This window comes from Wolbachia endosymbiont (group B) of Episyrphus balteatus, assembly GCF_947250575.1.
Lineage (GTDB): Bacteria > Pseudomonadota > Alphaproteobacteria > Rickettsiales > Anaplasmataceae > Wolbachia.
Genome location: NZ_OX366325.1, coordinates 288,358 through 403,700, shown reverse-complemented (window position 1 = coordinate 403,700; position 115,343 = coordinate 288,358). Strand labels below are relative to the sequence as shown.

General features: G+C 34.0%; 103 protein-coding genes, 1 tRNA gene and 3 pseudogenes (2 of these 107 only partly in view). 48 read left to right on the top strand and 59 right to left on the bottom strand.

Features of this window, described 5'->3' with window-relative positions:
- Positions 1-181, bottom strand: partial view of a TerC family protein gene (locus OOL05_RS01965; protein ID WP_029237607.1) — the beginning only. It extends 512 nt beyond the left edge of the window; only the first 181 of its 693 coding nucleotides appear in the window; the start codon lies at positions 179-181; the stop codon falls past the left edge of the window.
- A 282-nt stretch (positions 182-463) separates the two neighbouring features.
- On the opposite strand from OOL05_RS01965, the gene OOL05_RS01960 reads away from it, so the two are divergent.
- The 3 genes from OOL05_RS01960 to lepA all read left to right on the top strand — a co-directional run bounded on the left by OOL05_RS01960 (position 464) and on the right by lepA (position 4,781).
- A complete protein-coding gene (locus tag OOL05_RS01960) occupies positions 464-1,840 on the top strand; it encodes a malonyl-CoA decarboxylase (RefSeq protein ID WP_264375880.1) in 1,377 nt (458 codons plus the stop codon).
- Between the two features lie 85 nt (positions 1,841-1,925).
- Positions 1,926-2,903, top strand: coding sequence for a hypothetical protein (locus OOL05_RS01955; protein WP_264375881.1), 978 nt, complete (start codon positions 1,926-1,928; stop codon positions 2,901-2,903).
- Positions 2,904-2,984: 81 nt separating this feature from the next.
- Entirely contained in the window at positions 2,985-4,781 is a 1,797-nt protein-coding gene (lepA, locus tag OOL05_RS01950) for a translation elongation factor 4 (RefSeq protein WP_264375882.1), read from the top strand.
- A 239-nt stretch (positions 4,782-5,020) separates the two neighbouring features.
- Here the strand turns inward: lepA and OOL05_RS01945 are convergent, their stop codons facing one another.
- Positions 5,021-5,893 carry a hypothetical protein gene (locus OOL05_RS01945; protein WP_007301937.1) on the bottom strand — a complete coding sequence of 291 codons (873 nt, stop codon included), beginning with the start codon at positions 5,891-5,893 and terminating at the stop codon, positions 5,021-5,023.
- Positions 5,894-5,988: 95 nt separating this feature from the next.
- A complete protein-coding gene (locus OOL05_RS01940; protein ID WP_006015443.1) occupies positions 5,989-6,360 on the bottom strand; it encodes a glutaredoxin in 372 nt (123 codons plus the stop codon).
- Between the two features lie 68 nt (positions 6,361-6,428).
- Here OOL05_RS01940 and ribF point away from each other — a divergent pair, with 68 nt between their 5' ends.
- The 4 genes from ribF to OOL05_RS01920 are packed head-to-tail and all read left to right on the top strand — an operon-like array spanning position 6,429 to position 10,476.
- Positions 6,429-7,361, top strand: coding sequence for a riboflavin biosynthesis protein RibF (gene ribF / locus OOL05_RS01935; protein ID WP_264375688.1), 933 nt, complete (start codon positions 6,429-6,431; stop codon positions 7,359-7,361).
- Positions 7,358-7,834, top strand: a complete 477-nt coding sequence (gene lspA, locus OOL05_RS01930) for a signal peptidase II (RefSeq protein WP_007301940.1) — start codon at positions 7,358-7,360, stop codon at positions 7,832-7,834. Before ribF ends, lspA begins: the two co-directional genes overlap by 4 nt.
- A gap of 4 nt (positions 7,835-7,838) precedes the next feature.
- Positions 7,839-9,167, top strand: a complete 1,329-nt coding sequence (locus OOL05_RS01925) for a M16 family metallopeptidase (RefSeq protein WP_064085260.1) — start codon at positions 7,839-7,841, stop codon at positions 9,165-9,167.
- Positions 9,154-10,476: a M16 family metallopeptidase gene (locus OOL05_RS01920; protein ID WP_264730609.1), complete on the top strand. Its 1,323-nt coding sequence runs from the start codon at positions 9,154-9,156 to the stop codon at positions 10,474-10,476. The genes OOL05_RS01925 and OOL05_RS01920 overlap by 14 nt, the downstream gene beginning before the upstream one ends.
- Here the strand turns inward: OOL05_RS01920 and purN are convergent.
- Positions 10,470-11,036 (bottom strand): phosphoribosylglycinamide formyltransferase, encoded by a 567-nt coding sequence (purN, locus tag OOL05_RS01915; RefSeq protein WP_010402201.1) that lies wholly within the window; start codon positions 11,034-11,036, stop codon positions 10,470-10,472. The genes OOL05_RS01920 and purN overlap by 7 nt on opposite strands.
- A gap of 266 nt (positions 11,037-11,302) precedes the next feature.
- Here purN and OOL05_RS01910 point away from each other — a divergent pair, with 266 nt between their 5' ends.
- Positions 11,303-11,719: a hypothetical protein gene (locus OOL05_RS01910; RefSeq protein ID WP_007301944.1), complete on the top strand. Its 417-nt coding sequence runs from the start codon at positions 11,303-11,305 to the stop codon at positions 11,717-11,719.
- Here the strand turns inward: OOL05_RS01910 and OOL05_RS01905 are convergent.
- The gene (locus tag OOL05_RS01905; protein ID WP_006015458.1) at positions 11,712-12,233 is read right to left on the bottom strand and encodes a Na+/H+ antiporter subunit E; all 522 of its coding nucleotides are present in this window, start codon (positions 12,231-12,233) and stop codon (positions 11,712-11,714) included. The two genes, OOL05_RS01910 and OOL05_RS01905, sit on opposite strands and share 8 nt — an antisense overlap.
- Before the next feature lie 103 nt (positions 12,234-12,336).
- Here OOL05_RS01905 and OOL05_RS01900 point away from each other — a divergent pair, with 103 nt between their 5' ends.
- The 3 genes from OOL05_RS01900 to lgt all read left to right on the top strand — a co-directional run bounded on the left by OOL05_RS01900 (position 12,337) and on the right by lgt (position 14,584).
- Positions 12,337-13,248 carry an ankyrin repeat domain-containing protein gene (locus OOL05_RS01900; protein WP_007301945.1) on the top strand — a complete coding sequence of 304 codons (912 nt, stop codon included), beginning with the start codon at positions 12,337-12,339 and terminating at the stop codon, positions 13,246-13,248.
- Positions 13,249-13,336: 88 nt separating this feature from the next.
- Entirely contained in the window at positions 13,337-13,786 is a 450-nt protein-coding gene (gene smpB, locus OOL05_RS01895) for an SsrA-binding protein SmpB (RefSeq protein ID WP_015587785.1), read from the top strand.
- A gap of 6 nt (positions 13,787-13,792) precedes the next feature.
- Positions 13,793-14,584 (top strand): prolipoprotein diacylglyceryl transferase, encoded by a 792-nt coding sequence (lgt, locus tag OOL05_RS01890; protein WP_010402205.1) that lies wholly within the window; start codon positions 13,793-13,795, stop codon positions 14,582-14,584.
- A gap of 214 nt (positions 14,585-14,798) precedes the next feature.
- On the opposite strand, the gene OOL05_RS01885 is transcribed toward lgt, so the two are convergent.
- From OOL05_RS01885 to OOL05_RS01870, 4 genes are all read right to left on the bottom strand, one after another.
- Positions 14,799-15,341 carry a hypothetical protein gene (locus OOL05_RS01885; RefSeq protein ID WP_064085547.1) on the bottom strand — a complete coding sequence of 181 codons (543 nt, stop codon included), beginning with the start codon at positions 15,339-15,341 and terminating at the stop codon, positions 14,799-14,801.
- 84 nt (positions 15,342-15,425) lie between these two features.
- A complete protein-coding gene (locus OOL05_RS01880; RefSeq protein WP_007301949.1) occupies positions 15,426-15,953 on the bottom strand; it encodes a phospholipase D family nuclease in 528 nt (175 codons plus the stop codon).
- Between the two features lie 40 nt (positions 15,954-15,993).
- On the bottom strand, positions 15,994-17,484 hold the full coding sequence (locus OOL05_RS01875; RefSeq protein ID WP_264375690.1) for a UbiD family decarboxylase: 1,491 nt from the start codon (positions 17,482-17,484) through the stop codon (positions 15,994-15,996).
- A 47-nt stretch (positions 17,485-17,531) separates the two neighbouring features.
- Positions 17,532-19,415 (bottom strand): DUF3857 domain-containing protein, encoded by a 1,884-nt coding sequence (locus OOL05_RS01870; protein ID WP_264730607.1) that lies wholly within the window; start codon positions 19,413-19,415, stop codon positions 17,532-17,534.
- Between the two features lie 339 nt (positions 19,416-19,754).
- Here OOL05_RS01870 and OOL05_RS01865 point away from each other — a divergent pair, with 339 nt between their 5' ends.
- From OOL05_RS01865 to OOL05_RS01855, 3 genes are all read left to right on the top strand, one after another.
- Positions 19,755-20,495: a DsbA family protein gene (locus OOL05_RS01865; protein ID WP_264375692.1), complete on the top strand. Its 741-nt coding sequence runs from the start codon at positions 19,755-19,757 to the stop codon at positions 20,493-20,495.
- A 191-nt stretch (positions 20,496-20,686) separates the two neighbouring features.
- Complete coding sequence (locus OOL05_RS01860; protein WP_264375693.1) at positions 20,687-22,207, top strand: OTU family ubiquitin thioesterase; 1,521 nt, start codon at positions 20,687-20,689, stop codon at positions 22,205-22,207.
- A gap of 53 nt (positions 22,208-22,260) precedes the next feature.
- On the top strand, positions 22,261-22,854 hold the full coding sequence (locus OOL05_RS01855; RefSeq protein ID WP_010405410.1) for a TIGR02217 family protein: 594 nt from the start codon (positions 22,261-22,263) through the stop codon (positions 22,852-22,854).
- Positions 22,855-23,067: 213 nt separating this feature from the next.
- Here OOL05_RS01855 and OOL05_RS01850 read toward each other — a convergent pair whose 3' ends face one another.
- Positions 23,068-23,361 (bottom strand): hypothetical protein, encoded by a 294-nt coding sequence (locus OOL05_RS01850; RefSeq protein WP_264375694.1) that lies wholly within the window; start codon positions 23,359-23,361, stop codon positions 23,068-23,070.
- Between the two features lie 152 nt (positions 23,362-23,513).
- The gene (locus OOL05_RS01845) at positions 23,514-26,189 is read right to left on the bottom strand and encodes a 2-oxoglutarate dehydrogenase E1 component (protein WP_264375695.1); all 2,676 of its coding nucleotides are present in this window, start codon (positions 26,187-26,189) and stop codon (positions 23,514-23,516) included.
- Positions 26,190-26,582: 393 nt separating this feature from the next.
- Here OOL05_RS01845 and OOL05_RS01840 point away from each other — a divergent pair, with 393 nt between their 5' ends.
- Positions 26,583-27,950, top strand: coding sequence for a hypothetical protein (locus tag OOL05_RS01840; RefSeq protein ID WP_264730605.1), 1,368 nt, complete (start codon positions 26,583-26,585; stop codon positions 27,948-27,950).
- Positions 27,951-27,957: 7 nt separating this feature from the next.
- Here the strand turns inward: OOL05_RS01840 and trpS are convergent, their stop codons facing one another.
- The 5 genes from trpS to OOL05_RS01815 all read right to left on the bottom strand — a co-directional run bounded on the left by trpS (position 27,958) and on the right by OOL05_RS01815 (position 32,840).
- Positions 27,958-28,956 (bottom strand): tryptophan--tRNA ligase, encoded by a 999-nt coding sequence (trpS, locus tag OOL05_RS01835; protein WP_264686565.1) that lies wholly within the window; start codon positions 28,954-28,956, stop codon positions 27,958-27,960.
- Positions 28,957-28,971: 15 nt separating this feature from the next.
- Positions 28,972-29,532, bottom strand: a complete 561-nt coding sequence (locus OOL05_RS01830) for a nucleotide exchange factor GrpE (protein ID WP_010402249.1) — start codon at positions 29,530-29,532, stop codon at positions 28,972-28,974.
- A 62-nt stretch (positions 29,533-29,594) separates the two neighbouring features.
- Positions 29,595-30,581: a polyprenyl synthetase family protein gene (locus OOL05_RS01825; RefSeq protein WP_010402250.1), complete on the bottom strand. Its 987-nt coding sequence runs from the start codon at positions 30,579-30,581 to the stop codon at positions 29,595-29,597.
- Positions 30,582-30,591: 10 nt separating this feature from the next.
- A complete protein-coding gene (gene rpsP / locus OOL05_RS01820; protein ID WP_006015540.1) occupies positions 30,592-30,906 on the bottom strand; it encodes a 30S ribosomal protein S16 in 315 nt (104 codons plus the stop codon).
- A gap of 134 nt (positions 30,907-31,040) precedes the next feature.
- Positions 31,041-32,840 (bottom strand): peptidylprolyl isomerase, encoded by a 1,800-nt coding sequence (locus tag OOL05_RS01815; RefSeq protein WP_264686566.1) that lies wholly within the window; start codon positions 32,838-32,840, stop codon positions 31,041-31,043.
- A 193-nt stretch (positions 32,841-33,033) separates the two neighbouring features.
- Between OOL05_RS01815 and OOL05_RS01810 the strand changes: the two are divergent.
- The 3 genes and pseudogenes from OOL05_RS01810 to nth form a co-directional block, all read left to right on the top strand.
- Positions 33,034-33,776: pseudogene (locus tag OOL05_RS01810) on the top strand (IS5 family transposase); the annotation flags it as partial.
- A gap of 42 nt (positions 33,777-33,818) precedes the next feature.
- Positions 33,819-34,190: pseudogene (locus OOL05_RS01805) on the top strand (molecular chaperone DnaJ); the annotation flags it as partial.
- A 21-nt stretch (positions 34,191-34,211) separates the two neighbouring features.
- Positions 34,212-34,850, top strand: coding sequence for an endonuclease III (nth, locus tag OOL05_RS01800; RefSeq protein ID WP_108784611.1), 639 nt, complete (start codon positions 34,212-34,214; stop codon positions 34,848-34,850).
- Between the two features lie 289 nt (positions 34,851-35,139).
- Here the strand turns inward: nth and alaS are convergent, their stop codons facing one another.
- Positions 35,140-37,713 (bottom strand): alanine--tRNA ligase, encoded by a 2,574-nt coding sequence (gene alaS, locus OOL05_RS01795; RefSeq protein ID WP_264375723.1) that lies wholly within the window; start codon positions 37,711-37,713, stop codon positions 35,140-35,142.
- Positions 37,714-37,931: 218 nt separating this feature from the next.
- On the opposite strand from alaS, the gene OOL05_RS01790 reads away from it, so the two are divergent.
- The 6 genes from OOL05_RS01790 (at position 37,932) to fmt (ending at position 42,189) form a co-directional block, all read left to right on the top strand.
- A complete protein-coding gene (locus OOL05_RS01790; protein WP_064085574.1) occupies positions 37,932-38,888 on the top strand; it encodes a hypothetical protein in 957 nt (318 codons plus the stop codon).
- A gap of 289 nt (positions 38,889-39,177) precedes the next feature.
- Complete coding sequence (locus OOL05_RS01785; protein WP_264374978.1) at positions 39,178-39,939, top strand: hypothetical protein; 762 nt, start codon at positions 39,178-39,180, stop codon at positions 39,937-39,939.
- 211 nt (positions 39,940-40,150) lie between these two features.
- Positions 40,151-40,594 carry a PAS domain-containing protein gene (locus OOL05_RS01780; protein ID WP_264375720.1) on the top strand — a complete coding sequence of 148 codons (444 nt, stop codon included), beginning with the start codon at positions 40,151-40,153 and terminating at the stop codon, positions 40,592-40,594.
- Between the two features lie 98 nt (positions 40,595-40,692).
- Positions 40,693-40,899, top strand: coding sequence for a 50S ribosomal protein L35 (rpmI, locus tag OOL05_RS01775; RefSeq protein WP_010402777.1), 207 nt, complete (start codon positions 40,693-40,695; stop codon positions 40,897-40,899).
- A gap of 21 nt (positions 40,900-40,920) precedes the next feature.
- Positions 40,921-41,277 (top strand): 50S ribosomal protein L20, encoded by a 357-nt coding sequence (gene rplT / locus OOL05_RS01770; protein WP_063630562.1) that lies wholly within the window; start codon positions 40,921-40,923, stop codon positions 41,275-41,277.
- Positions 41,278-41,289: 12 nt separating this feature from the next.
- Positions 41,290-42,189, top strand: a complete 900-nt coding sequence (fmt, locus tag OOL05_RS01765) for a methionyl-tRNA formyltransferase (protein ID WP_064085375.1) — start codon at positions 41,290-41,292, stop codon at positions 42,187-42,189.
- Between the two features lie 87 nt (positions 42,190-42,276).
- Here the strand turns inward: fmt and OOL05_RS06820 are convergent.
- Positions 42,277-42,406: pseudogene (locus tag OOL05_RS06820) on the bottom strand (WPE palindromic element domain-containing protein); the annotation flags it as partial.
- 161 nt (positions 42,407-42,567) lie between these two features.
- Here OOL05_RS06820 and purH point away from each other — a divergent pair.
- Complete coding sequence (gene purH / locus OOL05_RS01760; RefSeq protein ID WP_264730589.1) at positions 42,568-44,088, top strand: bifunctional phosphoribosylaminoimidazolecarboxamide formyltransferase/IMP cyclohydrolase; 1,521 nt, start codon at positions 42,568-42,570, stop codon at positions 44,086-44,088.
- A gap of 476 nt (positions 44,089-44,564) precedes the next feature.
- Positions 44,565-44,636, top strand: a tRNA-Asn gene (locus OOL05_RS01755).
- An 87-nt stretch (positions 44,637-44,723) separates the two neighbouring features.
- Here OOL05_RS01755 and OOL05_RS01750 read toward each other — a convergent pair.
- Positions 44,724-45,458, bottom strand: coding sequence for a leucine-rich repeat domain-containing protein (locus tag OOL05_RS01750; protein WP_264730572.1), 735 nt, complete (start codon positions 45,456-45,458; stop codon positions 44,724-44,726).
- A 195-nt stretch (positions 45,459-45,653) separates the two neighbouring features.
- Here OOL05_RS01750 and gpmI point away from each other — a divergent pair, with 195 nt between their 5' ends.
- Positions 45,654-47,150, top strand: a complete 1,497-nt coding sequence (gene gpmI, locus OOL05_RS01745) for a 2,3-bisphosphoglycerate-independent phosphoglycerate mutase (protein ID WP_264730570.1) — start codon at positions 45,654-45,656, stop codon at positions 47,148-47,150.
- A 59-nt stretch (positions 47,151-47,209) separates the two neighbouring features.
- Here gpmI and OOL05_RS01740 read toward each other — a convergent pair whose 3' ends face one another.
- Positions 47,210-47,344, bottom strand: a complete 135-nt coding sequence (locus OOL05_RS01740) for a hypothetical protein (RefSeq protein WP_264730568.1) — start codon at positions 47,342-47,344, stop codon at positions 47,210-47,212.
- A gap of 223 nt (positions 47,345-47,567) precedes the next feature.
- Positions 47,568-48,533 carry an ACP S-malonyltransferase gene (fabD, locus tag OOL05_RS01735; RefSeq protein WP_264730796.1) on the bottom strand — a complete coding sequence of 322 codons (966 nt, stop codon included), beginning with the start codon at positions 48,531-48,533 and terminating at the stop codon, positions 47,568-47,570.
- Positions 48,534-48,658: 125 nt separating this feature from the next.
- On the opposite strand from fabD, the gene rpmE reads away from it, so the two are divergent.
- The 9 genes from rpmE to OOL05_RS01690 all read left to right on the top strand — a co-directional run bounded on the left by rpmE (position 48,659) and on the right by OOL05_RS01690 (position 59,745).
- Positions 48,659-48,871 carry a 50S ribosomal protein L31 gene (rpmE, locus tag OOL05_RS01730; RefSeq protein ID WP_006013575.1) on the top strand — a complete coding sequence of 71 codons (213 nt, stop codon included), beginning with the start codon at positions 48,659-48,661 and terminating at the stop codon, positions 48,869-48,871.
- Positions 48,872-48,892: 21 nt separating this feature from the next.
- Positions 48,893-49,678 carry an NAD kinase gene (locus OOL05_RS01725; RefSeq protein ID WP_010402806.1) on the top strand — a complete coding sequence of 262 codons (786 nt, stop codon included), beginning with the start codon at positions 48,893-48,895 and terminating at the stop codon, positions 49,676-49,678.
- Positions 49,679-49,761: 83 nt separating this feature from the next.
- Positions 49,762-51,027, top strand: a complete 1,266-nt coding sequence (locus OOL05_RS01720) for a hypothetical protein (RefSeq protein ID WP_264730566.1) — start codon at positions 49,762-49,764, stop codon at positions 51,025-51,027.
- 123 nt (positions 51,028-51,150) lie between these two features.
- Entirely contained in the window at positions 51,151-52,167 is a 1,017-nt protein-coding gene (locus OOL05_RS01715; protein ID WP_007302093.1) for a Fe(3+) ABC transporter substrate-binding protein, read from the top strand.
- An 80-nt stretch (positions 52,168-52,247) separates the two neighbouring features.
- Positions 52,248-53,135 (top strand): aspartate carbamoyltransferase catalytic subunit, encoded by an 888-nt coding sequence (locus OOL05_RS01710; protein WP_264686576.1) that lies wholly within the window; start codon positions 52,248-52,250, stop codon positions 53,133-53,135.
- A gap of 661 nt (positions 53,136-53,796) precedes the next feature.
- The gene (locus tag OOL05_RS01705) at positions 53,797-54,771 is read left to right on the top strand and encodes an ankyrin repeat domain-containing protein (protein WP_264730564.1); all 975 of its coding nucleotides are present in this window, start codon (positions 53,797-53,799) and stop codon (positions 54,769-54,771) included.
- Positions 54,755-56,521, top strand: coding sequence for a pentapeptide repeat-containing protein (locus OOL05_RS01700; RefSeq protein WP_264730562.1), 1,767 nt, complete (start codon positions 54,755-54,757; stop codon positions 56,519-56,521). Before OOL05_RS01705 ends, OOL05_RS01700 begins: the two co-directional genes overlap by 17 nt.
- A 35-nt stretch (positions 56,522-56,556) precedes the next feature.
- The gene (gene gmk / locus OOL05_RS01695; protein WP_010406904.1) at positions 56,557-57,165 is read left to right on the top strand and encodes a guanylate kinase; all 609 of its coding nucleotides are present in this window, start codon (positions 56,557-56,559) and stop codon (positions 57,163-57,165) included.
- Positions 57,166-57,408: 243 nt separating this feature from the next.
- Complete coding sequence (locus OOL05_RS01690; protein WP_264730560.1) at positions 57,409-59,745, top strand: ankyrin repeat domain-containing protein; 2,337 nt, start codon at positions 57,409-57,411, stop codon at positions 59,743-59,745.
- On the opposite strand, the gene sdhA is transcribed toward OOL05_RS01690, so the two are convergent.
- Entirely contained in the window at positions 59,717-61,516 is a 1,800-nt protein-coding gene (gene sdhA / locus OOL05_RS01685) for a succinate dehydrogenase flavoprotein subunit (protein ID WP_264730793.1), read from the bottom strand. The two genes, OOL05_RS01690 and sdhA, sit on opposite strands and share 29 nt — an antisense overlap.
- A 208-nt stretch (positions 61,517-61,724) precedes the next feature.
- Positions 61,725-62,135 (bottom strand): zinc-ribbon domain-containing protein, encoded by a 411-nt coding sequence (locus OOL05_RS01680; RefSeq protein WP_264374967.1) that lies wholly within the window; start codon positions 62,133-62,135, stop codon positions 61,725-61,727.
- Positions 62,136-62,173: 38 nt separating this feature from the next.
- On the opposite strand from OOL05_RS01680, the gene dapD reads away from it, so the two are divergent.
- On the top strand, positions 62,174-63,016 hold the full coding sequence (gene dapD, locus OOL05_RS01675) for a 2,3,4,5-tetrahydropyridine-2,6-dicarboxylate N-succinyltransferase (protein ID WP_064085332.1): 843 nt from the start codon (positions 62,174-62,176) through the stop codon (positions 63,014-63,016).
- On the opposite strand, the gene OOL05_RS01670 is transcribed toward dapD, so the two are convergent.
- The gene (locus OOL05_RS01670) at positions 63,017-63,298 is read right to left on the bottom strand and encodes a DUF2610 domain-containing protein (RefSeq protein ID WP_007302102.1); all 282 of its coding nucleotides are present in this window, start codon (positions 63,296-63,298) and stop codon (positions 63,017-63,019) included.
- Complete coding sequence (locus OOL05_RS01665; RefSeq protein WP_264730558.1) at positions 63,299-63,670, bottom strand: hypothetical protein; 372 nt, start codon at positions 63,668-63,670, stop codon at positions 63,299-63,301.
- A 95-nt stretch (positions 63,671-63,765) separates the two neighbouring features.
- Between OOL05_RS01665 and OOL05_RS01660 the strand changes: the two genes are divergently transcribed.
- Positions 63,766-64,794, top strand: coding sequence for a class I SAM-dependent methyltransferase (locus OOL05_RS01660; RefSeq protein WP_264730555.1), 1,029 nt, complete (start codon positions 63,766-63,768; stop codon positions 64,792-64,794).
- 922 nt (positions 64,795-65,716) lie between these two features.
- Here OOL05_RS01660 and OOL05_RS01655 read toward each other — a convergent pair.
- From OOL05_RS01655 to OOL05_RS01630, 6 genes are all read right to left on the bottom strand, one after another.
- On the bottom strand, positions 65,717-67,057 hold the full coding sequence (locus OOL05_RS01655) for an ankyrin repeat domain-containing protein (protein WP_264730553.1): 1,341 nt from the start codon (positions 67,055-67,057) through the stop codon (positions 65,717-65,719).
- 110 nt (positions 67,058-67,167) lie between these two features.
- A complete protein-coding gene (locus OOL05_RS01650) occupies positions 67,168-67,587 on the bottom strand; it encodes a helix-turn-helix domain-containing protein (RefSeq protein ID WP_264685347.1) in 420 nt (139 codons plus the stop codon).
- A gap of 369 nt (positions 67,588-67,956) precedes the next feature.
- Positions 67,957-68,547, bottom strand: coding sequence for a COQ9 family protein (locus OOL05_RS01645; RefSeq protein ID WP_007301970.1), 591 nt, complete (start codon positions 68,545-68,547; stop codon positions 67,957-67,959).
- A gap of 18 nt (positions 68,548-68,565) precedes the next feature.
- Positions 68,566-70,098 carry a Mur ligase family protein gene (locus OOL05_RS01640; protein ID WP_264730551.1) on the bottom strand — a complete coding sequence of 511 codons (1,533 nt, stop codon included), beginning with the start codon at positions 70,096-70,098 and terminating at the stop codon, positions 68,566-68,568.
- A gap of 682 nt (positions 70,099-70,780) precedes the next feature.
- Entirely contained in the window at positions 70,781-72,871 is a 2,091-nt protein-coding gene (locus OOL05_RS01635; RefSeq protein ID WP_264730549.1) for a PD-(D/E)XK nuclease domain-containing protein, read from the bottom strand.
- 8 nt (positions 72,872-72,879) lie between these two features.
- Positions 72,880-74,352, bottom strand: coding sequence for a hypothetical protein (locus OOL05_RS01630; protein WP_264730547.1), 1,473 nt, complete (start codon positions 74,350-74,352; stop codon positions 72,880-72,882).
- Between the two features lie 409 nt (positions 74,353-74,761).
- Between OOL05_RS01630 and OOL05_RS01625 the strand changes: the two genes are divergently transcribed.
- Positions 74,762-75,661: a DMT family transporter gene (locus tag OOL05_RS01625; RefSeq protein WP_149168726.1), complete on the top strand. Its 900-nt coding sequence runs from the start codon at positions 74,762-74,764 to the stop codon at positions 75,659-75,661.
- A 47-nt stretch (positions 75,662-75,708) separates the two neighbouring features.
- Positions 75,709-77,016, top strand: a complete 1,308-nt coding sequence (locus tag OOL05_RS01620; RefSeq protein ID WP_264730545.1) for a UDP-glucose dehydrogenase family protein — start codon at positions 75,709-75,711, stop codon at positions 77,014-77,016.
- A 17-nt stretch (positions 77,017-77,033) separates the two neighbouring features.
- Here the strand turns inward: OOL05_RS01620 and OOL05_RS01615 are convergent, their stop codons facing one another.
- The 10 genes from OOL05_RS01615 to OOL05_RS01570 form a co-directional block, all read right to left on the bottom strand.
- Positions 77,034-78,179: an MFS transporter gene (locus tag OOL05_RS01615; protein WP_264730543.1), complete on the bottom strand. Its 1,146-nt coding sequence runs from the start codon at positions 78,177-78,179 to the stop codon at positions 77,034-77,036.
- Between the two features lie 140 nt (positions 78,180-78,319).
- Positions 78,320-79,363 carry a threonine aldolase family protein gene (locus OOL05_RS01610; RefSeq protein WP_149168729.1) on the bottom strand — a complete coding sequence of 348 codons (1,044 nt, stop codon included), beginning with the start codon at positions 79,361-79,363 and terminating at the stop codon, positions 78,320-78,322.
- A complete protein-coding gene (locus OOL05_RS01605) occupies positions 79,360-80,409 on the bottom strand; it encodes a threonine aldolase family protein (protein WP_149168730.1) in 1,050 nt (349 codons plus the stop codon). Before OOL05_RS01605 ends, OOL05_RS01610 begins: the two co-directional genes overlap by 4 nt.
- Before the next feature lies 1 nt (position 80,410).
- On the bottom strand, positions 80,411-82,186 hold the full coding sequence (locus OOL05_RS01600; protein ID WP_264730541.1) for an ABC transporter ATP-binding protein: 1,776 nt from the start codon (positions 82,184-82,186) through the stop codon (positions 80,411-80,413).
- Positions 82,187-83,176: a phytanoyl-CoA dioxygenase family protein gene (locus OOL05_RS01595; protein ID WP_264730539.1), complete on the bottom strand. Its 990-nt coding sequence runs from the start codon at positions 83,174-83,176 to the stop codon at positions 82,187-82,189. It abuts the gene before it with no gap.
- A gap of 4 nt (positions 83,177-83,180) precedes the next feature.
- Positions 83,181-84,857, bottom strand: a complete 1,677-nt coding sequence (locus tag OOL05_RS01590; protein ID WP_264730537.1) for a WG repeat-containing protein — start codon at positions 84,855-84,857, stop codon at positions 83,181-83,183.
- Entirely contained in the window at positions 84,818-87,145 is a 2,328-nt protein-coding gene (locus OOL05_RS01585; RefSeq protein WP_264730535.1) for a glycosyltransferase, read from the bottom strand. Before OOL05_RS01585 ends, OOL05_RS01590 begins: the two co-directional genes overlap by 40 nt.
- Positions 87,102-88,055, bottom strand: a complete 954-nt coding sequence (locus OOL05_RS01580) for an NAD-dependent epimerase/dehydratase family protein (protein ID WP_149168735.1) — start codon at positions 88,053-88,055, stop codon at positions 87,102-87,104. The genes OOL05_RS01585 and OOL05_RS01580 overlap by 44 nt, the downstream gene beginning before the upstream one ends.
- A gap of 124 nt (positions 88,056-88,179) precedes the next feature.
- Positions 88,180-88,920: an NTP transferase domain-containing protein gene (locus OOL05_RS01575; protein WP_039950631.1), complete on the bottom strand. Its 741-nt coding sequence runs from the start codon at positions 88,918-88,920 to the stop codon at positions 88,180-88,182.
- Between the two features lie 120 nt (positions 88,921-89,040).
- Positions 89,041-91,641 carry an ankyrin repeat domain-containing protein gene (locus tag OOL05_RS01570; RefSeq protein WP_264730532.1) on the bottom strand — a complete coding sequence of 867 codons (2,601 nt, stop codon included), beginning with the start codon at positions 91,639-91,641 and terminating at the stop codon, positions 89,041-89,043.
- 428 nt (positions 91,642-92,069) lie between these two features.
- On the opposite strand from OOL05_RS01570, the gene mutL reads away from it, so the two are divergent.
- From mutL to wmk (OOL05_RS01530), 8 genes are all read left to right on the top strand, one after another.
- Positions 92,070-93,860, top strand: coding sequence for a DNA mismatch repair endonuclease MutL (gene mutL / locus OOL05_RS01565; protein ID WP_015587819.1), 1,791 nt, complete (start codon positions 92,070-92,072; stop codon positions 93,858-93,860).
- A gap of 68 nt (positions 93,861-93,928) precedes the next feature.
- Positions 93,929-94,867: a WO male-killing family protein Wmk gene (gene wmk / locus OOL05_RS01560; RefSeq protein ID WP_015587820.1), complete on the top strand. Its 939-nt coding sequence runs from the start codon at positions 93,929-93,931 to the stop codon at positions 94,865-94,867.
- 171 nt (positions 94,868-95,038) lie between these two features.
- On the top strand, positions 95,039-95,704 hold the full coding sequence (locus tag OOL05_RS01555) for a JAB domain-containing protein (RefSeq protein ID WP_015587821.1): 666 nt from the start codon (positions 95,039-95,041) through the stop codon (positions 95,702-95,704).
- 170 nt (positions 95,705-95,874) lie between these two features.
- A complete protein-coding gene (locus OOL05_RS01550) occupies positions 95,875-97,068 on the top strand; it encodes a hypothetical protein (protein WP_264730528.1) in 1,194 nt (397 codons plus the stop codon).
- Positions 97,069-97,474: 406 nt separating this feature from the next.
- Positions 97,475-97,597, top strand: coding sequence for a hypothetical protein (locus tag OOL05_RS01545; protein ID WP_255446080.1), 123 nt, complete (start codon positions 97,475-97,477; stop codon positions 97,595-97,597).
- A 43-nt stretch (positions 97,598-97,640) separates the two neighbouring features.
- Positions 97,641-98,912, top strand: coding sequence for a group II intron reverse transcriptase/maturase (gene ltrA, locus OOL05_RS01540; protein ID WP_264377358.1), 1,272 nt, complete (start codon positions 97,641-97,643; stop codon positions 98,910-98,912).
- A 96-nt stretch (positions 98,913-99,008) separates the two neighbouring features.
- Entirely contained in the window at positions 99,009-99,929 is a 921-nt protein-coding gene (gene wmk / locus OOL05_RS01535) for a WO male-killing family protein Wmk (protein WP_264730526.1), read from the top strand.
- Between the two features lie 46 nt (positions 99,930-99,975).
- On the top strand, positions 99,976-100,962 hold the full coding sequence (gene wmk / locus OOL05_RS01530; RefSeq protein WP_264730790.1) for a WO male-killing family protein Wmk: 987 nt from the start codon (positions 99,976-99,978) through the stop codon (positions 100,960-100,962).
- A gap of 95 nt (positions 100,963-101,057) precedes the next feature.
- Here wmk (OOL05_RS01530) and OOL05_RS01525 read toward each other — a convergent pair whose 3' ends face one another.
- From OOL05_RS01525 to OOL05_RS01440, 18 genes are all read right to left on the bottom strand, one after another.
- Complete coding sequence (locus OOL05_RS01525; protein WP_264337051.1) at positions 101,058-101,972, bottom strand: patatin-like phospholipase family protein; 915 nt, start codon at positions 101,970-101,972, stop codon at positions 101,058-101,060.
- Positions 101,973-101,992: 20 nt separating this feature from the next.
- Positions 101,993-102,220, bottom strand: a complete 228-nt coding sequence (locus tag OOL05_RS01520; protein WP_007302999.1) for a hypothetical protein — start codon at positions 102,218-102,220, stop codon at positions 101,993-101,995.
- A gap of 54 nt (positions 102,221-102,274) precedes the next feature.
- Positions 102,275-102,796 carry an ankyrin repeat domain-containing protein gene (locus OOL05_RS01515; protein WP_264730524.1) on the bottom strand — a complete coding sequence of 174 codons (522 nt, stop codon included), beginning with the start codon at positions 102,794-102,796 and terminating at the stop codon, positions 102,275-102,277.
- Positions 102,797-102,852: 56 nt separating this feature from the next.
- On the bottom strand, positions 102,853-103,788 hold the full coding sequence (locus OOL05_RS01510; protein ID WP_264374858.1) for a contractile injection system protein, VgrG/Pvc8 family: 936 nt from the start codon (positions 103,786-103,788) through the stop codon (positions 102,853-102,855).
- Positions 103,789-103,998, bottom strand: coding sequence for a tail protein X (locus tag OOL05_RS01505; RefSeq protein WP_236514914.1), 210 nt, complete (start codon positions 103,996-103,998; stop codon positions 103,789-103,791). It abuts the gene before it with no gap.
- On the bottom strand, positions 103,995-104,351 hold the full coding sequence (locus tag OOL05_RS01500; RefSeq protein ID WP_236514916.1) for a phage tail protein: 357 nt from the start codon (positions 104,349-104,351) through the stop codon (positions 103,995-103,997). Before OOL05_RS01500 ends, OOL05_RS01505 begins: the two co-directional genes overlap by 4 nt.
- The gene (locus OOL05_RS01495; protein ID WP_236514918.1) at positions 104,351-106,621 is read right to left on the bottom strand and encodes a phage tail tape measure protein; all 2,271 of its coding nucleotides are present in this window, start codon (positions 106,619-106,621) and stop codon (positions 104,351-104,353) included. Before OOL05_RS01495 ends, OOL05_RS01500 begins: the two co-directional genes overlap by 1 nt.
- A 115-nt stretch (positions 106,622-106,736) precedes the next feature.
- Positions 106,737-106,991: a phage tail assembly protein gene (locus OOL05_RS01490; protein ID WP_236514921.1), complete on the bottom strand. Its 255-nt coding sequence runs from the start codon at positions 106,989-106,991 to the stop codon at positions 106,737-106,739.
- Positions 106,992-107,027: 36 nt separating this feature from the next.
- Positions 107,028-107,534, bottom strand: coding sequence for a phage major tail tube protein (locus OOL05_RS01485; protein WP_236514923.1), 507 nt, complete (start codon positions 107,532-107,534; stop codon positions 107,028-107,030).
- A gap of 11 nt (positions 107,535-107,545) precedes the next feature.
- On the bottom strand, positions 107,546-108,721 hold the full coding sequence (locus OOL05_RS01480; RefSeq protein ID WP_264730520.1) for a phage tail sheath subtilisin-like domain-containing protein: 1,176 nt from the start codon (positions 108,719-108,721) through the stop codon (positions 107,546-107,548).
- On the bottom strand, positions 108,714-109,274 hold the full coding sequence (locus OOL05_RS01475) for a hypothetical protein (RefSeq protein ID WP_264337384.1): 561 nt from the start codon (positions 109,272-109,274) through the stop codon (positions 108,714-108,716). The genes OOL05_RS01480 and OOL05_RS01475 overlap by 8 nt, the downstream gene beginning before the upstream one ends.
- Positions 109,275-109,284: 10 nt before the next feature.
- Positions 109,285-110,718: a hypothetical protein gene (locus OOL05_RS01470; RefSeq protein ID WP_236514927.1), complete on the bottom strand. Its 1,434-nt coding sequence runs from the start codon at positions 110,716-110,718 to the stop codon at positions 109,285-109,287.
- Positions 110,715-110,909 carry a hypothetical protein gene (locus OOL05_RS01465; protein ID WP_096097256.1) on the bottom strand — a complete coding sequence of 65 codons (195 nt, stop codon included), beginning with the start codon at positions 110,907-110,909 and terminating at the stop codon, positions 110,715-110,717. The genes OOL05_RS01470 and OOL05_RS01465 overlap by 4 nt, the downstream gene beginning before the upstream one ends.
- Positions 110,910-110,913: 4 nt before the next feature.
- The gene (locus tag OOL05_RS01460; protein ID WP_264730517.1) at positions 110,914-112,098 is read right to left on the bottom strand and encodes a hypothetical protein; all 1,185 of its coding nucleotides are present in this window, start codon (positions 112,096-112,098) and stop codon (positions 110,914-110,916) included.
- A 12-nt stretch (positions 112,099-112,110) separates the two neighbouring features.
- Positions 112,111-112,236 carry a hypothetical protein gene (locus tag OOL05_RS01455; RefSeq protein WP_264730515.1) on the bottom strand — a complete coding sequence of 42 codons (126 nt, stop codon included), beginning with the start codon at positions 112,234-112,236 and terminating at the stop codon, positions 112,111-112,113.
- 12 nt (positions 112,237-112,248) lie between these two features.
- Positions 112,249-114,177, bottom strand: a complete 1,929-nt coding sequence (locus OOL05_RS01450; protein WP_264730514.1) for a DUF4815 domain-containing protein — start codon at positions 114,175-114,177, stop codon at positions 112,249-112,251.
- Between the two features lie 16 nt (positions 114,178-114,193).
- A complete protein-coding gene (locus tag OOL05_RS01445) occupies positions 114,194-114,877 on the bottom strand; it encodes a hypothetical protein (protein ID WP_143688743.1) in 684 nt (227 codons plus the stop codon).
- A gap of 90 nt (positions 114,878-114,967) precedes the next feature.
- Positions 114,968-115,343, bottom strand: partial view of an AAA family ATPase gene (locus OOL05_RS01440; RefSeq protein WP_264730512.1) — the 3' end only. Its footprint extends 1,673 nt past the window's final position; the window shows 376 of its 2,049 coding nt (coding positions 1,674-2,049); the start codon falls outside the window, past its right edge; the stop codon is at positions 114,968-114,970.

Sequence of the window (115,343 nt, the reverse complement as noted above, 5' to 3'; positions counted from 1 at the left end):
ATGTAAAAAATAGTATTACAAAACGCATCAATAGCGCCAAGCCAAAACCTATAAGGCGGGCTCTTTCTCTCAGCAGATTTGGCACCTTATCTATTGCTAGAGAAATAAAGATTAAATTGTCTATACCAAGTATAGTTTCAAGTAGCGTAAGTATCAATAAAGTCCAAGCATCAGCTAGCATTTTCATTCCAAAGTCAGATTTTGTACTTTACAATAGATGTGTAAAAATTAAGTAACTTCGCCTAGGTAATTAAAAAATCAGCCTTACCCGAAAAAGGAAGAGAAAAAAGGTCATTTTTATAATAAAAGTACTTTTGTAAGAAGAATAATAAAATTAAAAATCTAACTCTCTTTACGAAAATTTTAAATAGATTATAAAATAGTTGTACCATGAAAGTATATGCCTTCTTTGTAGACTAAGATTTTTCTTTAAATTAAGATAGATACATAGTAAAAGGAATTTATGACAAAAGAATCATTAGCAAAAACTGATATAGTGAAAGTTGAAGATCAGAAAGCACCAAAGAGCTTTTTTAAGATACTAGGTGAAGTAGCAAACGCTGTAAGATCATGGGTTGGCAATATTAACCCTGATTTAAGTAGTAGTCGCGATGTCGATAGTTTAGTCTTGAAGATGAACGAATGCTTAAACCCAAAGGGGGGTGAAGTCTCAGCACGTAAGAACACCGTATCTCTTGGTAATTTGTACTTGAGTTTATCAGAGGCAGGTCAAATAAAATTTTTACAAACCCTGGCAGAAAAATTCAATCCGGATAAAACGAAAATAGATGAAGAAATAAAAGTATATAAGAAAAATCAAGATTCTGAGTCGAGCTATAAGTTTGAACAAGACTTAATAAAAGTCCTTGAATCACCACGCTCTAAAATATTGAAGCAGTTTATCTCCTTACCAGAAGGTCTTAAGTTTATTGTTGATATGCGTTCTGATGTGCTTAAGCTAAAGAACCAATATGAAAATCTAAACCCACTAGAAAATGAATTAAAAAATATACTCTGTACTTTGGTTGATGTTGATCTACTTGATCTTCATCAAATCACCTGGGATTCACCTGCATCATTGTTGGAAAAACTTATAAAATATGAAGCTGTACATAAAATTTCTTCTTGGGGTGATCTAAAAAATAGGCTAGATTCTGATCGTCTCTGTTTTGCTTTCTTTCATTACAAAATACCAAACGAACCTCTAATTTTTGTAGAGGTTGCATTGATGAATGAGATTTCAGATAGTATTCAACACCTTTTGGATGAGTCAGTGCCCTCAAGTGACCCAAGCAGTGCAAGTACTGCTATATTCTATTCAATATCAAACACTCAAACTGGTTTATCTGGAATTAGCCTCGGTAACTTTTTAATAAAGAGAGTCGTAGAAAAACTATCGCAAGAATTTAAAAGCGTAAAAGTGTATGCAACTCTTTCTCCAGTTCCTGGATTTACAAAATGGCTAAAAAATCAAGACGTAGCTTTATTAGGTAAGCTTAATATAAAACAATCAGGTACAGAAATTTTAGAAAGCATAAAAACTAACATTGAATGCGAAAAACAGTCCCTACTGAAACTTTGTGCACATTATTTGCTAAAGGTTAAAAGCAGTGGTGGGGGTGCTTATGATCCAGTAGCACACTTTCATTTAAGCAATGGTGCATCAATCAAACAAATCAACTGGATGGCTGATACTTCTGAAAAAGGCATTAGTCAGTCAGCCGGAATAATGGTGAATTATCTGTATGAGCTGCCTAAAATAGATAACAATCATGAGAATTATATGATTAATAAAGCGATTTCTCATTCAAAAAAAGTGTCAGCTATGTTAAAGGAATAATAGGAAGTGCGCAAGCATATAGAAAGTGCTAACATTCCCTAATGTTTATGTATATAATATTGAATAGTTTTATGAGGTAAAATGTATGGTTTTGGAAAAGCTTCAAGATATCATAAAAGAACTAGATGAGTCAATACAGAGCAAGTCGATAGTAAAGTCGCCTGTATCTGATAATTTAGTTAATGATATTAAAGAAAGCCTGGAGCTAATTAAAAAACATCCTGATCAAGAGAAAAACATAAAAGAAAAGCTTATAGGAGCAGGTTTTATTGTTCAACACGAGTGTTGGGATAGCTTTAAACACTCTTTAGCTAATAATGAGCCTTTAAGTGACAAGTATGATGTTGTAGTAGCTTATGAAAATTTAAGTATAATAGTAGAAGCTTTAAAGTTGCTTAATAGTGTTAACCGGAGTGAAGAAGAACTTAATCAAATTACATCACTTCAGAAAAAAATGAAAGAAGAGTTAGAAAAAATGCAACAACAAAGTGCAGAAAGGCAAAAAGAATTAGAAAAGAAAATTGAAGAAAAGTTTAGCGAGTACATAGAAAGCGGCACTATTGATGCGGTATCAATTACAAAGCATGGGGATAAAAATCTTCTTTATGCAACAATTAAGCTAAAAGAAGACAATAAAAGCACAGATATTAAAATAAGCGAATTTTTAAATAGTGAATTTTGTAAAGAAAACAATATTGCCGGTTTTCTTCTTTCAAGTGGAGATCAAAAAGAACCTATCAGTGGCTACATACATGAGGGGGTTAGATATTATAATTTAGGTACTGCAGCTCAATATGGAATAAAGTTTAACTGGTATGTAGACGGAAAAGAATTTAGCATTACATTAGGTGCTAACAGTGATGGTAGTATTAGAATAATAAGTGATAGACCAACTGATGCGGATTTAGAAAAAAATAAAGATGTAAGAATTAAAGTTGGTAATGATTACCTAAGCCTTGCTGATGCAGTAAAAACATGCAAGCAGGAAAAGAATGAGGCAAGTAGCAAACTGAGTCAACCATCAACTACTGAATACTTCCGACCAGTACAGACGCCAGCTTAATGTTTTCAGCAAAAAGGAAGATAAGTAATTGCTCTTGTAATACTTAAAATGTAAAATAGATCTACTTAAATAAGTAGATCTATGAACAATATAAGAAATTTTGCAATAATAGCACATATAGATCATGGGAAGTCAACTCTTGCTGATCGTTTGATAGAAGAATGTAACGGTCTTGAGACAAGGGAAATGACCAATCAGGTACTTGACTCAATGGATATAGAGCGTGAACGCGGAATCACAATCAAAGCACAAACGGTAAGACTCAATTACACTGCAAATAATGGTAATAAATATTGCCTCAACCTCATGGACACACCAGGTCATGTTGACTTTTCATATGAAGTCAGCCGAAGCTTAGCCGCATGTGAAGGCTCACTTTTGGTAGTAGATAGCAGCCAAGGAGTTGAAGCTCAGACCCTGGCAAATGTCTACAAGGCAATTGACAATAATCATGAGATAATAGTTGTGCTTAATAAAGTCGATCTTCCTGCTGCAGATCCAGAAAGGATAAAGCTTCAGATTGAAGAGGTAATCGGAATTGATGCAACTGAGTCAATTTTGATATCGGCAAAAACTGGTCTTGGGATAAAGGATGTACTTGAAGCTATAGTGACAAAACTTCCCGCTCCTCAAGGTGATACAAATGCTCCACTGCAAGCAATTTTAGTTGATAGTTGGTATGATCCTTACCTAGGAGTAGTAATTTTAGTGCGAGTTAAAAATGGAGTACTAAAAAAAGGCATGAGAATCGTTATGATGTCTAATAATGCTACATATCAGGTCGATAATATCGGTATTTTCACTCCTAAAAAAGTTATGACTGGTGAACTTTCAGCAGGTGAAGTTGGTTTTATAACTGCTTCAATGAAAGAAGTAGCTGACTGCAAAGTAGGAGACACTATTACTGAAGAGAAAAGGCCGTGCAACAAGGCATTACCTGGCTTTAAAGAAGTACATCCTGTAGTATTTTGCAGTATTTTTCCCAATAACACAGATGATTTTAAATATTTAAGGGAAGCACTAGAAAAATTACATTTAAATGATGCTAGTTTTACATTTGATGCTGAAACGTCAAATGCCCTAGGTTATGGATTTCGTTGCGGTTTCTTAGGAATGCTACATCTTGAAGTCATTCAAGAAAGACTCGAAAGAGAATTTGATTTAGATCTAACAGCAACTGCACCGAGTGTTATATATAAAGTTGCAACACAAAATGGTAAAGTTTTAAATATCCATAACCCAAGCGATATGCCAGACCCTACAAAAATTGAAATAGTGGAAGAACCGTGGATCACTGCAACTATAATGGTACCTGATCAATATTTAGGAGAGATTCTATCTCTGTGTGAAGAAAGGAGAGGAGAACAGCAGGATTTATCTTATGTTGGTAATACGACAACAGCACTACTGAAGTATAAATTACCGCTGTCTGAGGTTGTTTTTGATTTTTACGATAGACTAAAATCAATTTCCAAGGGATATGCAAGTTTAGATTGGGAAATATCCGATTATCAGGAAAGTCAGATAGATAAATTAAGTTTTTTAGTTAATGGAGAACCTGTGGATGCGTTAGCCTGCATTGTTCATAAAAGCAGGGCAGAAAAAAGAGGCCGTGAAATATGTGCACGTTTGAAAGACTTGATACCACGCCAGCAATATAAAATCGCGATTCAAGCGGCAGTAGGCGGAAAAATTATTGCTAGAGAAACGATTAACCCGTATAGAAAAGATGTAACAGCCAAGCTCTATGGTGGAGACGTCACACGAAGGATGAAGCTGCTTGAAAAGCAGAAGAAAGGTAAGAAAAGATTGCATTCTGTAGGAAACATAAACATCCCACAAAATGCTTTTATTGAGGCTTTGAAAATAAATGATTAATATATATCCAAAAACATAAATTTAAAGAACTAAGTGATATTTTCTCAATAAATTTACTGACATTGATATGGGTAAATTTGAAATAGCTATGTGAATTTGTAAAACACTATATAAGATACCATACAACGAAATCATCCCAGTGTTAAACGCTGGGATGACAGAGAGCAGCTCAATTGCTCCACTCAATCAGTAAAAATCAGATATATGTAGACATTGGCTAAAACCATTCCAACAACATTTTAGTGAAACTTAACAAGCTTATCTATAGTTTTAGTGATGATTCTTGGAGTATTTGGAGAGACTTCTGAGCCCAGTCTATTTAACCGCTCTATAGCAAACCCGCTGTTCTCATTTATTATGAAATCACATAAAATATTTTCTATATCTTTAATAACACTTTCATGCTTTCTCAGAGGATGGTTATTCGGATATCTATGAATGGTTTTGATGCTAGAATACTCAACGAAAGCTTGATCTTTAAAAGCAAGTTGTCTCAATTTCTCTTTGAATTTTTCTTCTTCATCTCTTGCTAAAAGGCAAGACTTTATCAGTGATTTTATAATCGAGTTTATAGCCTGATGTATTTCAGAATGCACTATAACTTTGATGATATTTTCTTCCACTATGCAATCATAAGTGCTTTTTTCGCTCTTTAATGACTCTATAAGCATTTTGCTATTTTGCGAATTCAATTCCAGATTCTCTTCACTTATAGGAGTCATTATAAAGGTATTCTTATTTACCCTGATGTAAAATTGTGGCAACCCTTTAGAACAGGCAAATGCTACATCCTTAGACTCAAGTGCGTGATTGTATGAAGAAGAAAGGGTGCTTGCTATAACGCTACTTGGTACTTTCATTCCATGATTACTTAGGTGATTTAACACATTCTCAACATCATGATATGTAAAACCTGTATCTTTTATCAATTCAACAACTTCTATGCAATTGTGTTGTTTATACTCTATTGTCACTTCTTCTGTAAAAAGAGTTTTAGCTGCTATATGCTTATCAAGCACTGTGAAAATCTTGATGAAACTCTCTAAATCTTGTTTGTTAATTAATTCAATACTAATTAAGTTTTTGCTAACAATTATAATATTTTTTATCATTTTTTCCCACTAAAAAAACTCACTAGATGAATTGTATTTTTAATTCATTAAAAATTGTTTAAAGTGGGTATGCCAGCAACAGTAAGACAAAAAAATCACATAAAATCTTCATTATGTATTATATTACATCCCTCGTGTTCATCACTGCCGCTTGTGTAAGCTGTTGCATTAATGCTATCTTCATTGTTATTTAACATATTATCCAACTTTCCTTCTTTTTCAAGATCCATCAATTTGTCACATCCAGCAATATGATGTACATAATCACCATTTTCATCAGTAATAAAAATTTGTGGAACTGTCCTGACGTTATATTTTGATTTTATACCGTCAAACAAATCCGAGTTTCTAAGTACATCAATTTCTTCGTATTTCACACCTTTTTCATCCAATAACTCTTTTGCTTTCTTGCAGAATGGGCAGTACTTCTTCACATATATTACAACTTTTCCTTTAGTGTTTTTCACGATTTATCTCCATAGTTTATAAAATACAACTATTATATATAAAAAATATATATAAAATATCAAATTGTATGAAAATTATTTACAACTGTGAGCAAGGGATAAAAGATAATGTGGCACTAACTTTCGGAAATTTCGATGGCGTTCATTTAGGACATAAGTTTGCAATTTCCAATCTAAAGAAGGTAGCACAAGAAAGAGGATTACCCTCTGCAGTTTTAACTTTTGAGCCTCACCCATCAACTGTTTTATTTAGTAGGAACAATTTTAGGTTAATAGATCAAGAACAAAAAAAGGAACTAATCAGCAGCTATGGTATAGATTACTTGTATATTATTAATTTTAGTAGAGGTTTTTCTGAGGTTAGCTGCGATGACTTTATTGGTAAGATTTTGGTAAAGAAGTATGGTGCTAAACATATAACTGTTGGAGAAAGTTGTACTTTTGGTCACAAACGATTGGGTAACATATTAACTCTAGAAAAATATTCTCAGATGTATGAATATTCTTTAACTAAATTAGAGCCATTGATAATCGATAGAAAAATTTGCTCTTCTTCCTCAATCAGGGAGTGTTTACAAAAAGGAGAAATAGAAATTGCTAATAAATTGCTTGGTAGGTCTTATCAAGTTTCTGGTATTGTAACAAAAGGTGCATGTAGAGGTAGAGAAATAGGGTTTCCAACCATAAACATTCCGATAGAAGATTACATGATAAAACCTAAGTTTGGTACATATTACGCCAAAGTTGCATTTTCTGAAAATAGTTCAAGTTGGCTATATGGAGTAGTCAACATTGGTATGAGACCTACATTTAAGGACTTAAAAAAACCTATAGTAGAAATGCATATATTTGACTTCAACGAAAATGTATACAATTTTAAGGTTGATATACAACTTTTAAAATTTATTAGGGCAGAAAAAAAATTCCATAGTATTAACGAGTTAACAAAACAGATAGATCGTGATATAATGAAGGCTTACCAGTTAAAGATAAATTTATGAAAAGGATATGTTTAGTTATTATATTGATTATAGTATCATTCGATCAAACAAGTAAATTGTATATAAACTCTTTGATTGATGAGGGGGAGTCAATCGAGATTACTAGTTTTATGAAATTAGTTGAAGTTTGGAATTCAGGAATTAGCTTTGGAATGTGTAGTACTCTGCCGCATGGCAGCTTCTTTTTTTCAGCATGTTCAATATTAATAATTGGTATACTTGCATACTTGATATATAAATCTAATGATAAGTCAATTTACCTTAGTTTTTCTCTGATGATTGGTGGAGCGATCGGAAATGTAATTGATAGAATCTATTGGGGAGCTGTATATGACTTCATATATTTTCATATCAATGATTGGTATTGGCCAGCCTTTAATTTAGCAGATCTATCTATAGTTTGTGGAATGTGTACATTGTTATATAAGTGGTATATATATGATAGGTCTATCTCTAAGCAAAATGAGGAATGAAATAATGCTTCGCAAATTCTTTAGTTTTTTTATACTATCTGTGTTTTTTTTCATTTGTCCGATTTCTTTGGAAGCTGAAATCATAAAGCATGCTAAGCTCAGTAACGGATTGGATGTTTATGTAGTACCTAATCACCGAATTCCAGCTGTTTTTCATGCAATAATATATAAAGTTGGGGGAATGGATGACCCAATTGGCAAAGCAGGCTTGGCTCACTACTTTGAACACTTAATGTTTGAAACTACAGGAAAATTTAAAGACATAGAATCCACTTTGGGCAGCATTGGGGCCCAATTTAATGCTTTTACCACTAAAGAATACACCTGCTACTACGAATTAGTTCTCAAAAAAGATTTACCACTAGCAATGGAAATTGAAGCAGATAGAATGGGCAATTTTGATGTTACTCAAGACAAAATAGATAGAGAAAAAAATATCGTATTAGAAGAAAGAAAGATGAGATTTGATAATAATCCTGAAGCTTTACTATGGGAGGAAATGAACAGTGCATTTTATCGTAATGGCTATGGTAGGTCTGTTATTGGTTGGGAGAGCGATATTAAAACTTACAATCAAGATGACATAACAAGGTTTCATGATAACTATTATCATCCAGGTAATGCTATACTGCTCGTTGTTGGTGATGTAGAATTTGAAGAAGTAGCGGGATTAGCAAAGGAAAAATATGGTGCAATTAAAGCTGAGCCTGTAGTTAAGCATTATCCGAACCAAGATTCAATACATAATGCAGATATATCGGTAATTTTAGAAAGCACTGAAGTAAAAGAGCCAGTTTTATACTTTCGCTATAGTGTTCCTTTATTTGAGCAAATAAGTGAAACTTTTCCTGTTGATTTGGCAGTTGATGTTTTGGGGAATGGCAAGTCTAGTAAGCTATATAAAGATTTAGTTCTAGATAAGAATGTAGCAGTAGAAGTGTTTGCTTATTATAATAGCTTAGCTTTTAGTAATGGTTACATTGAGATTCGGGTAACTCCAAAAAGCGGGGTGAATTTGGATGCTGTTGCAAGAGAGTTAGAAAATTCTATTAATCACTTTAACTCTGAAGGAATAACAAGTGAAGAGTTGCAAAGTACAAAGTCTAAATACAAAGCAGCACAGCTTGATAATCTATCTGATTTAACTAATATAGCAATGTTTTATATACCACGTCTAGCACTAGGTATTCCACTTGATGAAATAGACATTTCATATAGCAAAATTAATGATGTCAATCTAGAGGATGTAAATAATAAAGTTCACGCTATCTTTTCTACTAATAAATTAGTTGGTCGTTTGCTACCAAAAGGAGGTAATAATGAAGATAAGTAAATATGTATTTCTATTTTTTTTCTGTCTAGGCTTTAATTTGCAAGCAAGCAGTCACTTAAATATAGAGGAGGTTACTACTAATAAAGGATTTAAGTTTTTATTTGTTGAAAACCATGATCTACCAAAAGTTTCACTTAATATATCATTCAAAGATGCAGGTTGTGTGTATGAAAGTGCAGAAAAGCAGGGGCTTGCTTGGTTTACTTCTCTTGTAATTCAAGAAGGAGCAGGAAAAAATGATGCCAAAGATTTTGCGAAAAAGCTTGAGGATAAAGGAATTAGTTTAAATTTTACTGCTGGTTTAGAAGCATTTAGGGTTTCATTAAACACTTTATCTGAGAATCTAGAGGATGCAATTTCACTACTGAGTGATGCTATAATGCGCCCTAAAGTTGATCCTGAGGGGTTAAATAGAGTATTCGAAAAAGTCAAAGTAAACTTTAATAATTTTGAAAAAGACCCTTATTTTATTGCTGCAAAAGAGTTAGATACATTGTTGTTCAAAAAACATCCTTACTCAAGAGATCCATATGGAACTCTAGACACTATAATGAACATTACTAGAGACGATGTTTTAACATACATAAAGCGTAGTTTTACTAAGGATAATATCGTTATTAGTATTGTTGGTTGTGCAACAAAAGAAGAAGTTAGTACGCTGCTCGATAAATATTTATCTAAGTTACCATCAAAAAGATCGAAAGTTAGGAAGGTATCTGTAAAAAATGAATTTGGGCCTGCAGAAAGTAAGAGCGTTTTTATGGATATACCACAGAGTGTAATACTTTTTGCTCAAAAAGGCATAGCATATGAAGACCCTAATTACTATAATGCTAGTGTTTTGATTAATGCGCTTGGTGGTATGAGTCTAAACTCAATACTGATGAAAGAGTTGAGACAAAATCTAGGTATTACTTATGGTGTTAGTGCAAGTAATGTTACCAATAAACATGGAAATGTTATACTTGGGTTTATGAGCACAGATAGCTCTACTGCTAGCAGAGCTATCTCAGCAGTAAAAGATACATTTAGCAGAATAAAAAAGGAAGGAATTGACGAACAATTATTCAAGGATGCAAAAACCAGTTTAGTAAATAACCTTATCTTCTCTTTTCTATCCAATAATGCGAATACAGCAACGTTACTGGATAGTATGCAGATAGATGATCGTGATATTAACCATATAAATAATTATGCAAATATCATTAATGATGTTCAATTGGAAAAAGTAAACAAGCTGGCAAGTTCTTTACTGAATCCTGAAAATTTATTTTTTGTTGAAGTTGGAAGAAACGCTCAAGGTCAATAGTTAATACCTTCTGCTATTGATCTTACTGCTTTTACATAACACTTATGCTCTTCAGCTAGAATGCGCTCTGAGAGACTGTGAACATCATCATTTGGTAACACTGGAACAGTAGCTTGAGCGATTATGGCTCCAGCATCAATTTCAGGAGTAACATAATGCACAGTACATCCTGTAATTTTTACACCCGCTTTCAGAGCTTGCTCCTGAGCATTTAGGCCCTTAAATGACGGAAGTAAAGAGGGATGAATATTTATAACTTTGTTATGCCATTTATTCAGGAAATTGGCCTTTATAATTCTCATAAACCCTGCAAGGCAAATTAAATCAACCTTATGTTGAACAAGTATTTCATGAATTTTATCAGTATCAAGTGGCTTATCTTCAACAACAAACGCTGAAACTCCTGCTTGCTTTGCTATTTTAAGGCCTCCAGCTTCACTATTATTTGTGATAACACACACAGTTTCAGCAGGGAAATTCTGATCTTGACATGCTTCTATTAAAGCCTGCATGTTTGATCCTCTACCTGAAATTAGTATTCCGAGTTTTATCTTTTTCATTTTAGTGCAGCCGTAAGAATGGATATTAATAAAATAGCTCAAAAGGAAAGTTTATTTTAGAATAAATACTATTGTGTAGCAATATTTTACACTGCTGGATAACATGGAATTAAAGAAATCATTCAGTTTGAAGTAACTTTAACATTTAATTTTAGGAATATTATACAATTTATGGTAAATAAATGCATATTTTTATGGCTGCGTTATTATTTATTTAACAAAGTATTAGTATAATTTACTACACTGAATTAAATGGAGAAAATTCAATGAATAAATTACCAAGCAATGCAAAAACAAGCAAGTCTCAGGTTACTCAGTGGGAGGTAATAAAAAATTGTGAATATTCTGATAATTGTTTATCAAAAGTAGTAACTTTATACGTCATTAAAATGGCAGAATTATCAGATATTTATACGAGTAATGAACCTGAAATTAATACTATACTTACAAGAATAAGCATAACAAGTGAAAATGCATTTTTAAATAAGGTTGTTGATATTGAAATTATGGAGGGCATTTTTCCGTACAAATTCAACAGCAAGAAGAAAAATAACATATCAAGGCTAGAAGATTTGTACAATTATTTATGTTCTACTGTTATTGATAGCCTTCCAAAAGAAATGCTTGAAAGCCTAAGAAGAGAATACAGAGACGCTGTTAACTTATTTAAAGCAATTACTTAACTAGGTGTAGCATTTTTAAGACTTTACCTTCTATTTCAGAAATGCCACTTTCAAGATCTTTATCTATCAAACATATGGTAGATAAATATGTTTTCTGCTTCTTTTCAACATTGATAGTTAAAGTTCCAGGAGTAATCGTAACCGAGTTAGCAAATAATGCAATGGTCTTATCATTATGTCCTATGCATTCTCTTACAATAACAATTGGCTCAACTGTAGATTTGAATCGTAGCACCTTTTTTGTTACATAAATACTTGAAAAAATAATTTGGTAAATTAGCCAAGGTATATAACTTATAAGCTGATAAAGTGACAGCCTACCACTATCATTTAGAATTTGACTAAGGGCACTTTCAGCATCAATTAACCTTTTAAAGATAATCAATGTGAACACAGAAGAAAATACTCCACAGAGAATAAAAAAAGGCTCAAAATAACCAGACAATGTAATCCATAGAGAAGACAAAATCACAAATGATAGAGAAAAAAACTTAATATTTTGCCTGACTTTCATGATTTGGAGTATAACTTAAATGATTTTTTAGGAAAATAAAAAGTTCTTGATTTTTGTGTCAAAGAACATAATAACCAAGTTATTTTAATAAGTAGTGGAGATTATGACGCTTGATGATTTTCTAAAAATGCTTGAAGAAATAAATGATACTTCAGGTTTAAGCAAGAACAACATAGTTGAACGAATAAAAATAAAATTAGAAAGAATTGATTTACGGAGGTGGGAAGATAGTGGATTTAATATCAATCATATATTCACTACACATAGTGATCTAGATCCTGTAGAAACTACATTGTTGCATTTTGCTGCTAAGAGTGGCTATGAGAACATAGTAATAGCTCTAATTGAATATGGAGCATATGTTGATGCATGGGACAGCGATGGATGCACTCCTTTACATTTTGCTGCTGAATGGAACCACAAAGGCATATTAGATATTTTAATTGAAAGTGGAGCAAATGTTAATGCGTGGGACAATGATGTATGTACACCTTTACATCTTGCTGCCGAAGGTGGGAATGAAAGTGTAGTAAGAGCTCTAATTGCATGTGGAGCAGATGTTAACGCGCAGAACAATGATGGACACACTCCTCTACATTTTGCTACTAAGAGTGGCTATGAGAACATAGTAATAGCTCTAATTGAACACGGAGCATATGTCGATGCGTGGGATAATTATAGAAGCACTCCCTTGCATTTTGCTGCTGAAAGTGATAATGAAAACATAGTAAGAACTCTGATTGAACATGGAGCATGTGTTAATGTGTGGGATAGTTGTGGACGCACTCCTTTGCATTTTGCTAGCGATCATGAAAGTATAAGAGATATTTTAATTGAAAGTGGGGCATATGTTAGTAAACAGAACAATAATAGATATGCTCCTTTACACTTTGCTATTGAATGGGGCTGCAAAGATGTGATAAGTTCTTTGTCAGGTAATGCTAGTCCTAGGGCTGAAATGGCAGTAGGAAGAGTGGAACAAATTACACTTGCAGGAAGATTGGAGCTTTTTTAACCAAACTTGCATTTACTGAGATAATTGTTTTGTTATGAATTAAACCAAAAGTTCTGTAATATATTGAAGCTTAAAGATATCTTTAGATATGGAAGTTATTGCAGAAAATAGAAAAGCAAGGTTTGAATACTTTATCTTAGAAGAATTTGAAGCAGGTATGATCCTCTTAAGTAGTGAAGTGAAATCACTAAGGGAAAGAAAAGCAAACATTTCTGATGCTTACGTTACTGAAAAAAAAGGTGAAATATGGCTAAACAATATGCATATCGCAGAGTATAAAGCTGCAAACCAAAAGAATCACAAGCCAAAAAGAGAACGAAAATTGCTTTTGCATAAAAAAGAGATAAATAAGCTAATTGGTCAAATCAAAACCTCTGGAATAACTGTTGTGCCACTTTCTATCTATTTTAATGATAAAGGGTTGGCAAAAACTAAAATTGCTATTGTTAAAGGAAAAAAACTCTACGATAAGAGAGCAACTATAAAACAGAGAGAGTGGGACCGTGAGAAAAGTAGATTGTCTAAGAATAATTTGTAGTAAAATATGTCTTTAAGTCCAGTTATTTTTAGCATCGGTCCTGTTTCTATATATTGGTACTCTTTAGCATATGTTTTGGGTATAGTTTTTGCATATTGGTATTTACATAAGCTAGACAATCAAAAAATATTTACTAAGAATTTTTACGATTCGTTATTAACAGCCGTTATTATAGGCATTATCCTTGGAGGTAGGCTTGGGTACGTATTGATATATGATCCAGTTCTCTATATAAGCAATCCTATCGAAATACTAAAGACCTGGGAAGGAGGTATGTCATTTCATGGCGGTGCTATAGGAGTTTTGCTTGCAGTAATAATCTCCTGTAGAAGACATAACATTCCTATATTTTACACACTGGATCTAATTTCTTGTGGAGTTCCGATAGGTTTACTTCTAGGCCGCATAGGTAATTTTATAAATGGAGAGTTATTTGGCAGGGTTACAAATATGCCGTGGGGTATGGTATTTCCAGAAAATGGTGATAATTTATTGCGCCATCCAAGCCAACTTTATGAGGCATTTTTTGAAGGAGCGCTACTTTTTGTAGTTGCAAATTCACTGTTTTTCTTGACTAGAGTGAAACTGTATTACGGTGCAACAACTGGTATTGCAGTTATGTGGTATGGAATAGCACGTTTTGTGGTTGAATTTTTCCGCGAGCCAGACTATCAAATTGGCTATTTATGGTTCAATTTAACTATGGGACAATTTCTTTCTATACCTATGATTTTGCTGGGAATGCTTATATATTTAGGTGCGTTGAGCTTAAGATTTAATACGAAATCTGTTCAATAGAGAAAAGGTAAGTTTAATCGAAAAATATAGTGGAAGTTTATTTATTCCATACTATGTACAATTATGTGAATTTTTTGTCTTGCAGAGAATAAATGTAAGACCAGCAAACCTTCGTTGTATAGCTATAAGAAAAACTTAGTAGCTACTGACCAAATTCATTACTAAGTAGATATTCATTTTCCACCAGAATATTCCTGATTGAGAAGCTGCTTTATTAAAACATATTTTTAAATTTTTGCCAAAAACCTGGTTGATTATCATTAACCTTTGTGAAGGCTATGTTTAAACTGTATCTCAGATCATTTGGCATATCATATCTAATATTCAGTATTGAAACTTCGTTTTTATTATGAACAGAAACATCGTCATATGATAACTTTGTCGTGTAGCACTTTATATGCTTTTGCTTATCATATACTATATCACCTGATTCCCCTTCTAGTTCTACAAATTTAGTTTTTTTCTGACATTCTTTTATTTTTATTAGATCCTTGTCTAGTGATATTGAAACCGGTAGTGTATTACCAGCATACTCTTTAGCTAAAAGCTCACTTTGAGGATACATTTTTATTTCCCTTCCAAAATGTGAGTCTATAAAATTATTGCTCCAAAATTTGTCTCCAGAATGTACATATTCGTCAGTAGCATACGGTACACCACCATAATTGCATTGAACTTTGTAATCTCCAACACCATTATTTTGAAAAAAATCATGAATGGCAGCGTAACTATCAGCAGCATCATTTATGTAATCCATTACCTACCCCTTAAAACCTTTTAATTTATTATATCACAAGAAATTAAATCTATCAATAAAAAGACTTTTTTTGATATCAAGTATCTAGGGAGCATATTGATAGGATTGTGACATTCGTATTTCCCAGTTCTTCACATACTGCTGGACTAATTCAGGATAATTTTCAATAATTAATAAATTTTCAGCGTTTCCCTTTTCAGCTGTCTTACTGAGGTTAAACGATCCTGTGATGACTTTTTGATTATCAACAATTATTACCTTATTATGAGCAATTTTTGGCTTATTATCGATCCAAATCGGTATTCCATTTGAAAACAATTCGCTTATGACACTATATTTTGAATGGAGTTGTGATTTATCTAAGACGACTTTAACATCAACACCACGCTCTTTGGCGTTAATCAAAGATTTTGCAACTGTTCCAAGAGTAAATGTATATTCTTGAACTAAGATAGATTCTTTAGATTGGTCTATCTCGCTGATTATCGGTACAGCACAGTCTTCTTCAGGTGAGAAGCAAACTGTTGCTTTTGGGCAAGGCGAGAATGTAGGACCCACATAGTAATACAGAGAAAAACATGCCGACAAAAATAAAAGATATAAAAGCCTCACAAACCACACCTAAATACACGGCGGTAGTCTACATCATATCTCAATCATCTGTCAACCCATATTCCTTCCACTTCTCTGTAACTTTCTTTATTATTTCCTCGCTCATTTCAATTTTTCTTCCCCATTCTCGTTTGGTTTCAGGTGGAAGTTTGTTTGTTGCATCAAACCCTATTTTACCTCCGAGACCGCTTTCAGGGGAAGCAAAATCTAAATAATCAATTGGGGCATTCTCTATCGTAATTGTATCACGCACAGGGTCCATTCTTGTTGACATTGCCCACATTACCTCTTTCCAATCACGTATATTTATATCATAATCAACAACTATAATAAATTTCGTGTATAAGAACTGTTTGAGAAAAGATAGTGTGCCCATAACAATTCTTTTTGCATGCCCTGGATAAGCCTTTTTTATCGACACTACCGCTATTCTATATGAACAACCTTCTGGAGGCAGATAAAAATCTACTATCTCCGGAAACTGATTGATGAGAATCGGCACAAAAATTTCGTTGAGTGCTTCACCAAGAATTGATGGTTCATCTGGTGGTTTGCCAGTGAAAGTGCTGAGATAAATTGGATCTTTGCGCATTGTAATTGCAGTAATGTTAAACTCAGGAAACTGTTCAACAGCATTATAGTAACCGGTATGGTCTCCGTATGGCCCTTCATCTCTATACTTATCTAAACTAACATATCCTTCCAGAACGATCTCAGCATGAGCTGGAACCTGAAGAGGAATAGTTTTACAATTTACAAGCTCAAGTGGTTTTTTTCGCAGCAGCCCGGCAAATTGGTATTCTGATAAAGTCTCCGGCACCGGAGTTACCGCAGCAATAATCGTTGCAGGATCGCTACCAATCACAGCAGCCGCAGGAAACTTCATATTTTGCCCCCTCTCCTCCTTCCACCGTTTATGGTGACCTGCACCACCACGATGTGCAAGCCAGCGCATGAGAGTCGTTTTTTTATTCACAACCTGCATACGATATATTCCAAGATTGAAATTATCTTGCTTGTCTGCTGTTGGTCCTTTTGTTACCACAAGTGGCCAAGTGATAAGCGGTGCAGGCTCGTTTGGCCAGCATGTCTGAATAGGTAGCAAACTAAGATCCACCTTATCCCCAGTTAGCACCAGCTCTTGACATGGGGCTTTGCTCACAACTTTGCTCCGCATCGACAATACAACTTTTAGTAGAGGAAACATTTTCACAGCATCTTTGAAGGTTTTTGGCGGCTCAGGTGATCGCAAAAATGCTAGAAGTTTACCCAGATCCCTTAATTCATCAGAATTTATACCAAGTCCGAATGCAATTCTCTCAATAGTACCAAATAAATTCACTAAAACGGGAATTGAATTTTTGCCATTTTCTGTGACAACATTTTCAAAGATGATAGCTGGTCCCTTGTTTGACAAAACCCTACGATGAATTTCTGTCATTTCAAGAATAGTTGAAACTTCTTTTTTAATTCTAATTAGATCTTTTTTTTCTTCTAATGCTCTGATGAAGTCGCGTAAGTTATTGTACATATTTTAAAAATTTTAAGCCTTTTAAGAAGTGCTTTTCCCAGCACAACTCATTCACTTATTATTATAGAGGCTCTAGAAAAATTATTCTCCAATTCGCTTTTTAAGTTTTTATATTCAGCAGTCTTTAACTCTTCATTGGTAATAAAACTTTTCTTTATGGTTATTAAATTGCTAAATTCGGTTCCATCATTTTGATATTTACACGACCTATTTACATATAACCAAGGAGAATTTATTTCAAAATTCAAATTTTCACAATTTTTAATTTTGATATCTTTTATTATCATATGGCTTTCCTTAGTTTTAGGAACACCAATAAAAAGATCTGACACTTGGTCAGAAGCTGTATTCACAACATCATTAAGCCAATTATCTCCTAAATTCAAAGCCGGCCCTAGATTTGTCTTGAAAATCTTATTTTTTTGCTGGAACTCATATTTAATTGTCAGATCCTCTACATTACGCAAGGTAAGGTCAGGCAATTCTAAGAACTTCTTTTCTTCTTCATCAAGATATACTCCACTAATCATACGAAAAACAGAATCTCTTAATTGCTCATCTGAATAATATAATCCAACACCTGTTAAGCCTAAGGCTGCTTCCCCTTGCACGGTAAGCTGGCCATATTCATTTACAACATTATCTTCTATAGTTAATTCACTATGGGATATCACTTTTGAATTTTCACCTTGTACAGCAGGAATCTTTATGTAATCTGCTTCCTCAGAATTGAGTACTAGAGCGTTCCTATCAGCAATGTCTGGAAAAATACCCTGTGCCATACTGACGGTATTAGTTGGATCGATCCAATATATTTTCCCACCTCTATTTGTTACTTTGAGCATCACATGATTAAAATTACCCATATTAGGTAATGCTTCAGGATTAGAAGTGCTAGTAGTTCCTCTCATAACTAAAATAGGTTGAACTTTATAACCAAGTTTTTGCAGAATAGCAGCCGTGCTAGCAGAAAAGTCTTTGCAATCCCCGACTTGAGAATCAGCAATTTTCTCTAAATCTCGTGGAAAATATTTTCCTGAGACTGTGCGCCAATCTCCCATATATTGAACTTTTTCATTCAATAAAGAAGTGACTGCATTAATTTTCTCCTCATCAGTATTTTTATTGGCAGCAAATTCTGCTATAGCTATAAAAGTTGCAGGAAGTGGCTGATTAATGACGCTATGATATCCAGGAGCTAATTTTTTAGCTAAATCATCCCATTTAGATAGGCTCGACAGTGATACCCAAGTGTTATGTTTAATATTCAATATTCCATTATGTGGTTCATTTATTGTGTTTTCATAAATTGCTTTCTTTAAGGTAATGTTTATATAATGTACACCATCCTTTTTTTCCTCAGCAATCTCTAATACTTTTCTTGGATCATTCACTTTAATCTCTAGAGGCAATTCAGAGTTGATTTTAGTATTTTCTGCTTGTAAATAATCTCCATAATAAGAGAAGCTCAAGCCATAAAAATTATCAACAGGAACCTTTTTGTTAACTTTTTTATATCTTAAATATACTTCTGTGCCAATTTCTATTTTGGGAAATGGTATGGTTACTTGCCTTAGCTGATCAAAGCCTTTGCCAGGACTAGCCAGTGGCTTATCCTCCATCATATCTTCAGTAACTATATATTCCTCTCCGTTATAAGCTGTTTTAGCTTCTAAAACAGTCAAATCTGCACTATCATCATTGTAGATTAAACTATACAGAGAAAATCTATCACGCCCAGACTCCTTGAGTATTTTTGCTTGAAGCTCTACTTCCGTTTCGTAGGTACCATCTCTATTAACATTAATGTTAACATTAGAAAACTTAACCTCGACAGAAGCATCTTCGTACTTACTCCACCTTGCTTCAGCTGTCGAAGCTACAAAAAATGCTAACATTGCTAAGTTAAAGACAGCTTTTAAAAACCTCATTTTTTACTTACATTTATTGAAAAATCATTCTATTATATCCGAACAACACTATCGGAAATGTAAGACTTAGTGTGTTCATATTACTTAGCGACGCGCTTACCGATATTATATGCAGCGATTACAAGATAATCAACTTTTTTGCTTACAATTTACTAGAAATAGCGGTAAAGACTATCTAAATCTTTATAAATGCCTTACTCTGCAAAATTTTTCATCACCAAATCTTATGATGAACTTTACAAAAATATCTTAAATTTCATTTTATAAAGTTTGCATTTCTTGATAAAAATGTTTTAACATTGAGCATTTCTTTAATATTTGTATTCTTTAAGTAAGTGTATGTCTAAAATACCATTTTTATTGATTTTTATACTTGCAGTAGCAAGTTTACCAGTAATAAACAATTGGCTTTCGCACCGCAGTCAGAACTTAAATGATGATTATATAGGTGAGAGATTGGATAATTACATCAGTAAAAATTTTGATAGAGTTCTAAAAGCTCTCCAGGAAGAGTCAGCTAAAAATAGTTATGCTAATGCAACCAAAAATAAAATTTCTCAGCATAAAAATGAAATATTCGACTCCACTTATCCTTACTCAGGAAATGAAAATAGCAATGTCATAGCTGTAGGGTTCTTTGACTATTCTTGTGGCTATTGTAAGGCAATAAAGAATGACATAAAACAGTTGATCAATGATGGCAAAATTAAATATATCTTTAGGGATGCTCCAATACTTGGTAACAACTCCTTAAAGGCAGCAAAAGGTGCTTTAGCAACTTATTTTATCGATAAAGAAAAGTACTTAGATTTTCACTATGCTGCACTAGATCACAGAGGAGAATTTTCAGACGAAACTATATTGGATATAGTAAAAAGTATAGGGATTAACGAGGAAGATTTTAATAACTCTATGAAAAATAATGCAGACAAAATTGAGCACATGATAAACAATAGTAAACTTTTAGTAAGGGAGTTGGGAGTAGGCGGTACACCTTTTTTGATAATAGGAGATAGTCTTTTTGTAGGAAAAACTGATTTGAATATATTACGCAAAAAAGTGAATGGGTTAAAAGATTAATAAATTTCCTGCTTGACAGCATAAGAGAGTTTAAGTATAGTTAAGATATACTAAGTAACAATATGTATATGCTACATATTAGTTCAAGAAGAATAGGTGATGTTTGCTTGCAACATAGCACGACCTTAAGTAATTAGCCTTCCTAGGCTGATTAATCTATTAAAATACAATTATTATTTTGGAGTTATAACATGAAAAATTTCAACAGAGAACCAATTGCTCTTTTTCAACAAATCGAAGAAAAGAAAAAACCAAGTAATTTATTGGATAATTTAAAGAGTACTTATCCTAGAGAACTAAAAATCGGGGCTGCTATAAAGACAGGGGATTGCTTTTTTGACTCTGTGGCTCAAGGGTTGAATGAGCTAAATATAAAACCTGGTCATTATTTTACTGCAAAATCATTAAGAAAAGACTGCGCAGATTATGTTGAGCAACATGGTGAACAAGATAGTTGGACCTATAAAGCAGTAATAAAAGACGCTGCTATTGGTGGCTACTTTGCTGCGCTAGAAGGTCCATATGGTCCTATACAAGATCCAAAAACTAAAATAAATATGATAGATGAGAAAAAGACTTTTCATGAGTACTTAAAAAATATTAAGAATATGGCCACAGGAGCTGGTTCTGCACCTATATGGGGTCGTCCAGAGATTGAAGGGAGAATGATATGCGACAAGTACAAAGTGGAACTTTATATTTATTCAATAGAGGAAGGTAGTCAAAAAGTTACGGGAACTAAAATTACAGCACATGATGATGATCCAGCAGTTTTTATACAAGATATAGATCTCAATCAACTAGAGATAGATAGTAGCAAAAAAACTGTAGGAGTAGTGAATTACATGAGGCATTTTGTGCCACTTCTAAGTGAAATTTCTGAAGATATAACAGAAAGTCAACCAGTTTCTAATGAAGAAATCTTTGGCGAGGTTACAGAAGCTTCTGCTTATGAGAAACCAGTACAACAAAAAAGCAGCGCTGGTGAGACGATTTTTTCGAATAGAAGAACTCCTATTTCTAATCAATCAGAGCAGAAACCACTAAAAGAAAGAGCTGCTGATAGAAGTATTGATGAAACAAATTCACAAAATCATGAAGCAATGTTAGAAAAAACACACAATAAAATTTGTGAAAATACAGCAAAGATCTTGAGTGAAACTTCTAAGGATATGAAAAAAAATTCCAGTGAAGAAATTCTTGAAATAGGTAAAAGAGTTCCTGCTTCTGATCAATCAGAGCAAGAAGAACAATATAATATCAGAACTAGCAAAGCAGCAATTGCGCAAGATCATAAAGAACAAAAAACACAAAAAGAGAGAATTGATACCAGCGCTAGTGAGCCAATTCATACGGATACAGTAATTACTATTTCTCATCCACACGAGCAAAAAACACAACAAGAGGCAATAGAAAAGAAATTAATCAATAGTTACAGAGGCGAAGCTATTTATAGCATAACTACTGTAATAACAGCTATAGCATTCACAGCATCTGCTATAGCTGCTGTTTTTACTCAACCAATTCCTTTAGCATGTCTTGCTGGAGTTGCTTTAGCCATTGCATGTGTTTGTGTATATCAGTTAACGCAGAGTCATCAAGACATTAACGAACTGAAAGGTAAGGTAGGAGAAAACAACACCTTTACTTTTCTAGAAGAAACGGGATTTAAAATTTATAGCCTGATTGATAAAGCAGCTTCAAAAATTTAAGATCTTTCCTACTTCATCTATATCAACTCAATTTTATTTTTACAGGAGGGCATATGTCATTTACAGAAATTAGATTTCCAGAAAATATATCTTATGGCTCTACTGGAGGACCTGAATTTTCCACTGACGTTGTAACAACTCATAATGGTTGTGAGCAGCGCAATATTAATTGGTCTCGTGCACGTGCCAGGTATAACATAGCTTATGGAGTTAGGTCAAACGAGCAGCTAACAGAACTCATAACATTTTTTCAGGCACGAAAAGGTAAAGCAATAGGGTTTCGTTTTAAGGATTGGTCAGACTTTACAGTTATCAATCAAGAAATTGGCATAGGAGACGATAAAAAAACGATCTTTCAACTGATGAAAACTTACATAAGTGGAAAAGACAAGCATACACGAACTATTAAAAAGCCAGTGCATGATACAATAAAAATTTACCTAGATGGTGAAAAGACAGAAAAATATTCAGTGAATTATTCAACTGGAGAAATAGCATTTATGAAACCACCAGCAAAAGGTACAATAATCACCGCAAGCTTCGAATTTGATGTACCAGTACGATTTGATACAGATTACCTAAACGCTTCTATTGATAACTATGGCAGCAATAGCTGGAACAATATTCCCTTGGTGGAAGTGAAATAAATTAAGTGGGCTACCATAAGCAATGCTAAGCCTCAGTAATCAACCATATATTTATCGAGGGTTGCTGTAAGTTATCTGGGTGTACATAGGCTCAACGAGCCTATGTCTAAATTCTATTGAGCACTATTGATTTCAGATTAAGCACAATATTCAACGCTGATTTTTCTGACTCCATTTATTTTATTCTTAAAAGTGCCTCTCTACCTTTACGTCTTAAGTTTCAATCCAGGTAACTGTTATTATAGCAGCATTAAATGCATCCATACAAGCTTGGCATTCACTATCATTGCACTCTCCTTCAAGCCTATCGTATTGGTTAAGTGTAATATTATCTTTATTCTTTAGCATAACTTTAAAGCATTCTTCATAATTTTTGCCAGTAGATTCACCTGTTTTGACATCAATAAGCTCGTCATTTTCAACCTTAAGTTCTATTCGAGAATTTGGTCTCTCTTCTTTTTTTGTAATAGCATGGGATTGTAATGGAAAAGTGTTATTATTACTCATAAAATACTCCTTAAAATTTATTCTAGTTATAGAATATAAAGTTTAAGAATCTGTAAACTAGTTTTGCTTGCCAAAATCTTCTTTGTGATATGGAAATTTTTTTATTGCTATAAGTTATCTAGGTACAATTAATGAGCCTGACCAATTGCCATTTAGTGTTTGCACAATTGTACATGCACAACTTGCTTCAAAATTTCTGCTTGTTGTTGAGCATGGACATTAGCATAACCACATGCAGGAGATGCAGCAGCAGGTCTTGCAATGCACTTAGGTCTTTTTGCTTGAGCATTGAGGCCAGACAATACCTCTTCTATCAATGGGTTGACAAAGAACCATCCTCCCATATTTTTTGGTTCCTCTTGACACCATGTAATTTCAGCGTTCTTATATTTTTCAAGTTCACTGCCTAGTTTATCGGCCGGGAATGGATAAAATTGTTCTAAACGCACTACTGCTATATCGTTTATTTTTTGTGCTTCAAGCATTTCAATTATGTCGTAATAAACTTTACCACTACATATTACAACTTTACGTATTTTATCACTTGCAACTAAACCTTTTCTACACTCTGGAATTACCGTAAGAAATTTTCCTTCAAAGTCAGAAAGGTTAGAAACTGCGCTTTTATGACGCAATAGTGATTTAGGTGTAAACACCACTAAAGGCTTACGAAAATCTCGATTAATTTGTCGGCGTAAAGCATGAAAATAATTCGCAGGAGTAGAGCAATTAACCACCTGCATATTATCCTCTGCACAGAGCTGCAAAAACCTCTCTATACGAGCAGAACTATGCTCAGGCCCCTGCCCTTCATAACCATGAGGCAAAAGTAAAACTAGACCACTTGACCGCAACCACTTTGTTTCTGCAGATGAGATAAATTGGTCGATCATAATTTGCGCGCCATTTGCAAAATCACCGAACTGCCCTTCCCAGAGCACAAGTGAATAAGGAGAATCAAGGCTATATCCATATTCAAAACCCATCACAGCATACTCAGATAGTGCGCTATCTATAACTTCAAAGCGAGCTTGCTTCTCACTTATGTTGTTCAGTGGAATAAACGTTTCTTCTGTTACTTGATCAACAAGTCTTGAATGACGGTGCGAGAAGGTACCGCGACCAGAATCTTGTCCTGACAAGCGCACTCCTATTCCTTCTTTAAGCAATGACGCGAATGCAAGACTTTCAGCAGTTGCCCAGTCTATGTTGCTACCGGAATTTATACTGTCTATTCTGCCATCAAGTATTCTTCTGACTTTATTATTGAGATTAAAACTACTTGGAATATTGCTATTTATGTGTACACCTAATTTTTTTAGCTCATCTGGTGAAACACCAGAGTCCGTATAATATTCACTCAAATCGTTCAACTTTGCTCTCCTGAGTTTTAACCACACTCCATCAAACCAGTCAGCTTTCTTCGGAGTATAAGTCGTTGACTCAGTAAGGCTTTTATCTAATCTTGTTCTAAATTCGCTGCGTAATTTACTTACTTCATCGCTACCTAGCACTTTCTCTGCAGTCAGCTTCTCTTCGTACAGCGTGCCTGGAGTTTTATGCTTTGATATTGCTTTATACATAAGTGGCTGAGTAAAATTTGGCTCATCGCCTTCATTATGGCCATATTTGCGGTAGCATATTATGTCAATCACCACATCCTTTTTAAATTTCTGCACATACTCCATTGCCAAATTCGCAACAAAACTCACAGCTTCTGGATTATCTCCATTAACATGAAATATTGGAGCTTCTATTGATTTTGCTACATCAGTGCAATAAAAAGATGAGCGTGCGCAGGATGGGTTGGCGGTAAAACCAACTTGGTTATTAATAACAATATGCACGATACCACCTACTGTATAACCTTCAATGTTGCTCAAAGTCAGGGTTTCAGCAACCACTCCCTGCCCGATGAAAGCTGCATCACCATGAATTGACACTCCAAGCACAGATCTTATATTTTGCTTCGCTCTTACTCTTCCAGCTAGAACTGGATTTACCGCCTCAAGGTGAGATGGGTTAGGACATAAACTTAAGTGTATTTTTTTACCACCAGCAAGTGCTCGATCAGAAGAGTAACCAAGGTGATATTTGACATCACCAGATACCTCAAGACCACTTGGGTATGCAAGATTGCCTTGAAATTCAGACAGCATTGCCGCATATTCTTTCCCCATAACTTTGGTTAGAACATTAAGCCGTCCTCGGTGGGCCATACCAAGAACTATTTCTTCAATACCAAAAGCTGCAGAATCACTAATAACTCTTTCAATTGCAACAATGGCTGACTCCCCACCTTCGATAGAAAAACGCTTATATCCAGGAAATTTCATATGGAGAAATTGCTCGAACATCTCAGATTCAATCAAGTGCCTTAGTATTTCTTTTTTATCCTGAGGGCTTAGCGTATAGACCTGATTTTCAATTTTCTCCTGCAGCCACACTCTTTCCTCATAAGAGGAAATATGCATAAATTCAAACCCGATGTTCTTGCAGTAAATATCTCTATATATTTCAGCATCATACGCTGGAGAGATATTCAAATATTTCTGATAATCTATTTCTTTATTTACATGCGGTGATAATGGATTTAAGTCCGCAAAAAAATGACCGTAAGATCTGAAGAAATTTGCTAAGCTAGAAATTGAATCATCCGACTTGACTGCGTGCTGTGCATTGCAGGCTTCCGTTTTATTCATTTCTAAATTGCTTGAAAAAATCCTATTCCAATCCTCCCCGATTGATTTATCGCCCTGCAGATAACGGCTATACATTTCTTCTACAAATTCTGCATTATCACCATAAAGGCAGCTTAGACTTAGCATAATCACTACAAAAGATATCAAATACTTATAAGTATAACTTAAGTTTTTTAAAAAAGAACTCCTTTAGTTTCTAATTATTAAGTTATACAAACACTGTAATCCGAGTTTTCCAGAAAGGGTGTCATTCTAGACTGACATCTAATCTTTCCATAAATGCTGTATTTCAACATAAAACAACTATACTCATCAACTTGTGCCCAATCATAATTCCTAGATTCCAGTGTTAGCTACTTGTTTTTTGGATTTCTATACTATTGCTGATTGAAGATTATTGAAATTTTTTTGCACATTAAGGAACGCAAGCGTTTATGAGTCAGAGGATAAGTCATATAACATTTACTCGGTCTTAATACTTTGAATTTATATTTAAGTAAACGATAAACAGTAATTGGTATGAGTGATCTATTTAAAAGTGACAATTATGATAAAAATCTCAATTCTTTGATAAGAGTCATAAAGCTGAAGGATACAAAAAAAATTAATGAACAATATGATGAAACACTGAAAGATTTATCTCAAGCTCTGAAGAATTTTACAAACAACGCAAAAGATGTAGCCAAATTTGTTATATATAGCGACTTGAATAATTATGTAGAACCTTTGAGCACAAAGCCACTCGGTTTTATTGGAACATTAAAAGGGATATTAGATAGAGTCTTGGGAAAAGATATTCCAACTAATGATAATGACATAAAAAATTTTGTTGGTGATGAATTATCAGGTTTCACTATAGAAAAAGCAGCCGAATACACAAATATTTTAAGTACAATTAATCTATTCAAGAAAGGACTTAAAGAAATTTTAGATTCGAAACAGAGTGGAAAAGGCAATAAAGCACATAAATCATACGAAGTAAGCACGGAAAATAAAACGACATCAAAGCAGAAGGAAGATACTCCTAAGCTGCAAGAAGGAAAACAGCCGGTAGGAAAATTAGTTATGAAGAGAATAAAACGGCCAACAACAGCACCTCCGCCACCTCCTACTGCCTCAAAAAAGGTACACTTTAAACCAGAAATAGAGAATGTATCTCCTGAAGATTCAGGCTATGAAAGTTCATTAAGTGAAGAGTCTGGACATGAGGAAATATCAAATTATCAAGAGAAAAGTAGTAAATCTTCAACAAAAGATTCGGAAGACTCAAAGTTAGCTAAAAAGGAGCCAACTCACAAAACGAAACCTAAGAAAAATGCAGGAACAAGAAGAGGATATAAAAAGAGACAGGCTCCAGAGCCACCAGCGCTAAACGCTACCAATCAAGAAATTAGGCAAGAAACTAAAGAAGATAAATCTGAAATACTGTCAAATCCTAAAAGGCTAGATATTGTTGATCAACAAGTGAGCACGAAACCAATAATAGTAGAAGTGACTTCGCAAAAATCAGCTGAAAGTAAACCAATCCTGAAAAAATCTGCTGATAAAGCAGCATCAGAAGTAAAAGCGGTTATTATAAAAGAAAAAGTAAATAGCAAGAAGGACGGTAGAGTAAAGTCAATAGTAGGAAAATTTGAGCAAAATCAAGTTGCTAAGAGCAAAGCCACCCCTGCAACACAAGCAGATATCGGTATGAAGAAAGATCCTGCACCATCGCAAAAAACTGCCTCCCAATCTCACTCATTTCCGGTAGGAAATAAAAGATCTAAAATGAACCCCATAACAGCAAAGTCCGATTCTAAACTTCCGGTTAGTAAAAAACCTCTTCTCACTCATGTTAGTGTAAAGAAAATAGCTGCACGATTTGAAAGCCATGGGAAGAAATAGTTGTAACCTATTGAACAAACCCTATAATATCCTTGATCTTTTTTATATTGTTATTTGCAATCTCTGCTGCTTTTTCTGTACCTTCTTTTAATATTTTATGTAAATGGAGCTGATCCTTCAAAAGACCGTTCAACTTCTCACGTATGGGTGATATAACACTGATGATTAAGCCAGCTAACTCTTTTTTAAAGTGTTTCATATCATGTTTATTCACTTCTTCACACACTTTTTCCACATTTAAATCACTAAGCACTGAATAAATGTTTACCAAATTGTTTACTTCTGGACGGCACTTTAAAGTAGCAAAATCAAAGCCTAGAATTGAATCTGTTTTTGCTTTTTCTATTTTCTTGACAATCAAGTCATCTGTATCGTCAAGGTTAATGCATGAGTATTCTGAAGAATCAGATTTGCTCATCTTGCTTGCTCCATCTCTTAAGCTCATTATTCTTGATGTGCAATCCAAAGTTAAGATTTCAGGTATGATGAAATGACTACATTTATAATGATTGTTAAAAGCTGATGCAATATCACGTGCAAGTTCTAAATGCTGTTTTTGATCATCGCCAACAGGAACATATTTAGTTTGATACAGCAATATATCCGCAGCCATAAGTACTGGGTAGCTATATAACCCAAGAGAAGCTTTTTGTCTATCGCTTCCAGCCTTATCTTTAAATTGAGTCATACGATTAAGCCAACCAATTGGTGTATAGCACCCTAGCAGCCAGCCCAATTCTGCATGACCACTAACTGCGGATTGATTGAAAATAATCGACTTTTCCGGATCTATTCCACATGCAATATAAGTTGCTGCTGCTTTAAAAATATTATTTTTTAATTCATTTGCGGGAAGCTTATTTGCTGTGATTGCATGCAGATCAACAACACAAAAAAGAGATTTATATTTATCCTGCAAGCCTATCCACTGCTTAATTGCACCAAGATAATTGCCCAAGTGTAATACTCCACTTGGCTGAATACCTGAGAAGACAACTTCTTCCATACCTTGAGTGTGTTATTAGTTACTTTCGCAATCAGCAGATTTTTTAGAAAGAATAACCATTGCAGGACGAAGCAACCTATTTTTAATTGTATAACCAGTTTGTAGTACTTCTACAATAGTGCCAGGCTCTTTTTCATTATCTTCTCTTTCCACAACAGCTTGATGTAAATTGCTGTCAAAAGAGTTACCTATTGGATCTATTTCTTCTATTCCATGTTTTTTTAGATCACTCACAATCTTTTGGTGCGCCACTTTTATTCCTTCATGAATAGGATCATCATCTTTCAAGTTTTCCATTGCTTTTTTTAAATTGTCACAAGAGTCGATCATATCACGTGCAAATTTTGTGACTGCATAATCACTTGCATCGCTAATTTGCTTTTGCATTATACGTTTAACGTTTTCATTATCCGCAACAGCGCGACGTAAATGATCTTCAAGCTGAACTGCACGTTCTTTTAATATATTAAGCTCTTCACTTAAATCACCTGTTTGCTGATCTTCTTGATCATCCCCTTTTCGTTTACTGACCATATCGGCAAATTTCTTTTTTTTCTCTTTATTACTATCTGACATATCATTCACCCTTACAAACTTAATAAATATATAACAATCAATCTAAAAATATCAAGCGTTAGCTATCCTTGTCTTTCTATGCTTGCATTTAAAAAGTCAATTAAAGCAGTTTTATAAAGAGAATCAGAAAAAGTATCAATATTACTTTGCGCCATATTAATATAGTGTTTAGCTTCTTCCATAGAAACATGAATGGCATTATGATGATTAATATATTGTAATGCTTGGTCAAAATTGTGTCTAGCTGAAGAAAAAGATTTCTCCCAGAATTTTTGTTCTGATGGGCTGCCTTTTTCATATGCTATAATAGAAGGTAAAGTAACTTTACCTTCAAAGAAATCTTTTCCAAGTTGCTTTCCTAAAGTGCCTTGATTAGCAGTATAATCTAGCACGTCATCAATTATTTGGAATGCCATACCAAAATTAAACCCGAAATTCCTTAGCCTCTCTGTTTCATCACTTGTGGCTCCAGATACTACTGATGCAGCCTCGCAGCATGCAGAAAATAAAGATGCTGTCTTTTCTCCAATGATATTAAAATAATTTTTCCTAATTGTGTTAGGGTCAAAACGCGTTGTCATCTGCTTTATCTCACCCTTGACAAGCAAATTAGATGCCTTAGATAAAATAGAGAGAACACTTAAATTCCCACAGTCTATAAGCCATCTAAATGCTAAGGTCAATAATAGATCACCAACTAAAATGCTTGATTTATTCCCCCAAATTTTATTTGCTGTTGCAACTCCATGGCGTGCCTTACTTTCATCAAGCACATCATCATGAAGTAAAGTAGCGTTGTGTATAAATTCTACCGATGCAGCAATGTTGATCCTACTCTCTCCAGAGTAATTCAGCATTTTACAAATAATAAAAATGAGCTTAGGCCTTATCTTTTTTCCTCCTGAATTAATAAGATGAGATGTAATATCGGTAGCAAGCTTAGTACCTTCATCATTGACATTTTTGAAGATAAAGTCATTCATAGCCAATAAATCAGAAGATACAATATCATCTAATTTACTACTTTTTGTTAAATCAGTGTTTAGCATTTAAGAGGACTTATGCTTCTTGCCCTTGTACTTTCTCAACTTTTTTCTTTTCTATTTTTTTCGATTCTGTTTCTAAATCTACTATGCCTTTTTTAATGAACCACATTACCCTTTCAGTTGCTTGCGCTCCTACACTTAGCCAATGTTTTAATCTATCAGCTTTTACCACAACACGATTTTTATTGTCTTTTGGCAACATTGGATCATATTGTCCTATTCTCTCAATAAAGCGCCCATCTCTTGGTGCTCGTGAATCAGCTACAACTATCCTATAAAAAGGACGTTTCTTTGCCCCAAACCTTGCTAACCTTATTTTAACTGCCATGTCAACCTTTATTCATATATTAATTACAATTTAAATACAATAAACAGCTCAAGTCAAACTAATTGTACCTCTTTTACCTAAAAATACAATATAGCCCCCTCCAATCACTCATAAAAGGAAGATAATAAACTTTTTTATATATCATCAATCATAGCATGATTAACTTCTACTCTATACTTTGATTTTAGATAGCTAATTAACTGTTCCTTTAGCGATATCATCACACGTTTTCCGGTGTCAAGCATGTTTAATTTACCATTTGATGAATGCATTTCTTTTAGAACGCCTATTATAATTTCATTATTGTATTGAATAGGATCTGTTACCGAATTAGTTGTTTTCATATTGAAAATCTCTTCTATGAAAGAAAAAGGGTAGTTTTGTTCATTGCGTTGTATTTGCTGGCCTTTAACCAATTTTATACCTTGCATTTCTTCCAAATCTGTCTTTTCTCTTAATTGAACTGCTACTTCTTGTCCCATTTTAAACATTCTTTCTTTTATAAATTCACTACGCCAAAGCTTTATGGCTGATTCCCTACTTTCTTCAAAATTTTGTAATTTAGGAGGAACGATATCACTGATTTTCACACCAACAACAGTATCTCCAACACCCTTAAAATAACTCTTCTGATCTTTCTCGCGTGAAAAAATGAAAGAAATGAAATCACTGGAATTTCCTACTTCATTACCACTTTGGTCTTTTCCACTAGCATCTACTGGACCAATGGTTTGTATAGGTAAATTGTAATTATTGGAGATTTCTTCAATCGTTGCACCATTGTATATCTTATAATTCACTTGATTTATGAAATCATTGACTTTTTCAAAAGACTTTTGATTGGTTAAAACTGACCTTATGTCTTTTTTTAAATCAACCAAGTCTTCATCAGAGATTTGATGTATGCTTTCTACCTTTATTACGTGCCATCCAAAATTGCTTGTTAAAACTTCACTTACTTCACCTGTTTTGAGAGCAAATACCTTTTCTCTCATATTTTCAGGTAAGAAATCCTTAGTTATATTATTTACTCTGGTTTCATCGAGTTTCACTTTATTAAACTCTTCTATTATTTGTTCAAAGCTTGCTTTACTTTCTTCAAGTGCTCTTCTTGCTATTTCAGCTTTTTCTTTGGTAGGAAATATCACATTGAATATGTCTCTTTGATTTTTAAGTTCCTGATGTTCTATTATACTATCAACCTCTTCATCTGAAATTCTGATTTGATCTTCAAAATATTTTTGATCCAGAGAAATGTATTGCGCAGTTCGATACTCAGGGTAATAAAAATTGGACTTATTTCTTTCATACAAATCAAGTAAGGCTTGATCATCTGGTTCAGGAACGTCTGTAATTGCATCCTCAGTTATTTTAACAATATCAACTACTCTAGTTTGGTAGCGATTTTTGTATATCTGCTCATCAACACCCTCACCAAAAGTTACCGGATAATTATCTTTAAATAACGAAGTCATGAACATCATTGCAGGCAGGATTTTCTCTAGTTTTTCTATATATTCCTTTTCTGTGATATGCAGGCTATTTAGAGTTTGATGGAATTTATTATGGTCAAATTCTCCTTTATCGTCCTGAAAGTACTTGGTATTTTTTATGTGGCTTTTGATAGATTCTTCTCCAACTTTTAATCCAAGTTCGCTAATTAGGTTAAACAATAGTTTTTGCTCTATAAGTGCGTTAAGTAAATCATATTTCAGCTTTTTTACTTGTTCTTTACTTACATCAGATCCAGAAATTTGCTTTTCATAATTTTGATATAGTAATTTATATTCATCTGATGTTATAACTTCCTTTCCTACTTTAGCTAATTCTTTCCTTTCATCATCATTTGATAAAAGATTGCCAATCCCCATAAAGATTAATAAGCAAACTAAAAGGAGAACGATTGCCTTGGTAAAAAAATTTCTAATACTCATTGTAAACTCAGTTAACTAACACTTAAATTTAGAATAGCAATAATTTAATATTTGTAAATCTATTAACAAATTAGCTAATATATGTAATATTGTAGTGTATTAAATTGAGTGGAAGCTTATATTAACCTAAGAGCCTGTAAGTGATCTCTGAATATGGTAAGATGAGGTATAGTTGACATGAGGCAAAGAAAGTATGAGGAATACATATCCAAGTGACATAAGTTGTGAAAAATTCGAAAAGATTAGACTAATTTTAGAAAGCGTGCGAAAGAAAACAAAGCCAAGAAGATTAGGTTTATATGAGTTATTTTGTGGTGTGCTTTATGTACTAAAAAGTGGCTGTCAATGGCGAATGCTTCCAAAAGAGTTTCCAAGATGGCGAAATTTTTACGATTACTTCAAGAAATGGAGTAAAAAAACGAATGAAGATAGAGAAAATGTTCTAGAAATTGTCTTAAAAAAAATTGGTTGGAGAGAACAGTGGTCGGAATACCAAAACAAGCTTCTGCATCATTGATGCCCAAAGTGTAAAAAATACCGATACTGCTGAAGAAAAAGGTTATGATGCTGGCAAGAAAATTTCAGTAATAAAGCGTCATATCGCAGTTGATACACAAGGTTTGACACACGCAATTCATATAACAACGGCAGAAATAACTGATCGTAGCAGTGCTTTGACAATGGTTAAAAATGCTAAAGAAAGTCTCTCTGAAGTTAAAAACATACTGGTTGATGCAGGCTACACTGGAGAAAATTTTGCAACACAGATGAAAGTAACTATTGGTGCAACTGTTGAGGTGAAGCACCTTTGCTGTATTGCCAAAAAGATGGGTTGTTGAGAGATCTTCTTTTGCCTGGTTGGAAAAATGTAGGCGACTTTGGAAAAATTGCGAGCGTAAACTTAATACTAGCCTACAAATTTGCTTTTACTTCTTTCCTCCTCAAAAGATTATGAACCGGTTCTTTGATGATAGAGGGTTTATTTCTAATAGTCTTTATGTTGATGTAACAATATTTGGTACTTTGTCATTGTTAGCACTGCTAGCTACTGAGATATTTAGTCCTACATTTTCAAAAGGTTGTGAAATATACACTGAAAAACACATGAAAGATTTACTAGAAGAGGATCCAAGAGATAGAGTACAAAAGGAAACTAATCTGTTAGGACGGTATGATCCACGAAAACTGTTAATGCCAATTATCATGCCTCTTGTTAGAAAATGTTTTGCAGAAGTAGCAAGCGAGTTTGCTGAAAGGAATTTTGATGAGGTAAAAACTGATATGTCTGATGTTAATACTGAAGGACTACCTCATCCTCGAGCAATTGAATTTGCACAGCAAACAGTATAGTATAAGCTTTTAGCTCTATGCATGGACTCAAAAAAAGTAGAATTAATATTTGAAAAATTTCAACAGTCAAATCCTGCGCCAAAAATAGAGCTAAATTATACCAATCATTTTACGTTATTAGTTGCAATAGTTCTGTCAGCGCGGACAACCGATATAAGTGTTAATAAAATTACAAAGGAGCTATTTAGTATCGCTGATACGCCAGAAAAAATGTTGAATCTTGGGCAAAGTGAGCTGAGAAAATGCATAAGCAGTATTGGTTTATATAATTCTAAAGCAAAAAATATAATCGGGCTCAGTAAAATATTGATTGAGCGGTACAATAGCAAAGTGCCTACTAATTTCGATGATTTGGTATCTTTACCAGGGGTTGGGAGAAAGAGCGCTAATGTATTCTTAAATTCAGGGCTTGGTATTCCAACATTGGCAGTTGATACTCACGTTTTTAGAGTGAGCAATAGAGTTGGGCTTGTGAAAGAAAAAGATGTACTTAAAACAGAGCAGTCTCTTTTGAATGTAGTGCCAAAAAAATACCTACTTTATGCTCATCATTGGCTAGTTTTGCATGGTAGATATGTTTGCAAAGCGCAAAAACCTTCGTGTGAAACATGCATAATTCATGATTTATGTGAGTTTGAATGTAAGAGGTATAAAGTCTAGCACAACACTTCGATATTTCTTACTTTTATCATCCAAGTAGCTGATCTCTATGATGGTGTCATCCGAGTAGCTGACACTGGGATGACAATGAAGGGCTACTTGATGACGCCTCTGTGCACTGCCGTTATAAAGCTGCTACTTTGATGAATAAAATGATGTCATTCCAGAGCATGGAGCTGTAATCCAGTTCTTATTACCTGATATGCTCATTTGACAGTTAAGTCTTCTCTACCCCGATTTGCATAACACCTTCGCTCATGGTTAAAAGATACCGAGGCAGTAGAGTGTATTAGTTTTTGCAAGCTGTTATTTTGCTATGGATTGCTGTAATGGCATCATCTATTTTATTGTTATCACAGCCTGTTTGGGCAAGTTCGGCATTTCCACCGCAATCCCTTCTGGTTACAGTAGATACTAGCTCTTTTGCATTGATCTTATTAGTTAAATCTTTACTTACTTTGACAATCAAAACTGTTTTATCCTTTTCTGTTACCATGAAGGCTATTACAGTTTTCGGTTTTTGTTGCTGTAGAGCAAATTCCCTTATTATACTTCCTGGAACGTTATTGAAAGTGTGGCTTACGAAATTTATTCCATTTATTTCGGTACTTTTTACAGTTTCTACACTGATAAGCTTTTTATAAAGATTTTTTATTTTGACTTCAAATTCTTTGCGCTCCTGGCTTAAAATACTGAGTCGACTTATTATTTCATTTACTGGTGCTTTTACGCATTCTGCAACTTTTTTTAAGCTAATTTCGTTATTGCGTACATAATTAATTGCTTCTTGACCGGTTAAAGCTTCAATTCTTCTTACTCGAGATGCAACGGAACATTCTGCTGCTATCTTAAACAAACCAATTTCTCCGGTACGCTCCACGTGTGTACCACCACATAATTCTTTTGAATCTCCAATTTTTACAACCCTAACATTATCACCATATTTTTCACCAAATAAGGCCATCGCTCCTTCGTCTATTGCCTCATCCATACCTTGAACTTTTGTGGACGTAGAAAGATTTTCTCTGATTAGAGAGTTTACTATATCTTCTACTGAAGACAGCTGATCCTGAGTGACTGGCTTATTGTGACTAAAGTCAAATCTTAGTCTATTTGGTGCGACTAGAGAACCTTTTTGAGTAACGTGATCACCTAAGATTTTTCTGAGTGCAAAGTGTAGAAGATGTGTAGCTGAATGATTTCTTCTTAAGTCTTGTCTTCTTTTTTTATTAATACTAGCTGTAACTGTGTTACCTTTACAAATTGAGCCGACGCACCTGTGCAAATACAAGTCATTAATCTTGTTGGTATTTTCGACTGTTACCATACTTCCATCAGACTGTATAAGATTTCCAATATCTCCCACTTGTCCACCTGACTCTCCATAAAAAGGTGTTTTATCAAGTATAATAGTTATCTTTTCTCCTTCTTTTGCAGAATCAATTACTTCATTTTTAGAGGAAATTATTGCGAGTACTGTTGCATCCTTTACTTCATCACGTTCATAACCAACAAATTCCGTTTTGCCAAACTGATCGATTAAATTAAACCATACTTGTTCAACAGATTTTTCACCAGATCCAGTCCAATTAGCACGTGCTCTTTCTTTTTGCTCTTTCATTGCATTATCAAAACCTTTTTGGTCAAAATTTATTTTCCTTTCTTTCAAAATATCAAGTGTGATATCCAAAGGAAATCCATAAGTGTCATATAGTTTGAATGCTGATTCTCCAGATAGAGTGTCACCTGATTTTAAATCTGCAGTGAATTTGTCCAAGAGATTAATGCCTTTCATTAAAGTGTCTTTAAAGTTTTCTTCCTCTGATTTTAACGTTGTTTCTATTAAGCTTTTAGCTCTGATTAGCTCTGGATAAGCATCTCCCATATAAGCCAAACTTGTGCCATCTATGAGTGCAGGAAAAACAAGGTTCAATAGAGAATCATTATATCCAAGTAGGTGGATATAACGTACTGCTCTCCTGATCAATCTGCGTAGTACATAATTTCTTCCTTCATTTCCAGGAAGCACTCCTTCTGCGATGAGAAATGCAGCTGCACGAAGGTGATCTGCGATAATCTTATGAGCTACTTTATTTTCCGTATTTCCACAGTACTCTTGCGATTTACTTACCAGAGCAGAAAATAGGTCAATATCATAGTTATCATGAACGTTCTGCATAACAGCTGCTATTCTTTCAAGGCCCATTCCGGTATCGATGCATTTTTTTGGTAATTTTTGTAAATTACCTTCTTCATCTTTATTAAATTCCATGAACACCAGGTTCCAAATTTCAACAATTCTGTCGTCTTCATGTAAAGCGGAATTTCCATGATCGTAAAAGATTTCAGAACATGGGCCACATGGACCAGTATTGCCCATGCTCCAAAAGTTATCATCTGTTGTAATTCTTATGATTTTATCATCTGAAAAGCCACTTATCTTACGCCAAATTTCATATGCTTCATCATCAGTGTGGTAAACAGTTATGGATAGTCTGTTTTTATCAAGAGACAATTCTTCAGTAATAAATTTCCACGCAAATTCTATCGCAGTTTCTTTCAAGTAATCACCAAAGCTAAAATTTCCGAGCATTTCAAAAAATGTGTGATGCCGAGATGTATAGCCAACATTTTCAAGATCATTGTGTTTACCACCTGCTCTGAGACACTTTTGACTTGAGACGGCACGTTTCATTTCAGTTTTTTGCGTGCCGGTAAAGATGTTTTTGAACTGTACCATACCAGCATTTGTAAACATGAGTGTTGGATCATGCTCTGGAATCAAAGGAGAAGAAGGAACTTGCTCATGATTATTATTTACAAAAAATTTTATAAATCTTTCTCTAATTTCGTTTAGCTTCATCGTTTTTACTGAGGTTGTCTATGCATAATAAGTTGTAACAGAAGTAAAATCAATTTATCAATCTAAATATTAATATATACATTACTTAGTATAACAAAGGTAACTTTTACATAAAAATTTTAATAAAAAGATATAGGTTTAAATATTTTATCCACTAACATAGAGAAGTATTTGTTAATTCAAATAATACTTTTATTAATTCATTTAAGGAGTGTGAAATGCCAAAAAAATTCCAAAACACTAAGAATAGCATGCGAAAGAGAGAAACAACAAATAAGCAGGAGATGGATGGTCCAACAATTAGAATTGTATCTGACTTGGAAAGTATAAAACAAAACAGAAGAGTAGAATTTTTAATTAAAGGAGAGAATTTAACAGTAAAAGACCTCTCTATATCTTCTAGAGCAGCTGAGATAGGCTTGGTTACAGGAATAGTAAATTCAATAGACATTCCTCAAGCAATTCGTGAATCGACAATAGATGGAATTATTTTAGGTCTTAAGAGTGGAGAAATAGAAAAAGGTAAAGAATATAATTATAGAGAATTTAAGAAAATATATCTAAAAAACCTTGTAGATGAATTGGGTAAGGATAGTTCAAAAAAGCTAAAAGAAAGAACTGATGAAAATAGCCAATTGAGAGAATCTACTACTGAAGAAATTGATTATCAGATGCAGGAAGATGTAACTATCGAATCAGCTTCTTTAACAAAACAAGAATTCGATTTTGCATCAAGCAAAGTAACTACTAAAGAGATTAATGACGTAATAAATGAAATAGAAGAATCAAATGCTAGTTATGGAATTACTCCTGAAGATATAAGTAGTGTTTCCCGTTTTGATAGTAATTCACAAGAAGTGTTAGATCATTCTATATTTAATAGCACAGATGTGGAAGGGCCTAAATTACCCGAAATAAATGGAGGACAGTATATAGGAATAGCAGGGATTGCTGGTGGTATATTGGGTGGAGTGCTAGCAGTAGCTTTTGCAGGATTAGGATACTTTGTATGGCATAGAAAAAATAGGGAAGGTAGCTACGATGTTGAAAAAGCGATGAAAAACCTTCCTGAACAAGCTCAACTTGAGCATTCCGGATCTACATCAGAAATAGAATCTTTGCTCAGCAATGCTACATCGGTAGCACATCTATCTTCTCAGATTAGTGTCGAGTAAGATTCCAGAGTTTGATGGCACAACAGTGCCATCAACTTAGCTCTTACAGCACTTATATGCTCTGGAACCAAAGGAGAAGAAATTTTCCTGTCTTACAAAAAATTTTATAACTCTTTCTCTAATTTTATATCGTTTTTACTAAGGTATAATAAATTGCAATGAGAAATTCAGATATTAATATATGTATTATTTAGTATAATAAAAATATAAAAATCTTAGTGAAAAGATGTGGACTTAAATAATTTATCTTTTATACATAAGGAAATATTGGTCAGCTTGGGGGTCATATATGTCAAGAAGATTTAAAAATACTGTAGGAAAAAAAAGATCAATCAATAAAGAAAAAAGGAATAGATGGATTAGTATTGAATCAGAATTGCGAGATGTAGAACAAAACAGAACAATATATTTTCTATTGGGAGGAGGTGATTTAAAACTTAAGTATGTATGTATGCTTGACGATACATCTTATCGTATTCTTGTTGCTGAAGGAGAAATAGTGCATGCAGAAAATCCAAAAGTGATGATTGATGATATTGTTTCTGATCTCAAGAGTGGAAAAATACGAAGTTATAAAAGATATAATGCCAAAGAGTTTTATGAAAAGTATCTCAAAGAGTTTTTGAGTAATGAGAACTTGCAAAAGCTGGAAGCTGGTGATATTGAAAATACAACAGCAGAACTACCAAACTTAAAACAAGTAATGGAAGAAATGAAAAAATCAAACGCTAGCAATGGAATTACAATGCGAAATATAGAAAGTGTTCAAAATACGACGAATATTTTGGGTAATCCTATGATTCATGATACAAACTTGAGAGAGTTTAAATTATTGGAAACACCTTCAAACGAGAAAAATAATATAGTGTTCACAGTAGGTATGTTAGCAGTAACAGTAGCTTTGGTAGCAGCTATCGCAGCAGCTGTACCATTTAAATGTTGGTTTTATAATAGAAAAAATAAAAGCCATAGTAGTGCTAAGGAAGAAACTCCATCTAGTTATTTATTAAGTGCAATAACTTTAGAAAGTGGAACTAATTCTATTCGTTAGCCAAAATATTGCAAAAATAGAATTTTTTTATTATTTTTTTACAGTTTCCTCATTTAATAATTTTTATGCTCTAATTATTATACTTAATTTATCATTACCTGTTGTGTAAACAGGATGAGAATTTTCAATAATCTACATCCTTTAGTAAGAAAAAATCAATACATTCACGATAAATTTACCTCATATCTGTGTTTTATATGTGGAATTTCGAATGGAAAATTATGCAGGCAAAGAAAGAAGAATAGTGAATATAGTTACTCAACATTGGAGTGATATAAAAGGATCAGATAGAGAATGGCCAGAAAGACATGAAATAGACACTGCAGAAATCATGGAGTCATGGCAGCATTGTTTTATCATTGAAGTTAAAGATCGAGGTTATATTTGTGAAAATGCAGGAGAAAAAGCTATTGAATTTTATGGTTTTGAAAAAAAGATGTACATCGATAATAAATATGCAATTGATGCACCATTTTTGCGGCTATATAAAATAGATGCAGTTATTGATAAACTTGAGACTATAATAGAAAGTAAATGCCCAATTAACGAAGAGGAAGAAAGTGAAAGTGTTAAAATGAGACAAGTATTGTTGCCAATTGGAGATAAAGAAGGTATAACACATATACTGGGTGTGATTACATTCAAGCTGCTTTAAAATACAATTTTAATTTGATTTTTTAATAAAGTTATCTATACTCATACTTAATTACTAATAAAGAACTAAATAGTGGTGTTTGTAAATTTGTTTAGAATATGACGAAAATAAAATTAAAAACCAAATCTTCTGTCAAAAAGCGCTTTCACCTTACAGCTAAGGGTAAAGTCATCTCTACTCAGTCAGGTAAAAGACATGGTATGGTAAAGAGAAGTAAATCTAATATTCGTAATCAGCGTGGTACGACGATTCTTAGTAAATCTGACTCGCGTATAGTTAAGCTTTATATGCCTTATGGTATTTAACAAAATGGAGGTAAAATAAAAATGGCTCGAGTAAAACGTGGAGTCACTACTCATGCTCGTCATAAAAAAATATTGAAACTAGCAAAGGGTTATAGAGGACGGGCAAAAAATTGTTATAGAATTGCATTACAAAGAGTTGAAAAAGCACTCCAATATGCTTACAGAGACAGAAGAACCTGTAAACGTGATTTTCGTGGTTTGTGGATAATACGTATTAATGCAGCAGTAAGAGAACATGGACTTACTTACGGTAGATTTATGCATGGTCTTAAACTTGCTGAAATTGATTTAAATAGGAAAATTCTTGCTGAGATGGCTGTTAATCATAAGGATGATTTTGCTAAATTAATAGAAATTGTAAATAGTAAGTTAGCTTAAAGCAAAAACACCATGAGAATTATTTTCATGGGGTCACCGGAGTTTGCTGTTGGTGCGTTAAACTTACTATTGAAATTACAGAGTGAAATAGTAGCAGTATATACCAAAGCTCCAAAACCTTCTGGACGTGGGCAGAGGTTAACAAAATCCCCAGTACACATCGTTGCTGAAAAAAGTGACATAGAGGTATGTACTCCTGCCTCTTTAAAATCTTCGATAGAGCAAGAAAAGTTTGGAAATTTTAAGCCAGACGTTGCAGTTGTTGCTGCGTATGGATTGATACTTCCAAAAGAAATTTTAAATATTCCCAAATATGGTTGTATTAATATTCATCCATCATTGCTGCCTAGGTGGCGCGGTGCAGCTCCGATACAGCACACAATTTTAGCCGGAGATCAAGAAACCGGAGTTAGCATTATGCAGCTAGATGAAGGTTTAGATTCTGGCCCTATTTTAAAACAGAAAAAATTTCTTATTGAAAAAAGCGATAATTATAAGACGTTGTATGATAAATTGTCTGAATTAGGTAGTGATTTACTGCTGAAAGTACTAAACGAAATTGAAAAGCAAGTTCCCTTAAAACAGAGCGATAACGATGCGTGTTATGCTGACAAAGTAAAAGACTATAAAATTTACGCAAGTGACGCCTGTGAAATTGCTTATAGAAAGGTTAAAGCATTTTATCCAAAAGCATTCATTAAGGTAGAGAATAAACGTATCAAGATACTTGATGCTGAATTTGAAGCCTTCACTTCAGGACAAGGTGAGATCATTAATGATAATATGCATATAAGTTTAAAAGGTGGTACTTTAATTCCTAAAGTTGTACAAATGGAAGGAAGAAATCCTTGCGATATTAAAGACTTTGTTCGTGGCTTAAAATCAAGTTTAACAAAAAAATTTATAGAATAGACTACTTTGAAAGGAGGGTGAGGAGAGCTAAAGCAACTTCTACAATTTGGTATTCCGCTGCTTGTTAGCGGAATCTACAACAAGATACCGCGTTTTGGTGTACGAACATTGCAATTTGCAGGTAATTTGAGTAGTAGATGGTGTCATTCCAGTCTGGAATCCAGTTTCTATTGTACAGCCACCTGGTGTGCTCATTTAAAGTGAAGTTTTCTGGATCCCAGACTGGGATGACATCTTTCTTGGTCTCTTGTATCACAATGTTCGTACAGCTATGTGCTTGTTAGCGGAATCTACAACGAGATACCGCAGTGGTATGACGTAGTAGCTATATATAGACAAATTTTCTTTTCTTAGATATAATCTTAAGAAACCTTCCATATGAAAATTAAAAGAGCTTTAATATCAGTACACGATAAGACAAATATAATTGAACTTGCATCGTTTTTGATGCAGCAACAAATAGAAATTCTCTCAACAGGGAATACTTATAAAGTGCTATCAGGTGCGGGAATAAAAACGCAAGAAGTTTCAGATTACACACAATTTCCAGAAATACTAGATGGCAGAGTGAAAACTTTACATCCTAAAATTCATGGAGGAATACTCTGTGATCGAAAAAGGCACGAAAAGGAAATGCAGAATCTAGAAATTAAGCCGATAGATCTGCTTATAACTAACTTATATCCATTTTGGAAAACGGTTAATAGCAACTCAAGTGAGAAGCAAATCATAGAACAAATAGATATAGGTGGAGTAGCATTAATTAGAGCTACAGCAAAAAACTTTCATTTCACTTCAGTGATTTCTAGCATTCAAGATTACGAAACACTGAAAGCTGAGATGATCAAAAATAACAATCAGACAACATTAGAATATAGAAAACATCTAGCAACTAAAGCATTTGCTCTGACTGCACAGTATGATTCTAATATTTACAATTGGTTTTTATCACAGGGTAAAAGCAATGAGTTACCAGAGTTTTTTACTTTATATGGATGTAAAGCACAAGGACTCAGATATGGTGAAAATCCTCATCAAAAAGCTGCATTTTATAGCAATCAATTTAGCAAGTATCCACTGGAGAAAATACATGGAAAAGAGTTGAGCTATAATAATATAGTCGACATAGAGTCTGCACTTAACATAATTTCTGAGTTTCAAGAACCTGCAGCAGTGATAATAAAGCACAATAATCCATGTGGCGCTGCTGTTAGTGATAGTGCTTTAAAAGCATATGAAAAAGCTCTATCATGTGATGAAATAAGCAGTTTTGGTGGAATAGTTGCTTTCAATCGGGAGATAGATTTAAAGCTAGCAGAGAAATTAAACGAGATATTTTTGGAAGTGGTGATAGCACCATCGGTAAACAATGAGGCACTAAAAATTTTACAAAAAAAGAAAAATTTAAGAGTGATTATTCATCAATCTCTTCAGCAAAATGCAAAATATCAAATCAAAAATGTTGTTGGCGGGTTCTTAGTGCAAGAAAATAATAACCATACAGTAAAAGTAGAAGAAATAAACCGAGTGACAGAATGCACTACAACAAAAAAAGAGAAGGAAGATCTTATTTTTGCTTGGAAAATATGTAAACATGTAAAATCCAATGCAATAGTGATAGCAAAAGACGGTTGTGCTATTGGCATCGGTGCAGGACAAACAAGCAGAATAGATAGTGTGAATATTGCAGTAAAAAAAGCAGGTGAAAAATGTAAAGGCGCAGCGCTTGCTTCGGATGCATTTTTTCCATTTCCAGATAGTATAGTAGAAAGTGCAAAGCATGGAATTACAGCTATAATTCAGCCAGGTGGCTCATTGAAAGATCAAGACGTGATAGCAGCTGCAAATGAGAATAAAATTGCCATGTTTTTCACTGATGTTCGTAACTTTCTCCATTAAGCTTTGTATCCTGTCAAAATTATACCCACACAGGGCTTTGTTGCATAGCAGCTTATAGGTATGAAAATTGTAGTAAATTTATGTAGTTACTTTAAACTCAACTATACCTATCTGTAATTGTAAGCTGTACTCTTGAGCTCCTGATGCGATTTATAGCAAATCCTAAAATGCCTTGCTGTTTTTCCTTATAGACATTCAGCTTACCTTGTACATTAGCCTATCTGGATGACATTTTACTTTTTCTAGAATATAATAATTCCCTAGAAATTACCCTACTCAATTCTATTGTACCTTGTTTAACATTGAAACATGAGTCTGGAATCTAGAAATTTTTTAAGAACAAAAGTTATTCTAAGTTTTTGTTGGTAAGAAAGACTGGATTACAGCTCCATGCACTGGAATGATATCTAGGTCTAAAGTCTACATAAAAATCGTTTACAATCGGCGTTCAATGTGATAAGTTGAAAGCAGTTTATTCCTCGGTAGCTCAGTGGTAGAGCAGTTGGCTGTTAACCAATTGGTCGCTGGTTCGAATCCGGCCCGGGGAGCACTATTTTATACAATCTGTACATTTCACTTTTAGCCCAAAATTCACTACCTTTTTTTTGTCTCTTAAACAGACAAAACGTGTGAAGTTATATAGTTTTAAAGCCTTTACTGTCAAAATGCAAAGATGTCTGCGCTTCACTTAGCTTGCTATCTGGCTCCTCTCCTATTTTTCTTTTATTACATTTCCTTTTTAATTGAGGAAGGACATTTTTTGGCAATGTTTCATCAATACTGCAATAATTGTAAATGAGCGAAGTAAGACGCACCAAATTTCCACTCGCCAAAGTCTGTATATCTCTGTAATTAATGCTGTTATCATATACTTTAAGTGTAATAAGATTTTTAAGATTTCCACTTGCTAAAGCCTCTGCACCTTCATTACTGATTTCATTCCATCCTAAACTCAGTAAAATAAGCTTTTGAAGGTTTCCACTTGCTAAAGCTTTTGCCCCCCTATCGCCAATTTTATTATCATATAATTTAAGCTCAGTAAGACTTGTAAGATTTCCACTGGCTAAAGCCTCTACACCTTCATCACCAATTTCGTTTCCTCCTAAATCAAGCGAAGTAAGATTTATAAGATTCCCGCTTGCTAAAATCTTTGCACCTTCTGTACCAACATAACTGCAACTTAGATCAAGTGAAGTAAGATGAGAAAGCTGAGCTAATTCTTTTATAAACTCATAATTAATTTTTGAACATCGTAAAATAAGTCTTGTAATGTTTGTATTGTTTTTTAAAAAGTTTACTAATCTATCAACATTAATTATAGCACCTGATGTTGCTAAAGTATTATCCTTTACATATTGACTATAACTCATTTGACCTCACTATTAAAGCTATGCAAGTGTTTTAGTAAACACTTCAGCAACTGTCAATCACTTTAATAAAATATTTTATGAAAAACTTCATATACCATTGCCTCCAAGCAGCTTTTTCTATCTCTTATTTTAACACAAAAGTTGTGAGAAGAGTTTGTTTTTGGTACCATTGAGGGTTTCGATGTTAACTTCTATATGAACTTTAAATCAGTCGTTTTATGTATACTAGATGGCTGGGGTAATGGAATAGAAAATAGTAAATACAACGCTATTAGCAATTCAAATCCACCTTGTTGGCAACATATTAGCTCTAATTATCCAAAGTGCAGTTTATCTGCCTGTGGAACTGATGTTGGATTACCAGAAGGCCAAATAGGCAATTCAGAAGTTGGTCACATGAATATTGGTAGCGGTAGAGTGGTAATGCAAAGCCTTCAGCGTATTAATCAAGCAATCGAAACGATAGAAAATAATGCAAATCTACAGAATTTTATTAATGATCTAAAAAGTAAGAATGGCATATGCCATATAATGGGATTGATATCAGATGGCGGTGTTCATTCGCATCAAAAGCACATTTCAGCTTTAGCAAACAAGATATCACAGCGCGGAATTAAAGTTGTAATACACGCATTTTTAGATGGCAGAGACACACTGCTAAATTCAGGGAAAAGATGCATTCAAGAATTTACAGAAAGCATAAAGGAAAATGATATAAGAATCGCCACTGTCTCTGGGCGTTATTATGCTATGGACCGTGATAATAGGTGGGAAAGAACAATTGAAGCTTATGAAGCCATCGCATTTGCAAAGGCGCCTCGTTATGATGATGCAGTATCGCTTATTGATGAAAATTATCAAAATAATATAACCGATGAATTTATCAGGCCCGCAATAATAGGCGATTATCAAGGTATAAAACCAGAAGATGGATTGCTATTGGCTAACTTTCGTGCTGATCGAATGATACAATTGGCAAGTATTTGTCTTGGTAAAGCAGGCTATACTGAAGTGGCAAAATTCTCTTCAATTTTAAGTATGATGCAATATAAAGCGGACTTAAAAATCCCTTATCTCTTTCCTCCTGAATCTTTTGCCAACACTTTGGGACAGATAATAGAAGACAATAAATTACGGCAACTGCGCATTGCAGAAACTGAGAAATATGCGCATGTGACTTTCTTTTTTAATTGTGGAAGAGAAGAACCTTTTTCTGGTGAAGAAAGAATACTCATTCCTTCACCAAAAGTTAAAACTTATGACCTGCAGCCTGAAATGTCAGCCTTTGAGCTCACAGAAGAGCTTGTAAAAAAAATTCATTCTCAAGAATTTGCGCTGATAGTTGTAAACTACGCTAACCCTGATATGGTGGGACACACAGGTAATATAAAAGCAGCCGAGCAAGCTGTGCTCGCTGTAGATGATTGCCTTGCAAAAGTACTCAGCGTTGTCAAAGAAGTGGGTAATACTGCACTCATTGTTACAGCAGACCATGGTAATGTGGAATGTATGTTCGATGAAGAAAATAATACACCTCACACAGCGCACACTCTAAATAAAGTTCCATTTATTATATCTTGTGAAAATTTAAAACTGAGAGATGGAAAATTATCTGATATTGCTCCTACTATTTTACAGCTACTTGGACTCAAAAAGCCAAATGAAATGACAGGTAGTTCGTTGATTGTATAATTTTTCGCATTACTCTCTATGCACAGCTGTTGTAGTTTGAAACATCGTAAGGGTGTCACTCAAAGTAGTCCCGGTGTTATTTCAGTAGCCCCTTCAGTGTCATCCCAGTGCTGGGATCCCATTCTTCTTGACTCCTGGATTCCAGCGTCACGAGAAAGTAGCAGATTTATGACGGCAGTGCCCAGAGGTGTCATTCAGTAGCACCTTGTCGTTCCAGTAGCTCTTTCGGTATTATTCAAGTAGCCTATTCGGTGTCATCCCAGTGCTTGACATTGGCATCCAGTCCTTTTATACAAAAAACGTTGTAAAGTGTTTACCAACTTAATGCCCAATCTGGATCCCAGTGCCAAGCACTGGGATGACACCATCATAAAGGAACTAGTGTTAGCTACTTGAATGATATTACATAGATATGCTTTAACTTAACCCAACTTTTAAATTTTTCGCTGTTAGTACTAATGATTCATCAAAGAAGCTATTAATATCACCAATACTATCTATATTTTTCACACTGATAGATTGGTCAATTCTTTTAACTAGATTAGATAAAACTTTGTTAGGGCCAACTTCAACAAACTTATTAGTGCCATGGCTTATCATATATAAAACCATCTCTCTCCATCTTACTCTACTTACAACTTGCTTAGCGAGCAAAGCTCTTATGATCTCTGGATCACTTTCTTCCTTAGCTGTAACGTTTGATACAAAAGGAATCGAAGGGCGAGTTATGTTGATGCTTTTTAAAAATTCCAGAAGTTTTTCATCAGCAGGTTTCATAAAAGATGAATGAAAAGGCCCACTAACTTGTAATTTTATCATTTTCTTGACACTTGAGTTTTTGAATAAATCAGGTAAGACCTCAAGAGCCTCTGCAGTACCACTCACCACTACCTGCCCACCACCATTATCGTTTGCAATTTCACAATCAATTTGAGCTGATTTTAATATACCTTCTACTTCACTTATTTCTGCTCCAAGTAGAGCAAACATTCCACCTTTGCATTTTAGTGAAGCTTCATGCATTGCTTCGCTACGAACTTTTAGCAACTTGACTGCAGACTCAAGCGTCAATGCCCCTGCAGCACACAGCGCTGTATACTCGCCAACTGAATGCCCACAAACATACTGAACGCTGTAAAGAGATTCACCAAATACGTGCTTCATAACACGTAGCGTTGCAATTGACACTGCCATTATAGCTGGCTGAGCGTTTTCCGTGATGGTTAATTTCTCAATAGGGCCATTGAAAATCAAATGAGACAGCTTTCTACCCAATATGTCATCTACTTCATCAAATACGTTCCTTGCAACTGAAAATTCATCATATAAGCTCTTTCCCATTCCTACAAATTGGGAGCCCTGACCAGGAAAAGCAAAAATCATAAAAAGTTTTTCATTCTTCATTGAGAATACTACTTTATTTATTTTTTGTCAATATTTCACAATAATGATTGACCAAATGAACCAGATTCACTAAAATCTTAGCTGGTAAGAAATTTGTAAGAACAATGGCAGAAATCGACTATCACAAAGTTACTATAGTTATGACAGATGGTCAAGAGTTTGAAACTTATTCCACTTATGGAAAAGAAGGTCAAAGAATAAAGCTTGATAGAGATCCTCTTACTCATCCTGCATGGACTGGAAGTTTGACAAGCGGTTCAGGGGAGAAGGATAGTAAAATAGCTAAGTTTAATGATAAATACGGGAGTCTTTTTTAGTTCCTCCCCTCTTTATTTAACATGTATAAATATAAAAATGTAGGCTATATTGCTTCTTCGCTACCCAAGTCTCAGGAAGTATCTAAACTACTACAGAAACTCAATTTTATCAATATAGCAGAAGCAGGTAAGCATGAAGTTGATCTGCTGATAGTTGTTGGTGGCGATGGTTTTATGCTACGCACCCTACACAACTACGTCATAGGAAATAAAGATATACATGTGTATGGAATAAATACCGGTAACGTCGGATTTTTGATGAATAAATGCTTTGAAGATCTAATTGATCATATAGAACATGCAGTTCCTACTCAGCTAACTTTACTAAAAATGGAAGCCACAGACATAAGTGGCAAAAAACACCATTACATCGCAGTAAATGAAGTGTATGTCTTTAGAAATGCAAATCAAATAGTGGAGATGAATATTACCATTAATGATAAGCTAAAAGTAGAAAAATTCAGAGGAGATGGAATTATATTGTCTACCCCAACAGGTAGCACTGCATATAACTTCTCTGCCGGTGGGCCAATCTTACCACTTAATTCAAATTTACTTGCACTGACTTCCATTAATAGCTACTACCCAAGGCGTTGGAATGGAGCGCTAATCTCAAATGATACAATAGTGCAAATTGATATCAATGATGTGAAAAATCGTCCAGCACTTGTAGTATCAGATTACAAGGAATTTCACGACATATCGCAGGTAAAAATACAGAAAGATCACGAAAATACAGTCACTCTACTTTTTGACAAAGATTGCCCTTTGAATGAAAGGATCTTTGATCAGCAGTTCTTATACTAATATTTATTCTTAAATTAGTATTCACTATATCTTAATAACTATAGCGTAATCAACATAACATTGTAATTAATTTTGGAGCGAATATGCCTGGATCAGCAAACGTAGGAAACGTCAGAATAACTGAAAAAGATGGAATAGAAAAAACAAGTCTACCAAAACCAGCACGCAGAAGCACAGTGCCAAAAACAAATGGTGAAAATGAAACTTTACAACATACAAGTTCGGCTAGCGAATCAAGTTCTTATGAAGAAAGGCAAGAAGAATCGAATGGTGCAAATACAGAACCTATTTATGCATCCATAGGTCCAAATACAAAATCTCCAAAAAAGAGTTCAGATAGTCGAGAAGGTAATCCAAGCCTAAGCAGATCACCTTCTCAAGAAACAGTATATAGCGAACCTTGGAATAGTCAAAAAACATCAGAAACTTTAGAAAAATTAATGAAGGCACATCCAACTCCTACACCATCATATCAAACAGATGGCTCTGAAAAATCTTTGCTTGGAGATAATAAAAAAACAAACAGATTTTTACAGAAAGTAAAATATACGATGCAAAAGAAGAAAGTTACAATGCCTTTCGTAGGTCTTATTACGGCATGTTGTATTACGTCAATCGTTTTAGCTGTGAAGCAAAGAGAATTCATTGGATTCATCGGCAGCATAAATCCTGTTACTATATTTGGCGGAGTATTAGCGTCTTGTTTAGTCTTGGGAATTACGTGGGAACTTATGCAAGCAGTCCGTACTAAGGAGCACAAGATTACAAAAAGAGACACTCGAGAAGTTTTAGGTGAGATATTAGATACACTTAAGCAAGATGAGAAATGCATCAAGTCTTTGGTATTAAAATATAGCAACGGTAATCGTGTTTACTTTACGTTTCACTCTCTTCCAGAAAAAGCAAAAAGTAATTCAAACATCGTAGAACTTACAGGCCAGCCAATCTATTACAAGAGTAAAGTAAATTCATTAATCAATGATAGAATATGGCTTCCTATCTTAGGAACAGTTCTTATTACTGGAAACATAACCTTCCCTTTAGCACTTTATTCAACAGGTGGTTTGAGCAATATAGTAAGTTCATACACAAATCCTACTATTTACTGGCCAATCGTTGCAATTTCAGGCACTCTACTGCTTTTCACTTTAGCTTGCACAATTCATCATTGGAGCAAAACTGATTTTAAAGATTATTTGTTATTACATAAACAAAATGCTAATAGTGAAAATCCTAATGAAACAGCTATTGAAACTGTAAAAAGCAGTCAAGAAAAGATTAGTTCAAAATTGTTACAAGTAGTTGCTGAACGATGTGGCCATCCAGATATTACTTATATTATTAATTAAATCTGGCTCGTACTTCTTTTTATCGCTATTCCAGTACTGTAACTGCAACGTTTTGAAGATTTACACTTGCTAAGACCTTGCTATTTTGATAGCTTGAGATGATGACAAGGAAGGGGTTTGTTTATGAAAAAAGGTTTAATATTTATATCTTTAGTAGCGGCTTTATTGATAGTCGTTAATTTTTTATATAAAAATAGCGGAATTGATGATTCACAAGTAGTAAACGTTTATTCATCTCGTAAAGAAGAATTAGTACATAGTTTGTTTGATGATTTTACAAAAACCACTGGCATCAAGGTACGTTATATCATTGACGATTATTCCCAATTGCTTTCACGTATGGAAAATGGCGGTGAAGCTGATTTGTTTTTAACTGCAGATGCAGTGAATTTGATTTTAGCCAAAAAAAGAGGGCTCTTATCTCAAGTGGATTCAGAGACTCTAAAAAATGCCATACCTGCAAAATTTAGAGATAATGAAGATTATTGGTTTGGTCTCACAAAAAGAGCTAGAATATTGGTTTACAATAAAGAATCAGTAGATCCTAAGGAATTAAGTACCTATGAAGATTTAGCGAATGAAAAATGGAAAGGGAAAATATTAGTACGCTCTTCCACAAGTCCATATAACCGATCATTGATCGCTTTTATGATTGCAAAAAATGGTTTTGAAAAAACAAAAGAATGGGTGAGTGGAATTGTAAGCAACATGGCAAGAAAACCAAGCGGTGGTGACACAGATCAAATTTATGCTGTAGCCGCTGGTGAAGGCAATGTTGCAATAGTAAATAGCTACTACTTTGCAAGAATCCTTTCATCAGAAAATAAAAAGAATATCACAGAAAAGTTAGGAGCTTTCTTCCCGAGTGATGGTGTAATGGTGAATATTAGTGGTGCAGCAGTAACAAAAAACGCAAAACACAGAGAAAATGCCATAGCTTTATTGGAGTTTTTTGTAAGCAAACAGGCTCAAGAGCTATATGCTAAAAAAAATCAAGAATATCCTATTGTTGAAGGTATTGAAACTTCTGATGTGTTAAAATCTTGGGGAAATTACCTACAAAGTACTCTGCCTATAAGTGAGCTTGAGAAGCATCTCTTTGAGGCTGTTATGATAGCAGATGAATGTAAGTGGAAATAAAATTTTATAGCTTCCTTCTACTTTACTTTAGAGTTGTGTAATTGAAATTAAGAAAGTAGAATAAGCTCAAAAAAGGAGCTATGGACAAGAGAAGGAATTTATTAAATATCTCAGACCTCACAATCGGTGATGTAGAAAATATAACTAAATTAGCCAACCAATACCTTGAAGAAAAAGTTGAAAATAGTCATGTTCTGAAAAATAAAATAGTCATAAACCTATTCTTTGAAGATTCAACACGTACGCTCGCATCTTTTGAAATAGCAGCAAAAAGCCTTGGAGCAAATGTTATAACTTTACCAATAAAATCTTCTTCTATTAACAAAGGGGAAGATCTAAAAGATATGATAAAAACACTAAATGCAATGAATCCTGACTATATGATAATCAGGCATAAAAGTAGTGGTATTATTAATACATTGGCAAAGCATGTCAACTGCTCGCTAATCAACGCAGGCGATGGAAGCAGTGAACACCCAACTCAAGCTCTTGCAGATTATCTCGTAATTATCAGTCATAAAAAGCAAATAAAAAACCTCAAAATTGTGATATGTGGAGATATTTTGCACAGTAGAGTTGCAAGATCAAATATAAGATTGCTAAAAATGTTTGGAGCAAAAATAAGCTTAGTTGCACCACCAGCTTTGATGTGTAAACATTTTTCTGAAGTAGATTCACTTCACTACTCACTAACTGAAGGTATAAAGGATGCTGACGTAATTATGCTTTTAAGGTTGCAAAAAGAGCGCATGAATAATAATTATTCAGAAAAAGAATATTTTCACTTGTATGGACTTGATGCACAAAAACTATCGCACGCAAAACCAGATGCAATTGTTATGCACCCAGGACCAACAAATAGAGGTATCGAAATTAGCAATGATATAGCAGATTGTGTTATTTTACAGCAAGTAAAGTTTGGATTAGCAACGCGTAAGGCAGTACTGCACTATTTAATAAATGTTTAAGTTAAAAATTAATGTTTAAGGAATTTTAGACATAATGACCCTCCTATAAAGAAAAGATTTAGAAAAATATAACACACCTTATGACAGAAATTAAGCGTACGTGTACGCACTGAAGTAGACTGTGCTATATTTTTTATTGAAAAATTAATTGAAAAGTCTGCAGACTTGAATAAGGTGGATTTCGAGCTCTAAAATACCCTCATTTTTACTGATAATAATTAAGCTACCAAATGTGTCAAGTATTTTTTTGCATTTAATTTACAACTACGAACGTTTATTTGCAAAAAATACTATAAACATAAAATGATAGATGTCATAAAAGTAGCCAGCACTGGCATCCAGTTAAATTTGTGAGTTAAAAGTTATGCTAAAATATAACGTTTCTAATGATGATGGAAAATGGATCCCAGTGTCGGAGCACTGGGATGACATTGTTTAGTACGCAAATTACCACAATGTTCATACAGCTGTATACTGATTTCTTTAATGTCCGTACAGTTGTATGTCAGCTACTCGAATGACAATTTCAGATAAAACCTAGATAAAAGAGAAAAATAAATTTTTACATAATCATACTTGTACAATAACTAAAGCACTTTTTACTGTAGATTAATCATTTGATTATAGTATCATTTTAATTAAGCCTATATTTGCAATGTTTATGAAATATAAAGCATTCTTCATACTATTAATTGTTATATCTAACCTGCTTGCTGCAGAACAGCCTGAAGAAAATAAAAATGAAAGCAGTATAAATCAAGAAGACGTATCGAAAAGCAACACTGATGCTGAAAAAACTTCTCCGCTTCTGAGCGAACTCAAAGAAATCACAGACCCAACAAATGTAATCAATGAAGAAGTACCTTCAAGTAATCAAACAAACCTACAGTCTGAAGAGGAGACTAATATAAAAGATACCAAAGCTCTAACAAGTCCTTTATCAGAAGAAAAAAAAGAAGAACCTGAAGAGAAGAAAATCAGTCACAATAATCAAACAAACCTACAGCCTGAAGAGGAGATTAGCAAAAAAGACACCGAACTTTCAACAAGCCAATTAACAGAGAAAAAGAAAGAAGAACAGCCTGACAATATAACACCTGTGAAAAAAGAAAATGAAGAAAGCGAAAAATGGACAAAGCTAAACAAAGAAATAAAAAAACATAAAAGCAAGTCTATATATAAAAGACAATATGATAGCCTAAATGAGCACCTTCCTAAAACTATATTTACTGATGATTACAGTAAGCAATTTTTTTACTGCATCAAGAAGGGCAACTTAATTTGTCTAAGAGGAGTAATAAATAAGCTAGAAAAAATTGGATTAACAATTCAAGAAATACTAAGATTTAGAAATAAATTGGGTGATACTCCTCTAATTTATGCAGTGAAACAAGGTGAAATAGACACAGTTCGCTTTCTCTTATTACAAGGTGCTGATCCTAGAGTAGTTGACAATAATTTTAAGTCCCCTATTGAAATAGCAATCGAAAGGAATCAGATCAACATAATAAACGCAATTGCCGAAATGATGCCATACCTTTTAGAGGATAAAGAAATAAACAATCAAGAAAACTCAGAGATGTATAACTTTGCTATAAAAATAAAAGAAAACACGTGTGATGCAAAAGATAATTAGATTTTTGATATTAATTTTAGTTGGTCATTTATGCTATGGAGATGATGCAATCAATGATTTTTTAAGCGCTCTGCATGATGTAAAATACGTATCTTACAATACAAAAGACTTTGCTAAATTTTTAGTACAGTGTAATAAAGCCAGCATACCACAAGATTTTAAGAAAGGTTTTGGTCCTAATTTAAATGGTGCTAATTTTAGTCAATTGTATTTAAGCAAATCTATTTTTGATGGAGTAAGTTTAATTGGTGCCGATTTTTCTAACACCGATTTATCAGATGTGTCTTTTATCGATGTTGATTTACGTGGTGCCAATTTTTCCAATGCTAATTTACATGGCGTTAAAATAAAAGGCACAAATTTAAGTTTTTCAAAATTTGCTTCTACAAATTTAACAGATATCATATTTGATCAGTCTAATATCAGTTATGCTGATTTTATCAATTCTAATCTCAACAAAGTAAGTATGCGTAATATAATTGGTTTGCATACCAAGTTTTTGAATGTAAAAATGAATTTCTCCAATTTATCAAACTCAAGTGCCAGCTACATCAATTTTAGTGATAGTGAAATAAATGACACTGTTATGCAGAAAAATAATTTCGACAACGCAAGTTTCTTTGGAGTGGATGCATATAAGCTCAAGGTACAATTTTCTTCATTAAAAAATGCTAACATATATGGTGCAGAAATAAAAAAATCGGATTTTACAGGTAGCAATCTTTCAAACGCCTATTTTAATTCTTCCATTATAGTCAACAGTAATTTCGAAAAAGCCAATTTAAGCAATTCACAAATTTCCTATGTGAAAGGGGATAATTCAAACTTCATTAAATCTATACTAAATGGTTCCAAGATAAAACATGCATATGTTTTCGAAGCAGACCTTCAGGATGCTGACTTATCTAATATTGATTTTAGTTTTAGTGAATTGTATAAAGTTAACGCCTATGATGCTAACATTTGTCACGGAAAGTTTCATAATACTAAAGTTGTGAATTCTGACATGCATGGTTCGTTCTTTGACCATTCATTGTTTACCTCTGCAAAAATAGAAGATTCAGATCTTTCCACAACTTCAATGTATAAGACAAAAATTAAAGACTCTCAAATTTATAATAGTACTCTTTCCCACCATAATATGGATTCGAGTGAGATAGAAAATTCAATATTCTTCAAATTATTAGCTGATAATTCGAGCTGGTCTAAGTCAAAAGTCACTAATTCAAACTTTATTGAAAGTGATTTCAAATCCTCCGTGTTTTATGATAATGCCTTTAGAAAGACTAGTTTTTTTCTTAGCAATTTGAGTAATTCAACAGTGAGTGATGTCTCTTTCCTCTCTTCAAGCATATATAAAAGTTCAATTGCTGATATTCATTTAACAGATTGCAAATTTGATAATTCAATTTTGATTGACAATCAAGGACAGACAAAAATTACAAATCTAGAGAATGCCATAACTTCAATTAAAGATCTGCAAGAGAAAATATCGCAGGGCAAAAAATTTGATGTAAATTATTCTTACTTTGAGTTTAAGGATATGAATTTAGAAAATGCTAATTTTTCTAATTCAATATTAAGTAGAGCAAAGTTTGTAAACGTTAATTTGAATAAGGCAAATCTTGAAAAAGCCGATTTACGTTATACTGTCTTTGATAATTCCTCTCTTATTGATGCCAATTTATCAAATTCTAATTTAGAGGGCTCTAGTCTTTTAAACTTTGATTCAAAAAATACAAAGTCTTAAAAAAGCTCTATAATGTACTTGTTAAATAAAGAAAAATGACCGTAAAAAATGAGGGCATACTACTGATTCTATCCTCTCCTTCTGGAGCTGGAAAAACTACTATATCAGAAAAATTACTTGAGCAATCAACTGATTTAGTTATGTCTGTTTCTATGACTACACGCAAACCTCGTCCCGGTGAAGTAAACGGAAAAGACTATTTTTTCGTTACTGAAGAAAAGTTTCACGAACTATGTAAGGCTGGTCAAATGCTTGAATATGCCAAAGTTTTTGAGAATTTTTACGGTATACCAAAAGATTTTATAGAACAAAACCTGAGTAGTGGAATAAGTGTTTTACTGAATATAGATTGGCAAGGAGCATTTCATTTGTTTGAAATCTTAAGAGAAAAAGTTGTAAGTGTTTTTATACTACCTCCCTCAATGGAAGAGCTTAGACTGCGTCTACAAAGGCGTAATAGTGATGATGAAATTGAAATAGAGCGTAGATTAGCCGAAGCGCAAAAAGAGATAAGTAAAAGTAATAAATATGATTACGTAATAATTAATGATGATCTTGATAAAAGCGTAGAAGAGATAAAATCAATACTAAGTAAAGGAATGCTTAAAAAATTAGAAGAAAAATCAAGTTTGAAAGATCTATAAAAACATTGGTTTGTCTCTTTCAGAGCACTCATGCTTCACAGTTTAGCCACATTTATTATTTTTTAAGATAAAATAGTTAAAATAGTAGACAAGTGCTAAAGTGGGGATTTGACTATGACAATAGATTTTCTAATAGAAACTAGTTTTCTGCCTTTTCACCTATATTTCGATAACATCTAGCTCAATTTAAAAGTTTAATACAATTCGTTAACGCCAAATAGCTTTTAATATTGAGGTTTTAATATGAGTATAGATCTAAGTGTATCAGTTACTAATGCAAACAAACTAGATAAATATATAAACAAAAATGAAAAACAAGATAAAAAAGACAAGCAATTGTATAATATTATAGAGAGAAAGGTAAAAAAAGAAAAACATCAGCATGAAAAACCAGGAAGTCGAGATGGAACACTCAAGGAATGTAAAAGGTTATTTAAGGAAGGCGCTAGTCCTGAAGTATTAACTAAATTAGAAGAATCGCTTAGAGAACAGGAAAAATATCACAGATATTATGTCCAATGTTTCCTTCCAGTGCTAGGTGAAGTAATAGAACGATCGAAAAGAATATCAAATGAAACAAAAAAACAAGTAATTTCTGAAGTCACTAAAAGTTGTTTTAGTAGGCACAGCGAACAAGACAGTGGCTACGGTAGCGATTTTGAAGATGAAATAAACGGAATATCAGATTCTGATAGCGATTTTGAAGATGGAATAAACGGAATATCGGATTCTGATAATGACGTTCAATTACTAAATGCAATCCAAAATGGAAACAACAGGAAATTTAGAAAATACCTAAAAGATTGCACAAATGTCAGTGGCATAACAGATGAAAAAGGAAATAATATTTTACACCTTATTGCATCGCTCAAAAAGAAACAAAAGCTTAAGTTTCTAGATACCTTGATAAAAATAGCTAACGAGAAAAATTTAGTACAACTTGTTGATAGTGAAAATCAAGAAGGAAAGACTCCTTTTCAGGTAGCACTAATTAACAAGATAACAAAAGGGAAACATGAGTCTAATACAGTTAGAAGTAGCGATAATACACTTAAGTTTCTTGCAAAATTGTTAAAGTATGGAGCCAAGCTAAGCTTACCTACAGAGGATTTAGAAAAATTATCTAAAAAGCAAAATGAATACTATCTTAAATTTTTAGAGAAATTGGCTGAGCGAAAACCAGAAATAAAAACAAAAGTTGAAGAAGTTATAGCCCATACCATAAATACTCCAGATAGTAATGATAATTATCAATTACATTTAGCAATTAAAAATAAAGATGAGAAATCCTTTAAGGAGTTATTGCAAAAAGGAGCAGATATTAGCCTGAAAGATACAGATGGTAATAATGCTTTACATCTAATAGTTTTAGAATTAAAGCAAAAACGAAAGTTTGAATTTTCAAATATAATATTAAATGTAAGTAAGGAGGAAGAAAAAGAGTATCTTAAAGCACAGTTTAAAAAAGCTATAAATGCTGAAAATACAGCAAAACAAACACCTCTTTATTATTTATTCCAGCATATAAAAGAAAAAAATGAGGATCGATCATGTACAGATAAAAAATTTGAAAAAACAAATAGATATAAAGCCTTAGAGTTATTTCTCCAAAATAGTGCAGACATTACTGCTCAAGACAAAGAGGGTAATAATGCTTTGCACTATATTGCTTCGCTAAAAGGAGAACAAAAGGTTGCATGCTTGGAGTTGATTTCCAGTTTAGTAAAAGAAAAAGAAATATCTGAAGATCAGTTAGGTAAGGCCATAAAGGCCATTAACGAAGAAGGAAGAACACCGCTACAAGTATCATTAACAAAAAAAGCAGAAAAAGGCAACCACCTTTCGCAAATGAAAACAATTTTTGATCTAGGGAAAAAGTACGACAATACAACAAAGTTTTGTGCAAAGCTGCTAGAAATAGGTGCTGATTCCCGTTCTCTGAAACTAAAAGATCGAGAATTTCATACTGAAAAATATTATTGCACTTTACGTAATTTAGAAAATTACTCAAAAACTCCACAAGAAGGAAAGGTAAAAGCTAAAGAACTAAGGAAAAAACTTGAAAAAAAATATAACGTTAGAACTTTTTCAAAAAAATGTCAGCATATTCTACACAAAACAGGAGATGGCCTAAAAGCTGCATGGAAATGCATTGATCCGGGCAGGAGAGCTAGTGTATTGTTAGCAATCACAGTAGCAACTACTATTATTACAATGGTAACACTTTCTTGCTTCCAAGGACAAATTGCAATTGGAGCAGCGTTACCCATCATAGCTATAACAGGAGTGGTGTGTCTGATATTCACTTTGGGACTTAGCGACATTAGGAAGTCTGTTAAGGAATTAACCAACGATAAGCAAAGCCGTAAAGATGATCACCTAGCTGCAAAACAACCTGAAAATATTACTGAACAACAAAATTTAGCTAACAACTCAGCAGAGCAAGAAGTACAAAGATCGTCAGATCAATCAGAGCATACAGAAAGTCCAGCTACTCAAATGAGCAATATATCAATATCACGTCAATTTACAAATATGCTAGATGGGTTGACTAATAAATTCTCTTTTCCGGGGCGATGAAATTAATCTCATCGCTCAGAGTTTTTTTAGCAACTTTTTTATAGTCAATTTCTACACTGACTTGGCTTTTCTCTTCTTTAAGCCATGCCATAGTATGTTTCATCCAATTTTTATCATCACGCTCGGGAAAATCTTCACGAGCATGGGCACCTCTGCTTTCCTTACGATTAGCTGCGCATTCCATGGTAATAACCGCTTGTGGAATCATATTGGCAAGCTCCAGTGCTTCAACCAAATCACTATTCCATATCATACTGCGATCTTCAACTGCAATTTTAGGCATCATTTTTGCTACTTCTTTTATAGCTTTTTTACCTTCTTCTAAAACTTCAGCAACACGAAATACTGATGCATATTTCTGCATAGTGTGCTGCATTTCACTGCGTATTTTTGCTACTTTGAACTCTCCAGAAGCAAATCGCATTTTATTAAATCTATCTACTATCAAGTCTGTGCAGTCTAAATGCAATTTTTTATGTGGTGCATCAGGTTTCAATTTTTCTTTTGCTCTGAGCGCTGCAGCTCTACCAAAAACCACAAGATCAAGAAGCGAGTTAGAGCCAAGTCGATTTGCACCATGTACAGAAACACATGCCGCTTCTCCAATTGCAAACAATCCATCCACTACTTCTTCCTTACCTTCCTTCAGTGTTATCACTTCTCCATGATAGTTGGTTGGAATACCGCCCATGTTGTAGTGAACAGTTGGAATAACAGGTATCGGATCTTTAGTAACATCAACTCCTGCAAAGGTTTTTGCTGTTTCACTAATACCTGGCAATCTGAGTTTGATCACTTCCGGATCAAGATGCGATATATTCAAGTACATGTGATCTTTCTTTGGCCCAACTCCCCTTCCCTCTCTAATTTCAATTGTCATTGCTCGACTTACTACATCACGAGAAGCCAAATCTTTTGCCTTTGGCGCATAACGTTCCATAAACTTCTCACCCTGAGAATTAACGAGGTACCCACCTTCACCGCGGCATCCTTCCGTCATCAAGCACCCTGAGCCATATATTCCTGTTGGATGAAATTGCACAAATTCCATATCTTCAAGTGGCAACCCAGCTCTCACCACCATGCCATTACCATCACCTGTGCAGGTGTGTGCACTTGTTGCAGAGAAATAAACACGTCCATAACCACCTGTTGCTATTACCACAGAATGTGCACGAAATCTATGCAACGTACCATCACACAGCGACCAAGCTATCACCCCACAGCATGTCCCTTTGTCCATAATCAAATCGATTACAAAATATTCGACAAAAAATTCAGCGTTAAATTTAAGACATTGCTGATATAGAGTATGAAGAATTGCATGCCCAGTTTTATCTGCTGCTGCACAAGTACGCTGAGCCGATTTTCCTTTACCAAAGTGAGTTGTCATTCCACCAAAGGCACGCTGATATATTTTTCCATCTTCCGTACGAGAAAAGGGTACACCAAAATTTTCAAGTTCAATCACAGCTTTTGCAGCATTTTTACACATATACTCTATTGCATCTTGATCGCCAAGCCAGTCTGAACCTTTTATTGTGTCATACGCATGCCAGCGCCAATCATCTTCAGCAATGTTGCTCAAGGCTGCACTAATTCCGCCTTGTGCTGCAACTGTATGACTTCGTGTAGGGAAAATTTTAGAAATGCAGGCAACTGAAAAATTAGTTGCAGCCATTCCAAGTGTTGCTCTAAGCCCTGCTCCACCTGCACCCACTATCACCACATCATACTCATGCTCTATGATTTCATACGCTGACTTATCCATATCCACTTATTTTATCATCACAGGCTTATAATATCACAGAAGTAGAAAAAATCTATACAAGTTTTCTGGATGTAAGCTTCTGAAACAAATCTATAGTAAACGATGTAATAACAACCATAGGGTGTTATGAAAGTAGCTGACATTGGAATGACACTACCATAAAGGAATAAGTGTAGTTACTTGCATAACATTGATGACTTATGCCTATTTAATTAGATCTAAAATTAGATAGAAAAAGGTAATCTTGATAAAACTCATTTACAACAAGTTCTCTCGCACTTGAATTTTCCGTTTGCACTTTTTTGTATCCTAATTTATGGCTTATTGAATCTTTATATGAACTAACTGCTTTATATATCTTACTTACCTCTCCTGGAAAGATACCACCAACAATTATAACGCATAACCCTGCAACTGTTGCAAAAGCTAGAGTTAAACTTTGCCTCCAGCTAGCTTTTTTTTCTTGTATACCAGCAGGGCACAATTCACTTGACATTTCTTTTAGATACTCATGCCACATGTGATTGCAGTTTGTACATTTCACTTTTCTTCCAGATTCACCTATTTGCCCACGAGATACTAAGTAAGTTTTAGTACAATTATGACATTGTATTTTCATAGTGCTTACGTATAAAATAATATAAATTTGATATCAATATGTATATAATAAATGAAAAATTTGCAACTAAAAAATTACAAGATGAGATAGAAAATATTTGGAAAGATAAAGAAAAACTTAACGACTATAATCTAAAACACGAAGCAAGATTAATAATCAAAGAGGTAATTGAGTTACTTGACAGTGGTAAAATTAGAGTAGCAGAAAAGCTATCAAGTGGAGAATGGATAGTACATAAGTGGATAAAGCAGTCAATATTATTACATTTTCTCACTGAGGAAAGCAAAATAATAGACAATACCAATTGCTGGTTTGACAAAATTGGTAGCAAGTTTAGTGAATGGAATGAGGAAAAATTTTACCAGTCAAAAATTAGAGCAGTCCCTGGATGTTTTGTCCGCCAATCTGCTTACATAGGTAAAAATGTTGTTCTAATGCCAAGCTTTATCAACGTTGGTGCATACATTGATTCTGGCACAATGATAGACACTTGGTCAACAGTTGGTAGTTGTGCACAAATAGGAAAAAACTGTCATATTTCCGGTGGAGTGGGAATAGGAGGAGTTCTTGAGCCTATTCAAGCTTCTCCAGTCATTATAGAGGATAATTGCTTTATTGGAGCGCGCAGTGAGGTAGCCGAAGGTGTCATAATAAGAGAAGGATCAGTCCTTAGTATGGGGGTGTTTATTGGAGCATCAACAAAAATTATTGACAGAGAAACAAGCAAGATATTTTATGGTGAAGTACCACCTTACTCTGTAGTTGTACCAGGATCTACTCCACCTAAAAACAACATTTCAACCTATTGCGCAGTTATAGTAAAAAAAGTGGACGAGAAGACGAGATCAAAAACTTCTATAAATGAAATATTGAGAATCTAACTACTTACCGTCACTTTTTTTATCATTATTACTAACTATAGTAATGGCATATGCGCATAATTCTGGAAAAGAGATCCCGTTTTCTTGAGACAGCTTGTATAATTTTTGCAAACTTTCTTTAACTTTATTAGGAATGTTTCCTCCACGCTCCTTTGCAAGCCATGAATCTTGATGGTGAATTGGATGAGTATCACCCTTTGGATTTCCTATATATACTGCAAAAGGTGCATTCTGTCCTTTGAAATCACACTGTACAGTAAATTTTTTTATAGACTCAGCCATTTAAAGACCTCTACTTTTCTTTTTAACCGATTTTATAGAAGATACAAGAGGTGGTTTTTTGATAAAATCTTGCCTATTAAACACACTTTCTTTGCCTTCTAAAGCTCGACGAACATCGGCTCTGCTTAGCTGTGACTCTTTTGCTACCCTCATTCCATGCTTTACCATAATATTAGTATATGCTAACACTTTTTTTACTAACTCTAGATCACCATTCAGCATTTTAACTAATGCTTGAAATACCTCCGCTAAAGTTAATCCATCAGCACCTACAACCTTATTTTCTACAAAATTGACAACTTCTTCAAATTTATATTCAACACCATCATCTTGAGGTATAAGGGTAACATAATCCGTATCTTGACTATTCATAACCAAAGCACTATCGCCTTTAAACTTATATTATATATATAAATACTCCACTATTTTATAGTATGGCACGCTATAGTTAAACATTTATTAATAATATGCTTACTTATATACACGAATTAATTGATAAAAGCCAAGGATCAATATCCATCAGTAATTTTATGAATGCTGCTCTATATCATAAAGAGTACGGCTATTACATGAATAAATTACCACTTGGCAAAGATGGTGACTTCATTACTGCACCTGAAATTAGTCAGCTATTTGGTGAAACAATTGCAGTGTGGATAATGAATACATGGGAAAAATTAGGAAAGCCATCAAAATTTTCTCTAGTTGAACTTGGGCCAGGTAAAGGAACACTCATTCATGATGTAATAAGAGTCACCAAAAAATATAGCTGTTTTTTTAGCTCAATGGACATTCATCTAGTTGAGATAAGCCCTATTTTACAGAAAATACAAAAGGAAAAATTAAAGGGATTAGATATTAATTGGCACACAGATGTCGACAACTTACCAAATCAGCCAACTATTTTTTTTGCAAATGAGTTCTTTGATGCTCTTCCAATTGATCAGTTTGTTTATCGTGATGGGCAGTGGTATGAAAATAGAGTAATAAAACAAGATGATGGCAGTCTTTCATTGTCACTCCAGTGCTTAACCAGACCAAAAACTGGATTCCAGACTGGAATGACAGGGGGTTTCAATGGTGCAGTAGTGGAAGTATGCCTAGCCGGAATCGAAATATTAAAGAAACTTGAGAATAAGATAGTCAATAACGGAGGAGCTGCCCTGATTATAGATTATGGTTATGTATTTCCTTCATACAAGAGCACTTTGCAATCGATAAGGCAGCATCAGTATGCTAATTTTCTTGAAAATATTGGTAACAGTGATATTACTGCACTTGTAAACTTTCAAGCGTTAAAAGATTCATTAAAATACTTAAATTGTGAGATTTTAACTCAAAGAGAATTTTTATATTTGTTTGGTATAAAGGAAAGAGCGCAAGCTTTAATGGAAAATGCAAGTAATGAACAGAAGAATAAGATCTTCAGTGAATTTTTAAGGTTAACTGAAAATATGGGTACTCTCTTTAAGGTAATGCTGATTCACCATTTGTAGTCTTGTGTAGTTCTTATGTTAAACATACAAATACTAAAAAATTTACAGAATAAAAAAGGTAAAAGAAACGTATCTGTTCAGCAGAGTAGCAAAATAAGATAGACAGATAAGACTATCATAGGAACAAATAGGTGTCATGCAAGTAGCTGACACTGGCATGACAACAAAAAAGTTACTCAAATGACACCCTTTTGATGCACAATTTTTGGTGCATCACGTACTGATTTTCATCCAAGACGATGTCATGCAAGTAGCTGACACTGGCATCCAGCCTTTTCGCGCAAAAAACGTTGTAAAGTGTTTACCAACTTAGTTGGATCCCAGCTGGAATAACACTTGGTTATGCAAGAAATCTATTGTCAAAAAAAATTACTTCCGCATATTTTGAATCTGATTATAATGACAATTAGAGATATTTTAAGAGCTCAAAATCTATCTTTGTCTGCAGACTTTCAGTTAACTTTTCAATAAAAAACGTAGCGTATCTTTTTCAGCGGTCTGTCATATGTGCGCTGCATTTTTTTCTAATCTTTTTATACAGGAGGATTTTATGTCCAGAATTCCAGATACTTGACCTTTACTTTAGCTAATAACAGGCGCCTGTGATTTTTATAAAGAAAGTGTAGGAAAAACTGTTTCCAGGCATAAATTTGCCATGTATACCTAAAAAGTAATTATATTAGCATAATATTCATACTTATATGCCAATATTAATATTCTTTGAATGGAATACGAAATTAATGTTGAAAAAATATGTACCAAAAAATTTATGTGGGATCTATGCCGAAGCTCAAATTGCATGACACCATTTATTTTTATGGTTTTGTCTATTTTATTTTGCCACTCTGCTAAACGGATACATTTAATTCCATTTTTATCGAGCAGATAATTGTCATATATTAGCTTAGTTCTCCTGTTATACTTAAATATAAATCAGCATAGCCCTAATTTTTTTATATATTTTACTTCTTTCTCTATATTTAATAATAGGCTTGAAAATAAATGGTAAACCTATAATTGTTAAGCTTAGAGCTAGGATTGAAAGTACACAAAAGGCTTTGTGTTTACTATGTAGCTCTTTCAAGTAAAGCATCAAAAACCTACAAAATTTTTTGTAATTTTCTTCAATATTTTTTTTGCTATGAGCCTTGTCAATAAACATATCTATTGCAGTATAATCATTACTACAATTAATTGCCCCTTTTTCCATTAATAGCTGAGCTATATCAAAATAATCCTTTTGAATAGTAAGATGCAGAGGTGTAAAACCTTGTTGATCACAAATATTCATATTGGCTTTTACTGCTAACAACATTCTTACAATTTCTACATGGCCTTTTTTAGCTGCAAGTAGCAGAGGAGTTCTGTTGCATCTAGTGACGGCATTAACGTTTACCTTAAGCTCCAATAAGAACTTAACTGCTTTAGTATCACCATTATAGCTAGCTTTATGTAACCTGGTGTTACCGCTACAATCTTGGTCATCTGCTTCTATTCCCTTTGAAACAAGAAATGTTACCATTTGCCTATTATTATGCTTAATAGCGCAATCCAGTGCATCAAAACCATGTTTATTTTTTGTGCAAATAAACTCTTTTAACTTAGCTTTTGCTTGCTTTACAATAAGCTTTACCAGTTGCATTTTGTTGTTATATGCTGCTAGAAAAAGCGTAGTATTATTTTCTGCATCTTTTGCTTCTATGTTTGCACCTTTCTTTATCAGATATTCTATAATCTCTGCTCTACTTTCATAATGTGTAGTACATTGATAAATGGTCAAAAATAAAGGAGTACGAAAGTTGTTATCTTCACATTCAAGATTTGCTCCGCTATCAATTAAAATCTGGACGCTCTTTTTAGAACCGTATAATGAAGCTATGTGAAGAGGAGTATAGCCTTCCTCAGCATCTTTTTCATTAATTTTTGCGCCTTTTGTTATTAAAAAATCCATTAATTCTGTGTCATCTTGTAGTGTAGCAAGGTGAAGTGGAGTAAATCCATTTTTATCTCTAGAATTAATTGTCAGTTGATTAACAAGAAGTTTAGCAATTTTTTTGTGTCCATGCATAATAGCATAATGCAGTGGATTTCTATTTTCATTGTCCACAACATTAAAGTCAGCTTCGTGCTCTAATAATGATTTTACTCCAACTAAATCGCCTTCTTTTGTAAACTTATGCAAGAGAGTGACTCCGCTTACATCTTTTGAGTTAATATCAAATCCACTTTCTACCAATTGATGTATGTCTTCCTCACACGCCATACCATTTTAATTAAACCCTTTTCGCATTAACAATACTCCCACTTAATTAAGTTTGAATGAATCTGTAAGAGATATATCACAATTTATTGAAGTTACTAAATTCCGATATATTAAAGTCCACAATTTCCTGAATAAAGCCCTGACGATATTTTGCACACATCCATCTGCACACGCTCTCCAGGTACTTTACAGTTATAACGCTTGACCTGTTTGCGATAATGACGTTTAACATGCAGAAGACTTACATCATGTTTTTTGAAAATTTTGTGTATAGTAGCCAATGACAAGGATAAATCATATAGACGTCTTAACTCGGTTTGAATACGCCTTGCCCCTAGCTTTCTAGTTTGTCTTAGATGAAGAATAAGCTGCTCATCTGATTCATTGATCTTTTGCAAAGGTGAAGTTTTAGGCTTACTACTGAGATCTACTAATCCTTTTTCACCTAACTCTTCATAACGTTTGTACCATTTACGTAAGGTAAAACGTGAAATACCATAATGCTGACATACCTTTCCTGCATGACCCAACTCTTTGTATAGTTTTATCCAACTCAGACGTAGTTTAACCCTAGATTAACTAATTTATCCTTTGCAATTGTAATAAGGTCTATAAACTACTGCAAATCCAAATTTCTATTTGATCTTACATTCTTATTGTAATAACCTCTATGGATCACACAGCATTAGTCATGTATCTGAACAGATACTTTTGTACATGGATCAGCTTTATGTGTATCAATTCTGTCTACTTCAAGTTTCCAGCAAAACTACTTTCTAATGTATTGCTTTCAATCAAGTTCTTTGTTAAGCTCACTGTTAGTGGATGTTCAATTATCTTAACATAAAAATCAAGGCAGCTTTAGGTATAAATACGAGTAACTCGTATAAGTAAAGAGGCTATAAGAAGTTTCTTACCATTCTATTCAAACGGGTTTTAAACTTTTGAAATGTCATGACATTGTTGATACGTTTGTCAAGAAACGACAGGGTATCTGCAAAATCTTCTGAATAATCATTGATAAAAAAAAGTATCGTACTTAAGTACACTCCAGCTAATATTGCTCTTTTTGTATAGTAGTTAAAATCTGTTGATTGATCATGAATGCCATACCAAATCGCGCTAACAGTTCTGTACAAGAGTTTACTAGAAAAATATGTATTTTGGGGTAATATAGAGAATGATAAAACATTTTTTAAAAACTCTCTGTAATTTTGTAACTTAGCATAGTTTGAAAGGCGTATTTGGACAGCTAACTTTATCCGCTCTCTTACCTTCATATCTTCTAAATTGGAATTCCAAAGTTCAGTTTCCATTGAGCTATTTAAGTCCTCTGCTATGTACTCCAAAGCACTATATATTCCATTTTGAAATTTACAAAAACTATTGGCTAGGTTAAGGTTCGTGCACACTTTCAATAAGGTTGCATCACTTATTCCTTCAAATGGAATAACCTTAATCAGCTCATCTACTATTAACTTTTGTTCCATACAATATTATACTAAACATCACATATAATTATACCTGAGATTTTCAAACATTCTGCAAAATGCTTCACCGCGCTCTTCAAAATTTTTCCACTGATCAAAAGAAGAACATGCAGGAGAAAGTAATATCGCTACTTCTTCTTTGCTATTTATGGCCTCTTCAAAAGCCAGTTTAAATGCGTTTTCTAGATTATAGCACTTCATATAATCTATTTTGTTCTCCATAATGTTTGCAAAAACTTCAGTTGATTCTCCAATAAGAAAAGCTTTTCTAATCTTGGTGAAATGCTTGCTTAATGATTCTATTCCGCTTTTTTTGCTTTTTCCGCCAACAATCCAATATATGTTTTTATAAGATAAAATTGCCTTTTCGGTCGATTCTGAATTGGTTGCTTTGCTATCGTTGATAAAAAGTACATTATGTATTTTGCCAAGAAATTCATTTCTGTGTCTTAGCCCTGGAAAGGATTTGATTTCATTGACAATAGTGCTGCTATCTACTCCAAGTAACTTGCACACAGCGTGTGCAGCTACTATATTTTCTACATTGGATACTAGGTTTACTTTCATATCACTCATTGATAAGTTGTGATTCTCTAGTTTTAGCGAGATCTCCTGAATCTCAGCACTCCTTTTGTCATCCAAGTAGCTGACACTGGGATCCAGATAATTTCGATCTATACCAGTAATCTGTTCACTATAATCAAGCAAATTGTTATCTGCCAATGATATTAGATCTCTTGCACTACCCTCTATCATCTGAGTAGTTGGCAATGGTTTTTCTTTTCTGGTCATGCGCTGGAATGACACCAGGGAATATGTTACTGAAATTGGAATTTTGTTCCCAGTGAATTTATTGAATACATCAGCGGTAATTTTGTTATCACATCCTATCACGGCAATCTTGCTACTGTTTATCAGTTTTAATTTAGTTGCTATGTAGTTATTCATACTTCCATGTCTATCTATGTGGTCTGGTGTGATGTTTAGCAATACAGAAATGTCTACATTAATTTTATTTATTAGCTCCAATTGAAAAGAGGAGAATTCAATTACATAAATTTCTGCATCTCTTTCTAAATCCAAAATAGGCACACCTAAATTCCCGCCAATAGCTACTTTTTTGCCTGTGGATTTTAATATGTGCCCTATTAATGACGTGGTGGTTGATTTGCCATTTGTTCCAGTGATGCCTACAACCTTCTGATTTGTAGTTTTAGTTTCAAGAAATAGCTCAATGTCTGATTTTATTTTGCAGTCAAAGCTTCTTGCAAGTTTTACTACCCAATGCGTTGGTATTGGCACTCCAGGGCTCAAAATTAGTGTGCTTATCTCATGCCAATTATACTCATTGGGATGAGTAAAGTTACACTCTTTATATATCTTTTTTGCATTTGCTATTTGCTCTTTATTATCATCCCATGCATATATTTTTGCACTGCTTTTTGTTAGAGCATTAATAACGGACAAACCAGTTTTACCAAGGCCGAAAACCGCAACACTTTGATTTTTGTATTTGTTTAGTTGCACTTCTAGATAACTTATGCGAACCATTTTATAAAGATATAATACAAATTATAATGACTTCTTCCATAGTTTTTGGCAGTGCTTAACTTTATTGTCACAACCTTAGCCAATAGAAAACTCCTTGACACATTTTGCCAACTCCCTTGCCATGATAAGTATAACAATGTTACAAAAAATAATATCATAGAATTCAGTAGGATAATTCCTAGAAAACCCCTACATACTAAAAAAAGCAAAATGCTGTTAAAATGAGCTTAAGAATAAATAGCAAACATCTAACATAACGAGTCTATTTGTAAATCAGGTGAGGCTTATCCTATAGAAAGCTTTCGAACTACGCAAGCGTATCTTTTGCCTTTAGTATTTCTTTATTGTTTAAGATAACTGTCTGAGCTCCTCTGCCTTAGCATTATATCTCCACTTTCTGCAAGTTATTCCATTAAGTAGTAAAAATATTAGACTTGCCGCAAAACTAAGAAAAAAAGACCAAAGATAGAGCAGATTGAACTTACAGTAAAAATAGAACAAAAAAACTCCAACAATAAATTATACAAACTTCATCAGGTTAACTTTAACTTAAGAAAACATAAATCAAATTTTCTTGCTCAAAGACCTTGCTTTTTCTCCAACCTTACTCAACCGTACTCTAGCTTAATGCATAATTTTACCCATAAACAACCTTATCTTTGGTACTTTTATTAGTTACAAGTCATCTAGAAAACCCAGATGCTCTACGAAGCCCACCAATCAATATCAGATCCTGCTCTTGTCCTACAGCATTTAATATAGCGTATAACAAAACCATCGCATCTCCCCCAGTAATACGCTTGCATCCTCCACAAAATTCGTATTCACTTAACTGTCGATTTGCCTCCACCCTTTTTCGTTCAACTTGTTCTGCGGTGTTAGCATACTTCAACTCTATTCCAATTGGATGAGTATCATCATTTTCCGCAGATTTTGATAATACTAGGTCTATTTTCCTTCCTCTCTGTAGCTGGAACTCAATAATTACCTTGGCAGGATTATCGCAACTTTGAAATATCCCACGCAACAAAGCCTGAAATTTAGCTTCATTGTTCACGAGTAGACGGTTTCCATTTAATAACGGAGACAACAGACGAGAAATCTCATTAAATAAAACTTCATACCTAGCCCTGTACTCACCATTAACATTACTATCATTACTAAAATTAGGCTCAGCACTCATCAACTGATCTGCAAGTTGATGTAAATTCCTAACATTACCCATTTGTTCTGAAAACCTTCCCTCGAAATAACCTTCACTATGAGAACGTGAGTAAGCACGTAGTGATTCGAATTTCTTTGCAGAAGCCACTTCCAGATGACCCTGGACATCTACTTCACAAAGTACTTGACGCACCTTAGCATCATCTGTGGCTTGAGGCAGTAACGACAGGTTCAATGCCTTGTCTGGTAAAGTCTGCCACTTTAAACGACGAAAAATGTGAAGCACAAAAAAACCAATATTTGATAAAAATAGAGCTAAAGTTAACGCATGGCTTACAATATCTGCTGCATCTCCCCTACCACCTGTACGTTTCATTTTCTCTCCCTGAGAGTGGTTAAATAGATACTTGGTAACCCTTACCTCCCGCCCATCATTTGTTTCTAAGTCCCTCCTTGTAGATAAAACATTTCCAAAAACAAACGATGATGTACAGGAAAAAGTGTTACAATGAGGCGATTGAGTGAACTCTGATGCTATGGGTTGTAAAAAACGTTTTACATTTCCCCTAACTCCATTTCCATGAGGATGTAGTAAACCCGGTATTAAGGAAAGACCACCTTCTGAAAAGGCCTGCACAGAAGTTCGGAGACCAGCACCTCCACGTAATTGAAAATTTAACGCTACACAAACAGCACTTGGTGATGAGGTATGAATAGGCAAAGACGAAACAGAACAACTTTTAGCATAATCTTTAGCTTGCTCTAATCCTTCCTCATCACCAACCTTCAACTCAATTATAATTGGAACCGAATCATTTGTCTGATCAACACCACGAACAAGCAAAACAACATCTGCATAACCTTTTCCTATAAGTAGCTCTGGGTAGAAATCAGCCATAGCTCGGTATCTAAAATTTACTAAAAACCCACACAGAAAACCGTGGTAATCAGACTCTGCACGAAACACTAGGCTATCTTCATGTTCATCATGGATATCAATAACATATTCCAAAATTCTTTTAACATTAGTACGCACTTCTCCTGTATCGTCATTTGCCAACTCACTCATCAGGTCTAACAATTCACCTTGTTCTCTGATTGGGTTAATTTCATGAAAAATTGGAGCTCCAGGTTCATCACGTTGAGGAAATCTATCTATTTCATGAATAAACCTACATTCTTCTCCAAACCGAAATATTTTATACTTTTCCCAATCCAGATCCTCATCTTCCTGTAATTCTTGTGGAAGATTCTCTTCTACCTGCTGCTTCTCTTCTGCACTAAACCTTGACCCAGGGCTGTTCTCATTATCAGCAACAGTATAACACCTGACTATTCTTCTATTTTCTTTATTAGTGAGAACAGCAACTTTTAGATTTCCATAATTGTCAAAACGAAAATAGACTCTTTCATCTTCAACTAATATACCTGCATCATGTGCAGTAGAAAACATACCAAAAAAGAATGTAGGAAAAAAGCCAGGCTTATTAGCCGAATGCAAAAAAGATGGACAGTTGTTTAAAAAACCTACAAATTGTCTACTAAACTCATCACAACCTCCACTTAATAAAGCCCTAACTAATTCACGATCTTCATTATTACCATGCATAAATACTCCTATTTGTTAACAACTGCAGCAGGCGAAATACTAACATTAGTACCCACTAACGTAGATTGAGGACCTTCAGTGCTAGCAGAGAATAAATTCAAATTTCTCGCTGACTTACACAACTCTTCTATTAAATTGCAGGAGCTAGTTGCATCTATCATCTTAGAATTCCTTGTTTTATCTAAACTATTTGCTATCCTCTCTTTTAATGATTTAAAGCTTTTGTCTGAACAACAATCTTTAGCAAACTTTAAAATACTCAAGACCAAATCAACTTTTTCACCATCGCCAGCACTTTGAGTATCCTTGCTGTTCTCCTGATCTACAATCAAATTTGAAATTGCATTTTCCATTGCAACAAAAGCAATCCTATCTTTAAAAGGATCGACAACATTTATTTTATTTTGGTTAAATACACTAGATTCCCAAAGACTGCTAATAGCTGACCTTGCTTCATTCCTGTTATCCAAGTCATAATCTTTAGAAACTACAACAAATGAAAGCGATGAGAGAAGATGTGCATATCCTCTAGGTGAAAGCATTTTCTCTACTTCAGATCTTGAACATCCCTCGCTCAAGTACTGGATAACATACTTAGTTGTGCAAAGAAAACCGTGCTCTACTAAGTAACTAAGAGGACGATAGATCACACCCCTATCTTTCTTATTCGGTAGCCCAAGTAGTGACTTATGATCTACTTTTGCGCTTATGACTTTACCTAGAAGGGAATTTAAGGTAGGAGCAAGTTTATAGCTAGATTGCAATGGAGATAATTTTGCAATAGCAGAAACTAGCAATTTTTCTCTCTCTTCTTTCACTAATTTTTCTTCAGAACACAGACGATTATAGAAGTGTTCCACTCCCTTACTCCACTTGAAATCTACAGCCTTATTAAATCCATCTTCTGCTTCTATATTTTCTCTAAGGTTACCTGATTCTTGATCAATCCAGAAATTGAAAACAGGATCACGTCTTCCCATGGAACTTAACAATTCAACTCTTGCAAGCTTATCACTGCAAGCTAAATTCCTATCTTCCTCACATGCACCTTTATGAGATAAGTCAGATCTAAAAGACTCTAACGCCTTGTCAAATAATTGCTTAATTTCACTCTCTACACACTCAATACATGCTATTTTATATATAGCAAATGGATTCAACACACCTGATTTAGCTAATTCTCCTACCAATTTAGCAACATCTAGTGTCGCACCTGACCAACAAGATTCATCACGAAACGCATTACATAAGAGGTCCGATTGCTCAACGGTTAGACCCTCTACTGTTACAGGGTGAGACTTGACCCATTCCTCAATAGCTGAAGTTCTATCACCTTTAACAACATCCTTCAGCTTACTTATTACTTTGCTAGAGATAATCTCTTTATTTTTTTTAGGATCAGAACTGAGACGAGATCTTTTGCTTGGGCCTGCATTACCCTTCAAATCTTCCGTTCCACGTTTAGTTTTACTTTTTGGCATCTAATTACCTCAAAATCAAATATTCAATGAAGGTATTATACAAGCATTAGAATAATATATAAATCGAAAAATTAGTGTGCACCTAAATTTAAGCAGTAATTATAGACCTGCTGCAAAAGAGGAGATATTTAAAGAGAGATGTAGCAAGAGGGAATGAGCTTAAATTATCAAATCAACGTTATTCTACTTTACCTCACTAGCATTTTCCTTACCTTGAGCCTTACTATTACTCACAAATATAAACGTTCGTTACATAGCTCTTAATATGTCTAAAGAGACGAAATTTCCCGAATTATTTATAATGAACCCTTACGATCACATTCTGGGGACGTACATCAGAAAACTTTTATATTATTAGTTTTGTAGTAAAATTATATGAGTACATCGTATCTATTAAATCAGAAGCTTTATGGATTACAGATTGAGAGCTTATTTGTTTGGGGTTATCTGGTTTATACTTAGCTTACTTAGTAGTGTAGCTAATGATACTATATCAAAATATCTAAGTTTACATCTTCAGAGTTTTGAAATAATTTTTTTCCGCTTTCTGTTTACCACTATTACCCTTGTACCTTTTATGTTTTACTATGGAATAGAAACTTTTAAAACAAGTCAAATATCTACTCAAATAACCAGGGGTGGGTTGTTGTTTTGTGGAATGACCTTATGGACTTACGGGTTGACTGTTTTCCCCATAGTAACTGCAACGATTATAAGTTTTTCTATACCATTATTTGTTATACTTCTTGCAATCCCTTTGCTAAACGAAAATATAATTTGGCAAAGATGGATAGTAACTGTTATTGGCTTTGTTGGTATTGCTATTACTACCAAAGCTCATAGTGAAGATTTTAATCCTAAAATTCTTATTTTTATTGTATCTGCATTAATCTTTGCTATATTAGACATACTTAATAAGAAACTTGTAATAAAAGAGTCAGTAATAAGTATGTTATTTTATTCAGCTCTAACGACAACTATTTTTTCTACTCCACCTTTGTTATTTTATTGGCATATGCCTTCCTTGTTGGAGTTAGTATTACTGCTGATTTTAGGAATAAGTTCAAACCTAATTCTGTTCTTCATGTTAAAAGCTTTTGCTCTTACTGATGCTACTGCACTTGCACCGTATAGATACATAGAGCTAATAATTTCTGCAATAGTAACATACGTTATATTTAATGAATTACCTGATAAAAGTGCTTTATATGGTACTTTGATATTAATACCATCAACCTTATTTATAGCTTATTCGGAAGGTAAGGCAATTAAGAAAAATAATCTAACAACAAAAGTTTATAATTGTTAATGGTATTTATTTTAGATGCTAAGCTATATTTTTAAGGTGATAATAAAATGCACATAACTATTATAGGAGTAGGGTATGTAGGATTAGTATCTGGTACAATGTTATCGGAGCAGGGCCATAAAGTTGATTGCATTGACATAAATACTGAGAAGATTGAACTTTTGAAATCAGGGAAAATTCCTCTATATGAACCTGGATTAGCAGATTATTTAGAGAATAATATAAAGTCACAAAGAATAAGATTTTTCGATTCGTATTTTCAAATAAATCCCAATACAGAAGTAGTATTTATAACTGTAGATACTCCATCAGACTCCCTAGGAAATGCAAATTTAAAGAATGTATATAATGCAGTAAGTGAAGTTTCTGAGAGAGTTAATCAAGATTGCTTAATAGTGATAAAGTCAACTGTTCCTCCTGGTACTGCAGAAAATATACATAATTATTTATCTAATAAGGGCTATAACTTTGATTTAGGAGTTAATCCAGAGTTTCTCAAGCAAGGCTCTGCAGTATCAGATTTTTTATACCCAGATAGGATAATAATAGGAGTAAAAACTAAGCTAGCTAGGGCAAAACTAGAAGTTATATATAGATCATTTATAGATAAGAATATTCCGTTAATAGTCACTGATACAGTTACTGCTGAAATGATTAAATATGCTTCTAATGCCTTTCTAGCAACAAAGGTTGCTTTTATCAATGAGATGGCAGGTTTATGTGAGCTATTAGGAGCAGACATTGACCTTTTAGCTAACAGTATGGGAATGGACCATAGAATAGGTAAGGAATTTCTCAAAGCTGGTCCAGGATTTGGAGGATCATGTTTTCCTAAAGATTTGTCAGCTTTAATAAGGCTTGCTGAAGACCACAATGTTAAGCTACAAATTTTAAATTCAGTTAAGGAATCTAACTATAATCATATAACAAACATTGCTAAAAAGGTAGAATATGTATTAAATGGAGTCCAAAATAAAAAAATAGCAATATGGGGGCTAACTTTTAAGTCTGGTACTGATGATGTAAGAAATAGCCCAGCTATAGATATTGCAAAATTGTTAGTGAATAACAAGGCTAAAATTACTGCATATGATCCAATGGGGATGGATAATGCTAGGCAAGTTCTAAAGGATATAGAGTACGCGGACAATGCTATAGGGGCTGCAAGAGACGCGGAAGCCTTATTATTATTAACGGAGTGGAAAGAATTTAAAAATCAAGATTTTGCAAGTTTAAAGAGTATTATGGCTGCACCTAATGTTTTTGATTTCCGTAATTTATTAGATAGCGAGCTATTACTAAGATATGGTTACCATGTTTATTCCTTGGGTAAAAAATCTATCTACAAAGTTTAACTGTTGAGAAATTTTTTTTACACCGCTTTACTTAGTTTTTTTAGATCTTTGCTTGATAGTATGGAAAAGCAAACGAGTGCAACAACAGAGCAAATGGAAAAAAATGAAAACATAATACTGTTACCATAGTGCTTAACAAGTACTCCTAAAACCACGCATGAAAATATTGAACTTGCAATATACCCAAATAATCCTGTTAAGCTTACAATTGCACATACATTATTTTGTGGAGCAATTTCTATAGCTATAACACCTGTCAGTACTTGCAATCCAAATATAAAGAATCCTGATAAGATTGCACCAAGGTTCATAAGAATTATGTTTTGACCAAAGTTCATTGCAATAAAAGTGAGTGCTATACCCAACATGTAAAGTAATGCCAGCAAGCTTCTATTTTGAAAGAAGTACATATCACTAATTCTTCCTGTGATTAAAGTTCCAAGGATTCCACCTAAATCATATACACCTGTTATTAGTGAGGATTGTACAAGAGAAATTTGTAATTTATCCCTTAAAATTATAGGAAACCAAAAGAAGATTCCCATTTTTATAATATAAGCACAAAAAGTAGCACAACATAGAAACCATATGGAACTTGTTACCTTGATACCTATTTGAGATTTATGCACCTTATAATAGGTAGTAAAGTTGGCACTTTCTTTGTAATATGCTTTTAATATTATATAAATTCCAAAAAGTAAGCATAAGAGACCAGAGTACAAAAATGCACTTTTTGCATCATATATTTTAATTATACTTGGTAATACAATTAAAGTAATACAAGAACCAAGTTGCTGAGATGAGCTCATAACTCCCCATGATGATGCAATTGAAGAGATGCTAGAGTTTGTAACCATAAACTTGGTAATAGCTGGCCAACCTAACCCTTGTGTCCAAGCTAATAATATTAATGTTAACAGTAATAAAGTTAGATTATTATATGATAAAGTTATACCAATGGTTAATAATCCAGTTGCAATATTGCATAGCCCAAACATAAATAATGGATTATTTTTGGAGTCCATTATTATTCCATTAACAAATTTTGATACTCCATAAAAAAAAGAAAAGCAGGCAAAAAAATAGCTTAATTTTACATGGTCAGTATCTATTAACAGTGGTAGAGCAATTGGTATACTTTGTCTTGATAAATAAAGCAGCATATATCCACAGAAGAATAGTAAATATTGAAAGAAGACAAAGTTCACACCTATTCCCAAATAGCTCTATGCAGATGCTAGCATAATACTATATTGGTATAATATTGTTTGACAAGAAGTTTGCAAACAATTAGTGCAAAAAATTACTTACTTAGTATCTTTCTTATAGCAGATACAGTAGTATTAATATCTTCATAGCTTATATCTCTATGTGTTATAGCTCTGATTTTACCTTTGATGTTAGCCATTCTAATTCCATAATTTGTCATTAGTACGTTTATTAATTCTTGAGTAGATATACAATTAGTACGTAATGAAAAATACGCTATATTAGTTTTATACAGGTCGATATCAATTATAACTTGATCTATGGAGTCTAGGCCTTCTATAAGGTGCTGCATTTTTTTATGATCCTCTTCTAAAGAATTTACATTATTATGTAGAGCATATAAACATGCAGCTGAAATAATGCCAGCTTGGTGCATACCTCCGCCAATTTGAAACTTATAGTACCAAGCTTTTTCAATAAACTCTTCACTTCCAAGCAATATTGCGCCCATTGGAGCACCTAATCCTTTACTAAAATCAATGAATACCGAATCAAAATAACTTGCATACTCCTTTGGAGATATTTTAGTATGAGCACAAGCGTTGAACAGTCTTGCTCCATCTAAATGAGTGAATACGTCATTCTCTTTGCAGAGACTTGAGATCTCTTGAATATATTCTAAAGGCCACACAGCTCCACCACCAAAATTTGTCGTTTGTTCGATAGAAACAAGCCCAACTCTCGGAATATTTCTTAAACTAGGACGAGTAATAAACTCAACAATTTGTTCTCCAGTAAATATTCCTCTCGTACCTTTGATGGGCAAAGGAGTAGCATGTGCCTGGGCCGCAATCAAGCCAGATTGTACTATGAGCGGATGTGAAGTTTCATCAAGCAGCAAGTAATCACCAGGTCTTTGAATGTGTACTTTATAAGCAATTACATTGGACATCGTTCCTGAAATCAAAAAGATTCCTGCAGGTTTACCTAATATTTTACATGCGGTTGCCACTAATTCGTTCACAGTTGGATCTTCACATGCAGCTTCGTTTCCAACTTTTGCTTTAGCCATCGCTTCCCTCATTTTAGCTGAAGGGTCAGTGTTTGAATCGCTAAAGAAATCTATTTTTATTCTCATATTAAATTTAACACAACCTCCTTTATAATTTCAGCAGCTTTCATGATGTCTGTTTTCTTTGTGCCAAGATGGGTAACTGCTCTTATATGAGACTCGAGCCAAGGAAAAAGCAATAAACCATAAGCTTGGCACTTACTCAAGAAAACCTCATTAGTTACATTTAGTGCTTTTATACTAAAGCTTACTATATTAGTTTCTGGATAAGGTAGTACCAGTTTTATGTGTGGAATTTCTTTAATCTTATCTGCAAGTAATTTAGCGAGCTTATTATCTTCTTTAAGCCTAGAGATATTATTCTGTAGTACGTATTTTGCTGCATTAGCACAATACCCTATCTGATGATAACCACTACCTAGCCAAACCTGTAGCTTTTTAGCCCTTTCAATTATCTCTCTTTTACCCATAAGCATTGAACCAAAAGGAGCTCCAAGTCCTTTAGTAAAAGAAAAGCTCATTGTATCCACGTATTTAGCATAATCTGCTAAAGCAATATTCGTTTCGATATGAGCATTAAATATTCTTGCACCGTCTAAATGAAGATTTACATTGTGAGCTTTTAAAAAGTTATATAACTCAACTTGTTTTTCAAAAGGATAAATTTTACCATTAAACCCATTTATACTATTTTCTATAGAAACAAGACTCACCTGAGCAAAAATTTTATACCTCGGCTTAGAATTAATAGCATATTCTACTTCATCAACATCTAAGATTCCGCTATTATTTCTAATGCAATTAAATACGATATTATTTACTTTTGCATTGCCTGCGCTATCGAAAAAATTAACGTGATAATTATAATGAGTTATGAGTTCATCACCAGGACTTGTTTGACTGGCAATGGCTAATCTATTTGCAAGCATACCGCTGGTTACAAATAATGCTTCTTCTACTTTGAATAGTTGTTTGCAATATTCTGATAAGTCATTACAGCTTTTGTCTTCACCATAAGCAAAATCTCCAACAGTTGCATTACTTATTGCATGTATAACGTTGAAGCTCTGCAGAGTTGTAGTGTCACTTCTCAGATCAATAATTTTTTCCATCTTATTTCTTGCCATTCAAACAACCAATTTGAGCATTCCAAAGTTCTTTATAAAGACCGTGCTTAGAAACTAGTTCAGCGTGTTTACCATCTTGGACAATTTTTCCTTTGTTAAATACTAGAATTCGGTCCATGTGTAAAAGTGTAGAAATACGGTGTGCTATAGTAATCGTAGTTTTATTTTGCATCAGTTTAAATAAACTCATTTGAATTGTTTTTTCTGTTATAGAATCTAATTGACTAGTTGGTTCATCAAGAAATAATATTGGAGCGTTTTTTAAAAATGCCCTTGCTATTATTATTCTTTGTCTTTCTCCTCCAGATAGCTTGATACCTTTTTCTCCGACTATAGTTCCATATTGATCTGGTAGAGTCATAATGAAATCGTGAATACCAGCCAGCTTTGCAGCTCTCATTATTTCTTCGATAGTAGATTGAAGTTTACCATATATGATGTTTGCTAAAATAGTATCATGAAATAACAATGGGTCTTGAGGTATTACAGATATTTGTTGCCTCAAAGAACTCTGTGTAACTTCTGATACTATTTGATTATCAATCTGTATATTACCTTTTTTAACATCAAATAGCCTTAGAATTAAGTTTATAAAAGTAGATTTACCACCTCCAGAATAACCAACTAGACCTACCTTTTCGCAAGGATTAATGGTAACTGAGAAATCTTGAAATAATGGCTCCTGACCTTCATAAGAAAAAGAAACATTATTAAACGTTATTCTTCCACTTAATAAATTTAATTCTTTAGCATTTTCCTTATCTTGAATTTCTGGTACGGTAGTCAAGATTGGCAATGCATCTGAAACTTTGCCGAAATGAGTAGAAAATTGGGTAAGATTCCTAGTTAGATGGTTAAGAAACTCTATAATCGATATATTAATTCCAAGTACAAGAGCAATATCTCCTATTGCAACCTTGTTCAATTGATAATCATGAATTAAAAAATACAAGTTTACTGCTTGAAGTATATCGAATGAATATCCATATATAAACCAAAGACAAAAGTATGCCCATTGTAATTTTCTCTCTGCAATAGTTCTTTTCTTGCATATTTGAAAAAATTTGTGTCTCTCATGTGCTTGCTGAGAAAATAACCTTACTGATATAACATTTAAAATACTATCTGCTATACTAGCTATTACTTGTGAGTTTTGTTTAGAGTAATTATCAGCTAGTTCAGTAAGTACACGAAAGCTGAAAATCGATACTAAAATAAAAATGCTTACCCAAGTGAATGTGGCGATTGCAAATTTTATGTTTACTAATGATAAGGTATAAATAGCTAAGACTAATGCTATGCTGTAACCGAAAAAACAATCTATAAGCAATCTTATTAACTCTATCACACTATCCATTAAGTTACTGACCTTATGTACTAAGCTTCCAGATAAATTGTTCTGATAATAGGAATGGTCTTGCTGGAGTAGCCTACAAAAAGACATATCAGCTATCTTTTGACGCATTAAGGTAAACATTCGAATGTCAACAAAATAGCCATAGAATCTAAAAGCAGTAGTGATAAGTAATGCCATACCAAGATAAGCGCTTACAGGTAATAAAAGATTCTCAATTACATTACCTTCCTGATATTTTACAGCTGTATCTAGAATATTTTTTACTAAATACTTTCTAAAAGACAAATCAACAGCTACCACCAGGGCAACTAAAGACATTACAAGCACATTAAGCTTGAATTTAGATACTATATTCAAGATGAACATCAATACACATTTGAAGCTATCAACTCTACTTCTGTTCATTTACAATGCTAGCTCCACTACGTTGACTTTTTTATTGAGAAATACAAGTAGTGAAAACCATAAATTTTTGTATATTTTTCCTGAGATGTCTCCAGCATCATGTAGTGCTGATGCTTGATTCAGAATAAGTAGCTTATATAAATCTCGCTTAGCCTCAGTAGTGTCGATCTCAGAAATATTTGTAGTTGTGTCTGTAATAAAGGCTAACCAGCTCTTAATAAGTTCTTTCATGTTTTTTGCTTTTATACTTTCTTGGTAGCCAAATAATGACAAGCATTCTCTCAGTATAGATTCTGTTAACTCACCACAATTGAGTATACCAAAAACTGAAGGCTGAGGTTTTGGCACATAGGGAAGGTCTTGATCTTTTACAATCCACCTTGTTACATAAGCAAATCTATCTTTAGCATCTGTATTCTTATCACTACCATGCCATAACCGTGAATCAAAAACTATCGCATCTCCTGCTGAAATAGGTAGTGACTTAATTTTATAATTTTCTCGGTTATTTGAGTACTGATCAAAAAAATATGGGTACCAAAAATCAACTAAAGGCTGTATTTCCCATTTATGACTGTTTTCTATAATTTGCAGTGCACCTGAAGTTTCACTTACATTATTCAAAGCTAACCAAACGGAAAAGTGGTAAGGATCATTGAAACTATAGGAGATGTCTTGATGGAAGGGAACTGCATCTATTAAATCAGCAGTTTTACATATAACATTTGATTTTTTCTGCAGTATCTGACACTGAAGTGACTTTTCAAGGTAATTTTTAATAATTTTATCTAATGCTTGAGATATAATTCTAGTTACTTGAGATAACATGCCCCATCTGCCGGTACAGTTTAAGTAGTCAGAAGTTGAAACACTTAGTTCTTGGGATAGCTCTGATATCTTATTTGTTATATCACTTAAAGACTGAGTTATTAGCTTTAAAGGAACCAGATTTTTGATAATAAAAAAACCATTTTTTTGTAGTATTTCCATATGATTAACACCTGACATCAATGACTGATAAGTAATCTGTTAAAGGTACAACAGAAGAAATTTTGAATCCTTTTACTTGTTTGAGTATTTTTTCCCAATCGCTTAATGTTCTTAGTTTACCTCCTGTTTCAACCATTACATTAATATCTACAGAGCCTCCAGCTGGAGAGCGGTAATCTAAAATAGTTTCTATCAATAAAATACGAGATATTCCTTTGACCAATTTTAAATAAGACAATACTTTATCATCATCATAATGCTGTAGAAAGCGGCAAAAGACACCTAATTCATAATTTGTAGCTGATAGTTTTTCCTGAGTTATAAGTTTGACTTTTAAATTTTCTACTAACTGTCTTGGCACTTTATGTTCGTTATATAGGCCTATAGAACCTTTATTGTGTATATCAGAATAAGCAAGAAATAAAGAGTGTACACCAAATAGCAATATATTCTTAGCACCATCTATATTAATCCTAGAATTAAACTCTTTAGTATCAAATCTAGAATATCCTAGCAATGCTTGGTAAAACGCTATTTTCTTATCTTCTGATGCTTCTCTTTCCTTAAAAGATTCAAATGAAGAGATTGACTTCTGTTTTAGTATATCGGCAATCTTTAACCAATTCTTTTCAGCGGCAACTCTTGCCCACATTGTTGCTGCTTTTGGCAAAAATGGTATTTCCTTAAAACACTTACCTTTTGATGATAGTTTCCATAAGTCCTCGTCCTTATCGTAATCAATAAACCCTATTTCCCACAACGCCCTTAACAGCCTTTCTAGATTTGGTACGATAATGTTTAACTTTTTAGATAAAAACGGCACAGTTGCAGGTAAAATATTTAACAAATCAAGTTCAATAGCAACGCTTGTTAGGTAAGTTTTCCAAAAGGCTGAAAGTTCTGCAGAAATCCTATGCACTTGAGATTCTTTACCTAAATCAAAAATACTAAACTTTACATTTCCGGTAATATCGATTTGTCCTAACACACCTTCAAAAGTTTCAACTTTTGCCATGCCATTATAGAATGCTTCTACCATTTTAAATCTCTGCTGGTAAACAGGATCACCATTAATATCTATATGAAACCAACCATGTTGATCTTCTGCAATAGAATACCCTTTATGAAAAACATTAAGTTTTTTATACCATTTATTATGTACTAACTTTCCATGATGATTAATATGTGTAGCTTTGCCATCCTTATAGACTACAGCGATACCATCCTTAAAATCTCCAACATAATCATATTCCTCCTGATAAATCCTGTTGCCATTTAAATTAATATGAAAACATTTATCATGTCTTCTAACTACACAAGCATCTTCCTGATAATTTCCAATCCATTGATACGACTGTTTGTATACTCTACATCCAGATGAATCAATATGGTAACACCCTGTATCATCTTCTACGGCTGCTCTATTGAAGTAGAATCCAAAAGTTTTTAGAAATCTATGATGATAAACTGCTTCTCCTCTCACATTGATATGATAAGCACCTGTCTGATCATAAACCGGTGCAAGACCGGGCTCATGAAATTTACCAACCTTTATAAACCTATTTTCATACAAAGGATTTCCTAGTAATTCGTGAAAACTCTCACACGGTGAAATTTTAATAGATTTAAGATTATCTTTGATTAATTGATCAAAGGTTTTCTCATGTTGCATGTTTTGCATAATTTGTAATTTAAATAATTCTTTTGTAAGCTTAGGTACTCACTACTCTGCCATATTTCCTCGAGTTTAACCTCATTAACATTACCAAAATTTCCTAATGTCTTACGGAGTTCATCTGGAGCACAGCAAGGACTAAACTTTCCTTCATTGTTTATCCATGCTTCTTTACCTAAAAATGGGCATTGACCACCTGGAGCCAAATCCTTAATACCTTCTTGAGAAAGGATTGTGAAATTTTCTAATTTTATCTTTTTACCATTTGGCAATAGCATATTATCTCTAAGTTCGTATAACCTTCTCACCTCCGTGTTCCATCTACTAATTGCTAACTCATCTCTTCTCATAGATAGATCCTTAATTTCCTCAAAATGTGCCCAAAGATGATGTCCTTTAACTCTATCTATGCCGTTTTTTATGGCCATCTTAACTATGTCATAGAGTTCATGTAAATTACTTTCCAAAAATGTTAATTGTAAAGTAACGGTACACCTTTCACCTGTATCGCTAAAGTATTTATCTCTAACTTCAAGGAAAGTTTTTAAATTTTCTGTCACTACTTCCCATTTTGAACCTTTCATGATTCTTTCATGAGTTTCTTTAGTTGCCCCATTCCAGGAAATCTTAACATCAGATAAAATTGGTACCAATAGTTCAGCCCATTTTCTAGCTCCTTTAATAGGAAAAGAACCATTGGTTGTGAGGTTAAGCTTAAGGTTGAACTCATGGCACAAATTGATTATTTCATCAAAGCTTTTATACATTAAAGGCTCACCCATAGTAGAAGGAATGATTTCCCTTAAAGGTGTGCCAGCTGCTTCCTTAATTACTTTTCTGATAGTTTCTATCGACAGTATCTTAGGTTTTATTCCTTTAGCTTTCTTTTCTTCTTTAACTTTGCTGTATGGTGAAAAACATTCGCACATTATACAAGCAAAATTGCAGTAATCTGGATTAGTATCAAAAGTAATTCTCCAAGGACCGGGTTTCAAAGCTACTGATTTGCCTTTCTTTTCAATAGCATTACGGTAAATCTTGTTAAGTTTTTCAGTATGCTCACTTATAGAAGGTATATTTCCATTTTCAGTATAAGGATAGCCTTTTTGGGTAAGTTTATTGTATAACTCCTGATTTGTAGATAGGACTTGCATTTTTTCTGATAAACTACTTGCATCTCTGTGCTTAAACAATAGTCCATCTCTTACATATTCTGCCATACCACCATAATCGGCTGTTATAAGTGGTATTCTAAGTTGCTGTGCTTCATGTATTACTAATGGTGAATTTTCACCCCAAATTGAAGGAACGACTATTGCATCAACTTTATTAAATACGTCAGTAACTATATTCTTATTATCATAACTTCCCATCCACTCTATTCTTTCTTTAACAACAGGTGAAAACTGATCGGCAATCGCTTTTAAAGCTTTAGTTTCTTCTCTTGCTGCTCCCCAAATTCTAAGTTTTGCTTTAGATGATAAGTGAGAAAAAGCCTTTAGTAATAGGTCAACACCTTTTTCGGGAGTATGAGTACCAATATAACCGAAAATAAACTCTTTTTCTTGTGCTCTATTTCTATTCTTAAGACGATTGAGATCAAAACCATAATCAAGATAAGAAATTTTGTTTATCGGAACATTGAAATCCTGAGTAAATTTATCCATCAAGAATTTTGATGGGGAAATAAAGTAATCTATATAGTCTATTATTTTCCTTGTGTGCTTCATTCTAGTTGCAACCCATTGTTCCCAATAATTTATGTCTAAATTCAGGAATTCTTCATCTCCTGTAAAATATCCTTTGTAACATTGGGTTGCACATTTTTGATCCTTTTGTCCATCACAAAGCCGCAACAAATCTTCAGAATTGCGTTGAATAAACCTTCCTCTTGGACACATTAACCAAAAGTCATGTAGCGTAAAAATTGTAGGTATATTTTCTTTAAAAGCAATTTCTGGTAAAGTAATTGATAGATGATTAAGATGACCAAAATGTATAAGATCTGGCTGAAAGTTATCTATTACTCTTTTAAATTTTATATCTACTTCTTCATTAATAAATTTATAACGATATTTAGTTATGGGTATATTAATTAAATGCAGTAAGATTCGTGAATCACTACGATCTAGGACTGTAGTATAATAAAAATCAGGTAAAAAGCTATTTTCATACCTAGTAAATACTTGTACCTCATTGTTATTTGCTAGTTCATGAGCAAGAGTTTGGCTATAAACCTCTGAACCAGCACTATAATAAGGAGGGTAACCATGAATAACTTTTAATATTTTCATATATTACCATATCTATATTGTCAGGATATTCTTGTGTATTGTTTTGTAGACTTTTTATAAAATTACTTAATCCTACTTCTAATGAATGTTTTGGAGACCAACCAAGTAGCTCTTTAGCTCTAGTAAAATCACCATGGAACTTAGTTACATCAAAATTTCTTGGAGGATAAAAATCAATCCTAGAATCACTTTTCGTGACTTTTAATATTGTTTTTGCTAAGTTTTCTAAAGTACATGGGCTATTAGTAGTAAGATGAATAGCAGGAAGAGAAGATTTTTCGCTTTGTAAATATTTAACAGTTAAGCATATACCCTCTATAACATCATCCAAATAGGTAAAATCAAAAACACATTCTTTACCTTCTATTTTAATTGGATCACCTCTTAATGCATTAATACAGAGTGCAGGAATTACTCTACTGTTATGATCTAGTAAACCACCGTATACATTTGAAAAGCGTAATATTGCTACATTAAAATCTTTTAAGCTTGTTATTTGTTTCTCAATAAATGCTTTACCTTTGGCATAATTATTTATTGGATTGATACTAGCAGATTCTGTAACCGGCAGTTCCTTCTGCTCTCCATAGACTTCCCTACTACTTGCATATATAAACCATGGTTTATTTGAAAGTGACTTACATAACCCTAAAAACTGCATTGTACCATCAACATTAATTTTTTTACACAGTTCAGGATAAAGTTCACCATGTATAACCCGAGAAATTGCAGCCAGATGAATAATTCCTGTACACTTAGCAAGTAGTGGTACTATATCTTCTGAAAAAAAACTGAGTGGATTGTTGTGAAACCTAATATCACAGCTTATTACTTCATGGCCCTGGTTTTCTAACTTTTTCACCAAGGTTGACCCTATCAAACCTGCAGCACCTGTTATTAATATCCCCATGTATACCCTCTCACTACAACTAGGAAAATTTGTCGTACCAATTATCTTACAAGTAAGAATCAAAAGGTATTATAAAACCAGTATAAAATAAATGTCAACTTAAATTAGTGAATAAAAAATGTGATTATGAAAGAAGAGTTGTTGCTTGAAAATAGTGTTCAGCTTTAACCAAATCCTCTTTATTATTTACTCCCATTGCTTCTCTTTCATCAGTAACTACATAACCTACACTCAAGTTATTGGTTGCTGCAATGGGTACTATATCATTAAGACAATATTCATTGGTCGAATTATTAAATTTTATTTCTTTTACTAAGGTAGAGAGATCTTTAGCATATGAAGCTATTATTCCAGAGTTTGCAAGAAGCATTTTATCTCCATTTTTTAGGATTTTTTGAACATTGCCGTAATTATCAATTACTAATCTTCCATATTGTTCATCTTGACTATTGAATCCAAGAAGAACTAAATTATTATACTTTAAACAATCAGTCATTTTCATAACTGTATCACTAGATATAAAAGGAGTGTCTCCATACTGTATTAAAACTATGTCTTGATCAGATAACTCCTCCAGATTTTCTAGAGCAATTTTAACTGCAGTGCCAGTACCTGTAATATCTTCTTGAATTATTAGTTTTATATTGTATTGATCGATTATACTTTTTAGAGTATCAAAGTTTTCTAAATCTTTTAGAAGGGAGTTGTTAACAACAATTGATAAGCTTTTTAGACTCAGCAATTTTGCATTAGAAATTATATGTTCTAAAAGAGTAAGATTTCCCACTTGGTGCAACGCTTTTGAATATTCAGAATTCATTCTACTGCTCTTTCCTGCTGCTAATATTATCAAAATGTTACTCATACATGACTTAGGGATTGATTAGATAGTAAGTTAATTTATAATTAATAAGATGTAAAGCCCACTATAATTTTCTAAATGATCTAGATCTTGGCACCCTCATTAGAGTTTCATTTAAGAGAACTATAACTTTAAACTCTTTACTCGATTTTCTACGCTGACATCTTGTAAACTCTGATCTGGACTTTTTAATATTTCTAATAATCTACTTGCAAGGTTTGAGTGTTTATTGATTACTGCAACCTGGACTAATGACTTGCCTTGATCATCACGAGCATTTGTTACAGCTACGCGCTCATCGGGTTCTATTGCTCTCAGCTTACTGATAATTTCAACATTACCATTTTTTGCATTTTCAAATAGCTCTTCTACTAATTTCAATAGGTTAGTAATATTCTGGTCTCGAGAAAGATCAAGTGGTGTTTTACCTTCTTTATTCTTGATGTTATAAATTGCACCATGTTTCAACAAAGATTTTACAGCTTCGAAAAAGCTATTTTCAGTAGCAACATGCAACGATGTAGTGCCTTTAACTATTGTTTTAGCATTAATAAAATCACTCAATTTATTGTGGCTTACACGTTGTAACAAAGCTTCAATAATTTCTTTATGACCTTTGGAAGCAGCAGTGTGTAATGGTGTATTACCCTTGTTAGTAACTTGAGTAGCATCAGCTCCATTTGCTAGCAAGATATTTACAACTTTTATGTGCCCATTATTAACAGCATAATGTAATGGCGTTCTTCCATCCACGTTCTTCGAATCAATGATTGCTCCATCTCTAATGGAACTCTCAATTCCTAAATAATTATTATCTTCTATAGCCTTAAATAACTTCTCAACCAATTTTAGTAATTTTATTACTTCTGGGTTTCCTCTTCTTTCCGCAAAGTGTAATGGTAAAACATATCTACCTCCTTCAGCTCTAGCATTAAAGTATGCTCCGCTCATAAGTAGAGACCTAACTATATCTAAATTACCAATTTGTGCCCCTAAGTGTAAAGGCGTAGCATTTTTATCCATTTTTGCATTAACATCCGCTCCATTTATAATAAGAGTTTTAACTACCTTAGGATGACCATATTGAGCTGCAAGATGTAGGGCTGTGCCTTTATTTTGATTTTCTTTTACATTTACATCAGCACCATGTTTCAATAGAACGGTTGCTATCTGATCATAACCTTTTTCTGCTGCAAAATGTAAAGGAGTCCAATTTGTGTGATCTAAAGCATTAATATCTGCTTCCTTTTCTAAGAGCAATTCAACCACCTCTAAATGATCATGGTCTACTGCAAAGTGTAGAGGTGTAGTACTTTTAACTGTTTTAGCATTAATGTCTGCTCCTTTATCAAGCAAAGATTTAGCAACTTCTAAATTACCATCATATGCTGCACAATGTAGAGGAGTCCAACTTCTGTTATCTAGAGCATTAATATCTGCTCCATTTTCAATCAAGAAATTCATTATTTCCAAGTGATTATGTTCTGCTGCCAAATGTAGAGCTCTTCTACCATCATCCATCTTTGCATTTATATTTGCTCCTTTTGCAATTAAGCTCTCTACTATTTTTAAAGAAAAACCATTATATGCTGCATTATGTAAAGGAGTCCAATTCTGATCATCCACGGTGTTAATGTTTGCTCCATTTTTAATTAAAAAATCACTCACCTCGAAATGACTTTGCTGAATTGCTAGATGCAAAGGTGTAAAACCTTCGTTTTTTTTAGCATTAACATTGGCTTTTTTCTCTATTAGTAGCTTCACTACTTCTAGGTGACCATTCTGAGATCCTATATGTAAAGCTGTGGAATTATCGTGGCCTTTAGCATTAACATCAATTCCCTTTACGAGAAGAAGAGACTTAACTACTCCAAAGTGATTACGTTCTGCTGCTAAATGTAGTGGTGTAAGATTTTCATAATCCTTAGCATTAACATTAGATTTTGCTTTTAGTAAAATGTCTACTAACTCTAAAAAGCCATTTTGAGACGCTAAATGTAGAGGTGTAATCTTATCATCTGTTTTTGCATTAACGTTTGCTCCCGCTTCAAGCAGAACCTTAACTATATCTAACCTACCAGTTTGTGTTCCCAGATGTAAGGGTGTAATGTTTGCATCAACTTTATGATTACCTATGCCTGAAGATCCAGCGTTAATATCAGACCCTTGTGAAATAAGAGCTTTAACTACTTCGAGGTTACCATTTTGTACTGCAGAATGTAAAGGTCTTGCTCGATCATTATTTACAGCATTAACATCTAATCCCTTTTCAATAAAAACATTTACTGTATCTAGATGACCATTCTCTGCTGCTAGGTGTAAAGGTGTATTAAGTTTATCTGTTTTAGTACTAAGATCTGCTCCATTTGCAATCAAGGTGTTGACTATATCTAAATATCCTTGCTGGGATGCAAAACTTAAAGGTGTAAAGCCTAGAATGGTCTTATGGTTTACATCTGCTCCATGAGCAATAAGAAAATTAACCATCTCTAAGCGATTTTTTGCAATTGAAAAATACAGTGGCGTAAAGCCATCGTACTTAATCTCTGAATTAATATCTAAACCTTCTTCTAATAAAGTGTTGACTAAATCCAACTGACCATTTCCTGCTGCTAAATGTAGTGGTGTAAGACTAAGATGTTTCTGAGTTTCATAATTTTCATTTAAAAACTCTACAAAAAATTGTAGCTGATCCAGATTATTAGATATTCTATTAGTAAACATAAAGGCCTCGCATGAAGAATTTATGTAAAATATAGTATCTACAAGTTTTTAAGCAAGATAAATCTTCTTCTTAAAAAAGATACTGTATCCAATCTGTGTACTTATAACTTTTTTATTTGATCATGGGTGATCAGCTGTCTCAGCTGCAATAGAGACACCTACCTTAAGTAGCTACATCAAATTTCTCTGTTTTTTGCCCCTTTTCTCTCTGATGAAGATGTCTTCATTCTTCTCAGTAGCCAATATTCTTTTTAAAGAATAATCGTTACGTGCACCAAGGAACTTAGAAAGAACAATAGGAAATCCACTTAAAAAGCATTAATAATTATACATAATTCTAATGATCTTCATGAAAGGGCTTAGAATAGAATTTAATAGACAATCTGATTTTAATTGATATTAAACTGATCAGACTGAGAGTTGAAAATATGGCAATAATTCTTTTAGACACAAAAACTATAAATCGTATAGCAGCAGGAGAGGTAATAGAAAGGCCAGCGAGTGTAGTAAAGGAATTAGTAGAAAATGCAATAGATGCTGGAAGTTCAGAGATAGAGATCAAAATAGAAAGTGGTGGACGTAACCTTATAACTGTGACAGATGATGGAAATGGAATAGAAAAGGACGACTTAGAACTAGCATTTATGAGGCATGCCACTTCAAAATTAAGCGATAGTGAGTTAATAGAAATCAAGCACCTTGGGTTTAGGGGAGAAGCTTTACCTTCAATTGCAGCAGTAAGCAGAATGAAATTATCGTCTAAGGCAAGTGGAGCAAAGGAAGCATGGTCTATAAGGTATGAGGGAGGAGAAAAAATAAGAGAGATTACCCCTTGTTCTTTGTTGCAAGGTACATATATTGAAGTTCGTGACTTATTTTTTGCTACACCAAATAGACTAAAGTTTCTAAAAACCGAAAGGGCAGAAACACAAAGTATTGTTGATATTGTGAATAACTTAGCGATGATTAATTATAGTATTGGGTTTACTCTCACTTCTGGTAATAAAAAGCTCTTAAAATATGTTAAGCAAACTTCGCTGTTCAACAGATTATGTGAAATAGAAGAAGAATTTCAAAGCAATTCACTGGAAGTTAAAGAGGAAGAAGAAGGCATCAAACTTAAGGGACACATCTGTAAACCTAATGTCAATCGTGGCAACTCAACTCAGATTTGTACGTTTGTTAATGGAAGGCCAATAAAAGACAATCTACTTGTTGGTGCAATTAGATATGCGTATCACGATTTTATTCCAAACAATAGGTATCCTTTTGCAGTGTTGCATTTAGAAGTACCATATGACCAAGTAGATGTAAATGTGCATCCAAATAAATCGGAAGTAAGATTTCAGAATAAAAGGCTAATATATGAAATAGTGAGAAGAGGGATAATAAAAACACTATCAACGAGATTTGCAGCGGGTGATCAAGGTATTGAAGAGGAGCTAATTTTTAATGATAGTAAAAGCCAAGAGCAGGTTGATAGTCAAGAGAAAAAAGATCAAAAAGAGTTTTATGAAAAGAGACCAAGTCTTTTAGAAAATCGTCTAATGAAAGAATTCAATGCACCAGATGAAAGAAGGCAAAGCTTACCAGAAACGTTTAAATATGGAGAATCTCCACCCCAAAAGGGAACGATGGTTTTAGAAAGGAAGCAAATTGATTTAATAGAGGATTATCCTCTGGGATATGCACGCTGTCAGGTCTACAATACTTACATTGTTGCTGAGGCTAAAGACAAATTAATTATAGTAGACCAGCACGCAGCTCATGAGAGGTTGATCTATGAGTGCTTAAAACAAAAATCAAGCATAAAAAGGCAAAAGCTTCTTCTTCCTGAAATAGTCGAGATTAAAAACCAAGCTGGAATGGAGATGGTTGAAATGTATAAAGATAAGCTTTTCGAAATGGGTTTTGGTATTGAAATAGAATCAGAAGATAAAGTAAGGGTGAAAGAAATACCTGCAATTTTAGGAACAATAAATGTGAAAGAGATGGTGATGAATATAGTTGATAGATTAATGGAGATAGGAGATACGCTACCTATAGAAGAAAAAGTGTTAGCTACCATTGTGTGCCATAGAGCTGGAAGGGAAATGAAGTTGGAAGAGATGAATGAGATACTAAGACAAATTGAGAAAACTCCATATTCTGGTCATGAAAGACCAATTTATATAGAAATGAAACTAAGTGATATAGAAAAATTGTTTGAAAGGAGATGAGTTCAGTTTGTCAAAAAGGTTCCCAATTAGGTATACGTGATAGCTCTTCTGGTTATGGAGTATAAAATGTGAAAAAAGAGAATAAATGCTCTAATTTTTTAGATTACAAAGTAATAGGACAGGAAGTAAGAAATCGTAGATTAGCAAAGGGATATACTCAAAAAGATTTAGCAAAAAAAATCGGAACAACATATCAGGTAATACTGCAATATGAAAAAGGAACGCGCAGAATTTCAATTAAGAAGTTATATGAATTAGCAGAAGCATTATCAACAACTGTTAGAGATCTAGCTTGCGGACAAGAAGTATCAAATGAGAAAGGGTATGAGGGAGAGGAGGTACTAAATCTAGTAAGAAGACATAAAGAGATTAAGAACCAAGAATTACGTGAAACGTTTTATTTATTAACTAAATTCATCCGTATTGGTGAGGAAGAAAGTGGAAAGGTAGTAAAAATAGAGGTGGCAAAGGGTTTAGTTAAGGAAGGAGTTTCTGCTCATGTTATCTCTCAAACGACCAGTTTATCTATTGATGAATATGATAATGATGAGAAAAAAATTTCTATTCCGTATAAAGTAGGTCAAAGAATAAAAGAATGGAGGTTGAGAAGAGGATACACTCAGGAAGATTTAGCAAGTAAAGTGGGCATAATAAATCAAAGAATATATGAATATGAACAAGGACGAGCTGCTGTTTCACTTGAAATGTTAGATGAAATAGCAAAGGTACTATTAATTAATATTACAGATCTGCTTCCAGAAACAAGAGAAAATGAGAATAGTGAAGCAGAGCTATCAAAGTTAATAGAAGAATACAAAAAGATCAAGAGCCAAGAACTACGGCATGTACTAATAAAATCTCTGTTTGAAAGCATACAAGTTTGCAAAGAGAAAGTGAAGAGAGTAGAAAAGATGAAAATTGCAAAGAATTTAGTTAAGGAAGGAATTTCTATCAATATTATTTTAAAAACAGTGGGTATCTCTTTAGACGAAATTCAACAAATTTGAAATAAAAAATCAGTATCTATTAATATCTTTACTTTTTGATGAAAAAATAAGTAAAAAAGATTGAGAAATTGATTTGACTTCACTCAAAAGCTATGGCTTTATGCCAATGCTGACAAAAAAAACAGCAGTAAATATATAAAAACATTTTGTTATTAGTGAAGGGTAATTTTTATGAATAATAAGAAAGATCGTAGAGAAGAAATAGAGTTCAGAGCATTAGAAAGCAACGGTAAAGCTCTACTTGATCGTGAAGTAATAGAAACGTTTCTAAGTGCAGTGCATGACAGGGAAGAAGCTCGAGTTATTGCTAGAAAGCTAATAGATAGTTTTGGAATAGGAGGAATTTTAGGTCAGGAAATAGATGACTTGAAAACTATAGAAGGGATAACTGACTCTACAGTAGCAGTAATTTTATGTCTAAAGGAAGCTGCAAAGAGAGTACCAAGAGAAGAGTTAAAGAAAGGACCTGTAATGGATAACTTGGAAACCATAGTAAAATATTTAAGGGTTAGTATTGGCTATTCAGAGGAGGAAAAGATGAAAATAATATATTTTGATCAAAAGTGCCGTTTAAAGTGGGAAGAAGTGTTCACTGGTACAGTGGATAAGGTACCTTTTTACATAAGAGAAGTAACAAGAAAGGCATTAATAAGAAAAGCGACGTCAATAATAATATCGCATAACCACCCAGAAGGAAGGTTAAAGCCATCTGATGAGGATGAAGCTGTAACTAAAGACTTGGCTAAAGCTTGTCAGACTATAGGGATTAGGTTACTGGATCACATTATCATCACAAGTGTTGGGTATTTTAGCTTTAAAGAGCAAGGACTGTTATAAAGCAGATATTTGAAGATTTTCATGAGTTGTTTAACTACTTGAATGAAGAAAGTATTTGCAAGCACATTAATTATTACTTATAATTAATGAGAAAGTATATATTAAGTTAATAATAAAGTAATAAAGTCGGTTGTAGACTTAGTAAAGTATATTTAATAGCGGAGGCTAATATGAGTAATAAAATAATTGTACCTTTTGATGATCAAGAAGGAGGTACTTACGAGTTAAACATTGATCTTGATAGATTATCAAAAGGTGAGGTGTTAAATGCTATTGTAGGAATAGGTCGTACTAACACCTTTGTAAGCAAAATTAATAAGGCTAAAAAGCCTGAGGAAATAGCACCTTTCCCTGGTAGAGAAGTTCGCGAAAACAAAATCAACTGTGGGAAAGGATTTGACTATGTTTATGGCACAAAACCTGCAAGTGATCAAGAAGATAAAAATCCATTTACCTCCGCCTTGCAAAAAATAAAGCCAAGTATAAGCGAAAGTGAAAAGTTGAGCTGGTTTAAGAGTGGAGTGGTAAAAGCAAAAACCCCAAAAGAGATGAACAAAGTTATAGATGAAGTAATAGGTGATGGAACAAGGCTAAATGCATGTAATGATGGGGAATGGAGTTTCTCAGAGTATGTAGTATTAGGTACACATTTTCATAAATTTGATAAGGTTGATCGTAAAAAGGTAATACGTAAATTAATGTTAAGCGGTGCAGAGTTTCATGATACTCTACTACAGAATAAACTGATAGGTGAAATCTATGATGAGCTACAACCAGAAGTTCAGCTACAGATAGATAAGCAACTAGAAGAACTAGAAAAAGCTGGCGAAAGTGCTGTTCAAGAAGGATCCTTAATAGATCTCGAGATAGACAATACAACATCATATATAGAATTTTCTGATAATAGCAAGGTAGAGGTAGCCAAAATACTGGAAGCAAACAGAAAGTTAGGAAGTAATATTTTAAAAATTGGTAATGATGCAGTTGAGGTTAAAAGCGAGAAGGGAGGTATAAGAAACTATATCGATATGTCAGATGAAAGCTCTATTATATTACAATTTCCTACAAGCATTGGTCAGCTAAATATTATATTGTACCACGATGTAAAAAAATATGATCAAGTACAAGTCAGAGTAGAAAACAAGGAAATGTGGGCTGAGTTACAAAAAAGAGGCGAAGAAATAGGAAAAAACTGCCTTTTTGGGGGAGTGAAACTTCAAGAAGCAGTAGAGAAAGGTAATTTCACTAGATGTGGCATATGGAATGAAAAGTATGCTATAAAAGAGATTGGCAATGATGAAGTATTGTCTTCATGGGTAAATAGGGTATGTGGAGGTAGTAAAGAAACCTTTAGGGAACTTTAATTCATTTATTTTAAGGTTCCAGAGTTTAGTGTGCCGTAGAGACACAAGGAATGTTCAAGTAAGAGCAAACTAAGTGCAAAAGCTACGCAATAGATGGGGGTGGGCCCCTCGGAGCCGGCTTACAAGAGCAGGCTTCAAACAACCATAAGCTGCTTTGGTAAAAAGCTAAGGTAGTGAGCGTTATGGAAAAGGCGCAAATATGCGTCATGTGTAAAATAGAGAGATGAATGAAAATGAACCACTGATAAAGTGTCGAAAGGAATTGGATGATGTCAAAACCAGGGGTTAGACTTAACCTGGGATAAATCTATCGGGAGCTTGTTTACTGGATAGATGGCGTCCGGCATAGAGGTGGCATGAATCTATTTTGGGCTATTGCGTGGAACTGCGGGAACCTGTCGTTTCGATGATAAGGGAGAAATCCAAGGAGCTGATCTCTGAGGATGAGAGTACCGATGCGGAAAACAGGGGCGGATCAGCTCGTAGTAGTGAAGAAGTTTCTGTAATGGAAATGGAGCGAAGGAGCTGAGTTATTTAGTTTTAGTTATTTATCAACCGAAAGGGAGGAGTTAATGAATAAAACAAAGTCTTTTGATATACCAAAGCAACTTATTTGGAGAGCTTATAAACAAGTATCGAAAAATAGAGGTGCTGCTGGTGTAGATGGGGTTTCGATAACAAAGTTTGAGGAAAATCTAAAAGATAATCTATACAAACTATGGAATCGTATGACATCCGGAAGTTATTTTCCAGAGCCTGTAAAAGCTGTAGCAATACCGAAAGATATGGGAGGAGGACAAAGAATTTTATGTGTTCCTTCAGTATCAGATAGGATAGCGCAAACAGCAGCAACAATGTATCTCGAACCGTTAGTGGAGCCAAAATTCCATGAGGATTCATATGGTTATAGATCGAATAAATCAGCATTGGATGCGGTAGATACAGCGCGTAAGAGATGCTGGAAGTACGATTGGGTGGTAGACCTTGATATATCAGGGTTCTTCGACAATCTGGATCACGACTTAGCACTTCAGGCTATCAAGAAACACACAGACTGCAAATGGGTCATACTATATGTTGAAAGGTGGATGAAATCCCCTATACAACTTGCAGATGGCAGTAAAGTAGTTAGGGATAAAGGAGTTCCGCAAGGAGGTTCAGTTAGCCCAATCATCTCTAATATATTCATGCATCATGTGTTTGATATATGGATGAAAAAGAACTATCCGACGGTACCATTTGAGAGATATGTGGACGATGCGATAGTGCACTGCAGAACAGAGAAACAGACAAGATTTGTGAAAGTAATGATCGAAGAAAGATTGGCTGAGTATAGGTTGAAATTACATCCTAAAAAGACACAGATAGTGTACTGTAAGGATGACAATAGGAGAGATGAATTTCCTAAACAAAGTTTTGATTTTCTGGGTTACACATTCAGACCCAGGTTAGCAAGAAATAAAATAGGGAAGCATTTTGTTTCATTTCTCCCAGCAATTAGCAACAAGGCCAAGAAAAAGATTACTACAACCATAAGATCATGGAAAATGCTACGAAATACGCATATAACATTAGAGGAGATATCAGGAAAAGTAAATCCAATAGTCAGAGGCTGGTATCAGTACTATGGCAAATTTTACAGAACTGAGGTCTACAAATCTCTAAAGAATGTAGAGCGGCATCTAGAAAAGTGGGTCAAAAGGAAATATAAGAGACTCAGGAGTCACGGAAGACTAGCAAGACAATTTCTAGGAAAGGTGAGAGATAGGTCTCCAAATATTTTCTATCATTGGACACTAGGTTTAGGGTCAAAAAGGCTAAATAATGGGAGCTGTATAAGCTGAGAGGTTTATGTACAGTTCTGCGAGAGACTGGTAGGGGAAGTTCCACTGGTCTACTCTCCCTGGAGCCTTTGAGCTATAGTAGAAAATATTATATATATGGTTTTTTGCGTGGAAAAAAGTCTAGATTATGAAGTAGGACAAAAAGTAAAAAGTTGGAGGTTAGAGCGAGGTTATACTCAGAAGGGTTTAGCTGAGAAAATTGGTGTAAAGTACTGGGTAATACTGCAATATGAGAAAGGGAACCGTAAAATTCCAATTAAGAAGTTATATGCTATAGCAGAAGCATTATCAGTAAATGTTAAAGGTCTAGTTTGTGGAGAGACGCTACCAAATGAAAAAAGATATTTTGAAGATAAAGAAATATTAAATTTAGTAAAGGGGTATAAGGATAAAGAATTAAGCGAGGTATTTTATTTATTAACCAAATTTATTCGTTTGAGTGAGGAAAGAAGCAGAAAAGCGGTAAAAATGGAAGTAGCAAGGGGTTTGATGAAAGTAGGAGTTTCTGCTCATGTTATCTCTCGAACAACTAACTTATCTATTGGTGAGTATGAGGAGAACAAAATTCCCATTCCATACAAAGTAGGGCAAAGGATAAAAGAGTGGAGATTGATACGAGGATATACACAAAAAGATTTAGCGAATAAAGTTGGCATAACAAATCAAGGAATATACGAGTATGAACAAGGGAGAGCTGCTGTCTCACTTGAAATGTTAGATGAAATAGCAAAGGTATTATCAATCAGTATCATAGATCTACTTCCCGAATTAGATGAGGATAGTGAAGCGGAAGAAAAGCTATCAAAGTTGATAGAAGAATACAAAAAGATTGAGAGTCGGGAATTACGCGATATGCTAATCAAGTCTTTATTTGAAGGTATACATGTTTGTAGAGAAAAGGTCAGAGAGGAAAAGAAGATTGAAGTTGCAAGGAATTTAGTGAAAGAGGGAATTTCTGTTGATATTATCTTGCAAACGACAGGCTTATCAAATTATATGATTGAGAAATTTTTGTGATTTCATAAAAACTTAGCCAATAGTGGATTTTTTTGTGATAGAATATATGTTTGCTTCTATAGGAAAAACAGCTTTTAGAGGATTTATCTATGATAATTCAGAGCATATTGGCTCAGTAAGCTACGAGCTAGGGAAAAAAATAGAAGGTTGTAGGATAGTACAAGGGTATACTCAGGCAAAATTAGCAAGAAAAATTGGTTTAACACATAAGGAAATACATAACTTTGAACTAGGGTGCAAGGCTATTACAATCAAAGAATCGTATATAATAGCAGGAGCATTGTCAGTCAATGTTATAGATCTACTTCCAGGACCAACAGTACTAAGAGAAAACAGTTGGTATGAAGATGAGGATAAAGAAATAGTCTATCTAACAAAAATACATAGAGAAATTAAGGATCAGGAATTACGCAAGAAGCTGTATCCATTAGTAAGGTTTGTATATATTAGCGAGAAAATTAGCCAAGAAGAAGCGAAAATAGAAGTAGCAAAGAATCTAGTGAAAGAAGGAGTTTCAGTTGATATTATTTCCCAAGTGACTCGCTTATCTACTTATGAATATGATGATATAGAGAAAGAAATTTGTACTGATTCTATACTCTACAAAGTGGGGAAAAGGATAAAAGAGCAGAGATTAATACGGGAATACACTCAGGAGGACTTGGCAAATAAAATTGGTTCAACACCTAAAGAAATACACGACTATGAACGAGGATATACAGACATTCCAATTGAAATATTATATAAGATAGCAAAGACATTATCAGTTAACATTAAAGCTCTTGGACTAACAGAATATGAAAATGAGCCAGTTTTTGGGTTTATAGGTAAATGCGAAAAAATTGAGGATCAAGAATTACTGAATACGGTAGCCAGATCTTTATCTGAAGGAATGCAAACTGGTAAAGAAAAGGTTAAAAAAGCAGAGAAAATCAAGATTGCAAAAGATCTAGTTAAGGAAGGTGTTGCTATTGATATTATTGTGCGAGCAAGTGGCCTAACTGCTGATGAGTTGGGTGAGTGTGAAAATTGAATGTGTTTAAGATATAAGTAAAATTAGTTAATGATTTAACCAACAGAATTTGCTAACCAACTTTTTTGGCTCAGTTGAATTTTGCTTGGTATAAATTAAGATATGAAATCGCAAAGTTTATCTATTAATTTCTGATTGTCCTCTATCATTGCCTTTGCCTCTTGTTGAAGAGATTTGATATTTTTTGATGTAATGTTATCCATGTCAGCCGACGCTAGCTTCAATTGCGATTGTATTCTTACGTATCTATTGCCTATTACTTGATTCATCTGATAATTTACGCAGTCCAATCCAGAGGCAAACATCACATTTAACAAAGGTTTTATCCAGCCTATTTTTCCAAATCTCTTTGAATTGGCATACTCTATGCTTCTATCTGTTCTTCCAGTACCTATCGATAACAGTAGAATATCATCATTTGGAAATAACCTCTTACCACTTGCATATGCACAAGCCGCTGGATTATTTGCAAATACCCCGCCATCCACTAATACCATTTCCTTGTGGTTGATTTTAAGATATTTAGGTGCAAAGTAAGTAGGTGCAGCCGTTGCAGCTCTGAGTGCATCTTTCAGCTTAATATTACCTTCTTTCCAGCTTTTGAAGAAAAATGGGCAATTATTCTGAATGTCGTAACTGGTAAGCAGTACATTATTTAAAGTGTTTTGTAGAGTATCATCACCAAAATATTTGTCCAATACAAATTCAATATTTTTATATGGGTATTGTGCACAGTTAAACCAAGATAATATTGATCGCCTAAAAAATGAAGACTTGAAAATATATGGTCCATATTCCCGATAGAACTCGACTAAATCATTAGCAGAATATTGAGGTTTATCTTTTTTACATAATCCAGCTACAACAATTCCACCGGTTGAGGTCCCTGCCATAAGATCAAAGATTTCAGCTATCGGTTTTCTTGTCCTTTGCTCTATTTCTGCTAGAATAATGGCTGGTATGATGCCTCTAATGCCACCTCCATCAACGGATAAAATATATTTAATCATTGTGAATTTGGGTAAAGGTATTAAGATTTAATTTTTCCGCTTAGAACGTGTAATTTAAACTCATCCAATTCCTCAGAAAGATTTTTTACCCTTTCCTCAAGTACTAACACTTTTTCCATTAAACCATATTCAATAAGTTTATCGTGAAATTGTACCCTTGAGTCTAGCTTGGATAACCACCATATAAATGCTACTGTTTGTATTAATAACGTGATAATTACTGTAATTGGGATTTTTTGATTTTGCATGTTTCTCCTAACTGTGTAATCTTTCAACTACTTCTTGTTTCCGGTTACGAAATATTACTGCTCAGATTCGTGTTCTTTTTCAGCATTATAGAGCAAGTGTATAATTTCATCGTATGGTTTATCTTTATTGTGCCGTGATCTTAGCACAGCTACATCTCTTGGGTTTTTTCCATCTATATCTCTAATATTAGGATTTGCGCCTTTCTCCAATAAAAACTTAATAACTTCTAGGTGTCCTTCACCTGCAGCGTGATGTAAAGCTATTCTTTTAAATGCATTTCTATCAAGTGCGTTTATATTTACTTTTTCCTCTTCTATTAAAAATCTGATAATGTCTAAACATCCTTTTCTTGCTGCACAATGTAATGTTGTTCCACTCAAGTTTGGAGCCATATCCTTTACTAAAAGTTTTACTATTTCTAAGTTGCAATTACTAGTAGCCACTTGTAATGTTTTGTTATAATTATCTGTAGCTTTAGATTTTTGATAGCAATAAGTAATAACAATGCATACTATTAATAGTATGAACCATACGAAATGTAGTTTATCTCTTTCATTATACTTTATTTTTTTCATATTTGGCACACAGTTTCTTCATATTAAATAGATCATTACTCATTTTTTTCTTAACATTACTTACTCAAAGATGCTGACAACATAGTAAGGTAACCCGAGCTATTTAAAGTATGCTCCGCTCTATTAATTATCCATTCACCATCTAACGCTTGATTAAAACCTAGAAGATTAAGTTTAGCTTCTGCAAAAATTTGAGGATTACCAGGCATAGTTACATCTAAAGTTTCATTGTTACGCTTCAATTGTTTCAACTTGGCATTTGCTGCACTTAGTGCTGACTCTGCATTTGAGTAAAGTTCCAGCATAATATAACTTGGCTCACCGCTACCAACTGTTTCTTTAATAGTTTCGCCCTTTTCATAGCTATGCCACTTTGCCACTACTGAATTATACTTATCACGTACGGTAAAATGCACTTTCCAATTAATTGTGTCTTGAGGTCTAATATTTGTTGTTCCTAAAGCTTTTCCTGTGGCTGATTTTGCCATGTTTTTTGAAATAAATAATATATACCCACCAGCTAATTTTGCCATTGCTTCGTTTTCTATTGCTATTTTAGTTAACAAGCTGATATCACTTTCATCTATTTGGTTGATGTGGGGTATCAATATATCCTTAAATTCCTCAGCGACTTTGTATCCATATCCATGTTTTTGAGCTATTTCTTTTACTAAGTTTTCTATGGTAATTTGGTGCCATTCTTTTGATACTTTTGCCTTCAAAGATATTCTTAAATTTGTTGCATGAGCTTTTATTAGTAGGGTCTTAGGTGGGCCTTGTATCGTAACTTCATTGACTGTATATACACCCATTGGAAAGATTCCCGTTTCCTTATAACCTAGTGCTATGTTCAATTCATTTGGAACTTCTACATTTTCATTGCCATAATCAACACATACCTCTGCGATATCATCTATAGTACCAGATTCATCAGTAAGATACACCGATATTACATGATCTTTTATTCCTTCGATGCTAAATTCAGGTTTCATTTATTCCCACACTTTTAACTTCGATTTTTTCAACTGCTCTTGTATTGTAGGTAACTTGATTTTTAATCCTGCAGGCAAAAAACTTCCATAATCTGCAAGTCCAGGATTTTCTTCCAATACTATTTCTACTGCTCCAGAGCTATGTCCATAGTGTTTAAAGCATATATAATCCAACATTTCATTTTCTTGTGCTATATAATGTAATGTCATACATAACGCCTTAAACTTAAGCTAAATTCAACCTTTTTTGCTAATCCACATGGAAAATACGACGTTTGCTTTTCTTCTAATCGTGTAATTACAAACTGCCCTAAAACATTACCCGTATTATCCACTAAAGGATAGGATACTTGATTTTCTATTGATTCCTTTAAATTTTTTAGTTGGTTTAAGCCATTAGAGTTATTAAGATAAATGACTCCTTCTAAATCTATATTTTCTACTCCCTGGCCAATATTTTGCAACAATGGAGCTTTGTGAATACACTCTATGGTATTCCAACGATTCTCTTTACTGCACCTTAACCCTGTTGGAGAAATTTTATATGGACCAAGTGAAAACATTAGTAAATAGGTTCTATTGAATCAAATAAAACATCTCGCGATTTTTCTCTTATTCTTTTTATTACTGTATCAGCAAGACTACGTACATCTTGGTTAGGTTCTGCTTTAATACTTATATTAAATGTAAAAGTTTGATTGAAAATTTTTTGTTCACACTTTTCACAGTCTTTTAAAACTTTCTCTGAATTATCTGCTACAGAACCTTTTTCTGTAATCACGCTAGCACTTTCAATATTCGTTCTACTATTCGAAATTCCACTAAAAGCATTATTATTTAATAAAGGATTTCCTTTACTAAAAACATTTCTATTTTCACTAGTTGCACTGCCTATTTTTGCTTCTACTGTTTTCTCTAATGCTTTTATTGGATTATCATTAAACAATTTTCCTATACCAATCCAATTTTCTATAGGTTTTGTAATTGATTTCCAGATACTTGAGAAAAAGTCCTTTACCTTTTGCCAATTAGCGATTACAAGTGCTGCACCAACTGATAGTCCAGCAATAGCAGCTCCTATAGGATTGGTTAGCGTTAAAGCTTTCAGTCCCATGATTACTGCTGGAATTACTCGTGCTGATAACGAAGTTAATACTGGCAAAAGTGTTCCCTGCAAAATAGCATTAAAAGTTAATAGTCCACCTCCAGCCAATGCAAATGCATAACCAAAACCTACCACTGCAATCTTGCCAATAATAAGAGCTGAAATTATGCTCATAACTCCTGTAGTCAAAATTGGACACTTCTCTGCGAACCAAGCTATACCTGTAGATATAGACCTCAAAATCTTACTTATCCAATTTAAAGTAGGTAGCATAACTGACCCTAAGTTCATTCCTAGCTCTGCTATTGTATTTTTAAGTAGCTGCAAGTTATTTGCTGTAGTGCTTGCACGGTTATTAAATTCCTTTTGCATAGATTTGTTATACTTTTCTTTATCAGCCACAAAATCTATTGCTTTTTTATATTCTTCCAAACTCCCAACTATCAATGCAATATCATCTTGATATTCTTGACCAAAGAGATTGAGAAGGATTTGTGAACGTTCCTGTCTATCTACTTTTTCTAAAGTTTCAAAAAAATGAAGTAGAGCGTTTTGCCCGTTTTCAGCAACCTTTTGTGACATTTCCTCTGCAGTGATACCTATCGATTCCAATGCTGCTTTGAACTCTTTTCCTTGCCCTTCAGCAGTTTGAAGTTTAGAAAGCAGAGCATTGACAGCAGTTGCTGCTTTTTCAGGTTGTTTACCTAAACTAATGAAGGCATTTACTAAACTACTTGTCTGATTAATATCTAAACCAAATTGTTTTGCATTACCACCCACTCTAGCAAGTGCTTCAATCATATCGTTTGCCTTAGCTGCAGTATTATCTGATAGGTAATTTATAACATCACCAACTCCTTCCATCTTCTCTACTGCAATTCCATAAATGTTAGCGAGTTTAGCTATGGAATCACCAGCTTGTTCAGCAGACATATCAAATGCTGTGGCCATTTTAGCTACTGTTGTGGTAAATTCAAGCAGCTTACCTTTGTTGATACCAAGCTGTCCGCCACTTGCAGCTATTTGTGCTAACTCTGCGGCTGATAATGGTATTTCACGGGATAATTTCTTCAATTCTCGAGTAAATATATTAGCTTCATTATCACCATTAAATTCTACTACTTTCCTAACGTCAGCCATAGCACTTTCAAAGTCAATCGCAACTTTAATTGGCGTTGCAAGCGAAAGTCCTAGTCCTATAGTTTCCATTACTTGTGATCTATAATGCGCTTTTTTTGCCAAAGCATTTTGCTGTTTTTGTATTACAGATCCTAATTTACTGTATTTTCCTTTTAGTACTTCAATAGATGAACCAAGTTTAGTTTGATCTCTCACTAAAGATTTGACATCCTTTCCACTTTTCCTGATTTCTTCATTTAATGTGTAAAGTGCATCTCTCTTTTTAATATAAGCCTCTTTTGCCTTTGATGCCGATGCTTTCAATTTTTCAAATTCATTTTTCAGTGCTTTGCTTGGTTCGTTTTTTTCCTTTTTTTCTTTAGTAATTGCTGCAGCTGATTCTTTTGCTTTCTTCTCCGCTTCCTTCCAATTCTTCATAGCTTCAAGGGCATCATGATTTAGTTGCTTAAATTTGGAAACAGATTTCATTGACGAATCAAGCTGCTTTATACTATCACCCAACTTAGAAAGCTTTGCTGCACTACCTGTCATTGCACTATTAAAACTGCCATCTAATGTTGCACCGATCTTTATTGAAAGCATTGACATTTTTTTGCTACTCCTTTACTTATTTCTATCCAGGATAAAAATTCATTTACATCCATATTAGTAATCTGCTCAATTCCACTTCCTGTTATTGAACTAAGTTTTAAAATATTGAATCTTAATTCCTCTGTTCTAAAGGCGACAAAAAATCTTTTAGCACCTTTTGTATTTCTACATAATCTTTAATACATAAATCTTCAACTGCTTCTTTTGGCACAGATGCTAGATTAGCAATTAAAGCTACCTCTTTCAAAGCTTCGCCTTCTATGCGTTCTATAGCAAGTAAATCTCTTACTTTAGGTTCACGCATCGATAACTCTGAGACAGAGATACTATCAACTGTTATTGATTCACTAAGTGTAATTGTTTTCATATTTTCCTCTAAAAAAATAAAATTTCAAATAAGTTTTCATATTCCTAAAACCGTTTGTAGCAAGGCCATTTGATCAACACCATTTATCTTTCTAATCATATTTTCAGCATCGATCTCTATTAATTCATTACCACCTATAGTAAGTTTATAGTAATGAGCAGCTATAGTACACTTCAGCGTTGCTTTTTCAGCAGGTTTCCAGCTACCAAAATCAAATTCTTTGAATATGCCTCTTAGATTGATTACTACAGCTTCAATATCGTTACTACCACTCCCTTGCATTCCACCTCTGAGCGTCAAAGATACTGAATTTCCATTTATCAACCCAAATAGCCGAAAGAGTTCTGTATCGTATTCAGAAAAAGTGAAATCTGCTTCAAGCTTTTCCATGCCCATGTCAATATTTATTGGAATATCCATACCACCAGCTCTATATTCATCTGTTTTTATGGTAAGTTTTGGCAAGGTTATTTCATCTATTTTTCCTGCATAACCACGACCATCTACAAATACGTTAAAATTTCTCAGTATTTTGGGTAACACTTCGCTTTCTCCTAACTTATTACACTATTATTTACAAGATGGGATCTGAATATTATTTGCTCAGCCGGATATGGTGGTGTAAACTCAAAGTCAAAGTATACTTTTCCGCTTGCAATATTCGCCGGTGTATTGAGTTCGGGAGTTGCATAGCATTTTCCACTGATAATCGCTCCTTGGGCTTTTAAATTGGCCAAATAAGAATTCACCCCCTCGATCACATCATCTATATAAGTTTTGGTAATATTGCGATCAACTGCCCATAAATGAGCTCGAAGTAGACTATCATTGATTAAATCTGCAGTCCTTCTCACTGACAGAAAAGCCCATTTCGAATCGTTTGAACATGTTCTATTTCCCCAAAGCCTATAGCCATTTTGATGAATTATCGTTGTTACTTCATTTTCATTTAAATGGTTTGCTCTACAATTTGTATTACCGAGCGTAAAATCAATAGGCCTGCTTGTTCCAACAATACCATTTATCTCTTTATTTGAAGGTGAGTGCCAAAATCCTTGTTCGCTATCTACTTTTGCTATTAAACCAGCTACAAATGGGCTTGCTGGCAAAATTTCTTCTTTTCCTTCAATAAATACCTTAATCCATGGATCAACTACGTAAACTCTTGAGCTGCCTACACTTTTTCTCCACTTGATTGCTTCTTCATCATTGGTATTTGGTCCATCTGCTACTATTATGCTTCTCAGCTTTTCTGCTATAGGAATTAATGCTGCAACCACTGCATCTTCTGGTAGTTGGTAAGTAAACTGAGGTGCAATTAATATTCTTGGGGCAACATGAACTATACTTTCACTACTGAGGAATGCCTCTATCCCTTGATACTCTCCAGTCTCTTTATCAACTCCTCCAATTATATTCTTCAGCGTCTCTTCTTCTTTTAATTTTGGATCGCTGTTTTCACTTTCTTCAACTCGAATAACTACTACTGTTGCACCGATTTGGGAAAATATTCCATTTACTGCAGAAGGTAAACTGCCACTCTTTCCGAGCTTTGCTGCTTCCTTTAAGCTTCCTGCAACTAACACTGGTTTATTTAGCGGAAATTTTTGCTCATCAGCTTCAGGTGCAGTACCGATTACACCTATCACTGATGATTTAGCTGCACGTACTGTTTTTGCCCCTGAGGTTACCTCAATAACATTTACTCCGTGCAAAAATTCTTCAGCCATTTCTTTGCATCTTTTGTTTAAAATCGTTTAGTAAGTTCTCTAGCTCTCGTTCACTCTTGGCTTCTTCAATTTTCCTCTTCGCCATGTCTTCCAACTCCTCGCATTTCACTATCGCTTTTACTGCTTTTTTCACTTTTTCCTCAATTATTCTTGCCATTTCAATAACCGTAATACCACGGACTTTTGCTAAAGGTTCTATAATTTCTTTATCCTTTGCATTCATAGATTCTGGTGCTGCTAAGATGTTCTCTGCGGCTTTCGCTTGAATCTCATAAGATTTAGACTTCTGGTAAGAATGTCCTGCGTATTGGTGAGTATGATTATCATAATAAAAACGCATACTATCAAGTGCAGAAAGCTTTGCATTATCCAGTAACTCCAACTCAATATCTTCTTGATTTCGCTGAGCAATTTCTCCTCCTTCTGTTAAACAATAACTTTTTTGCCAATCAAAATTCTTTGGCGCTTCATACCAATCATTTCCTGTTGGCTTATTTTCAAGTATTGTTGTTTCAATCTGCTTGTGGTTTTCAAAACGTATATAAATAGTCACAAATTCCTCCTCATCGCCATATTTGATCAGTTCGTTCTAATCCTGGACATTGCCAAGCTTTTAGCGTTCTCTCCACATCTACTTCAAGTCCTGTATTTAGAACATTGCTACGTATGTTATAAATCCCCCACTGAATAAATTGACCATAGTTGTGTACATAATTTGATGCAAGCATACCTTGACTGACTTGTGTTCTGGAACATAGGTAAGATGATGTGTAAAGTAATATTGCAACTGTTTTTCCTGCTGGAATCTCCACATTACCAGATCCGGCTAACTTGCTATCAGAACTCGTGTATTGGTAAACATTTTTCCATACTATTTTTGAAATACTTGATTTATTAGAATTAGTGTTATCAGGAGTTCCCACAAATAATCCTGCTCCCCCATACTCCGTACTCGAATACGATGATCCAACAAATTCCATTGTCTTATTTATGTTCACATTGGTTGTATTTTTTACAAATACTACTCCAAGTGCAGCATACGGGTAATAGTATATCTCATCATAACTACCAGAAAAACTTTTTGTGCATAACTCTCCGTAAATAAATGTTCCTTTACTTCCCTCTATAAAACTTAGTTGTCTTGGCCGATAAAAACTAACGTAATCTGTATTGTACGTATGGCTACCTGCTAGTAGTTGTAACATATAGTCAGTTTTTGTTATATCACTACTCCACTTTCCAAGCTCTGTCGTAAAAGTTCCGTGGCCAAAATAATTATTTTTTCTGCCAAGTACACCAAATAAGAAAGGTAATGACCCTGGTTCAACCATGTTGCGCTTTCTTATTTCATTTATAAGAGACACTTTTAACTGTTCATCCCGAGTTTTTACCTCATTTATCAGGGATGTTTTTAATTGGTTATCACGAGTTTCTATTTCCCCAATAATTGATGAGCCAGATGGTACATTATTAACAGCACGAAAATCTTCTACTAAACCTTTAAGACCATCTTTATGACTATTACTAATGCTATTTATTGCTTCAATATTGGCATTCTTTCTCGTATCAAGTAGCGATAAATTTGTTGTTCCTTTTTCATCAATTCTCTTTAATAACTGCTTCTCTGATTCAGAGATCACTGCTAAAGAACTAGCTTTTTTATTATCCAGATCAGTTAAGTGTTTTTTTGCACTATCAAGAAGTTCTTTTAGCTTACCATCAGTCATCTGTACAATTTCAGAAACTGCACTTTTGTCGACTATTGATTCCAATGCTTTAGCAAGATATGCTAATTGATCTGGTGTACTGTTTGCTGCTAAATCCTTAAGCCTCTTTTGTAGTGCATCAATTATCTCTTTTATCTCAGTCATCTGCACAATGTCAGCAATAGCTTTTTTATCTGCTATCAATTCCAGCGATTTTGCAAGATATGCCAGTTGATCAGGTGTGCTGTTTGCTGCTAAATCCTTTATCCTTTGGTATATTGCTTCTTTCATTTCCAAAAATCTAAAAAAGTCTCAAAATTAAACCGCTCAAAATTACTCTTAAGTTGATTATGCTCATCTTCTCTTTCGGTAATATCTGCATCTATTTTCTTAATTGTGGTACGGATACGAACAACATCTTGCACAGCAATGTTTTCTGGATGAGGCAAAGAGTATCCTCTACTTGTTTTATCATCTGACATTCTGCTAAGTGATAATGATTCGTAGATTTTTGACTTTTGGACGATAGACAACCGTTCCACTTAAAACCAATTTTATCCTTGTATCATTACCATTAAAATTTGATAGCACATGAGTTCTCTCTACCAAATTTTCTCCAATTGGTTTTCCTGATGTTAAATTTACTAATTGCCAATCCACGTTTTTTTGTACATATGCTTTAACATCTGCAGTGCCAGGTATCAGCGCATCATATGTTATGGTAATCTTAGTGTTAGCTCCTGCTGTAATGCTTCTTGTAACATAATCTCCGAACTCTGAAAGATTACCCAGAACTAGCTGTAACCCAGGATAGAGAACAGGACTTTTTTCTCGCCCTCCTTTTAGGCTTGCTTTTACCGTTAATTCCCCATTTATTCTTTCACGCAGCGCGAGCGGCAAATTATCAGACAAAAAGTTTTCTCTTCCCTCTTCATCTGTCAGAATAAATTCTACATTGGTATCAAATGCTACTTTTTCGACGTTCGTCAAAACAATTAAATCTGATACATTATTTACAGTAACTTTGCCCAGGTCAACAACATAAGAAACTTCACTAAATTTTGCAGCTAGTAGTCGAAACGTTAAATCTAAATTTTGATGTGGAGTCCAGGTGCTTGCATTGCTAGATGACAGTAATACTCCTACTTGATATGGTTGACTTGTTACCCAACGGCTATTTACTGCATCATATTTGCCAAGTTCTGCTATCTTTACTGCAGTACCAGGATCATCAGTAAGCAGTACTATTGCATACTCCTCTCCTGCATGGCAAAACACTGGTGGCCATTCTATACGTGTTGCTGTGCCATCTACTTTTATATCTTTCGGCTCAATATAACTTTCAGCAATGACAGTCTGCGAGGGCATTCCCACTGCTGTTTCTCTAATCTGCACAACAACAGGTTTTTTGCCTTTATTTATGAACCATAGCTCTACACCTCCTATGTGTCTGCTCTCATATAAAGTAAATGTTTGGGCTAAAGGATCAACTCTTCTTGCTGCGATCACTCTTCTTCTTTCTTCTATGGTAATTGTTTTTTTACCAGTATACGTTGCTTCTCCATAGCTTCCTTTATTCCCATAAAATTGCACCAATTTAGTACCTGCTGGAATGTTTGCTGGGATTTTTATTTTTCCCTTTAATTTTCCCTGTTTATTAGCTGTGAGCATATTTTTTACCTCTTACGCAGTGGGCTGAATATAGCTTCCTTTATTCCCATAAAATTGCACCAATTTAGTACCTGCTGGAATGTTTGCTGGGATTTTTATTTTTCCCTTTAATTTTCCCTGTTTATTAGCTGTGAGCATATTTTTTACCTCTTACGCAGTGGGCTGAATGAAGATATCATCGAACTTTACCTCCTTGAGCTTTTCACCTGGCTCAAAACCTTCAATTTCAAAATCCTGTACTGCTTCTCTCATAAATTCAGTTTCGTGTGTTCTGCTTGACAATAGCTCTGTGGTTTCCATAATATTAAAACCTCTTGTCACTGGACTTTTCCAATTAGTGGTAATCTCCGTCCAGTGGTCGATGTTTTTATTTAGGGTAACTTTTGCTGGGACTGGATCAAAAGCTTGATACGGATTAATTTTAGCCTCACTGGTCTGTAAAAGCTGCTCCAATACCGGCTCAAGTTCATACGGCAAAAGATATCTTTCTCTACCTTTTTCAATATCTGCAACTTCTACATCTATTGGCAGAACTAGCTCTCTATTTACTATTGCTGCAGACTGCGAAATTCCTTGATCGCGCATATCATCATCAAAGAATGAATCAACAAATACTCCTTTTTTGGTGGTAGGTTCTCTTGAATTTGCATCATTACGTAGACGCTCCTGTGCAACAAGTGCATAAAGATCATTTATTCCTTTTTTCATTGCTTCAAGCTCATTCATCGGTACAGCATGAATAGCATTATTCACTATTTTTACCCCTTCGCCTTTTTTCCACGTCTGATGAATGTAGCAGAGCAAAAGTTGTCCGCTAGGTGCTTTAGGCATTGATGGTCGCCAAGGGTGAGCTATACCTTTTATTCTCCTTACTACTCCTTTGCTATCGATAGTAATTAAATCAAAGCGTGGCATCTTCCAGGTGTAATCAATCAGAACCAAGCTATTATCAACTGCTCCTTTTACTTTGCATCCCTCTTCACTTATATCTTCAGGGCTTACATGAGTACGACAGCGGTAAGTTATTTGATAACTACTTCCAGGAGCTGGTTCTTTACCTGGTAATGACCAATCAACGTTTCCTGCGTTTAATTTGTAATCTATACTATTTTCATAAATAACATTGCCTTGTTTAACTTGAATAATCTCAAGTACTGCAGAGTCAGGTATCGGATCAATAGCTCCAGAGTATGAACCATGAGTAACAGTAATGGTTTTCTGAACAGTTATATCTACTTTTTTAATTTCACTTATTGGAAAATCATTAACCTTCAGTTCCATTACCCTTTGGCTATTTGGCTGAAAAGTATGTGGTTCTGACTCAACTGCTTTTATGTCCGGATCTTGATCAAAAGAAACTCGAATACTGTGAGGAAGTTCAATCTCATAGCCATCAACATGAGCTTTGCCCTCATTAATCACAAATATTTTTTTTCCTCCTTCTCCCTCTTCCTTTTGCAGGAACATTACTTCAAGACCATTTACGACATAGGAACCATTGGCTTCTTTGTCATAACGAGCAAGAGCAGTAGTTACTATATTTGCTTGTGGTGGCGGTGAATGTTCTATTAATACTCCATTTTCAATGTTATAAATTGGATAAAATTCTCCTTCAGAAAAACGTGGAGAAAGACCTTCTGCTTGATAACCCCAAATGGTGGAAACTTTAAGCCTTGCAGCTCCTACTTCCTGATAGTTTCTTGTACCAACAGCAGGATCACGAAGATTTTCGTCCTCAAGTTCTGTAATCGTAGATTCTAGATAATAAACACCTATGCGAACTATAGTACTCAGTGGAATAATAAATTCTTCTTTTTCGACTTTTCTAACTGCTCCACGAAGATAGATTTTTCCTGATTCAAGCGTAACTTTACCAGTTTCTCTATCTATAATACAATTGCTTCCTGTTATAACATCACCATCACGAAATATTGCATCGCCTATGCCTTTAAGCTTAGAGAGAGCATACTCCTGAGTTTCGTTTAATTCTGCAGATTGCAAACCTCTTCCTGCTAGAAACAAGCTTTTCTCATATTCTTTGTCAGGATTAAAGCGGTTATAATAGGCGTTTAAAGTCATTTTATGCTAGAAAAATTCAAAAAGTTACAACAAATGAAAAAGTTTCCCGAGTTGCTGCAGTTCTGATAAGTGGTACTGTATGTTCTAAAACTAACAAAATTCCGGGATTTTCCACGTCTTTTGGTTCAAAATATCTCTGTCCTATAGGTAACCCTTCTTTTACTTTAGTACCAACCATAACCCCAAGTTCCCTGATAACTTGATTTGCAGCGTCGTTAAAATCGAAAGTAAATTTGAGATAGAGATTATTAGTTGGTACATTAGAGGGTTTAAACCTACCTGTAGGAGTTATAAGCTCTCCATTCTCATCACCTATGCAGAATAGTACTTCATCTGCAGTACGTCTGCCAAGCTCATTGAGCAGTTTTTCAGAAGTTATCAGCTCTGGTGGTGTGCTTTCACTATATTCTACAGTAACTGCACTATTTGCCGTGATAGAGCTATTTTCCGTAAGTTTTATTACACCAGTACTGCTATCAACTATATAATCTATACTTGGCTGATAAGTTGTTTGTCCTGTAAAAACCCTTACATCTTTAATAGTGTGGTGATCTAGAGCTATTTCACCCTCAACAAAAACTTTTTCGACCTGATGGCTACTTCCAGAGCTTGAATCACCACTTCCCCAAGCAAGATGTAGAGATTGCTCTTTTATGCTGGCTGCTATTGCTGCTCTACCTGATTGTGTAAGAATTGACATTTGAAAGTTTGACCCCTATATTATATATGTACGATGACTTCAAAATTCGTCCGCAAAAATCAAAATATTTTTTTATATCAGAAAAATTTTTTAGGAGAATAGCTCAGCTCCACAGCTAAATTTTCCAACACCACGAGCAAATGGTCCGCTAGGAATGTCAAGCCATTTATCTTCTTTTGAACCAGTAGCCATTCCCTTAACCAGCTTCCGTGCTTGTAACAGCTCTTGAACTATACGCTCCATTCTATCTCTTCCTATACTGTGAAACTCCTCAGGTAGTCTATGCCGCTGTTTATACACTCCTGTACTTCCTGTATGGGTAAATGGATGTCCAGAAATTGCTGCTCGTGTAATTGCAGTTATAAGATGCTGCTTTGAATCTTTTTCGTTCATATTTTTTATTCTTAATCTTTCAGTTATGTCCTCTAACAATCCTGTTTCTTCATTTCTTAAATAGGTGCGTAAA

Excerpts from the sequence above, each read along its gene's own strand:
- OOL05_RS01960 (WP_264375880.1), top strand. The coding sequence starts at position 464 with ATGACAAAAGAATCATTAGCAAAAACTGATATAGTGAAAGTTGAAGAT.
- OOL05_RS01955 (WP_264375881.1), top strand. The coding sequence starts at position 1,926 with ATGGTTTTGGAAAAGCTTCAAGATATCATAAAAGAACTAGATGAGTCA.
- lepA (WP_264375882.1), top strand. The coding sequence starts at position 2,985 with ATGAACAATATAAGAAATTTTGCAATAATAGCACATATAGATCATGGG.
- OOL05_RS01945 (WP_007301937.1), bottom strand. The coding sequence starts at position 5,893 with ATGATAAAAAATATTATAATTGTTAGCAAAAACTTAATTAGTATTGAA.
- ribF (WP_264375688.1), top strand. The coding sequence starts at position 6,429 with ATGAAAATTATTTACAACTGTGAGCAAGGGATAAAAGATAATGTGGCA.
- lspA (WP_007301940.1), top strand. The coding sequence starts at position 7,358 with ATGAAAAGGATATGTTTAGTTATTATATTGATTATAGTATCATTCGAT.
- OOL05_RS01925 (WP_064085260.1), top strand. The coding sequence starts at position 7,839 with ATGCTTCGCAAATTCTTTAGTTTTTTTATACTATCTGTGTTTTTTTTC.
- OOL05_RS01920 (WP_264730609.1), top strand. The coding sequence starts at position 9,154 with ATGAAGATAAGTAAATATGTATTTCTATTTTTTTTCTGTCTAGGCTTT.
- purN (WP_010402201.1), bottom strand. The coding sequence starts at position 11,036 with ATGAAAAAGATAAAACTCGGAATACTAATTTCAGGTAGAGGATCAAAC.
- OOL05_RS01910 (WP_007301944.1), top strand. The coding sequence starts at position 11,303 with ATGAATAAATTACCAAGCAATGCAAAAACAAGCAAGTCTCAGGTTACT.
- OOL05_RS01905 (WP_006015458.1), bottom strand. The coding sequence starts at position 12,233 with ATGAAAGTCAGGCAAAATATTAAGTTTTTTTCTCTATCATTTGTGATT.
- OOL05_RS01900 (WP_007301945.1), top strand. The coding sequence starts at position 12,337 with ATGACGCTTGATGATTTTCTAAAAATGCTTGAAGAAATAAATGATACT.
- smpB (WP_015587785.1), top strand. The coding sequence starts at position 13,337 with ATGGAAGTTATTGCAGAAAATAGAAAAGCAAGGTTTGAATACTTTATC.
- lgt (WP_010402205.1), top strand. The coding sequence starts at position 13,793 with ATGTCTTTAAGTCCAGTTATTTTTAGCATCGGTCCTGTTTCTATATAT.
- OOL05_RS01885 (WP_064085547.1), bottom strand. The coding sequence starts at position 15,341 with ATGGATTACATAAATGATGCTGCTGATAGTTACGCTGCCATTCATGAT.
- OOL05_RS01875 (WP_264375690.1), bottom strand. The coding sequence starts at position 17,484 with ATGTACAATAACTTACGCGACTTCATCAGAGCATTAGAAGAAAAAAAA.
- OOL05_RS01870 (WP_264730607.1), bottom strand. The coding sequence starts at position 19,415 with ATGAGGTTTTTAAAAGCTGTCTTTAACTTAGCAATGTTAGCATTTTTT.
- OOL05_RS01865 (WP_264375692.1), top strand. The coding sequence starts at position 19,755 with ATGTCTAAAATACCATTTTTATTGATTTTTATACTTGCAGTAGCAAGT.
- OOL05_RS01860 (WP_264375693.1), top strand. The coding sequence starts at position 20,687 with ATGAAAAATTTCAACAGAGAACCAATTGCTCTTTTTCAACAAATCGAA.
- OOL05_RS01855 (WP_010405410.1), top strand. The coding sequence starts at position 22,261 with ATGTCATTTACAGAAATTAGATTTCCAGAAAATATATCTTATGGCTCT.
- OOL05_RS01850 (WP_264375694.1), bottom strand. The coding sequence starts at position 23,361 with ATGAGTAATAATAACACTTTTCCATTACAATCCCATGCTATTACAAAA.
- OOL05_RS01845 (WP_264375695.1), bottom strand. The coding sequence starts at position 26,189 with ATGCTAAGTCTAAGCTGCCTTTATGGTGATAATGCAGAATTTGTAGAA.
- OOL05_RS01840 (WP_264730605.1), top strand. The coding sequence starts at position 26,583 with ATGAGTGATCTATTTAAAAGTGACAATTATGATAAAAATCTCAATTCT.
- trpS (WP_264686565.1), bottom strand. The coding sequence starts at position 28,956 with ATGGAAGAAGTTGTCTTCTCAGGTATTCAGCCAAGTGGAGTATTACAC.
- OOL05_RS01830 (WP_010402249.1), bottom strand. The coding sequence starts at position 29,532 with ATGTCAGATAGTAATAAAGAGAAAAAAAAGAAATTTGCCGATATGGTC.
- OOL05_RS01825 (WP_010402250.1), bottom strand. The coding sequence starts at position 30,581 with ATGCTAAACACTGATTTAACAAAAAGTAGTAAATTAGATGATATTGTA.
- rpsP (WP_006015540.1), bottom strand. The coding sequence starts at position 30,906 with ATGGCAGTTAAAATAAGGTTAGCAAGGTTTGGGGCAAAGAAACGTCCT.
- OOL05_RS01815 (WP_264686566.1), bottom strand. The coding sequence starts at position 32,840 with ATGAGTATTAGAAATTTTTTTACCAAGGCAATCGTTCTCCTTTTAGTT.
- nth (WP_108784611.1), top strand. The coding sequence starts at position 34,212 with ATGGACTCAAAAAAAGTAGAATTAATATTTGAAAAATTTCAACAGTCA.
- alaS (WP_264375723.1), bottom strand. The coding sequence starts at position 37,713 with ATGAAGCTAAACGAAATTAGAGAAAGATTTATAAAATTTTTTGTAAAT.
- OOL05_RS01790 (WP_064085574.1), top strand. The coding sequence starts at position 37,932 with ATGCCAAAAAAATTCCAAAACACTAAGAATAGCATGCGAAAGAGAGAA.
- OOL05_RS01785 (WP_264374978.1), top strand. The coding sequence starts at position 39,178 with ATGTCAAGAAGATTTAAAAATACTGTAGGAAAAAAAAGATCAATCAAT.
- OOL05_RS01780 (WP_264375720.1), top strand. The coding sequence starts at position 40,151 with ATGGAAAATTATGCAGGCAAAGAAAGAAGAATAGTGAATATAGTTACT.
- rpmI (WP_010402777.1), top strand. The coding sequence starts at position 40,693 with ATGACGAAAATAAAATTAAAAACCAAATCTTCTGTCAAAAAGCGCTTT.
- rplT (WP_063630562.1), top strand. The coding sequence starts at position 40,921 with ATGGCTCGAGTAAAACGTGGAGTCACTACTCATGCTCGTCATAAAAAA.
- fmt (WP_064085375.1), top strand. The coding sequence starts at position 41,290 with ATGAGAATTATTTTCATGGGGTCACCGGAGTTTGCTGTTGGTGCGTTA.
- purH (WP_264730589.1), top strand. The coding sequence starts at position 42,568 with ATGAAAATTAAAAGAGCTTTAATATCAGTACACGATAAGACAAATATA.
- OOL05_RS01750 (WP_264730572.1), bottom strand. The coding sequence starts at position 45,458 with ATGAGTTATAGTCAATATGTAAAGGATAATACTTTAGCAACATCAGGT.
- gpmI (WP_264730570.1), top strand. The coding sequence starts at position 45,654 with ATGAACTTTAAATCAGTCGTTTTATGTATACTAGATGGCTGGGGTAAT.
- OOL05_RS01740 (WP_264730568.1), bottom strand. The coding sequence starts at position 47,344 with ATGACACCTCTGGGCACTGCCGTCATAAATCTGCTACTTTCTCGTGAC.
- fabD (WP_264730796.1), bottom strand. The coding sequence starts at position 48,533 with ATGATTTTTGCTTTTCCTGGTCAGGGCTCCCAATTTGTAGGAATGGGA.
- rpmE (WP_006013575.1), top strand. The coding sequence starts at position 48,659 with ATGGCAGAAATCGACTATCACAAAGTTACTATAGTTATGACAGATGGT.
- OOL05_RS01725 (WP_010402806.1), top strand. The coding sequence starts at position 48,893 with ATGTATAAATATAAAAATGTAGGCTATATTGCTTCTTCGCTACCCAAG.
- OOL05_RS01720 (WP_264730566.1), top strand. The coding sequence starts at position 49,762 with ATGCCTGGATCAGCAAACGTAGGAAACGTCAGAATAACTGAAAAAGAT.
- OOL05_RS01715 (WP_007302093.1), top strand. The coding sequence starts at position 51,151 with ATGAAAAAAGGTTTAATATTTATATCTTTAGTAGCGGCTTTATTGATA.
- OOL05_RS01710 (WP_264686576.1), top strand. The coding sequence starts at position 52,248 with ATGGACAAGAGAAGGAATTTATTAAATATCTCAGACCTCACAATCGGT.
- OOL05_RS01705 (WP_264730564.1), top strand. The coding sequence starts at position 53,797 with ATGAAATATAAAGCATTCTTCATACTATTAATTGTTATATCTAACCTG.
- OOL05_RS01700 (WP_264730562.1), top strand. The coding sequence starts at position 54,755 with ATGCAAAAGATAATTAGATTTTTGATATTAATTTTAGTTGGTCATTTA.
- gmk (WP_010406904.1), top strand. The coding sequence starts at position 56,557 with ATGACCGTAAAAAATGAGGGCATACTACTGATTCTATCCTCTCCTTCT.
- OOL05_RS01690 (WP_264730560.1), top strand. The coding sequence starts at position 57,409 with ATGAGTATAGATCTAAGTGTATCAGTTACTAATGCAAACAAACTAGAT.
- sdhA (WP_264730793.1), bottom strand. The coding sequence starts at position 61,516 with ATGGATAAGTCAGCGTATGAAATCATAGAGCATGAGTATGATGTGGTG.
- OOL05_RS01680 (WP_264374967.1), bottom strand. The coding sequence starts at position 62,135 with ATGAAAATACAATGTCATAATTGTACTAAAACTTACTTAGTATCTCGT.
- dapD (WP_064085332.1), top strand. The coding sequence starts at position 62,174 with ATGTATATAATAAATGAAAAATTTGCAACTAAAAAATTACAAGATGAG.
- OOL05_RS01670 (WP_007302102.1), bottom strand. The coding sequence starts at position 63,298 with ATGGCTGAGTCTATAAAAAAATTTACTGTACAGTGTGATTTCAAAGGA.
- OOL05_RS01665 (WP_264730558.1), bottom strand. The coding sequence starts at position 63,670 with ATGAATAGTCAAGATACGGATTATGTTACCCTTATACCTCAAGATGAT.
- OOL05_RS01660 (WP_264730555.1), top strand. The coding sequence starts at position 63,766 with ATGCTTACTTATATACACGAATTAATTGATAAAAGCCAAGGATCAATA.
- OOL05_RS01655 (WP_264730553.1), bottom strand. The coding sequence starts at position 67,057 with ATGGCGTGTGAGGAAGACATACATCAATTGGTAGAAAGTGGATTTGAT.
- OOL05_RS01645 (WP_007301970.1), bottom strand. The coding sequence starts at position 68,547 with ATGGAACAAAAGTTAATAGTAGATGAGCTGATTAAGGTTATTCCATTT.
- OOL05_RS01640 (WP_264730551.1), bottom strand. The coding sequence starts at position 70,098 with ATGGTTCGCATAAGTTATCTAGAAGTGCAACTAAACAAATACAAAAAT.
- OOL05_RS01635 (WP_264730549.1), bottom strand. The coding sequence starts at position 72,871 with ATGCATGGTAATAATGAAGATCGTGAATTAGTTAGGGCTTTATTAAGT.
- OOL05_RS01630 (WP_264730547.1), bottom strand. The coding sequence starts at position 74,352 with ATGCCAAAAAGTAAAACTAAACGTGGAACGGAAGATTTGAAGGGTAAT.
- OOL05_RS01625 (WP_149168726.1), top strand. The coding sequence starts at position 74,762 with ATGGATTACAGATTGAGAGCTTATTTGTTTGGGGTTATCTGGTTTATA.
- OOL05_RS01620 (WP_264730545.1), top strand. The coding sequence starts at position 75,709 with ATGCACATAACTATTATAGGAGTAGGGTATGTAGGATTAGTATCTGGT.
- OOL05_RS01615 (WP_264730543.1), bottom strand. The coding sequence starts at position 78,179 with ATGCTGCTTTATTTATCAAGACAAAGTATACCAATTGCTCTACCACTG.
- OOL05_RS01610 (WP_149168729.1), bottom strand. The coding sequence starts at position 79,363 with ATGAGAATAAAAATAGATTTCTTTAGCGATTCAAACACTGACCCTTCA.
- OOL05_RS01605 (WP_149168730.1), bottom strand. The coding sequence starts at position 80,409 with ATGGAAAAAATTATTGATCTGAGAAGTGACACTACAACTCTGCAGAGC.
- OOL05_RS01600 (WP_264730541.1), bottom strand. The coding sequence starts at position 82,186 with ATGAACAGAAGTAGAGTTGATAGCTTCAAATGTGTATTGATGTTCATC.
- OOL05_RS01595 (WP_264730539.1), bottom strand. The coding sequence starts at position 83,176 with ATGGAAATACTACAAAAAAATGGTTTTTTTATTATCAAAAATCTGGTT.
- OOL05_RS01590 (WP_264730537.1), bottom strand. The coding sequence starts at position 84,857 with ATGCAAAACATGCAACATGAGAAAACCTTTGATCAATTAATCAAAGAT.
- OOL05_RS01585 (WP_264730535.1), bottom strand. The coding sequence starts at position 87,145 with ATGAAAATATTAAAAGTTATTCATGGTTACCCTCCTTATTATAGTGCT.
- OOL05_RS01580 (WP_149168735.1), bottom strand. The coding sequence starts at position 88,055 with ATGGGGATATTAATAACAGGTGCTGCAGGTTTGATAGGGTCAACCTTG.
- OOL05_RS01575 (WP_039950631.1), bottom strand. The coding sequence starts at position 88,920 with ATGAGTAACATTTTGATAATATTAGCAGCAGGAAAGAGCAGTAGAATG.
- OOL05_RS01570 (WP_264730532.1), bottom strand. The coding sequence starts at position 91,641 with ATGTTTACTAATAGAATATCTAATAATCTGGATCAGCTACAATTTTTT.
- mutL (WP_015587819.1), top strand. The coding sequence starts at position 92,070 with ATGGCAATAATTCTTTTAGACACAAAAACTATAAATCGTATAGCAGCA.
- OOL05_RS01555 (WP_015587821.1), top strand. The coding sequence starts at position 95,039 with ATGAATAATAAGAAAGATCGTAGAGAAGAAATAGAGTTCAGAGCATTA.
- OOL05_RS01550 (WP_264730528.1), top strand. The coding sequence starts at position 95,875 with ATGAGTAATAAAATAATTGTACCTTTTGATGATCAAGAAGGAGGTACT.
- OOL05_RS01545 (WP_255446080.1), top strand. The coding sequence starts at position 97,475 with ATGATAAGGGAGAAATCCAAGGAGCTGATCTCTGAGGATGAGAGTACC.
- ltrA (WP_264377358.1), top strand. The coding sequence starts at position 97,641 with ATGAATAAAACAAAGTCTTTTGATATACCAAAGCAACTTATTTGGAGA.
- wmk (WP_264730526.1), top strand. The coding sequence starts at position 99,009 with ATGGTTTTTTGCGTGGAAAAAAGTCTAGATTATGAAGTAGGACAAAAA.
- wmk (WP_264730790.1), top strand. The coding sequence starts at position 99,976 with ATGTTTGCTTCTATAGGAAAAACAGCTTTTAGAGGATTTATCTATGAT.
- OOL05_RS01525 (WP_264337051.1), bottom strand. The coding sequence starts at position 101,972 with ATGATTAAATATATTTTATCCGTTGATGGAGGTGGCATTAGAGGCATC.
- OOL05_RS01520 (WP_007302999.1), bottom strand. The coding sequence starts at position 102,220 with ATGCAAAATCAAAAAATCCCAATTACAGTAATTATCACGTTATTAATA.
- OOL05_RS01515 (WP_264730524.1), bottom strand. The coding sequence starts at position 102,796 with ATGAAAAAAATAAAGTATAATGAAAGAGATAAACTACATTTCGTATGG.
- OOL05_RS01510 (WP_264374858.1), bottom strand. The coding sequence starts at position 103,788 with ATGAAACCTGAATTTAGCATCGAAGGAATAAAAGATCATGTAATATCG.
- OOL05_RS01505 (WP_236514914.1), bottom strand. The coding sequence starts at position 103,998 with ATGACATTACATTATATAGCACAAGAAAATGAAATGTTGGATTATATA.
- OOL05_RS01500 (WP_236514916.1), bottom strand. The coding sequence starts at position 104,351 with ATGTTTTCACTTGGTCCATATAAAATTTCTCCAACAGGGTTAAGGTGC.
- OOL05_RS01495 (WP_236514918.1), bottom strand. The coding sequence starts at position 106,621 with ATGTCAATGCTTTCAATAAAGATCGGTGCAACATTAGATGGCAGTTTT.
- OOL05_RS01490 (WP_236514921.1), bottom strand. The coding sequence starts at position 106,991 with ATGAAAACAATTACACTTAGTGAATCAATAACAGTTGATAGTATCTCT.
- OOL05_RS01480 (WP_264730520.1), bottom strand. The coding sequence starts at position 108,721 with ATGGCTGAAGAATTTTTGCACGGAGTAAATGTTATTGAGGTAACCTCA.
- OOL05_RS01470 (WP_236514927.1), bottom strand. The coding sequence starts at position 110,718 with ATGAAAGAAGCAATATACCAAAGGATAAAGGATTTAGCAGCAAACAGC.
- OOL05_RS01465 (WP_096097256.1), bottom strand. The coding sequence starts at position 110,909 with ATGTCAGATGATAAAACAAGTAGAGGATACTCTTTGCCTCATCCAGAA.
- OOL05_RS01460 (WP_264730517.1), bottom strand. The coding sequence starts at position 112,098 with ATGCTCACAGCTAATAAACAGGGAAAATTAAAGGGAAAAATAAAAATC.
- OOL05_RS01455 (WP_264730515.1), bottom strand. The coding sequence starts at position 112,236 with ATGCTCACAGCTAATAAACAGGGAAAATTAAAGGGAAAAATAAAAATC.
- OOL05_RS01450 (WP_264730514.1), bottom strand. The coding sequence starts at position 114,177 with ATGACTTTAAACGCCTATTATAACCGCTTTAATCCTGACAAAGAATAT.
- OOL05_RS01445 (WP_143688743.1), bottom strand. The coding sequence starts at position 114,877 with ATGTCAATTCTTACACAATCAGGTAGAGCAGCAATAGCAGCCAGCATA.